Here is a 109,806-nt window from a genome sequence, read left to right as displayed (position 1 = left end):
CGGGTGAACATGTAGGACACCGAGCCGGGGTCGGCGAGGGAGCCGCCGTTGCGGGTGAGGGCCACCCGGACCTCGGAGGCCGCGCGGTTGCGGTTGTCGGTCAGGCACTCGATCAGCACGGCGACACCGCCCGGGGCGTAGCCCTCGTAGGTGATGTTCTGCCAGTCGGCGCCCCCGGCCTCCTCACCGGCGCCGCGCTTGCGCGCGCGCTCGATGTTGTCGTTGGGGACGGAGTTCTTCTTCGCCTTGTAGATGGCGTCGTAGAGCGTCGGGTTGGCGTCGGGGTCGCCGCCGCCGGTGCGGGCCGCCACCTCGATGTTCTTGATCAGCTTGGCGAAGAGCTTGCCCCGCTTGGCGTCGAGGGCCGCCTTCTTGTGCTTGGTGGTCGCCCATTTGGAATGGCCGGACATTCAGTCAATCCTCCTTGCGCATCGCCCGGCGCACCAGATCGGCGAAGTAGTGGTGCACGCGGAAGTCGCCCGTCAGCTCCGGGTGGAAGGAGGTCGCCATGAGACGACCCTGGCGGACGGCGACGATCCTACCGGCGTTCGGGCCGCTCTCGGCGCGTCCGAGGACCTCGACGGCGTCGCCGACCGACTCCACCCAGGGCGCGCGGATGAAAACGGCGTGGTACGGCGTGTCTCCCATACCGGTCAGCGGGACGGCGGACTCGAAGGAGTCGACCTGCCGCCCGAACGCGTTGCGCCGCACGGTCATGTCGATCCCGCCGATGGTCTCCTGGCCCGCCGCGCCGTCCCGGATCCGGTCCGCCAGCATGATCATGCCGGCGCAGGAGCCGTAGGCGGGCAGGCCCGCCTCGATCCGCTTGCGCAGCGGCTCCAGCAGCTCGAACGCGCGCGCGAGCCGCCACATGGTGGTGGACTCCCCGCCCGGCAGGACGAGCCCGTCGACCTGGTCGAGCTCCTCGGCGCGCCGCACCTTCAGTGTGCGCGCGCCGGCCAGTTCGAGGGCGCGAGCGTGCTCGCGCACGTCGCCCTGGAGGGCGAGGACTCCGATGGTCGGCACTGCAGCAGTCACGTGGGTGAACCTCTCGGGGGTCGCGCGGACGCGGACATGGCGGAGAAACCTGGACGTACTCATAACGCGGCGGGACGTGGTGGATCTTCCGGCGCCCCGCCGCGGCCCGGTGCCCCTTACGCGTGCTTGAAGCGGCGGAGCGGGAGCTCCAGCGGCAGGAAGCCGTCCTTGCCGCGGTCGGCGATGCCGCGGCCGAACATGTGGGCCGCGGCGAGCGCGAGCCCGAACTCCTCGTGGTCGAACGGCAGCGGGACGTCGGGGGCGCCCGCGTCGACGGCCCGCCAGAACGGCTCCTCCGCGGGGAGGCGCTCGCCCTGGTCGACGACGACGCCGTCCTCGGCGGTGACGAACACGTCGCGGCGCAGCTCGCCGGCGTCGTACCAGCGGAACCAGCAGCCGCGGATGACCGTGTGCAGGACCAGCACGCCGCAGGACGCGCCCGGCAGCGCGGCGGCCGCGGTGTCGGCGATCCGGCGGGCGTCGTCGTCGAGGCAGAACAGCCGCCGGTCGCACAGCAGCAGCGCCCGCTCGAACGCGCCGACGAACAGCTCGTCCTCGTACGGCCAGAGCGCGAAGTCCAGGACCGTGTCGCCGGTCTCGGTGAGGGTGGCCGCCGGGTAGAGGCCGCGCGCGATCCGCGCGGCCGCGTCCGGGTCGGGCACGAGGCCCGGCCGGAACACCTCGGTGGGTTCACCCGCGCTCGCGCACGCCAGCGCGACGGACCAAGCCATGCTCTCCCCTCCCGCGGCCGGGCACCGCGCAGGGGCGTGCGGGCTCCGGGGGGCCCGCCCCGGCGACCCGGCCCCTCACCGGCCGCGCCGCCAGCGTAATCCCTCCGGCGCCCCGGCGGGGAGGGGCACCCGGCCTGACCGCCCGGTCATCGGACCGGGCGGCCGGGCGCCGCGGTCAGGCCCGCGCCGGGCGCGTCACCAGCCGCGGTGGGCGAACTTCTGGTCCTCGCCGAGGGAGGCGACGTTGATGCCGACCATGGCGTCGCCGAGGCCGCGGGACACCTTGGCGATCACGCCGGGGTCGTCGTGGAAGGTGGTGGCCTTCACGATCGCCTCGGCGCGCTGCGCCGGGTTGCCGGACTTGAAGATCCCGGAGCCGACGAACACGCCCTCGGCGCCGAGCTGCATCATCATCGCGGCGTCGGCCGGGGTGGCGATGCCGCCGGCGGTGAACAGCACGACGGGCAGCTTTCCGGCCTGCGCGACCTCCTTGACCAGCTCGTACGGCGCCTGCAGCTCCTTGGCGGCGACGTACAGCTCGTCCTCCGCCAGGTTCTGCAGCCGGCGGATCTCCTGCCGGATCTGCCGCATGTGCGTGGTCGCGTTGGAGACGTCGCCGGTGCCGGCCTCGCCCTTGGAGCGGATCATCGCCGCGCCCTCGGTGATGCGGCGCAGCGCCTCGCCGAGGTTGGTGGCGCCGCACACGAACGGGACGGTGAACGCCCACTTGTCGATGTGGTTCTCGTAGTCGGCGGGGGTGAGCACCTCGGACTCGTCGACGTAGTCGACGCCGAGGGCCTGCAGCACCTGCGCCTCGACGAAGTGGCCGATGCGGGCCTTGGCCATCACCGGGATTGACACGGCGCCGATGATCCCATCGATCATGTCGGGGTCGCTCATCCGGGAGATGCCGCCCTCGGTGCGGATGTCGGCGGGGACCCGCTCGAGCGCCATCACGGCGACGGCGCCGGCGTCCTCGGCGATCTTCGCCTGCTCGGGGGTGACGACGTCCATGATCACGCCGCCCTTGAGCATCTCCGCCATGCCGCGCTTGACGCGGGCGGTGCCGGTCTCGGGCGCGTTCTCCGGGGCGGAATTCAAAGTGGACACGGGCATTCCTCACGTGCGCGGACGACAGGTCGCCTTCCATGATATTGCCTGCTCGCGGGCTGTTTCGACGCCCCTGCAGGCCAGGCCAATGGCCGGAAATTGGCCGTTGACCGGCCGCCCGCGGCGCTATGGAATGTGGGGCTTGCCGTCGTTCAGCAGCACCACCCACACCTGCCCCTTGGCGAACGTCATCGGCTTGCCGTCGGCGGTCGTGTAGGTCGTCCCGGAGGTCTCCGAGGGGCGCGACCACTTGGCGTCATAGGCCTTGCCGTCGCGCAGCACGGTGGCGCGGCCGGTGCCCGTCGTCTGGATGAGCGGGGTGTAGCTGCCGAGGAAGTCGTGGAACTTGGAGCGGGTCGTCTTGGCGTACTGGACGACGACCGTGGCCCCGCCGAGGCGTCCGCCTTCGGCCGCGACGTCGGGCTTCCCGCCCCAGCTGGCGAGCCAGCGCTTCTGCTTGGCCGACCACGTGAAGCCCATGGTCGCCGCGGGCCATTTCGCGGTGAACGAACCGGTCGGCTTGCCGCCTTCGGGCGCCGGTCCGAAGCGGAATCCGACGTCGTGGGGCGCGGATGCCTTGGGTGCCTGCTTGAGCAGGGCCTTCGGGTCGCCGTAGAGGTTGTAGGGGATCCGCTTCGCGCTGGAGCGGGAGTAGGCGGAACCGGCGTTCTCCTGTGAGATGTCGTACACCGGTGCCTTGCGGATGTACTTCTTCATCTTGCTCTGCACGCCGGAGAACGCGAAGGCGGGATGCCCGAACTGCGGGAGGATGTGCAGGTCGGAGATGCGGGCGCTGCGGACGGGTCCGACGCGCTTCGGCAGCTTGGACGAGTACACCGCCATCAGCCGGGTCTCGCCGCCCTCGACCTGCTCGACGTAGACGATGTCGGCGGCCGACACCCCGGCCTGCGGCAGCGCGGGCTCGGTGTTCTCGATCTTCACGGCGAGGACGGGGTTCGTCAGCCCCGCGGTGCCGCCGGTGAAGGGGTGCGTCGTCGGGGCCGGGCTCCCGGACTCCGCGCCGCCGTGGGCGCTCGGCGGTGCGGCACCGCTCGATCCGTGCGAGTCCGAGCAGGCCGCGAGGGCCGCGCCGAGCACGGCGACGCCGAGTCCCGCGGCCGCCCGTCCCCGTGCCGTCCTGTGCCACGCGTGTCGCATAACCCTCCCTTTGCGGCGATCTGCCCGAGGGTAGCGAACCGAAATGGTGCGTTCGCCCGGTCCGCTGTACGCGGCGGCCCGCCCGCGGCGATCACCAGGGCGGCGCGGGCGCCGGGAGGTCAGATGCCGGGCGGGTCGTCGTCGATCTCGAAGAAGTCCGGCAGCGCCGCGCGGCCCGCCAGCGGCAGGACGCGGATCAGCGGCTTGCGGCGCGCGGCCCGCGCCTGCGCCACGGCGTCGTTGTAGAAGCGGCGGGCGTAGGCGACCTTCACCGCCGACGACGACAGCTCCTCCAGCACGTCGGTGCCGCCGCTCCCCTCCCCCGCGACCGTGCCGGCGAAGTCCGGCTGGTCGGCGACGGCCCGCAGCGCGCGGGACAGATCGCTCTCGGCGAACTCGCGGTCGTCGGCGTCCGCGGTCCGCGCCTCGTGCGCCGCGGTGGCCAGCACCAGGCTCGCCGCCGGGTCCAGCAGCCGGGACGCGGCCAGCTCCAGCGCGGCGGCGGCCCGCCTGACCAGCGCGGCGTCCAGCGCGGCGCGGGCGGTCTCGACGCGGACGTGCAGCCGGTCCAGCCGGGTGGCGCGCCACGACACGTACACCCCGACGAGGAACACGACGGCGACCCAGAACAGCACGTCGATGATCCAGTCGTAGAGCATCGGGCCGTTCCTCAGGCGCCCGGGCCGGACTCGACGACGCCCGCGCCCGCGTAGGAGACCGTCTCGTAGACCCGCAGCACGTCGCGGGCCACCGACGACCAGTCGTAGGCGCGGACGGCCGCGCGGGCCTCCGCGGACAGCTGCTTGCGCCGGGCCGGGTCGTCCAGCAGCGCCTCGGCCGCGGCGGCGAGGGCCTCGTGGTCGCCGACCGGGAACAGCACTCCGGCGCGGCCGCCGAGCAGCACCCGGTCGAACGCCTCGATGCCGCTGGCGAGGATCGGGGCGCCCGCCGACATCGCCTCGGCGAGCACGATGCCGAAGCTCTCGCCGCCGAGGTTGGGCGCGACGAACGCGTCCACCGAGTGGTAGGCGCGGATCTTGTCCTCCTCGCTGACCATCCCGAGCACGATCACCCGGTCGCGCAGCTCCGGGGAGACGCGCGCGGCCACGTCGTCGGCGTCGCCGGGCCCGGCGAGCAGCAGCCGCAGCCCGGGGCGGCGGCGCCCGAGGACCTCGAACGCGCGCAGCAGCACCGGCAGGCCCTTGCGCGGCTCGTCCATCCGGCCGAGGAAGCCGAGCGCCTCCGGCCCGCCCGCGCCGCGCGGCGCGCCGGCGCGCCCCGGCCAGCCCGGCAGCGGCGCGGCCATCGCGTACCGCTCGGTCGCGACCCCGTTCGGGATCAGCACCGCGTCGCCGCCGAGGTGCTCGACCAGGCTGGTGCGGGCCGCCTCGGACACCGCGATCCGGCCGTTGATCTTCTCCAGCGCGCTGCGCAGGATCGGCGCGGTCACCGACAGCGCGCGGGACCGCTCGTAGGAGGCGTGGAAGGTGCCGACGATCGGGCCGTCGGCCGCCCAGCAGGCCAGCAGGCCGAGCGACGGCGCGGCCGGCTCGTGCACGTGCAGGACGTCGAACCCGCCCTCGTTGATCCAGCGGCGCACCCGCGCCGAGGACAGGAACCCGAACGCCAGCCGCGCCACCGAGCCGTTGTAGGGGACGGGGACGGCGCGCCCCGCGGACACCGCGTAGGGCGGCAGGTCGGCGTCGTCGTCGGCGGGCGTCATCACCGACACCCGGTGCCCGAGCGCGGTCAGCGCCCCGGCGAGGTCGCGGATGTGCTGCTGGACGCCGCCCGGCACGTTCCAGGTGTAGGGGCAGACGATGCCGACGTTCACGGGGACGCCCCGCCCGGCCCGGCCGGGCCGAGGTCGTCCACCCAGACCTTCTGCAGCATGTGCCAGTCCTGCGGGTGGGCGGCGATGCCCGCCTCGAAGACCCGCGCGATGTCCTGCGTCATGGTCTGGATCTTCTCCCGCCTGGCGCCCTCGTCCGGGACCGGGACCTCCTCGTGGACCCGCGCCGCCCAGTACTTCCCCTCGTACCAGAGTGTCACGGGAATCAGGGCGGCGCCCGTCTGGACGGCCAGCGCGGCGGAGACGGCGGGCATCCGCGCGGTGGCGCCGAAGAACTCCACGTCGACGCCGCTCGCGGTGAGGTCGCGGTCGACGACCAGGCAGACGGGCCGCCCGGCGCGCAGCCGCTGCGCGAGCCGGCCGAACGCGGACGCGCCGGTGTGCGCGAGGACCTCCATGCCGAGGCTCTCGCGGAACTCCACGAACCGGTCGAACAGCGACTCGGGCCGGAGCCGCTCGGCGACGGTGGTGAAGGGGTGCCCGCAGGCGGCGAGCCAGGCGCCGGCGTGCTCGTAGTTGCCCATGTGCGGCAGCGCGAGGATCACGCCGCGGCCGGCCTCGAGGTTCGCGAAGATCTTCTTCTCGCCGGTGACCCGCATCCGGCCGACGATCCGGTCCCGGCCGTACTCCGGCAGCCGGAAGACCTCCAGCCAGTAGCGGGCGTAGGAGCGCAGCACCCGCTTGCCGAGCACGCGGACCTCGTCGTCCACCGCGGGCTTGCCGAGGACGCGGCACAGGTTGCGCTCCAGCTGCCGGACGCCGGCGCCGTTCGCCTGCCAGGCGCGGTCGGCGACCGCGGTGAACACCAGCCGGGCGGCGCCCTCGGGCATCTTGCGGACGACGGTCCAGCCGAGCGCGTAGGCGGCGTCCATCACCTCGTCGCGCAGCGACGCGGGCGCGGAGCCGCCGGCTGGCGCGGTCACGGGCACGGCTCCCTCCTGGGCGCGGCCTTGCGTCGGCGCGGCCCGGTCACGGGTACGGCGTTCGGCGGGGCGGGGTCACCGGCGCGGCTGCGGGCCGGCCTTCGCGTGCGCCTTCTCGCCGTTCTCCTCGTCCTCTTCGTTCCCCGCGGCGGACGCTCCGGACCCGGCGGCGGGGCCGGACGCCCGTCCCGGCGCGGCGGGCTTCGGCGCCGGGTCGTTCTTGGCCTGGGCGTAGACCGTCGCGAACCGCTGCCCGACCGTGACGGTGCTGAGCACCGCCAGCACCCAGAGCGCGACCGCGAGGACGTACGGCACGCCGAGGCCGTCGAGGCCGGCCGCCACCAGGGCGACGATCAGGCGTTCGGCGCGCTCGGCGATGCCCACGTTGCAGGTGTACCCGAGGCCCTCGGCGCGCGCCTTCGCATAGGACACGACGACCCCGGCGACCAGGCAGAACAGGGCGACGCCGGCGAGCGTGCGCTGGCCGTCGCGGTACAGCCCGATCATCAGCCCGGAGAAGATCGCCGCGTCCGCGACCCGGTCCATCGTGGAGTCCAGGAACGCGCCGAACTTGGAGATCTTGCCGGTGACCCGGGCGACCGCGCCGTCCAGCATGTCGAACAGCACGAAGGCGGTGATCACCATCGTGCCCCAGAAGAACTCCCCGCGCGGGAACAGCACGAGCGCGCCGGCGGCGACGCCCGCGGTGCCGATCACGGTGATGGCGTTGGGCGACACCCCGGTCCGCGCGACCGTCCGTCCGATGGGCGTCAGGACGCGCCCCAGCGCGGGCCTGATTCTGTTGAGCATCGCCGTCCGTTCTCCTGCTGCCGGGTGAAGGGCCGCCGGCATCGGCCAGGGGGCCGCCGTTGGCGCGCCCAATCGTAGTGCCGCCGCCGACCGGACGCGGTCAGGGCGGGGTTTGCCGCCCCGCGCGGCGGACAGAAGCAGGTTGTTTGCCGTTCACCCCTTGTGATCCCGCCGCGCACGGGAAAGGGTGTTGACACGGGTGTGACGTCGGTCACGCACGTTGGACGAGGACGCCGCACTCGGACGTCAGGGCCGGGCCCTCCGGGGCCGGGCCCCAGCCGACGCGGGCCCCCGCGAGGAGGCCCGTCCGAGGAGGTAGTCATGGCGGACAAGGGAGGACACCCGGGAGCCCCCGGCAGGGCACCGGAGGCCGGCGGGTGCGACAAGGTGCGCAACGTCGCGCTGGTCGGCCATTCGGGGGCGGGCAAGACCACGCTCGTGGAGGCGCTGCTGACCGCGGCGGGCACGCTGCAGCGGGCCGGCCGGGTCGAGGAGGGCAGTACGGTCAGCGACTTCGACGACGTCGAGGTCCGCCAGCAGCGCTCGGTCAACCTCGCGCTCGCCCCGCTCACGCACGGCGACATCAAGGTCAACCTGATCGACACCCCCGGCTACGCCGACTTCGTCGGCGACCTGCGGGCCGGGCTGCGCGCCGCCGACGCGGCGCTGTTCGTCATCTCGGCGGTGGACGGGATCGACGGCCTCACCCGGATGCTGTGGGACGAGTGCGCCCGCGTCGGGATGCCCCGCGCGGTCGTCATCACCAAGATCGACCAGCAGCGCGGCGACTTCGACGACGTGGTGCTGAGCTGCCAGGACGCCTTCGGCGAGGGCGTGCTGCCGCTGTACTTCCCGGCGGCGGGCGGCGACGGGCTGAAGGGCCTGGTCGGGCTGCTGACGCAGCGCTGCCTGGACTACTCGACCGGCGAGCGCGCCGAGTGCGCGCCCGACCCGCGGTACCTGGAGCAGATCTCCGAGCAGCGCGCGTCGCTGATCGAGGGGATCATCCAGGAGAGCGAGGACGAGACCCTCATGGACCGGTACCTGTCCGGTGAGGAGATCGACGTCAAGGCGCTCATCGAGGACCTGGAGACCGCGGTGGCGCGCGGCAGCTTCTACCCGGTGCTCGCCACGTCGGTGCCGCACGGCGACCACCCCGGGCCGGTCGTCGGGATGCTGGAGCTGCTGGAGGTCATCACCCAGGCGTTCCCCTCGCCCCTCGAACACGGCATCCCGCCCGTCACCCCCGCCAAGGGCGGGCCGCCGAAGGAGATCCGCTGCGACCCCGAGGGGCCGCTGGTCGCCGAGGTCGTCAAGACCACGTCCGACCCGTACGTCGGGCGGATCTCGCTGGTCCGGGTGTTCTCCGGGACGCTGCGTCCCGACATGACGGTGCACGTGTCCGGGCACGGGATGGCCGAGCGCGGGCACGAGGACCACGACGTCGACGAACGGGTGGGCGCCCTCACCTCCCCGCTCGGCAAGACGCAGCGGACCGTCGCCTCCTGCGGCGCCGGGGACGTCTGCGCGGTGGCGAAGCTGTCGCGCGCCGAGACCGGCGACACGCTGTCCGACCCGTCGGCGCCGATGGTGATGGCGCCGTGGACGATGCCGGACCCGCTGCTCCCGGTGGCGATCCGCGCCCAGTCCAAGGCCGACGAGGACAAGCTCAGCCAGGCGCTCGGCCGGCTCGTCGCCGAGGACCCGACGCTGCGGCTGGAGAACAACGCCGAGACCCGGCAGCTGGTGCTGTGGTGCATGGGCGAGGCGCACGCCGACGTGCTGATCGACCGGCTCAGCGCCCGGTACGGCGTCGAGGTGGAGCGGGTCGAGCTGCGGGTGCCGCTGCGCGAGACGTTCGGCGGGTCCGCCAAGGGCCTCGGCCGGCACGTCAAGCAGTCCGGTGGCCACGGCCAGTACGGCATCTGCCACATCGAGGTGGAGCCGCTGCCGTCCGGCGAGGGCTTCGAGTTCGTCGACAAGATCGTCGGCGGGGTGGTGCCGCGGCAGTTCATCCCGTCGGTCGAGAAGGGCGTCCGGCAGCAGATGGAGCGGGGCGTGTCCGCCGGGTACCCGCTGGTCGACATCAAGGTGACGCTGCACGACGGCAAGGCGCACTCGGTGGACTCCTCCGACATGGCCTTCCAGGCCGCGGGCGCGGCCGCGCTGAAGGACGCCGCCGGGCAGGTGCCGGTGCTGCTGCTGGAGCCGGTGGACGAGGTGTCCGTGCTGATCGCCGACGAGTACGTCGGGCCGGTGATGTCCGACCTCACCTCGCGGCGCGGCCGGGTGCTCGGCTCGCAGGCGGTCCAGGGCGGCCGCACGATGATCAAGGCGGAGGTGCCGCAGCTGGAGATCGTCCGGTACGCGATCGACCTGCGGTCGATGTCGCAGGGCACCGGCACGTTCGACCGGACGTTCCTGCGGTACGAGCCGCTCCCCTCGCATCTGGCGGACAAGGTCGCGGCCGCCGAGGCGGTGCACGACTAGGGCGCGGCGGGCGGGGGCGGGTGCCGGCCCGCCCCCGCCCTTGGTCCTGCCGGGACACCCTTGTTGATCCTTCCGGAGTCGTCCAACTGGCGCCGCCGCCTCATCCCTGAGGGTGACTCCGAATTCGGCATCTCGGGCGATGGCGGGCGGTTCCCGGCGTGAAACTCTTACTCCGCCATGAACGACACGGGGGAAGACCGGCGGCCGGCCCGGCCCGGGCGCCGCACCATGATCCGGGGCCTCGGCCTCGCGGCCGGGGGGCTGCTCGCCGCCGGCGCCGGGTTCGCCGGCGAGCAGGCCTGGCGCAGGGAGGACCCGCCGACTCCGGCGTCCGCCGCGTCCGTCGACTCCTGGGAGCCGCCCGACCGGCAGGTCGACGTCGTCTGGGCGGTGAACACCCGGCGCCGGCTGGTCGCGCTGACCTTCGACGACGGGCCGATGGAGCACTGGACGCCGCACGCGCTCGACGCGCTCGACGCGGCGAAGGTGCCGGCGACGTTCTTCATGGTCGGCAGCCGACTCGCCCGCAACGCCCACCTCGTCGAGGGCCGGCTGGGCCGGCACGAGGTCGGCAACCACACCTGGAAGCACGACGACCTGTCGAAGATGAGCCTCGCGCACGCCTACCGCTCCATCCACCGCACGCACGAGGCGATCGAGCGGGTCACCGGGCGCGCCCCGACGCTGCTGCGGCCGCCGTGGGGCCGGCTCGGCGGCACCACCCTGCACGTCGCCGCGCAGCACCGCTACGACCTGGTGCTGTGGTCGCTGCTGGTGCAGGACCGGCGGCTCAGCCGCGAACCGGAGCAGATGGTCGCCGCCGTCGTCGACAACGCCCGGCCCGGGACCATCGTCCTCGCCCACGACGTCGGCGCCGCCAGCCGGGAGACCGCGATCGCGCAACTGCCCGCCGTCATCCGGGGGCTGCGGGGCCGTGGTTTCGACTTCGTCACGGTGTCGCAGCTGCGACAGGCCGCGCTCTAGGCTTGCCCGGTGAACCCCCCTGTCCTCCGCCTGAGCGCCCGCGCACGGCTCTGGCGGTCCCTCGCGGGCGTGGCCTTCGTCGGCGCACTGCTGTTCACCAGCGCGTTCGGTGACAACGACGACTTCCCCATCGGGCCGATGACGCAGTTCGCGTTCTCTGTGAAGAACGACGGCGGGACGATCGGCTCGTACTGGCTGGAGGCCGACACCGCCGAGGGCCGGCACGTCGAGCTGTCCCGGGACGCCGTCGGAACCGGCATGAAGCGCGCCGAGATCGAGGGGCAGATGGACCGCATCGCCCATGACCCGTCGCTGCTGCAGGGCATCGCGGAGGGGCAGCACCGGCTGCACCCCGGCGACCCCAGGCTCACGAGGATCTACGTCGTGGAGGAGATCAAGAGGCTGGAGCACGGCAAGGTCGTGTCGACCAGGCGCGTCAACCGCGTCGTCTGGGACGTGCGGTGACCGCCGCCGCGACGCCGGAGGCGCCCCGGCCCGTCCGGCCCGCCGAGCCCGCGCCCGGCGCCGCCCGCACCCCGTGGGGCCGCTGGTGGTTCGGCCCGGTGCCGCGGGCCCGGATCGCGTGGCTGCGGATCCTCGGGTACGTGTTCCTGCCGTTCGACATGCTGCTGCTGACCAGCAGCTCGCTGGCGCACGCCCGGCTGCCCGCCGACCTGTACCGCCCGGTGCTGCTCGGCCGGCTGCTGCACCTGCCCGCGCCGACGCCCGCCGCGATGTACACGCTGCTGGCCGTGACGCTCGCGTCCGGGTTCGTCGCGGCGACGGGACGGTTCCTGCCGCGGCTGACCGGCTACGTCTGCGCCTGCGGGTACCTGTGGTGGGTCACGATCAGCATGTCGTACGGGAAGGTCGACCACGACCATCTCGCGCTCGTCGTGGCGCTGTTCGTGCTGCCGAGCGTCGGACGCGCCCGGATCGACGACGAGCGGGGGTGCGAGTCGTCCGCGTGGGCGGCGCGCTGCGTCCAACTGTCGGTGGTGGCCGCCTACTTCCTGTCCATGTGGGCGAAGGTGAAGATCGGCGGGTTCCCCGAGTGGCCGAACGGGGCGACGGTGCAGTGGGCGCTGAGCCGGCGCGGGACCGCGTTCGGGCGCAGCCTCATCGGCTACCCGCTGCTGCTGAAGGCCAGCCAGTGGTTCATGATCACGGCGGAGGCGGTCTCGCCCGCGCTGCTGTTCCTGCGCGGCCGCCCGCTGTACCTGTTCGTGCTGTTCTTCGCGGGGTTCCACGCCGTCACGTACGCGCTGATGAGCATCCACTTCCTGCCGCACGCGATCTGGCTGGCGGCGTTCCTGCCGCTGGAGCGGCTGACCGGCAGGCTGCCCGCGCGGCTCCGCCGGGCCCTCGGCGGCCGCGCGGACGCGGCCGCCGCCGCTCCCGCGGCGGCCTGATCCGGCGCCCGGGCGGTCAGCCCTGGGCGCCGGGCCGCTGCGCGGCGGGCAGCATGCAGGCGGCCGTACCGCCCGGCATCCGCTGCCGGTTGTTCGCGACGAGCCGGTACACGGCGTGCGCGAGCCAGCTCACCGGCGGCGTCCGCATGACGACGCCCGGGACGCGCCAGAGCCCGCCGGCGGCGGTCAGCAGCCGCCCGATCGCCTCCGCGCCGCCGCTGACCCGTCCGGTCCGGTCGACCCACAGCACCTCGTGCCCGGCCCGCTCGGCCGTCGTGCCGAGCGCGGCGAGGTCGGTGAACTGGAACGCGACGACCTCGGCGTCCACGGGCACCCGGCGTTCCAGGAACCGCACCGAGGCGGTGCAGAACCCGCAGTCGCCGTCGTAGACCAGCACCGGCCGCTCGCGTCGCGTCATGCCGCCCATCATGCCCCTCCCGCCGTCCTCGCGTGCCCTCGCGCGCCCTCGCCCCGGCCCTGCCCTGGCCTCAGTCCTGCGGCCAGGCGTCGGCGAGAATCTGCCGGGTGTCGCGCAGCAGCTGCGGCAGCACCCGCGTATGCCCGACGACCGGCATGAAGTTGGTGTCGCCGCCCCACCGCGGCACCACGTGCTGGTGCAGGTGGGCGGCGATGCCCGCGCCGGCGACCAGGCCGAGGTTCATGCCGACGTTGAACCCCTGCGCGCCGCTGGCCTTGCGCAGCGCGGCGAGCGAGCGCCGGGTGAAGACGGCCAGCTCGGTGTACTCCGCCTCGTCGAGATCGCCGTAGTCGGCGACGTGCCGGTACGGGACGACCATGAGGTGCCCGGAGTTGTAGGGGTAGAGGTTGAGGACGGTGAACACCGACGTGCCGCGGGCGACGACGAGGCCCTCCTCGTCGGTCATCGCCGGGATCTCGCAGAACGGGCAGCCCTCCCCGGCCCCCGGGCCGGTGGGCTTGTTCTCGCCCTTGATGTAGGCCATCCGGTGCGGGGTCCAGAGCCGCTGGAAGTTGTCGGGCGTTCCCGCGCCGCCCCTCTCCTCCTCGAGGCGGGACGGGGACTCCGCTGCGCCCGCGCCGGACGCCTCGTCGCGCCCCTGCTGCTCCACGGGCTTCTCCGGCTCTGCGGTCAAGGCGGCGGTCTCCTTTTGTTCACGGCCTGACCAGCAGCATAGAGAGACGCGCGCGCCGGCACGTACCCGGGATGCCCCGCGCGGGCGGACGCACCCGCGCGGGGCGGCGTGACGGATCACCGGTCTCTCCGCCACCATGGGTCGTCCAGCCGACAGTGGGAGCGATCATGACCGAGCTCGACAAGGGCCGCGCCGGGGACGGCGCCGAACCGCGCCCGGGGGCGGGGTCGCCGTTCTTCCCCGGGGCGCCCGGTCTGCCGGGCCCGGTGCCGCCGCAGGGCGCGCCGCTGCCCGCACCGCCCGCCGCTGCCCCGTCCGCCGCATCCCCGTCCGCCGCGGCCCCGCACGACATCGCGTCGCACGGCACCGCCTCGCCGGGAGCCGCTCCGGCGCCGCCGGCCGGCGCGGCGCCGCACGTGGAGGGGCGGATCACGGTCGGCGACGAGGTGGCCGAGAAGGTCGCCGCGCTCGCCGCGCTGGAGGTCGGCGGGGTCGCCGCGCTCGGCTCGGGGGTGCGGGTCCGGTCCGCCGGCGACGCGGTGACGGTCGACGTCGGCATCGCCGTCGAGTACGGGCACGCGATCATGGACGTGGCGGCGGCGGTGCAGGCCGGCGTCGCGCGGATGAGCGGGCTGATGCTCGGCGCGCGGGTCGCCGCGGTCAACGTGGCGGTGGAGGACGTCCGGCCTCAGGCGGGACGCGCGTAGCAGTTCTGCATGGCGACGCCGACCGACACGGTCGTCACCTTCACCCGCTGCACGAGCCGCGCGGGGACCTTCTTGAACCGGAACGTGTGCGGCCTGCCGCCCGACACGGTGGTCTGCTGCGCCTGCGGGGCGTGCCCCTTGATCGACAGCTCGGCGCGGATCGCGCCGCTGGACGACACGGTGATCGTGACGTCGACGCTCCCGCCCGCGGCGCGGTAGAACGCCGTCCCTTGGGGGCACCAGCCGGTGCCGCCGGCGCCGTTCTGGTCGGGGATCTGCATGCCGCCGCCGCCCTGGCCGCCGGACGGGTAGGGCGTGGCGCCGCCGGTCTGCGGGACGGGGTTGGACGGGGTCACCGGCTGCCCGGTCGCGCCGGGAACGGTGCCCTGCCCGGCCGTGGGCGACGCGCCGGGGCCCTCCGCGCCCGCGGCGCCGGAACCGCCCTTGTGCTTGTCGAGCAGCGGGACCAGCAGCACCACGACGGCGGCGGCCACCAGGAGCGCGGCGCCGCCGTAGCCGGCGATCCGGCCCCAGACCGAGCGCGTCCGCCGCGGCCCCCGCCGCCGCGGCCTCGTGGGCTTCATCTCGCTCGTCTCCCCGGTCCGTGGCACGTGAGCGTCGAGGCTACCAACTCCGCGGATCTCCCACGCCCGCCCGCGGGACGTCCGGCCGGCGCGCTCACGGCAGCAGCCGCCGGGTCAGCTCCGCCAGGTTCCGCGCCACCTCGGCGGGCGCGTGCAGCGGCGCGACGGCGTGGCTGACGGTGACCCGCATCAGGGTCTCGACCAGCAGGTCCTTGACGTCGGCGGGGACGGCCGGCCAGGTCGTGTCGGCGTAGCCGCGGAACGCCGCGACGACGCGGGCGATCATCGGGTCGCGGCCGCGGGTGGCCAGCGCGATCAGCTCGTCGTCGCGGGACCGCCCGGCGCCGAAGATGCCCTTCAGCAGCGGCCGCCGCTCCGCCTCGTCGAGCGCGAACAGCACGGCCGCGCGCACCGCCTCCGGGACGTCGTCGGCGTGCCGCTCCATCCGCTCCTGGACGCCGCCGAGGAACGCGTCGACCTCCCGCTCGACGAGCGCCCGGCCGAGCCCGACCTTCGACCCGAACTCGTTGTAGGCGGTCTGCCGGCTGACCCCGGCCGCCCGCGCGACGCGGGCGAGCCGCAGGGCGCCCCAGTCCCCGGCCTCCACGATCGCGGACGTGGCGTCGAGCATCCGCTCGCGCGGACCGTCGCGGGGATCGTTGCGTGGACACATTCCGCGATTGTGCCCAGAGCCGATCACGCCCCGCACGGAGAACTTGTCACGCTCCGGACAAGAGAGCCCGGGGGTCCCTGCCGCATATTTGCGTCCTGTGACGATCTCCAGACGCAGACCGTTCCGCGCCCTGCCGGCCGGACTCGCCGCCGCCGCGACGGCGGCCGCGCTCGCCACCGCCGCGGCGCCCGCCCGCGCCGACGCCGGCTGGACGGTCGATCCCACCCCGTTCACCCTGTTCGTGAGCAACCTCTACGCCGTGTCGGGCACCGGCCCGGGAGACGTGTGGGTCGGCGGCTACCAGTGGTACACCGAGCAGTCGTCGTCGTGGTGCGGGGAGATCGGGGGCCCGTGCACGCCGGTCGTCCACGAGAACCCCACGCTGCAGCACTGGAACGGGAGCGGCTGGTCCTGGGTCGGCACGCCCGGCCTGTCCGGTCACGGCCGGATCCAGTTCGTGGACGCGGCGTCGCCGTCCGACGTGTGGGCCGCGGGGACCCGCGACAACGCCGACGGCAAGGGCATCGGCACGCCGTACATCGCGCACTCGGCCGCGCAGGGCTGGCAGGAGGTCGCCGCGCCCGCCGCGCTGGAGCACGTCGACTCCCTCGACGCCGGCCCGGCGGGCGTGTGGATCGCGGGAGCGCCGAAGCAGCAGGCCGGCCCGTCGGTCTACCGGTGGGCGGACGGGACGTGGACGCCGCAGGCCCCGGACGCGACGATCCAGGCCGTCGGGCAGCGCACGGCCGACGACGTGTGGGCCGTGGGCGCGAAGGGCCAGGGCGGGTACGCCGCCCGCTACGACGGCTCGGCGTGGCACGACATGACTCCCCCGCAGATGCAGGGGCAGCCGGGCAGGCTCGTCGCCGTCCTCCCGCTGGCGGCCGGCGACGTGTGGGCGACCGGCTACGTCATGAACGGCACGACCCCGTCGTACCGCTCGTACCACTGGGACGGGTCGTCGTGGCGGGAGGACGCGCTGCCCGCCGACGCGCCGCTGGGCGGCGGCTACCGCCTGCTCAGCAGCGCCGGCCGGAGCATGACCGGCTACTCCCCCGACGGCCTCGCCGCGGACGGGGCGGGCGGCGTCTGGGCGGTCGTGAACCGCCCGGACGCCAAGCTGCTGCACTACTCCGGCGGCGCGTGGAAGGTCGAGACGACCATCGGGGACGCGGAGGTCCAGTACTCCGGTGTCGCCCGCGTCCCCGGCGGGGCGCTGATGGCCGTGGGCAAGAAGGCCGGCAAGCCGATCGTCGTCTCCAGGGACTGACCGGACCGGGCCGCGCCCGTGCGGGGCGGGCGCGGCCCCTCAGCGAGGAGGGACCCGTGCGAAGGAGTCTGAACAGGACCGGCATCACCCGGCGGCTCGGCCTGGCGGCCACCGCTCTCACCACCACCGCCCTCACCACCACCGCCCTCGTGACCGCCGCGCTCGTCACCGCGCCGGCGCCCGCGGCGAGGGCCGCCACCGAATGGACGGCGCGACCCGCGCCACCGACCATCGGCTCCAGCGCGCTCCTCGCCGTCGCCGCGGCGGCGCCCGGTGCCGTCCTCGCCGGCGGCTACCAGTTCAAGCGGCCCAACGACCGCTGGTGCTGGGGCCTCAGGTGCCCCCCGCCGGCCCTCTTCAACCCGACCCTGCAGCGGTGGGACGGAACCGCGTGGTCCTGGCTCGGCACGCCGGGGATGCCGGACCTCGGCCAGATCCTCCACCTGGACGCCGTCTCACTGGACGACCTGTGGGCGACGGGCACGCGGTACATCGAGTGCTGCGGGGACGGCGCCGCCTACGTCGCCCACCTCACCGGCACCGCGTCCACCGAACTGCAGGCGCCTGCGGGCCTCTCCCACATCGCCGCCCTGGACGCCGACGAGCAGGGCGCATGGCTCGCGGGAACCGCGAACTCCCAGGTCAACGGCTCTCCGGTGTACCGGTGGAAAGGCACCTGGGCCCCCTACTCCCTCCCGGCGTCGATCAGCGGCCTCAGGGAGCGCACGCCGGACGACGTCTGGGCCGTCGGCACCGACGCGGACGGCGCCCCTTACGCGGCCCGCTACGACGGCTCGTCCTGGCGCACGGCGACGCCCCCGCAGCCGGCGGGCATGCAGGGCAGGCTCCTGAGCGTCCTCCCGCTCGGTCCCGACGACGTCTGGGCGACCGGGTACACCACCGCGGGCGGGCAGCGCGCGGACCGCTCCTACCACTGGGACGGGACCGCCTGGCAGGAGGCGCCGGCACCGGACGGTGCACGCTTCGGCGACGCGCTCACCGACGACGGAGCGGGCGGCCTCTGGGCGACCGTGAACGCCGGAGCGCTCACGGGCACGTCCGACCTGCTGCACTACACCGACGGCGCCTGGCACCGGGAGGCGGCCGTGTCCGGCTCCGGGGCGTCCGTCACCGCGCTGGCGTGCGTCCCCGGCACGGGGACGGTGTGGGCGGTGGGCGCGCGGGACAACGCGCCGCTCGTCCTCTCGACGGGATGACCGGCGCGGGCCGCGCCCGCACGGGGCGGGCGCGGCCCGGGCGGCCCGGCGTCAGATCTGGACGCGGGCCTCCACGGCCTTGACGATCTCCTCGACGGCCTCGTCGATCGGCACGCCGTTCTTCTGCTCGCCGTTGCGGTATCGGAACGACACCGCGTCCTTGGCGACGTCGTCGTCGCCCGCGAGCAGCATGTAGGGGATCTTCTGCTTCTGCGCGTTGCGGATCTTCTTCTGCATCCGGTCGGAGGAGGAGTCGACCTCCACCCGGATCCCGCGCTCGCGCAGCCGCGCGGCGACCTTCTCCAGGTGCGGGACGTGCGCGTCGCCGATCGGGATGCCGACCGCCTGCACCGGCGACAGCCACGGCGGCATGGCGCCCGCGTAGTGCTCGATCAGCACGCCCATGAACCGCTCGACCGATCCGAACAGGGCCCGGTGGATCATCGCCGGGGTCTGCCGGGTGCCGTCGGCCGCCTGGTACTCCAGGCCGAACCGCTTGGGCTGGTTGAAGTCGAGCTGGATGGTCGACAGCTGCCAGGTCCGGCCGATCGCGTCCTTGGCCTGCACGGAGATCTTCGGGCCGTAGAACGCGGCGCCGCCCGGGTCGTCCACGAGGTCGAGCCCGGAGTCCTCGGCGGCCTGCCGCAGCGCCTCGGTCGCCTCCGCCCAGTCGGCCTCGTCGCCGATGAACTTGTCGGACTCGTCCCGGGTGGACAGCTCCAGGTAGAACTCCGCGAGGCCGAAGTCGCGCAGCACGCTCAGCACGAAGGACAGCAGCGACTTGATCTCGTCGCCCATCTGCTCCTTGGTGGTGTAGATGTGCGAGTCGTCCTGGGTCATGCCGCGCACGCGGGTGAGGCCGTGCACGACGCCGGACTTCTCGTACCGGTACACCGACCCGAACTCGCACATCCGCAGCGGCAGCTCGCGGTAGGACCGCCCGCGCGCGCGGAAGATCAGGTTGTGCATCGGGCAGTTCATCGGCTTGACGCGGTACTCGACCTCGTCCACCTCGAACGGCGGGAACATGTCGTCGCCGTAGTACGGCAGGTGACCGGAGATCTCGAACAGCGACGACTTGGTGATGTGCGGGGTGTTGACGAACTCGTAGCCCGCCTCCAGCTGCCGCCGCCGCATGTAGTCCTCCATCTCCTTGCGGATGATTCCGCCCTTGGGATGGAAGACGGGCAGCCCGCTGCCGAGCTCCGGCGGGAAGGAGAACAGGTCGAGTTCGGCGCCGAGCCTGCGGTGGTCGCGCTTCTCGGCCTCCTCCAGGAACTTCAGGTACTCGTCCTGCTTCTCGCGGGACTCCCAGGCGGTGCCGTAGATCCGCTGCAGCTGCGGGTTCTTCTCGCTGCCGCGCCAGTACGCGCCGCCCGAGCGCATCAGCTTGAACGCGGGGATGACGCGGGTCGACGGCAGGTGCGGGCCGCGGCACAGGTCCTTCCAGCGCAGCTCGCCGGACTTGGCGTCGAGGTTGTCGTAGATGGTCAGCTCGGCGCCGCCCACCTCGACGTCCGCGCCGTCCGCCGCGTCCTCGACCGGGCCGGCGCCCTTGAGGCCGATGAGCTCCAGCTTGTAGGGCTCGGCGGCCAGCTCGGCGCGGGCGTCGTCGTCGGAGACGGGGCGGCGGGAGAACCGCTGGCCCTGCTTGACGATCTCGCGCATCCGCTTCTCGATGCGCTTGAGGTCGTCGGGGGTGAACGGCTCGGCGACGTCGAAGTCGTAGTAGAAGCCGTTGTCGACCGGCGGGCCGATGCCGAGCCTGGCCTCGGGGAACAGCTCCTGCACGGCCTGCGCCATGACGTGCGCGGCGGAGTGCCGCATGATGGCCCGGCCGTCACCGGACCCGATCTCGACCGGCTCGACCGCGTCGCCGTCGTGCAGCTCGCCGGCCAGGTCGCGCAGCTCGCCGTTGACCCGCGCCGCGATCACGGTGCGGCCGTCGGCGTCCAGTGCCTGCCCCGCGGTGGTGCCCGCCGGCACCGCCCGCTCGCTCCCGTCGAGGGTGATGCGCAGCTCAGACACGGTGGACACGGGTACTCCTCGGGATGGTGGGTTGGGATCAGCGGTTTCCGATGCTATCGACTCGGGGTGGGCCCCGGACGCATCCGGTTCCATCGTCCTGCTCCTGTCCTGTCCGGCGCGGGACCCGCGGCGACCCCGGAAAGCGGTGAAGGCCCCGGGACCGCTCCCGGGGCCTTCACAGCGTGCGATGTCAGTGCATGCGGCCGTGGCGCCGGGGGCGACCCGGCGTCGTCGTCTGGAACACGTGCGGTACGGCCTGCATGGCCTCATGGTAACCGACGGGCGCGGCCCACAGCAGGGCGGTTTCCGCGGTCACGCGCGGGCCGCCCGCTTCGGCCGCTCGAGGCGGTCCATGTCCTCCAGCTCGCGTCCCTTCGTCTCGGGGACGGCCCGGATCACGAAGATGAACGCCAGCACGGAGAACGCGGTGTACAGCCCGTAGGCGAGGCTGAGCGAGAAGCCGGAGATGCCGGGGAACGTCGTCGTGACCACCCAGTTGGCGAGCCACTGCGCGGCGGCGGCGACGGCCAGCGCCGACGCCCGGATGAAGTTGTTGAACATCTCGCCGAGCATCACCCACACGACCGGGCCCCAGGTGGCGGCGAACGCGGCGACGAACACGTTGGCGGCGACGAGCGCGATCGGCCCGGCGGCGCCGCTCAGCTCCGGCTTGCCGCCGACCACGTGGGCGGTCGAGAAGCATGCCGTCAGCGTGCCGAGCGACACCGCCATGCCGGCCGCGCCGCCGAGCAGCAGCGGGCGCCGCCCGACCCGGTCGACGAGCGCGATCGCGACGAGCGTGAACACCACGTTGACCACCGAGTTGATCACGGAGGTGAGCATCGCGTTGCTCTCGGAGAACCCGACGGCCTGCCACAGCGAGGACGAGTAGTAGAAGATCACGTTGATGCCGACGAACTGCTGGAAGACCGACAGCAGGATGCCGACCCACACGATCGGCAGCAGCCCGAGCCGGGAGCCGCGCAGGTCCCGCAGGTGCACCGCGCGGTCCTCGGCGATCGACCGGCCGATGTCCTCGATCTTGCCGTCCACGTCGGCGCGGCCCATGACCCGGGCGAGCACCCGCCTGGCGTCGGTCGTCCGGTGCTTCTTCACCAGGTAGCGGGGCGACTCGGGGATCGTCGTGGCGATGACGCCCCAGAACACCGCGGGCACGGCCGCGCTGGCGAACATCCAGCGCCAGGCGCCGCCGCCCCACGGGAACGTCCCGGTCGCGCCGCCCTTGGAGACCTGCGCGATGACGTAGTCGACGACCAGCGCGGCGAAGATGCCGAGGACGATCGCCATCTGCTGGAGTGAGCCGAGCCGGCCGCGCAGCTCGGCGGGCGCGATCTCGGCGATGTAGGCGGGCGCGATGACGGACGCGGCGCCGATCGCCAGGCCGCCGACCAGCCGCCACGCCGTCAGGTCGACGGCGCTGAAGGCGAACGCCGAGCCGAGCGAGCTGATGACGAACAGCGCGGACGCGCCCAGCATCACCTTGACCCGGCCGATCCGGTCGCCGATCGGCCCGGCGAACCAGGCGCCCACCGCGCAGCCGAGCAGCGCGGCCGACACCACGAAGCCGACGACGAAGCCGCTCAGGTGGAAGGTGTCCTTGAGGGCGTCGACCGTCCCGTTGATGACCGAGGAGTCGTAACCGAACAGGAACCCGCCGAGCGCGGCGGCGCCCGCGAGGAGCGCGGCGGTCGCGGCCGAATGGGAAGGGCCGCTGTGCTCCTCGCCCGCAGTGGTCTTCGATCCGCTTCCCGGTGTGCTCATGGAGCCGGATCTTCCCCATAGAAGGGACGTTATGCGGCTGCGTTGCCCGCGCCTCACCCGCCGATGGCGATTGCGAGACCGTGCGCTGGGCCCGGGTTGGGCGTCGCTTCGCGAGCCGTCTCCGCCCTGCCCGGCCGCGCGTTACCAGTCGTCGGCGGACTCCGCGGCGAGCCGGACGAGCTCCCCGCCCGCGTCCAGGTCGTAGCGGCGCATCGTCGACAACGGCGGCGCGTACACGTGGACGCTCACCGCGGGAGCGTCGGAGGTGTTGCGGACGTCGTGGACGTAGTCGGGCCCGAACGAGCGGACCTGCCCGGCGCCGACGTCGCGATGGTTGCGGACGCGGTGCTCCTCGAGCGTGCCGAGGGCGACGGCGAAGGCGCCGGCGGAGCCGCCGTGGTCGTGGAAGCCGGTGGACTGGCCGGGCAGCCAGCTGATCAGCCAGATCTCGTGGTCGGCGTCCTGGTGGACGCGCTCGTACCAGCGGCCCTGCGGGTCGAGCCGGACGCGGTGCACCCAGTCCTGCGGGTTCTCGGCGAGCGCGCGGGCGCGCTCGGCGAGCCGCGGCGGCGCGAACGGGTCCTGCGCTTCCCGCGGCTCGGGCGCGCCGGTCTCGGTAGTGGTGACGGTCATGTGTCGCTCTCCTCGGCTGTGCGGTGGGACGTGCTGGAGCGCGCCGCCGGCGGGTGTCCGCTAGCGGGGCGTCCGGCGACACAGCGCGCTGGCCTGGCGGCGCAGGTCGACGTGCAGGCGCTCGTGCAGCGCGGCGGAGATCGTCACGCCACGAGGATCGGCCATAATCCCTATAAAGTCAATCGAGAATCCATGGAACGCCGGACCGAGGCCCCGAGCGGCGCTGATACCCGCGGGGGCGGCCCGATCTCCCTCCGCGGAGGCAGGCGGTCCGGGCGGCGGGCGCTCTAGGCTCGCAGCGAGATGAACGAACCACACCGCTCCGACGCCGGCCGGCGAGGCCGGCTGCTGGCCGGGGCCACCTCCGCCGTCGTGCCGGGCCGCGACGACCCCGCCGTCACCCTGCTGCCGGGACGGCGGCTGCTGCGCGTGCCGCTGATGGCCCTCCTGCTCGCCATGACCATCGGCTTCACCGCCGGGTCCATCGCGATCTCCATCGAGGGGTACCACGTGGACCCGGGGGCGGCCGTGCCGCTCGGCGTGCTGATGGCCACCCCGCTGATCTTCGCGGCCCGCTGGCCGCTCGCCGCCTGGCGCATCGCGGCCATCGGGCTGCTGGTCACGGTGTTCGTCCGGCACGGCGAGGGCTTCATGCCGTGGCCGGTCACCTCGATCCTGGCGCTGGTGGTGATCCTGTTCTTCGCCGGGGTCGGCTGCGAGCGCGAGACGACGGTCGGCGTCGGCGCGGTGACGATCGTCGGGGTGCTGCTGCCCGCCGTGCTGTTCGGCATGCCGGGCTGGTTCGGCATGATCCTCGCCGGGATCACCGCGGTCGTGCTGACCTTCGGCGACGCGGTCGGCGGCCGCCGCTCCGCCGAGCAGGAGCTGCGCCGCCGCGAGGAGCAGCACCGCCAGGACCTGGCCCGGCAGGCGGTGCTGGAGGAGCGCGCCCGCATCGCCCGCGAGCTGCACGACGTCGTCGCGCACCACATGTCGGTGATCGCGATGCAGGCCGAGGCCGCCCCGTTCAAGATCCCCGAGCTGCCGGACGCGGCCCGCGAGACGTTCGGGGTGGTGCGGGACGCGGCCCGCGAGGCGCTCACCGAGACCCGCCGCGTGGTGGGGCTGCTGCGCTCGGACGACGAGGGCGCCGAGCGCGCCCCGAGCCCCGGCCTGGACCGGCTGGACGAGCTGGCCGCGGCGGCCCGCAACTCCGGGCTGTCGGTCGCCACCGTGGTCGTCGGGATGCCGCGCCAGCTGGACGCCGGGGTGGACCTGTCGGCCTACCGGATCGTCCAGGAGTCGCTCAGCAACGCCGCCCGGTACGCGCCGGGGTCGCGCGTCCACGTGGAGATCAAGTACGGCGCGGAGGCGCTCGCGGTGACCGTCGACGACGACGGCCCGCGCGGCGACCCGGACCGCTCGCAGGGCGGCGGGCACGGGCTGGTCGGGATGCGCGAGCGCGTCACCATGCTCGGCGGCGCGCTGTCGGCCGGCCCGCGCGGGCCGGCCGGCTGGACGGTCGCGGCGGAGCTGCCGTACGGGGACTGATCGTTGCCCGTAGGGTGGCGTCGTGACGATTCGGGTGCTGATCGCCGACGACCAGGTGATGATCCGCGACGGGCTCGCGGCGCTGCTGTCCTCCGATCCGGAGATCGAGGTGATCGGGCAGGCCGGGAACGGGCGCGAGGCGGTGGACCTGGCCCGCGCGCTGGATCCGGACGTCGTGGTGATGGACATCCGGATGCCGGAGATGGACGGCCTGGCCGCGACCGCCGAGCTGACCGGCGGGCACGCCGCGCAGGACGCCGGGGACCCGGCGGACCTGCGGCCGAAGGTCCTGGTGCTGACCACGTTCGACCTGGACGAGTACGTCTACGAGGCGCTCGGCGCGGGGGCCAGCGGCTTCCTGCTCAAGGACGCCTCGGCGGCGGACCTGGTGACCGGCGTGCGGGTGGTGGCGGCGGGCGACGCGCTGCTCGCGCCGTCGATCACCCGGCGGCTGATCGGCGACTTCGCGCGCCGGCGGCGCCACCAGCGGCCCAGCCCGGCGGCGACGGCGGGGCTCACCCCGCGCGAGATGGACGTGCTGCGGCTCATCGCGCGGGGCCTGTCCAACGCCGAGATCGCCGCCGAGCTCGTGCTCGCCGAGCAGACGATCAAGACGCACGTCGGGCACGTGCTGACCAAGCTGGGGCTGCGGGACCGGACGCAGGCCGTGGTGTTCGCCTACGAGAACGGCCTCGTCGGCTAGCGCACCCGGTCCCGCGACCGGCCCGGCGGCGGCTCAGCGGGACGGGTCCAGGACGAGCTTGCCGGTGGTGCGGCGGGCGCGCAGGTCCTCGTGCGCGCGGCGGACCTCGGTGAGCCCGTACTCGCCGCCACCGACCACGCGCAGCCGTCCGGAGGCGGCCAGGCCGAACAGCTCGTCCAGCGCGGCGCGCATGACGTCGCCGGGCAGCTGGAAGACGTGCGCCAGCCACATGCCCGCGATCGTCGTCGAGTGCGACATCAGCGTGGCCGGGCGGACCGGCGACGGCTCGGTGCGCGAGGCCATCCCGTAGAAGGCGAGCCGGCCGAACGGCGCGAGCGCCTTCAGGCTCTGGTCGGTGACGGTCCCGCCGGTCATCTCCAGCACGGTGTCGACGCGGCGCCCGCCGTTGGCCTCGATGAGCGCGTCCTTGAGGTCGGGCTCGTTGGCGTCGATCGCGACGTCCGCGCCGAGTTCGAGGGCGAGGTCGCGCTTCTGCTTGGACGAGGCGGTGGCGATGACGCGCCCCGCTCCCCACGCCTTGGCGAGCTGGACGGCGAGGGTGCCGACCCCGCCGGCGGCGGCGTGCACGACGACCGACTCCCCCGGCGCCAGGTGCACGCTGCGGCGCAGCAGCACCCACGCGGACGCGCCCTGGACGATCATGCCGAGCGCGGTGACGTCGTCGACGGCGTCCGGGACGTCCCAGGCCAGCGCCTCGGGCGCGACGGCCTTCTCGGCGTAGCCGCCGGTGCCGACGAGCGCGACGACGCGGCGGCCGTCCGGCGTGGTGCCGACGACCTCGCCGCCCGGCACCATCGGCAGCGTCGACTCCGACAGGTAGCTGTTCTCGGCCTGGTGGGTGTCGGCGTAGTTGATCCCGGCGCGGGCGACGTCGACGAGCAGGTGCCCGGGCCCGGCGACGGGGTCGGGCAGCTCGGTGACGGTCAGCACCTCGGGGCCGCCGAACTCGGTGATCTGGATCGCGCGCATGTCTCTCCTGTTCGGTGCGGGGCGGGCTGTTCGGTGCGGGCAGGGCTGTTCGGTGCGGGCAGGGCTGTTCGGTGCGTGCGGGCCGGGGCTCAGCGGGGGCCGGGGACGCCGCGGAACTTGAACGGCTCGGACTCGCGGCCGGGCACGACGTACCAGGCCTCGCCGGCGCCGTCGGCCTCCAGGATCCGCATGAACGCCTCGACGACGTCGTTCACCTCGAGGATCGGGAAGCCGCTCTCCTGGAGGTGCTCCTTCATCCCGCCGAGGATCGCGGTGTCGGCGAACGACGGGCACAGCGCGTTCACGCGGATGCCCTCGGGCAGGTAGGTGGGGCCGAGCGCGCGGACGAGGCCGACGACCGCGGCCTTGTTGGCGCCGTAGACGGGGTCGAAGGGCGTCGCGGTGAGCGCGGCCATGCTGGCGGTCGCGACGATGTTCCCGCCGCCGCGGTTGCGGATCGCGGGCAGCGCGGCGTGCACGCCGTAGACGACGCCGTCGAGGTTGATGCCCATGGCGCGGCGGTAGACGGCGGGGTCGAAGTCCTCGCCGAGGTCGCCGCCGCCGGCGATGCCGGCGTTGAGGAACGCCACGTCGAGGCCGCCGAAGCGCTCGACGGCGGTGGCGACGGCGGCCTCGCTGTCGGCGGGCTCGCGGACGTCGCAGCGGACGAACGCGCCGTCCAGCTCCTTGGCGAGCGCGGCGCCGGCGTCGGTGTCGACGTCGGCGAGCACGACCCGGGCGCCTTCGCGGGCCAGCCGGCGCGCGACCGCCGCGCCGATGCCGTTGGATCCGCCCGTGATCAGCGCGACCTTGCCGGTGCCGTCGAAGGCTGCCATGGGGACTCCCTCCCAAGTAACTGACTCGTCAGTTACTCTAGCGGAATGGACTTCGGTTTGAGCGAGCGGGCCCAGGAGCACCTCGGCCGCCTCCAGGACTTCATGGACTCCCACGTCTACCCGGCGGAGCCGGTCTACGCCGCGCAGCGGGCGGAGCTGCGCGCGCAGGGCCGCGAGCACCACGTCCCGCAGGTCGTCGAGGACCTCAAGGTCGAGGCGCGCAAGCGCGGCCTCTGGAACCTGTTCCTACCCGGCAGCGAGGACCCCGCACACGGCCTGAGCGTCACCGACTACGCCTCCCTCGCCGAGATCACCGGGCGCTCCCCCAGCCTCGCGCCCGAGGCGACCAACTGCGCGGCGCCCGACACCGGCAACATGGAGGTCCTGCACCTGTTCGGGACGCCCGAGCAGAAGGAGCGGTGGCTGAAGCCGCTGCTGGACGGCGAGATCCGCAGCGCGTTCGCGATGACGGAGCCGGACGTGGCGAGCTCGGACGCCACCAACATCTCCACCCGGATCGAGCGCGACGGCGACCACTACGTGATCAACGGCCGCAAGTGGTGGATCAGCGGCTCCGCCGACCCGCGCTGCAAGATCATGATCGTGATGGGCAAGACCGACCCCGAGGGCCACCCCTACCGGCAGCAGTCGATGGTGCTGGTGCCGCTGGACGCGCCCGGCGTCGAGGTCGTCCGGCCGCTGCCCGTGTTCGGCTACCAGGACCAGCACGGCCACTGCGAGATCACCTTCACCGACGTCCGCGTCCCGGTGGAGAACCTCGTCGGCGAGGAGGGCGGCGGCTTCGCGATCGCGCAGGCGCGGCTCGGGCCCGGCCGCATCCACCACTGCATGCGCGCGATCGGGATGGCCGAGCGGGCGCTGGAGCTGATGTGCGAGCGCGCGGTGTCGCGGGTGGCCTTCGGCGGGCCGCTCGCCAAGCAGGGCGTCGTCCGCGAGCAGATCGCCGAGTCGCGGATGGCGATCGAGCAGGCCCGGCTGCTCACCCTCAAGACCGCGTGGCTGATCGACAAGCACGGCGTGCAGGCCGCGCGGTCCGAGGTCGCGGCGATCAAGGTGATCGCGCCGCGGGTCGCGCTGGACGTCGTCGACCGGGCGATCCAGGTGCACGGCGGCGCGGGCGTCAGCGACGACACCCCGCTCGCCGCGATGTGGGCGGGCCTGCGCACCCTGCGCCTCGCCGACGGGCCGGACGAGGTGCACGTGCGGTCCGTCGCGCGTGCCGAACTGGGCAGGTACCTCGGTAAATGACGGGTTCCACGGGGGACGCCGCGGCGCCGGGGGCCCGGCCGTCGCCGGAGACCGCGCCGGCGCGGCCGGGCGTGCGGCGGCGGATGCCGTACGCCCGGCGGCGCGAGCAGCTGCTCCAGGTCGCGCTGGCCGAGTTCGGCCGGCGCGGCTACCACCTGACGCAGATGGAGCACGTCGCCGCGGCGGCGCAGGTCTCCAAGGCGCTGCTGTACCAGCACTTCGCGTCCAAGGAGGAGCTGTTCGCCGAGGTGACGGAGGCGATCGTCACCGAGCTGACCGGCCGGCTGAACGAGGCGGTGCCCGCCGCGCACGGCACGGCGGGCGGCATCCGGGCGATGATCCGGGTGCTGTTCGACTACGCCACCGAGGAGCCGGACGCGTGGTCGCTGGTGGTCCGGCACCTCGACAAGCCGGAGGTCGGGCTGGAGTTGCGGGAGCTGCGCGACCGGCTCGGCACCGCGTTCGCCGACCTGCTGCTGCGCCGCCGCCGCGCCGACCCGGAGCTGTCGTCCGCCGCCCTCGCGGTGAACGAGCGGCGGGCGCGGCTGCTCGTCCCGCTGATGTACGGGTCGATGCTGTCGATGGTGTCGTGGTGGCTGGAGCATCCCGACACCCCGCGCGACCGTGCCGAGCAGATGGCGCTGGAGTTCATCTGGCTCGGCCTGGACCGGCTGCGGACCGGCGAGCGGCTGCCCCGCGACTGACGGCGGACCGGCGGCCGGACGGACGGGACGCGGCGGTCAGCCCGCGGCGACAGGGCGGCCGAAGACGTCGTCGCGGGCCAGGTCGAGCGCGGTCAGGACGGCGCCGCGCAGCACCGCGTCGGCCTCGTGCGCCGCGGGCCGCACCAGCGTGGCGGCCGGCGTGAGCGCCGCGAGCCGCTCGGCGACCAGCCCGGCGAGGCGGTCGCCGCCGCCGCGGCCGAGCGCGCCGCCGAGCACGACCAGGCCCGGGTCCAGGACGGCGACGAGCGTGAACACGCCCTCGACGACCCGGTCCGCGAGCGCCCCGGCGTCCAGGTGCCCGGCGGACGCGACGTCCATCAGCTGGCAGAAGGCGCGGTCGCCGAACCTGAGCATCCCGACCTCGCCGGCGCCGCCGGACGCGCCGCGCCGCAGCCGCCCGTCCAGCACGATGGCGGCGCCGACGCCGTCGTCGAGCCACAGCAGCGCGAAGTCGGCGTGGCCCGCCGCGGCGCCGTCGCGGTGCTCGGCGACGGCCGCGAGGTTGACCTCGTTCTCCACGACGACGCGCGCGGTCGTCCGGCTCTGGAGCGCCTGGAGCAGGTCGGGGCGCCACCCCGGCATGTCGCCGTCGGTGACGAGGCCGGTGCCCGGGTGGATCAGGCCCGGGGTGCCGACCACCAGGGCGTGCAGGACGATGCCGCCGGCGGCCTCGGCGACCGCCGCGGCGACCACGGCGGGCAGGTCCGGCGCGCCGGGCAGCGGCCGCGAGACGGTCCCGGCGGGCTCCCCGGCGAGGTCGGCGACCGTGACGTGCACCGCGTCGCGGCGCAGGTCGACCCCGGCGACGTGGGCGCGGCCGGCGACCAGGCCGTAGAGCCGGGCGTTCGGCCCGCGCCGGTCGGCGCCGGTCTCCCCGGCCACCTCGATCAGCCCGTCCGCGCGAAGCCGCTCGACCAGGTCCGACACCGTCGGCCGGGAAAGCCCGGTCAGCGCGCGCAGCTGCGGGGCGGTCAGCGGGCCGCGTTCCAGCAGCAGGTCGAGGGCGAGCCGGTCGTTGATCGCGCGGGCCATCGTCGGGTCGGCGGTCTTCACGCGGCCCATGCTAGCCAGGGCGGCGGCTTGCGTCGCTTTTCATCAGGAAGCCTGCCTGTTAGTTTTTCCGGCATGAACCGCCACCACCGCGCCATCGCCGCAGTCTTCGCCGTGCACGGCGCCGTCGCGGGCACCCTCGCCACCCGCATCCCCTGGATCCAGGACCGCCTCGGCCTCGGCGCCGGCGTCCTCGGGCTCGCGCTGCTCTGCCCGTCCATCGGCGCGTTCGCGACGATGCCGACCGCTAGCCGCATCGCGCACCGCATCGGCGAGCGCACCGCCACGCGCCTGCTCATCGCGTACTGGGCGGCGGTCCTCGCGCTGCCCGCGCTGGCGCCCGCGCCCGGCTGGCTGTTCGCCGCGATGCTGCTGTACGGGATGGGCGCCGGGATGTCGGACGTGGTGATGAACGGGCACGCCGTGTCGGTGGAACGGCACCTGAAGCGCCCGATCATGTCCGGGCTGCACGGGCTGTGGGCCGTCGGGAGCCTCGCCGCCGGCGGCGCCGGCATCCTCGCCGCGCACGCCGGGATGGACGCCCGGCTGCACCTCGGGGCGGTCGCGCTCGTCCTGCTCGCGGCCGGCGCCGTCGCGGGCCGCGGCCTCCTCCCCGACCAGGCGGACGCGGACGCCCCGCCGCCGCGCCGGTTCGCGCTGCCGAACCGGGCGATCGCGGCGATCGGCGTCGTCGGGTTCTGCGCGACGTTCGCCGAGGGCGCGAGCGCCGACTGGTCGGCCGTCTACCTCACGAAGGTCGCGGACGCCGGCCCCGGGCTCGCCGCCGCCAGCTACACCGTCTTCATGTCCTGCATGGCCGGGACGCGGCTCGCCGGGGACCGCCTCGTCCGCCGGTTCGGCGCCGCGGCGGTCGTGCGCTGCGGCGGCACGGTCGCCGTGCTCGGCGGCGCGCTGGTCGTGGCGGCGCGCGGCGCCGTGCCCGGCATCATCGGGTTCGCGCTGATCGGCGCCGGGGTCGCGACCGTCGTGCCGCTGGTGTTCGCGGCGGCCGGGAACGCCGGGCAGACGCCCGGCGAGGGCGTCGCGGGCGTCGCGACGATCACCTACCTGTCCGGGCTGACCGCGCCGGCGGTGACCGGCTGGGCGGCGGGCGCGCTGTCGTACCCGGCCGCGTTCGCGCTGATCACCTGCATCTGCGCGCCGACCATCCTGCTGGCGGGCGCGCTGCGCCCGCGTCCCGCGCGGGTGCCCGAGGCCGCCGAGCCGCCCGTCCGGGAGCTACGCGCGTGAGAGGCGCGCGAGGGCCTCGGCGGCCGGCGACCCGGGCTGCGCGTAGTGCACCAGGACGCTCTGGTCCGGATCGTTCTCCACGTTGATCTTCATGTAGCGGAGCGTGACCACGCCGAGGTCCGGATGGCGGAACCGCCGCTCGGACGGGGTGAACGGGGTGATGTCGTGCGACTCCCAGAACGCGCGGAACCGCGGGCTGGTCGCGGTCAGCCGCGCCACGAGCCGCTGGAAGCCGGGATTGCCGAGCTGCCGCCCGGCCTCGTTGCGCAGCAGCGCCGTCAGCCAGCGGGCCTCGGCCTCCCAGTCGGCGAACCGCTCGCGCATCCAGGCGCTGTGGAACATCAGCCACACGACGTTGAGATCCTCGCCGGACGGCCGCTCCGGCATGGTGCGCAGCAGCGCGTCCACCGGGGCGTTCCAGGCCACGAGGTCGAAGCGGCGCGTCACCACGTGGGCGAGGTTCGGCTCCACCATCGCGAGCAGGTCGCGGACCTCGCGCGTCACCGTCGCCGGACCCGGCGGCTCGGCGGCGGGCTCGCCGGCCAGCTCCAGCAGGTGCCGGTGCTCGGCGTCACCGAGCCGCAGCGCGCGGGCGAGGCTGTCGAGGACCTGCCGCGACACCCCGTTGACGCGGCCCTGCTCCAGCCACGTGTACCAGGTGAGGCTGACGCCGGCCGCCGCCGCGACCTCCTCGCGCCGCAGCCCGGGCGTCCGGCGGCGCGGGCCCGGCACGATGCCCGCCTCCTGCGGCGTCACCCGGCCGCGCCGGGACCGCAGGAAGTCGCCGAGTTCCCGGCGGCGTGCGTCGGCGGTCGGTGCGGGCACGACCGGTCGCCTCGCTTCGCGTTGGCCTGTTAGCCGCGTTAATAGCGTTAACAGTAGTCTTGTCCGGCTCGGCCAGGGGACCCAGCATCGGCCCCATGAGCACTCGAACCGTACTGATCACCGGGGCGGCCGGCGGCGTTGGGAGCGCGGCCGTCCAACGGCTGTCCGGACTGGGCTGGGACGTCTACGCCGGGATCCGGCGGGCGTCCGACGCCGACCGGCTGCCCGCCGGAGTCCATGCCCTCACCATCGACCTGATCGACGAGGAGACCGTCGAGGCCGCCGCCAAGGAGATCGCCGCGCGCACCGGCGGGCGGCTGGACGCGCTGGTCAACAACGCCGGCGTCATCGTCGAGGGCCCGGTCGAGCTGGTGCCGCTGGAGGACTGGCGGCGGCAGTTCGACGTCAACGTGGTCGGCCAGATCGCGATGACCCAGGCGGTGCTGCCGCTGCTGCGCGCCGCGCAGGGGCGGGTCGTCAACATCGGCGCCGTGAGCTCCCGGATGAGCGGGCCCGCGTTCGGGCCGATCGCCGCGTCGAAGGCGGCGCTGGCCTCGGTCACCGAGGCGCTGCGGGTGGAGATGCGCCCGCTGGGGGTGAAGGTCTGCGTGATCGAGCCCGGGCTGCTGGACACCGCGATCTTCGACAAGTCCGGCGCCTCGCGGCGGGCGGCCGGATGGCGCGGCGACGCGGACGCCCAGCGGCTCTACGAAGGGGTCACCGCGAAGATGGGCGAGTTCAACGCCCGCGCCAAACCGGGACCGGTCGACTCGGCCGTGCGGACGATCGTCAAGGCGCTCGCGGCGCGCCGCCCGAAGGCGCGCTACCTGGTCGGCCGCGACGCCCGGATGATGGCCGCGCTGGCGAAACTGCCCGACCACACCCGCGACGGCCTGCTCCTGCGAACGGTGGGCATCAGCGCCGCCACCTACAACGCCTGAGGCGGCCGCCTGAACCACCGCGCGAGCGCGTGACCTGACCGGGGAGGCGACGCCGGAGGCGAGCCTCCCCGGGAAGATCGCGAAGCGATGCCGCGCTCGCACAAGCACGGTCAGGGGGCGAGCCCTAGGCGAGCCCCCTGGGCCGGGATTGCGGAGTTACAGCGGGTAGACGCCCTCGGCCTGCGGGCCCTTCTGGCCCTGGGTGATCTCGAAGCCGACGCGCTGGTTCTCGTCCAGGCTGCGGTAGCCGCTGGTGCTGATCGCCGAGTAGTGGACGAACACGTCCGGGCCGCCGCCGTCGGGCGCGATGAACCCGAAGCCCTTTTCGGCGTTGAACCACTTCACGGTGCCTTCGGCCATGTCCTTCTCCTTTGGGTACGACCTACCGGCCCGCCGGGCGGCGGACCGGGCTGCAAGCGGACTCATCTCACGTCCGCCGGTCACCCGGAGAAACGGAGAACGCCCGTCGTCTTGAACTTCTACGGGCGTTTCGTAGAGCAAACGTTCGAGACTGCCTGGCTGGCCGCCGCGCCTGGCCGGCCGCGGCGACAGCAACGAACCTACCCCATGGCGGCCCGGCCGGAACCCCGACACACCTAAGTCAGATCATCGAGTGCTTCGGCGGCGCGGTGGCAGTCGTGGAACGTGCAGTACAGCGGTACGGGGGCGAGCCGCACGACGTCCGGCTCGCGCGCGTCGGCGAGCACGCCGTGCGTCTCCGCCAGCCGCCGCACCAGCTCCCCGGCGTCGCCGACCCGCAGCGACAGCTGGCTGCCGCGCGCCGCCGGATCGTCCGGGGTGATCACCTGGGCGCCGCGCAGCGGGGCGAGCCGCGCCGCGAGGTAGCCGGTGAGCCGCTCGCTGCGGGCCCGCAGCGCCTCCATCCCGACCCGGTCGAAGATCTCCAGGGAGGCCAGCACCGGGGCGAGCGCGAGGATCGGCGGGTTGGACAGCTGCCAGGCGTCGGCGGACGCGGGCGGCGCGATGTCGGGCTCCATCCGGAACCGGACGGACGGCTCGGTCCCCCACCAGCCCGACAGCTTCGGCACCGACGGGTCGGCGGTGTGCCGCTCGTGCACGAAGCAGCCGGCGACCGCGCCGGGCCCGCTGTTGAGGTACTTGTAGGTGCACCAGGCGGCGAAGTCGACGTCCCAGTCGTGCAGCCGCAGCGGGACGTTCCCGGCGGCGTGCGCCAGGTCCCAGCCGACGACGGCGCCGGCGGCGCGGCCCGCCTTGGTGATCGCGGCCATGTCCATGAGCTGGCCGGTCAGGTAGTTGACGCCGCCGAGCATCAGCAGCGCGACCGTGCCGCCCTCGCGTTCGAGGAACGCCAGGACGTCCTCGGTGCGCAGGTTGTCCTCGCCGGGCCGGGGCGCCAGCCGCACGACCGTGTCCACCGGGTCGAGCCCGTGGTGGACGGCCTGGCTGGCGACCGCGTAGGAGTCGGACGGGAACGCCGAGTCCTCAATGACGATGCGGGTGCGGTCCCCGGACGGGCGGTAGAAGCTCGCCATCATCAGGTGCAGGTTGACCGTCAGCGAGTTCATCGCGACGACCTCGTGCGGCAGGGCGCCGACGAGGCGGGCGGCGGGCTCGCGGAGCAGCTCGTGGTAGTCGACCCACGGGCGGCGGGCCTGGGTGTGGCCCTCGACGGCGAGCCGCGCCCAGTCGTCGAGCTCCTCGCGCAGGCGGCCGGCGACGGCCTTCGGCTGGAGGCCGAGCGAGTTGCCGGCGAAGTAGGCCGCCTCGGGGTGCGCCCCGCCGGGCGCGGGCGGGATGAGGAACTCGCCGCGCAGCGAGGGCAGCGGGTCGGTCTCGTCCAGCCGCAGCGCCTCGCGCTCCGCGGCTTCGCGCTCCGCGCTCATGACGCGCTCCCCGCGACGGCCGTGTCGGCGACGGTGGTGCCGGCGACGGCGACATCGGCGGCTTCGGCTCCGGCGTCGCCGGGGGGCGCGAAGAACTCCTCCGCGTTGCCGCCGAGCAGCCGGGCGCGGTCGGCGTCGTCCAGGCCGGGGCAGGCCCGGATCGTCGCGCCGGGCTCCTGCTCGCCCAGCGGGAACGGGTAGTCGGTGCCGAGCATGACCCGGTCGGCGCCCATCACCTCGACGAGCAGCCGGAGCGCGCGCGGATCGAACACGGCCGAGTCGACGTAGAAGCGGTCGGTGTACTCCGACGGCGGGCGCGGCGAGTCGGCGCGGACGATGTCGCGCCGGTGCCAGGCGTTGTCGGCGCGTCCGAGCGTGAACGCGAGGCTGCCGCCGCCGTGGCAGAAGCACAGCCGCAGCGACTCGGGGATCCGCTCGAACGCGCCGGACAGCATCAGCCCGAGGATGCTCAGCTGCGTCTCGGCGGGCATCCCGGACAGCCACGGCAGCATGTGGCCCTGCATCCGGTCGGCGCCGAGCATGTCCCACGGGTGGGCGAGCACGGGCAGGCCGATCCGGGCGCAGTGCGCGAGGAACGCGACGATGCCGGGGTCGTCCAGGTTGCGGTCGCCGACGTGGTTGCCGATGTGCACGCCGCGGTGCCCGGCCGCCGCAGCGCGCGTCGCGACCTCGCAGGCCAGCGCCGGGTCCTGCAGCGGGACCTGGCACAGCGGCAGCAGCCGGTCCGGAGCGTCCGCGCAGTAGCCGAGGATGCGGTCGTTGACCAGGTCGCACCAGTCGGCGGCGCGGGCCGGCTCGGCCGCGTACCCGAACATCAGCGGGGTCGACGAGACGGCCTGGACGCCGACGCCGGCGGCGTCCATGTCGGCCACCCGCCGCGCCGGGTCCCACAGGCCCTCCTCGACGGGGCGGTACTCGCGGTCGCCGCTCATCATCATGCCGGTGCCGTCGCCGTGGACGCGCAGCCACGGCTCGTCCCGGTCGCTGAGCGTGCGGCCCTCGGCGCGGCCGAGCCGCGGGAAGACATGGGCGTGGACGTCGATGACTGTCACTGGAGCTCCGTCGGGCGGGGGGTCAGGCGCGGGGCGCCGTCGTCGGGACCATGCTGGCGGGCCATTGCCGGCCCGGGTGGACGGCGCCGCAGTTCGGGCATTCGCGGTCGCCGCCGTAGAAGCCCTCGAAGGCGGGCGGGAGGTCGTCCACGATCGAGCGGACCTGGAGTTCGGCGCGGTGCACGAGGTGGTGGCACTCGGTGCAGTACCACTCGAACGCCTCCGTGAGCCCCTCCGGCCGCGGGATCTCCACCACCAGGCCGATCGAGCCCTCCTCGGGCCGCTGCGGGGAGTGCCGCACGTGCGGCGGCAGCAGGAACACGTCGCCCTCGTTGATCTGCAGGTCCGTCGGCGGCTTGCCCTCCTCCTCCATGACCCGCAGGACCATGTTGCCCTTGAGCTGGTAGAAGAACTCCTCGGTCGGGTCGTCGTGGAAGTCGGTGCGCTGGTTCGGGCCGCCGACCACCATGACGATCAGCCCGGCCTCCTCGAACACCTGGACGTTCCCGACGGGCGGCTTGAGCAGGTCGCGGTGCTCGTCGATCCACGCCTGGAAGTTGAACGGGCGCCCGAAGGTCAGCTGCGGCAGGGTCATGTTCCGGCCTCCTCGCCGGTAGTGGACGCGCCGGTGGAGGACGCGGCCGGGATGTGGGCGATGCACGAGATCTCGATGAGCAGGTGCGGGTGCGGAAGCTGGTGGACCGCGACGGTGGTGCGGGCCGGGCCGGTCTCGTCGAAGTACTCGCCGTAGACCTCGTTGTAGCCGCCGAAGTCGTTCATGTTCACCAGGTAGGTGGTGACGCTGACGACGTCGGACAGCGCTCCCCCGGCGGCCTCCAGCAGGTCGCCGATGTTCTCGATGACGGCGCGGGTCTGCTCGCGGATGTCGAGGTCGGTGACGCCCATCGGGTCGGCGCTCGCGCCGGCGAACGTGCCGTCGGGCCGCCGCGAGCTGGTGCCGGACACGAACACGAGGTCGCCGGCCCGCTTCACGTGCGGGAACCGTCCGCGCGGCCTGGCCTTGCCCTCGACGAGGATCGCGTCGCTCACCGGGTCGTCACCTCCGCGCTGCCGAGGCCGGCGCCGGTGACGCGGACGTGCGCGTCCTTGGGCAGCGGGACGGCGGCCGTCGCGGCGCCCGCGAGCACCACCCAGCCCGGTTCGAGGGTCATCCCGGCGCCGAGCGCGAGCCGGGCGGCGGCGCGCAGCGACCGGGCCGGGTCGCCGAGGATCGCTGCGGACGACCCGGTCTGCACCGGCCGCCCGTCGATCTCCATGAGCAGCCCGGCGTTGGACAGGTCGCGCGGCTCGTGCCAGGCACCGAAGCCGTAGCGGGCGGCGGAGGCGTTGTCGGCGATCACGTCCGGGAGCGTGAACTTGAAGTCCTCGTAGCGGGAGTCGAGGATCTCGAACCCGACGGCGACGCCCGCCACGGCCGACTCGACCTCGGCGACCGAGCGGACCTCGCGGCCGATCAGGTACACGATCTCCGGCTCGATCCGCGGATGGATGAGGTTCGACAGGTCCGCCGTCTCCCCGGCCTGCATCCCGTCGGTGAGCAGGCCCCAGATGACGTCGTCGACGCCCATCTGGACCATCTTCGCGCGGCTGGTGAAGCCCATCTTGACGCCGGAGAACCGCTCCCCGCGCCGGATCCGGTGCTCGATCAGCTCGCGCTGCACCGCGTACGCGGTCGGCACGTCGAACGGCTCCGCGTCGGTGAGCTTCGGGACCGCGCGGACGTCCCGGACGGCGCCGTCCAGCGTCGCGGCGAGCGCCTGCACGTCCACCATCAGGAAACCTCCTTGCCGAAGGCGACGCGGACGTCGCCGAGGCCGTCGATGCGGGCTTCGAACACGTCGCCGGGCGCGGCGGGCACGACCGGGCCGAGCGCGCCGGTCAGCACCGTGTCGCCGGCGCGCAGCGGGCGGCCGACGCGGGCGAGGGTGTCGGCGAGCCACAGCGCGGCGTTCAGCGGGTGGCCGAGGCAGGCGGCGCCGGTGCCGCTGGACAGCTGCTCGCCGCGCCGCTCGATGACCATCCCGCAGAGGCGCAGGTCGACGTCCTCGAGCCGGACGGGCCTGTTGCCGAGCGCGTACATGCCGGACGAGGCGTTGTCGGCGACGGTGTCGGCGAGGGTGATGTCCCAGTCGCGGATGCGGCTGCCGACGATCTCGATCGCCGGGAGCGCGAACGCGGTGGCGCGGATGAGGTCGGCGACGGTGTGCCGCTCGTGCGTCAGGTCGTGCTCCAGGACGAGCGCGACCTCCGCCTCGACGCGCGGCTGCAGGACGGCGCCGGCCGGGATCTCGTCGCCGTCCGGGACGGCCATGTCGGCGTACAGCATCCCGAAGTCGGGGCTGTCGACGCGCATCTGCTCCTGGACGGCGCGGGACGTCAGGCCGATCTTGCGGCCGGACAGCCGCCGCCCCTCCCCCAGCCACTTCTCGGTCATCCGGTTCTGGACGGCGTAGGCGTCGCCGGCGGCCGTGATGAGGTCGCGGACGGGCTCGCAGGGGACGCCGGAGGCGTAGGCGCCGAGCAGCCGCTCGGCCGCCGCGTCGATCGACGCGGCGCTCGCCGTGTTGTCGTTGGTCGGTTCGCTCACTGGCTCGCTCTCAGATCTGGATGCAGACGTTGACGGGCTCGGAGAAGAAGTCCAGTGAGTACTCTCCCCCTTCGCGGCCGATCCCGGACGCCTTGACGCCGCCGAACGGGGTGCGCAGGTCGCGCAGGTTCCAGCAGTTCACCCACACGATCCCGGTCTCCACCTGCGGCGCGACCCGGTGCGCCCTGGACAGGTCGCGGGTCCACACGGTGGAGGCGAGGCCGTAGGGGCTGTCGTTGGCGAGCCGGAGCGCCTCGTCCTCGGTGTCGAACGGCGCGACGTGGCAGACCGGCCCGAAGATCTCCTCGCGGACGGTCCGGGCCGTCTCGGGCAGCCCGGTGAGGACGGTCGGCTCGACGTGGAAGCCGCCGTCCCGGTCGTCGCCGAACGACGGCGCGCCGCCGCCTGCGACGACGGTGGCGCCCTCCTCGCGGGCGAGCCGGTAGTACGACAGCACCTTGTCGCGGTGCGCGGCGGAGATCATCGGCCCGTAGTCCGCGAGTTCCCTCGCACGCGCGCCGAGCCGCTCGACGAACTCGTCGAAGATCGGGCGCTCGACGTAGACGCGCTCGGTGCACAGGCAGATCTGCCCGGAGTGGGTGAACGACGAGCGGACCGTGCCGTCGACGGCGGCGTCGAGGTCGGCGTCGGCGAACACCAGCGCCGGGTTCTTGCCGCCCAGCTCGAACGAGACCGGCGTGATGTGGTCGGCGGCGTTGCGCATGATCGCCGAGCCGGTCGCGGACTCGCCGGTGAACGCGATGGCGTCGACGCCAGGGTGCCCGGTGAGGAACTCGCCGGCCGCGCCGGGGCCGTGCCCGTGCACGAGGTTGAACGCGCCGGACGGCAGCCCCGCCTGGTCGATGACCTGGGCGAGCAGCGTCGCGGTGGACGGGGTCTCCTCCGACGGCTTGACGACGACCGCGTTCCCGGCGGCGAGCGCCGGCGCGACCTTCCAGGTCATCAGCAGCAGCGGCAGGTTCCACGGCGAGATGATCGCGACGACGCCGAGCGGGCGCCGCACCGTGTAGTTGAGGGCCTGCCCGCCGCCGGTGCTCCAGCCCGGCACCTGCGTGGTGTAGGCGCGCTCGGGCCGGCCGTACAGCAGGTCGGCGTAGGCGCGGAAGTTGCCGATGGCGCGGGGCACGTCCACGGTCTCGGCGAACGCGCGGGGACGTCCGGTGTCGGCGACCTCGGCGTCCACGAACTCCTCGAACCGCGCCTGGATCCCGTCGGCGATCCGCCGCATCGCGGCCGCCCGCTCCTCGACGCCGCTGGTCCCCCACGGCCCGCGCACGGCCTCGCGCGCCGCGGCGACCGCGTCGTCCACGACCTCGCGCGGCGCCTCCGGGACGCCGCCGATCTCCGCGCCGTCGGCGGGCGAGAACAGCGGGAAGGCCGGTCCGTCCGAACGGAACACCCCGCCGACGTAGTGCTCAGCCTTCATTCCGCTCCTCCACGACCCGATCTGCCCTGACGGTGCGATCCTCCGCCCGAAGAGCTATGCCATGCAAATACCAAAGATCCGCAGAGCTATCACGATGCTGTGATATCAAAGCGGTATGCGTGCGATCGACCTGCTCAACGGGCGGCTCAAGCTGCGGCACCTGGTCCTCGTCGTGGCCATCGCCGACCAGGGCAGCGTGCTGCGCGCCGCCGAGCACCTGCGGCTCGCGCAGCCCGCGGTGACGCGCAGCCTGCGCGAGGTCGAGCACATCCTCGGCGTCGAGCTGTTCACCCGCGGCCCGCGCGGCGTGACGCCGACGATGTTCGGCGACGCGTTCGTCGAGCACGCCCGCGCCGTGCTGGCCGAGCTGCGCCGGGCCGGCGAGCGGATCACCGGGCTCGCCGACGGCGAGGTCGGCACCGTCACCATCGGCACCCTGCTCGCCGGCTCGAACGTGCTGCTGCCGCGCGCAATCGCGGCGCTCAAGCGGGACCGCCCCGGCATCACCGTGATCGTCCAGGAGGCCACCTTCGACGCGCAGGTGCCGCGGCTGCTGGACGGCGAGATCGACCTGATCCTCGGCCGCCTCAACCCGATCGGCGACCTGCGCGGGCTGCGCCAGGTCACCCTGTACGGCGAGCCGATCCGGCTGGTCGCCCGGCACGGCCATCCGGCCCGGTCCCGCCCCGGCCTCGCCCTCGCCGACCTGCTCGACTACCCGTGGGTGCTGCCGCTGGAGCAGACCGCGCTGCGCACCGAGCTGGAGCAGGTGTTCCGCGCCGGCGGGCTGGAGCCGCCCGGCGACCTGGTCGAGTGCACGTCGGTGCTGACCGTCCGGACGCTGGTCCGCGACACCGACATGATCGCCGCGCTGCCGCAGCTGGTCGCCGAGACCGACGCCGACATCGCGCCGCTGCCGGTGCCGCTGGAGACGGTCCGCCGCCAGGTCGGCGTCACGCTGCCCGCGCACCGCGCGCCGACGCCGTCCGCCCGGCTGATGCTGGAGCACCTGCGCCGCGAGGCCACCAAGATCGCGGCGGCCTGATCACAGCGACCGGACGAGGCCCAGCAGCGCGCGGCCGACCGCCGACTCCGCGTCCGCGAGGTCGAGGACGACGTCGAAGTGGTCGCGGTCCGGCACCACCATCGCCTCGCCCGCGCCCCACAGCGGCGCGAACGCCCGCGACTGCCCGACGAAGCCGGCGCCGTCGTGCTCGGCGACCGCGACGACCGCCGGGCAGCGCCGCCCGTGCGGCAGCAGCGCCGGGCTGAGCGCCGCCGCGCGCTCCACGTCCAGCTTCACGTACTCGTTGACGTAGACGCGGGTGATCGGGCGGATGTCGAACAGCCCGCTGAACGGCATCGCCGCCTTCACCACGTCCTCCGGCAGGCCGAGCTCCTCCTGCCACCCGCCGACCATCGTCATGCCGGTCAGGTGGCCGCCCGCCGAACTGCCGCCGACGACGATCCGCCCGGGGTCGAGGCCGTGCTCGCGGCCGTGCCGGTGCACCCAGGCGATGGACGCGCGCACCTGCCGGACGATCTCCTCCAGCGTCGCCTTCGGCGCGAGCGTGTAGTCCGGCACGACCGTGGCGATGCCGTGCTCGTGGAGCGTGCGCGCCATGAACGAGGAGTCCGCGCGCGACAGCGCCATCCAGTAGCCGCCGTGCAGGAACACGAACACCGGCCGTGGACCGTCGTCGCCGACGCCCCACACGTCCAGCCGCTCGCCGCTCGCCTCGTCGTAGACGATCCCGGGATGCCCCGGCAGCCCGTCCACGGCGCTCTCGGACTCGGCCCGGTACCGGGCCATGTGCCGCTCGAACAGCTCCGGCCCGGCCTTGCGCCGCACGTTGTAGGCGACGTCCAGTTCCTCGTCGCTCAGTTCGCTGCCCGGCCAGTCGTCCAGGTCGACCACGACCACCCACCCCTCCCGGTCCGCCCCAGCCTCCCGCCGGCGCCCCGGATCGATCAAATACCCGTCTCGTCCCCCGCTATCACCATCACGCTATGCCTGCACCGTCCGGCTATGCCCAGACCGGCTCGTCCGACTCCGCGACCCGGCCGTCCGCGCCGAACACCAGGTACCGGTCGAAGTCGGCGGCGAACCAGCGGTCGTGCGTGACGGCCAGGACGGTCCCGGCGTACGACGCGAGCCCGTCCTGCAGCGCCTCGGCGCTCGCCAGGTCGAGGTTGTCGGTCGGCTCGTCGAGCAGCAGGAGCGTCGCGCCGGACAGCTCCAGCAGCAGGATCTGCAGCCGCGCCTGCTGCCCGCCCGACAGCGTCTCGAACGGCCGCGACCCGGCGGGTGCCAGCTCGTAGCGGGCCAGCGCCGCCATCGCGTCGTTGCGGGTCAGGGCGTGCCCGGTCATGACGATCTCGGCGGGCGTCCGGTCGCGCAGGTCGGGCCGCGCGTGCGTCTGGACGAAGTGACCGGGGACGACCCGCGCGCCGAGCCGCGCCTCGCCGCGGTGCGGGACGTCCGCCCCGGCGAGCAGCCGCAGGAACGTCGACTTGCCCGAGCCGTTCGAGCCGAGCACCGCGACCCGCTCGCCGTACCGGACCTCCAGGTCGAAGGGGCGGACGAGGCCGGTCAGCTCCAGCGACGCGCACACCAGGGCGCGCTTGCCGGTGCGGCCGCCGCGCAGCCGCATCCGCACGTTCTGCTCCTTCGGCGCGCTCCGCGGCGGCCCGGCCTCCTCGAACCTGCGCAGCCGCGTGCGCGCCGCCTGGTACGACGAGGCGACCGCGTCGTTGCTCGCCGCCCGCTGCCGCAGCGTGTGGACCAGCCGTTTCAGCCGCGCGTGCTCCTCGTCCCACCGGCGGCGCCGCTCGTGCAGCCGTCCGGTGCGCTCGCGCCGCGCCGTCGCGTACCCGGCGAACCCTCCGCCGTGCACCCACAGGTCGCGGGACTCCACCGTGACGATCCGGTCGGCGGCGTCGGCGAGCAGCCGCCGGTCGTGCGAGACCAGCAGGACGGTCTTGCCCGTCGCCCGCAGCCGTTCCGCCAGCCACTCCTTGCCGGGCACGTCCAGGTAGTTGTCGGGCTCGTCGAGCAGGAGCACCTCGTCGGGACCGCGCAACAGCGCCTCCAGGACGAGCCGCTTCTGCTCGCCGCCCGACAGCGTGCCCACGCCGCGCGCCTCAGCGCGGTCGAAGGGCAGGCCGAGCGCGGCGGTCGTGCAGGTGTCCCAGACGACCTCGATGCCGTAGCCGCCGGCGTCGGTGTAGTCGGCGATGGCCCGCGCGTAGGCGAGCTGGCTCTCCTCGGTCTCGTCCAGTTCGCGCTCCGCCTGCGCCAGGGCCGCGGCGGCGGCGCGGACCGGCGCGGGCGCCACCGAGAGCAGCAGGTCGCGGACGGTCCGGTCGTCCCGGACACCGCCGATGAACTGCCGCATCACTCCGAGCCCGCCGGTGCTCGCCACGGTCCCGTCCGACGGCGCGACGTCCCCGGCGATCAGGCGCAGCAGGGTGGTCTTTCCCGCGCCGTTCGGGCCGACGAGCGCGCCCTTCGCCCCCTCGCCGATGCGGAAGGAGACGTCGTCCAGCAGCGCCCGGCCGTCCGGCAGCAGGTACGTCAGGCGGCTCACCTCGATGTGTCCCATCACCCCTCCTCGTACGGTGTTCGGGTAACCGGATCGTTGATCTGGTGCCCGCCCAATGTACTAGCCTGCTTCCATGACCGAGAGCGTGTGGCTGCGCGAGACCCGGCCCCGGCGCGAGGCGCCGCCGCTGAGCCGCGGGCGGATCGTCGCCGAGGCCGTGGCGCTGCTGGACGAGGAGGGCGCGGACCGGCTGACGATGCGCCGGCTCGCCGAGCGCCTGGACACCGGCTCCACGACGCTGTACTGGCACGTCAAGACCAAGGACGACGTGCTGGACCTCGCGCTCGACACGATCTTCGGCGAGGTGGCGGTGCCGTCCGGCCGGACGGACGGCTGGCGCGCGGACGCGGCCTCGCTGGTGCACGGCTGGCGGGCGGCGATGCTCCGCCACCCCTGGTCGGTCGCCGTGCTCGGGCGGCCGCTGCTCGGGCCGAACGTCCTGGCGCGCACCGAGTTCCTGCACTCCGCGCTGGCCGGCGCGGGCCTCACCGGCCCGGACCTGGTCGCGGCGGCCTACGGGCTCGCCAACTTCGTCATCGGCTCCGCACTGATGCAGGTCGCCTCAGGTGGTGCCGACGAAGGGCGGGAGGCGGCGGACGGCCTGCTCGCCCGGGAGCGCGACCGCTACCCGAGCCTCGCCGCGCACGGGCATCTCAGCGGCCACGACTGGGACGACGCGTTCGCACGCGGCCTCGACTACCTCCTGGACGGGATCGCCCACCGCCTCTGATCCCCCGCCGTTCCGGCCGCACGCCGCAGCGCCCGGCCCCTGGAACACGGGGCCGGGCGCTGCGGAGGCCGTCAGAGGACCTTGCTGAGGAACGCCTTCGTGCGCTCGTTGGACGGGTTGTCGAGCACGTCACTGGGACGCCCCGATTCGACCACGACGCCGCCGTCCATGAACACGACCCGGTCGGCCACCTCGCGCGCGAAGCCGACCTCGTGCGTGACGACGATCATGGTGAGGCCCTCCTCGGCGAGGGTCTTCATCGTCTCCAGCACGTCGCCGACCAGCTCGGGGTCCAGCGCGCTCGTCGGCTCGTCGAACAGCATCAGCTTCGGCCGCATCGCCAGCGCGCGGGCGATGGCGACGCGCTGCTGCTGGCCGCCGGACAGCTGCCGCGGGTAGCCGTCCGCCTTGTCGGCGAGGCCGACCTTGGCGAGCAGCCCGCGGGCCCGCTCTCGGGCCTGCCCGCGGGGCTCGCGGCGCACGCCGGTGGGCGCCTCGATGACGTTCTGCAGGACGGTCAGGTGCGGGAACAGGTTGAACTGCTGGAACACCATGCCGATCTCGCGGCGCTGCCGGGTGACGTCCCGCTTGCGCAGATGCCGCACCTTCCCGCCGGACGCGCTGAACCCGATCAGCTCGCCGTCGACGTGCACCGAGCCGCCGTCGATGGTCTCCAGGTGGTTGACACACCGCAGGAACGTCGACTTGCCCGACCCGGACGGCCCGAGGACCACCACGACCTCGCCGGGGTCCACGTCGAGGTCGACGCCCTTCAGCACCTCCAGGTGCCCGAACCTCTTGCGGACGCCCCGCGCCCGGACCATCGGCACCCCGCTGCGGGGCGCGTCCTCGTCCTGCGGCTTGTCCTTCTCCAGCGTGCTCAAGCGGTCACCTCCGGGGGCGGAACCGGGCGGCGGCGCCGCATCAGGACGAAGTCCCAGAAGCCCTGCCGGGCGTTGCGGGTCGCGCCGCGCGCGTAGTGGTGCTCGATGAACGACTGCCCGACGTACAGGATCGAGGTGATCACCAGGTACCAGAGGCAGGCGACGAGCAGCAGCGGGATGGTCTGGAACGTCCGGTTGTAGATGGACTGGACGGTGTAGAGCAGGTCGGCGAGCGCGATCACGCTGACCAGCGACGTCGCCTTCAGCATGTTGATCACCTGGCTGCCGGTGGGCGGCACGATGAACCGCATCGCCTGCGGCAGCACGATCCGGCGGAACGTGCGGACGCCGCCCATCCCGAGCGCCTGGGCGGCCTCGGTCTGGCCCGGGTCGACGGCCAGCAGCCCGCCGCGGATGATCTCGGCCATGTAGGCGGCCTCGTTCAGGCCGAGCCCGAGGACGGCCGCGACCAGCGGGGTGATGAGCTGGTTGGTGCTGCCGTGCGCGAACTCCGGCCCGAACGGGATCCCGACCGAGATGCGCGGCAGCAGCGCCGACAGGTTGTACCAGATCACCAGCTGCACCAGCACGGGGATGCCGCGGAAGAACCACACGTACAGCCCGCACGCGGCGCGCAGCAGCGGGTTGTCCGACAGCCGGCCGACCGCGAGCAGGATCCCGCCGGCGATGCCGACCGCCATCGCGATGACGGTCAGCTCCAGCGTGATGGCGATGCCGTCCCCGATGAGGGAGGCGTTGACGTAGCGGCCGACGACGTCCCACTGGAAGTTGTCGTTGGTCCACAGCAGGTGGGCGAACTGGGCCGCGAGGACCAGCACGACCAGCGAGGCCACCCACCGCAGCGGGTGCCGGACGTGCGCGGCGCCGGCCACGTCGACGTCGGCGACGGTGTCGCCGGAGCGCTTCTCGGTCATGGTCACCGCCGGTTCACCCCTCCCTGGGCGCCAGGTTCATGCCCGGCGCGTCGAGCATGTTCGCGGTCAGGCCCCATTCGGTCATGACCTTCTTGTAGGTGCCGTTCTCCACGAGCTTGCGCAGCGCCCGCAGCAGGACGTCCTTCAGCGGCGAGTCCTTGCCCACGACGGCGCCCTGGTACAGGTCGTCGAAGCCGTTGGCCTTGCCGGTGCCCGCGAGCTGCAGGTCGTCGCCGGACTGCTTGACGAAGTAGCCGAGCGGCGCCTGCGAGGAGAAGAACGCGTCGGCGCGGTGCGAGCGGACGGCGAGGGTCGCGGTCGGCTGGTCCTTGTACGACTGGACCTGCACGGCGGGCCTGCCCTGCTGGACGCAGGTCCCCGACTGCTTCTTGGCGACGTCCTCGGCGGAGCCGCCCGCCATCACCGAGATCTTCAGCCCGCAGGTGTCGGCGATGGACCCGATGTGCTTCGGGTTGCCCTTCGGGACGGCGAAGACGACGAACTCGCGCACCCAGTCGACGAAGACGTTGTCGCCCTCCCGTTCGGGGAAGTCGCCGATCGGGCCGAGCGCGAAGTCGTACCGGCCGGCCTTGATGCCGGTCAGCTCGCTCGGCAGCCCGTCGACGGTGACGTGCTCGATCTTCACGCCGAGCAGCTGGCTGAGCGCGGTGGCGAGGTCGGCGGACGCCCCGGACAGCGACCGGCCGTCCGACCCGGCGATCTCGTACGGCGGGAACGAGCCGTTGTTGACCGAGATCAGCTTGCCGGACGCCTTGTTCTTGGCGGGCAGCGCGTCGTGCAGCGCGTGGTCGACGGTCTGGCGGAGGTCGGCCTCCTTGACGCCCTGCGCGGACTTGCCGCCGCCGAGGATCCCCTCGGCCTCGGGCGGGTTCGCGCCGCACGCGGCCGTCGCGGCGAGCAGCGCGCCCGCGAGGGCGGCGGAGATCGCCGTGCGGCCCCTCATGCCGTCTCCTCTCTCGGCCGGATGGACGGGTCGACGCGGAAGCGCCGGTTCGCGAGCACCGGGAGCTTGCGCCGGGCCTCGTCGAGCTCCTCGCGGTCGGCGACCGCCCACAGCAGCCCGGGCCGGTCGGCGAGCCGGTCGCGGACGATGCCGAGCGGGTCGACGACCATGCTCGCGCCGATGTTGCGGCGGCCGCACTCGCCGGAGGCCGCCACGTAGCAGGTGTTCTCCAGCGCCCGGGCGGTGACCATGACCTCCCAGTGCCGCTCCTTGGCGGGGCCGCGCACCCAGGCCGCCGGCAGCGCGAGCACCTGCGCGCCCGCGTCGACCAGCAGCCTGGCCATTTCCGGGAATCTTACGTCGTAGCAGGTCATGAGCCCCACCCGCCAGCCGGCGCAGTCGAACACGACCGGCTCGCCGTCGCCGGGGCGGACGCGGTCGGACTCCCGCGAGCCGAACGCGTCGTACAGGTGGACCTTCCGGTAGACGGCGACGACGGCGCCGTCGCGGATCGCGGCGAGGGTGTTGTGCACCTTGCCGCCACCGGCGGGCTCGTGGATCCCCACGACGACGGTCGTGCGCGTGCCCGCGGTGTGCTCCAGCAGGCCCGTGACGAACGGGCCGTCGAGCGGCTGCGCGACCTCGGCGATCCGGTCGGGCTCGTCGATGAACAGGGCGAGGGAGTCCTCGGGCAGGACGAGCAGGTCCGCGCCGCCTTCCGCGGCCTCGTCGATGAGCGTCATGCAGGTCTTGAGGTTGGTCTGCCAGTCCTCGGTGGAGGCGAACTGGCCCACGGCGATCCTCACGCGAAGACCTCCTCGGCCTTGATGGGGCGGGGCGCGATGCCCTGCTCGTGCAGTTCCTCGCAGAACGCCGCGACCATCGCGGCGTTGGCGTCGGCGCCGTACGGCATCCAGTCGTCGCCGAAGAGGCGCGCCTGGGTCTCCAGCTCGTCCAGCAGCCAGGGGGTGGTGTCGGTGAGCAGGCGGCGGCGCTCCAGCCACACCCGCTTGGACTCCTCGAAGGCGTCCTGCAGCACCTCGGGGAGCCACGGGTACTCGTCCACGACCTCGCGCTTGAGGGCGAGGATGTGGATGCCGGGGACGAAGCCGGTGCGGGCGAAGTACTCCCGCTCGGCCGCGCGGTGGTCGGCGTAGAGGTGCCGGAACCGGCTGTGCGGCGTGAACATCTCCGGCGGCATGAACGGCGTGAACACCGCGTCGAAGGTGCCGTCGGCGAGCCCGTTGACCAGCGAGCGGTCCGCCAGCCGCACGTTGGCGGGCAGCGGGCGCGTCCCGACGCGGTCCTTGCCGCTCTCGCCCGCGGCGAGCGGGCCGACGCGCCATTGGATCGCCGACAGGTCGACGCCGTCGGCGCGCAGCAGCGCCCGGGTCCAGGTGTTGCCGGAGTCGGGCCAGCCCGTCAGCCCGATCGTCGCCCCGGCCAGGTCGCGCGGCGCGGCGAGCGCGCTGTCGCCGCGGACGAGCACGCAGCGCTGCCGGAAGCCGCGCATCACGAACACCGGAAGCCCGGCGAGCCGCTCGTCGCCGTCGCCGCGGCCGAGGACGTACCGGCTGAAGGACGTCTCACCGCCGTCGAGGCCGGGCTCGGCGAGGACGTCCGGGGTGACGTCCCGGGACTCGATCTCCAGCGCCACGCCGCGGGCGCGCACCCGGCCGGTGACCAGCGGGACGAGATGGTCCCAGTCCCGCAGCGCCAGGCGAATACGTGGAATCGGCACAACGCTCCATTTCCGCATGTAAGAGGGGTTTTGTCGCGCTTGGGGCGCGATGGGACCCGACTTTAGGCCGCGTTTGTACCGCGTACAATGGGTGTTTTGTTACTACACAAAGTTTTGCACGGAGGGCACGTGATCGACGCGGCATGGCTCGCCGAGCGCATCGGCGACCACACGGCGCGGGGCATCGCCGCCTCGATGACCAACCTGATCCGCAGCGGGGACCTCCCGGCCGGGACGAGGCTGCCGACCGTCCGCGGGCTGGCCGCCGAGCTCGGGGTCAGCCCCGGCACCGTCGCCGACGCCTGGTCGACGCTGCGCCGGCACCGCGTCGTCAGCGCGCAGCGGCGCCGCGGCACGGTCGTGATCGGCCCGCCGAACGTCCCGCACCCCGCCCGCTACGAGCGCATCGGCGAGTTCGGCAACCGGCTGGCCGTCGACCTCGCGATCGCCGCGCCCGACCCCGCACTGCTGCCGCCGCTGGACGCCGCGCTCGCCGCCGGCGCCCGCACCGCGCGGCTGAACGACTACACCCGGGAGACGATCACCCCGGCGCTGCGTGCGGCCGCCGAGCCCGGCTGGCCGTTCCCGCCCGCCGCGATGCTCGCCGTCGGCGGCGGCTACGAGGGCGTCCAGCTCGTCTGCCAGACCGTCGCCGTGCCCGGCGACCGCGTCGCCGTCGAGGACCCGACCGGCGCCCGCCTGCTCGACATCCTGGAGGCGCAGGGCGCCGAGGTCGTCCCGGTCGCCTGCGACGACGAGGGCCCCGAGCCGGGCGCGCTCGCCGAGGCGCTCGCCACCGGGCCCGCCGCGTTCGTCTACCAGCCGCGCGCCCACACCCCGCGCGGGCACGCGCTGACCCCGGCGCGCGCGGCGGCCCTCGCCGAGCTGCTCGCCCCGACCAACACCCTCGCCATCGAGGACGACGGCACCGGCGAGGTGTCGTCCTCGCCCGCGGTCAGCGTCGGCGCGCACCTGCCCGAGCGGACCGTGCTCGTCCGCTCCTACTCCAAGTCCCACGGCCCCGACCTGCGCCTCGCCGTGATCGGCGGCGCCGCGGAACCGGTGGAGCGGGTCCGCGTGCTGCGCAGCTTCGGCACCGGCTGGACGAGCCGCGTCCTGCAGGACGCGCTGGCGCACCTGCTGACCGACCCGGCCGCCGTCGCCGCCGTCGCCCGGGCGCGCGCCGCCTACACCGAGCGCCGCGAGGGCCTCGCGGCCGCGCTCGCCGAGCGCGGCGTCCGGACCGGCAACCGGGACGGGCTGATGCTGTGGGTGCCGGTCGCCGACGAGTCCGCGGCGCTGGTCACGCTCGCGGCGCACGGGGTCGCCGCCGTCCCGGGCAGCCGGTACCAGATCGTCCCGGCGGACGCCCATGTCCGGATCGCGACCGGCCGCCTTCCCGACGCCCCGCTCAGCATGGCGGAGCTGGCCGACCTCGTGGCGCTCGCGGCGCGTCCGCACTGACCGGGGCGGGTACGAGGCCGGGCAACTCCTCGGCGTGGACCGAGAGGTAGGCGGCCAGGGTCTCCGGGATCAGGTCGATGGACGCCAGGCCGGCCGGCGTGCACGGGACGCGGTCGACGTCGAAGAGGCCCTTGGACGGATCGTCGAACTCGGGGCCGTGTCGGCGCGACAGGTCCATCGTGATGAGGCGGCAGACGTAGAAGACGTTGAGGCGGTGCAGCTCGGGGAGCTGCTCGCTGCACGCGAAGACCTGGCGGACGGGGCCGGCGGTGGCGCCGAGCTCCTCGTCCAGCTCGCGGCGCAGCGCCGCCTCCGGGCCGGCGTCGGTCGGCTCGATCTTGCCGCCGGGGGTCGTCCAGTAGACGGCGCGGCCGGGCACGGTGCGGCGCAGCAGGACCAGGTCGCCGCCGTCCAGCAGCAGCGCGCGGGCGGCGCGGCGGAGGCGGGGCGCGGGTTCGCCGGTCATGAGTTGAGGTAGGCGAGGACGGCCAGGACGCGCCGGTGGCCGCTGTCGGTGGGCGGCAGGCCGAGCTTGGCGAACACGGCGCCGATGTGCTTGCTGACCGACCGCTCGGTGATGACGAGGGTGGTGGCGATCGTGGCGTTGTCCAAGCCCTGCGCCATCAGCCCGAGGACCTCGCGCTCGCGGGGCGTCAGGGCCTGCAGCGGGTCGCTGCGGGAGGTCATCAGCTGGGAGACGACCTCGGGGTCCAGGGCGGTGCCGCCGGCGGCGACGCGCGACAGCGCGTCGAGGAACTCGTCGACCCGGCTGACGCGGTCCTTGAGCAGGTAGCCGACGCCTTCGGCGCCCCCGGACAGCAGCTCGGCGGCGTAGGTCTCCTCGACGTACTGCGACAGCACGAGCACCGGGAGCCCGGGGATCCGCTTGCGGGCCTCGATGGCGGCGCGCAGCCCCTCGTCCCGGAACCCGGGCGGGAGCCGCACGTCCAGGACGGCGGCGTCGGGCCGGTGCTCCAGCAGCGCGGGCAGCACCTCCGGGCCGCTGCCGGCGACGGCGGCGACCTCGTGCCTGTCGGAGGTCAGCAGCAGCACCAGGCCCTCGCGCAGCAGCACGTTGTCCTCGGCGATCACGATCCGCACGGCAGGTCCGCCTCCAGGGTGGTCCCTCCCCCGTCGGGGCTGTCGATGCGGGTGGTCCCGTCGAGCGCGGCCACCCGGCGGCGGATTCCGGCCAGCCCGCTTCCGCGGCCCGCGTCGGCCCCGCCCTTGCCATCATCGCGCACTCTGATCAGCAGCCGGGCCCCTTCGCGGCGGACGGCGACCGACGCGCTGCGGGCGCCGCTGTGCTTGGCGATGTTGGTGAGCGCCTCGGCGACCACGAAGTAGGCGGCGGCCTCGACGGCGGCGGGCGCGCGGCCGGCCCCGTCGAGGTCCATCTCGACGGGGATGTGCTGGCCGGCGGCGAGCGCGCGCACCGCCCCGGCCAGGCCCCGGTCGGACAGGATCGGCGGGTACACGCCGCGGATGACGGTCCGCAGCTGCGTCAGCGCCTCCTCCACGCCGTCCCTGGCCTCGAGGAACAGGGTGCGGGCGGCGGCCGGGTCGGTGTCGAAGCGGCGGTCGGCGAGGCCGAGCCGCAGCGCGACGGCGACCAGCTGCGCCTGCGTCCCGTCGTGCAGGTCGCGTTCGATGCGGCGCAGCTCGGCGCCGTGCGCCTCCAGCGCCTCGGCGCGGGTCTCGGTGAGCTCCTCGACCCGTTCGGTCAGGCTGGTGCGGCGGGTGGGGCGCAGCAGCAGTTCCGCGAGCCGCGCCTGCCAGCGCACGAACCGCGGCACCAGCCACAGCAGCGCCGCCAGGTCCAGGCCCGCCTGGAGGAACGGGAGCGTGAGCGCCTGCGGCCAGGTGTTCAGGTCCACGAACGCCGACACCGATCCCGGCGGCGCGGCCCACCACCACAGCGGCATCGACACCGCGTACGGGATCGCGGGCCACAGCCCGACCGCCATGACCGCCATCAGCAGGCCGGTGTACCCGTGCGCCACCATCCACGCGACGTCCCGCCACAGCGCCGGCGAGCGCAGGATCCGGCGCGCCTCGCCCAGGCCCGGGTCCTTGCGGGCGGCGTACGGCTCGGGGATCTCGCGGCCGAGCACCCGCCCGGCCCGGCGCCGTTCGGCGTTGGCGAGCGCGCGCAGCGGCTTCACCGCGTCCGGCAGCCACGGCAGCGCGAACAGCAGCAGGGCGAGGAACACCAGCAGGGGCGCGAGCCCGAGCAGCGCGGGGACGGAGGTGCGCAGGGCGGCGACCAGCCGGCCGGTCGCCTCCGCGCTGCGCCGCAGCGCCCCCGTCACGCTCATCTGTGCCCTTGTCATGTCGCCTCACCGCACACGCTATGTGAGCGGGTGCCGCGGCGCATCACGGCCAGGCCCCATGCCGATGGTGTAGCCCGCTACACCATCGATCGGGGAGTGCGCCCCGATGTGGCGGGGCCGCCCCCGATCCTAGGTTCGTCCTGGTGAGAGCGGGTTTCCCACGGAGGGCGAGCATGACGACGATGACGGCCGAGGCGACCGCGGTGGCGGTGCGCCTGGAGTCGGTCACCAAGGCCTACGGCGCGGTCCGGGCGCTGGACGACGTCACCTGGACGTTCCCGCGCGGCGGGTTCACGGCGGTGATGGGGCCGTCCGGCTCGGGCAAGAGCACGTTCCTGCACTGCGCGTCCGGGCTGGAGCGGCCGAGCGCGGGCGCGGTCCGGATCGGCGGCGCCGACCTCGGCCGGCTCGGCGAGGCGAAGCTGACCCGGTTGCGCCGCGAGCGGATCGGGTTCGTGTTCCAGGCGTTCAACCTGGTCCCGTCCATGGACGTGGAGCAGAACATCACGCTGCCGCTGCGGCTCGGCGGGATCGAGCCGGACCCGGCGTGGCTGGACGAGGTGGTGCGCCGGGTCGGGCTGGCGGACCGGCTGCGGCACCGCCCGGCGGAGCTGTCGGGCGGGCAGCAGCAGCGCGCCGCGGTGGCCCGCGCGCTGATCACCCGCCCGGAGGTGGTGTTCGCCGACGAGCCGACCGGCGCGCTCGACCCGCGGACGGCCCGCGACGTGCTGCGGCTGCTGCGCGAGGCGGCGGACCTGACCGGGCAGACGGTCGTGCTGGTCACCCACGATCCGCTGGCGGCGGCCACCGCCGACTCGGTGCTGTTCCTCCGCGGGGGCCGGATCGTCGACGAGCTGCGCGACCCGTCGGTCGCGGCCGTGATGAACCGCTGGGAGACGCTGTGAAGCGGCTGGAGGGAAAGGGCGCGTTCGCGGGCGTCTTCGCGGCGCTGCTGTTCGCGGCGGTGCTGGTCGGGGCGTGCGGGGTGCTGCTGGAGTCGGCGCTGCGCGCGCACGCGCCGGTGGACCGGTTCGCCGCGGCGGACGCGGTCGTGACGGGGCCTACGAGCGTCACGCGGCGGATGAAGCAGCCCGGTTCCGACCCGGAAACGCAGAGCAGGCCGCTCGCGGAGCGCGCGCGGGTCCCGCTCGCGGCGGCGGGACCGCTGCGGGCGGTGCCGGGTGTCCGGGCGGTGGTCGCGGACGTGGCGTTCCCCGTCCTGACGTCCACCGGGCACGCGGTGACGGGCCACGGCTGGGACTCGGCCGTGCTGCGGCCCTACGAGCTGAGCGAGGGGCGGGCGCCGCAGGGTCCGGACGAGGTGGTACTGAGCCGGTCGGCCGGCGTGCGAGCGGGCTCGACCGTCCGGCTGCAGGTCACCGGGGCGCCCCGCCCGTACCGGGTCACCGGGCTGGTGGCGTCGGGTCCCGCGGTGGCGTTCTTCGCCCCGGCGACGGCGATGGCGCTGAACGGGCGTCCCGGTCAGGCCGACGCCCTGGCCGTGCTCGCGGACGGGAGGCTCGACAGCGGCGCGCTGCGCAAGGCGGCCCCGGGGCTGACCGTCGCGACCGGGGCGGCGCGCGGCGACGCCGAGGACCGCGCCGTCGCGTCCGCACGTCCCGACATCGTCGAGATCGCCGCGTCGTTCGGCGGCGCCGCCGTCATGACCGCGCTGGTGGTCGTCGGCGGGCTGATCGCGCTGTCGGTGCGGGAGCGGCGGCGGGAGTTCGCGCTGCTGCGCGCGGTCGGCGCGACGCCCTGGCAGGTGCGCGGGCGGCTCGTCCGCGAGACCGCGCGGGCGGCGGTGCCCGCCGGGCTGATCGGCGGCGTCCTGTCGCTCGGCGCGGGCGCGGCGATGCACGCCGCGATGGTCGCCAAGGGAGTGCTGCCCGACGGGTTCGGGCTCTCGATCAGCCCGCTGCCGGTGCTGGCGGCGTTCGCCGTCGCGGTCCTCGGCGCGACCGTGTCCGCGCTGCTCGCCTCGCTGCGCGTCTCCCGGATCCGCCCGGTGCAGGCCCTCGGCGAATCGGCCGCCGAGCCCGCGGCGCTGCCGCGCTGGCGCGTTATCACCGGCGTGGTGCTCCTCGTCGTCGGCGCGAACGCGCTCGGCGTCTCGGCGGTCACGACCGGGCCGGCCGCGAGCGCCTCGCTCAGCGGGCTGGTCATGGCGCTGGTCGTCGCGGTCGCGATGCTCGGGCCGCTGCTGGCCCGGCTCGGCGAGCGGGTCCTCGGCCCCGTGGCCGTCGCGCTGTCCCCGGTCGCGGGGCGCCTCGCCCGGCACGCGGCGACCGCCGCCGCCCTCCGCGCCGGCTCGATCATGACGCCGGTGGCGCTGGCCGTCGCGTTCGCCGGAGTGCAGCTCTTCGCGCAGTCCACGGTCGTCCACGCGACGTCCGTGCAGTTCGCCGACGGGAACCGCGCCGACCAGGTCGTGGTGGCGGGCGGTGCGGGGCTGCCGCAGGGCGCGGCGGACGCCGTGCGGCGCGTCCCCGGCGTCACCGCCGCGACGCCCGTCAAGCGCACCACGGTCGTCATGGCCGTGAAGGAGCTGGGCGAGAAGAACCTGCGGTCGCTGACGGCGCAGGGCGTCGGCGCGGACGCCGCCGCCACCATGGACCCGAAGGTCTCCTCGGGCAAGCTCGGGACGCTGCGCGGGAACACGGTGGCTCTCAGCCGGGACGTCGCCGGAGGGCTCCACGTCGGATCCACCACCCCGCTGTGGCTGGGCGACGGAACGCGGATCAGCGCCAAGGTCGTGGCGGTGTACGACCGGGGTCTCGGCTTCGGCGACGTGCTCCTCCCCCACGACCTCGCCGTGGCGCACTCCTCGACGTCCCTCGACGACCACGTCCTCGTCCGCGGCCACGCCGATCTCCGGTCCGTCACCGCCGCCTACCTGGGCGCGCAGGCCGTCAGCGGCGATGCCTTCGGCGCCGAGCTGTCGGACGCGACGCGCCTGCAGGGCTTCGTCAACTACGTCGTGGTCGGCGCGATCGCCGGGTTCATCATCATCGGCCTCGTCACCACGCTGGCGACCGGCGCGCGGCGCCGCGAGTTCGCCCTGCTCAGGCTGGTCGGCGCGACCCGCCGCCAGGTGCTGCGCGCGCTACGCCTGGAGGCGCTGATCGTGCTCGGCACCGGCGCCGCCGCCGGATCCCTCGTCGTCGCGGTGGTGATCCCGGCGTTCGCGACGGCGGTCACCGGGCTGCCGCTGCCCGCGGTGTCCCCGCTGACCTGCGCGGCGATCCTCGCGACCGTGGCGGGCTGCGGCGCCGCCGCCGTCCTCCTGCCGGCCCGGGCGATGCTCCGCCGGCGCACCTCCCCGAAGATCTCCTGAAAGGCGCTCACCATGGACACCACCGGAACCGGCAACACCGCGCGCTGGACGCTGCTCGGCCTGCTCCTCGGCGTCAACGTCGTCTCCAACATCCTTCTGAAGGGCAGCTGGCTGGAGCTTCCCGTCAGCATCGTCAGCGGCCTCGGCGTCGTCGCGGTCATCGCCGACTACCTGGTGCGCGGACGGCGCAGGGAGCGCTGAACGCGTGCGGGCCGCCAGGACGGGCGAGCGAACCCTCCGGCTCGTCCCCCGGGCGGCCCGCACCGCCGTTACCATCTCGGAGTGCCAAGATCCCGTTGGCATGCTCTGTACCGGAACGGCGTGAAATGGATGATGTCGAGATCCGGCGGCACCTGCCGGGCAACCTCCCGCAGCTGTTCGCCGACGGCGCGGACGGCGCCGACCCGGCCGCGGACGGCGCGGCCGGGCGGACACTGTCGGTCTCGCTGCCCGAGGGCGACGTGGTGTGGCCGGACCCCGGCTACCCGCAGCGGCAGCTGCTCATGCGGCCCGCCTTCTGGCTGAGCGACGAGCCCGTGCACGGCGAGCTGTGGGGCCGGTTGCGCGCCGAGCACGCCCGCTCCGGACTGTGGCCGCTGCTCCTCGACGAGACCGACCAGCCCTGGGCGTCCGGCCAGATCGCGCCGGAGCCGGTGGCCGAGGTCGGCAACTACTCGCCCGACGCGTTCCTGTACGAGGTGTGGGCCGACTGGGCGGAGCAGGCCGCCGACGAGGACCACGACGACCTCGCGCCGTTCGGCCGGCACTGCCCCGGCCCCGCCCCCGCCGGGACCCCGCTGGACGACGCGGACGCCGTCGCCGACCGGTACGCGCGCGTCCTCGGCGCGCGGGGGCCGTCCCTCGGCCTGGTCGCGGTGGACCGCGGCGCCGACGCGATCGCCGCGGTCGGCTGGCAGGGCGCGCTCAACCACAACGAGTGGACCGCGCCGCTCGCCGCCGTCCTGCGCGGCTGGGAGGAGCGCTTCGGCGCGCGCGTCGTCGGGCTCGGGTTCAACACGATGGAGCTGAGCGTCGCCGCGCCGCCCGTGACGACCCGCCACGCGGTGCACGTCGCGGCGGAGCACTGGGCGTTCTGCCCGGACATCCTCTTCCAGGGGCCGGGCACGCTCACCGGCTACGCCGAGGAGATCCGGGGCAAGACGCACTGGTCGTTCTGGTGGGACTAGACCGCCGCCAGCAGGACGGCGCTAGGAGGACGGAGTGCGCGCGCCGAGCATCCGCAGCGACAGGTGGGCGGTCAGCGCGCCGACCTCCTCCGGCGAGCGCGGCCCTTCGGGGCGGTACCAGCGGCACACGTCGATGGCCAGGGACGCCAGGGCGCGCGCGGTGCCCTCGATGTCGGCGACGTCGAACGCGCCCGCCGCGGCGCCCGCCCGCACTTCCTCTCGCACCAGGGCGCGGACGCGGCGGCGGATCGCGGCGATGCGGCGTGCGTGCGCCGCGTCCAGCGCACCGAGCTCGTTCTGGATGACGCGGGCGGCGCGGTGGTGGCGGGCGTGCCAGCGGGCGAACGCGTACATCAGCGCCCGGACGCGTTCGGCGTGCCCGCCGACACCGTCGACCGCGCCCTCCAGCTCCGCGAGCACGGACTCGTGGACGGTCAGCGCGATCTGGAACAGCAGGTCCGCCTTCGTCCGGTAGTGCACGTAGAGGGCGCCCGCGCTCATCCCCGCACCGGCGGCGATGTGCCGCGTCGAGGTGCCGTGGTAGCCGAGTTCGGCGAACGAGTCGACCGCGGCGAGCAGCAGGCGGCGCGACGCGTCCGGCGCGACGCCCGCCCACATGCCGCCGGTGCCGTCCTCGGGGCCGCTGCCGGGAGCCATGCGAGAAGCCTAAGCGATCGCTCAGTACACTAGGCCCGCACTTCGCACCATTCCAGGAGGAACCGCATGCGGCGCACCGTCTTCGAGGCCGACCACGACCTGTTCAGGGAGTCCGTGAGGGAGTTCGTCGAGCGGACGCTCCTGCCCCTGGACGAGGACATCCGCAATGAGCGGATGCTCAGGCGCGAGGTGTGGCTGGAGGCGGGCCGGCAGGGCTTCCTCGGCATGCAGGTGCCCGAGGAGTACGGCGGCCAGGCCGCCGGGGACTTCCGCTTCAACGCCGTCATCGGCGAGGAGCTGGCGCGCGTGGCGGTCGCCTACAACTCGATCGTGTCGATCCACATCGACATCTGCGCCCCGTACCTGCTGGAGCTGGCGACCGACGAGGCCAAGAAGAAGTGGCTGCCCGGGTTCTGCACCGGCGAGCTGATCACCGCGATCGGGATGACCGAGCCGTCCGGCGGGTCCGACCTCGCGGCGCTGAAGACCACCGCCGTCCGCGACGGCGGTGAGTGGGTCATCAACGGGTCGAAGACGTTCATCACCAACGGCGGCCACGCCGACCTGATCATCGTCGCGGCCAAGACCGACCCCGAGCGCGGCGCCAAGGGCATCACGCTGTTCGGCGTCGAGGCGGGCACGCCCGGCTTCAGCCGCGGCACGAAGCTGGACAAGGTGGGCCAGCCCGAGGCCGACACCTCCGAGCTGTTCTTCGAGAACGTCCGGGTGCCGGACTCGCACGTCATCGGCGAGCTGAACCGCGGCTTCATCCACATGATGGAGCGGCTGTCGCAGGAGCGGCTGTCGTGCGCGATCGCCAACGTCGCGCACGCCCGCGGCGTCCTGGACGAGACCATCGCCTACGTCAAGGAACGCAAGGCGTTCGGGCAGCCGATCGGCAACTTCCAGCACAACAAGTTCCTGGTCGCCGAGCTGATCACCAAGCTGGACGTCGCGCAGGCGTTCGTCGACCAGTGCCTGGCCGCGCACGTGGCGGGCGAGCTGTCCGCGGTCGACGCGTCCAAGGCCAAGTGGTGGAGCTCGGACGTGCAGAACCAGATCATCGACGGCTGCGTGCAGCTGTTCGGCGGCTACGGCTACATGCGCGAGTACCGCGTCGCCCGCGCCTGGATGGACGCCCGCGTCGCCCGCATCTGGGCCGGCTCCAACGAGATCATGAAGGAGATCATCGGCCGCGACGCCGGCCTGTGACCCGCGCCGCCACGGCCGGAGGCACCGGCCGTGGCCGGGCGCTCGGGTGCGGCCTCAGTCCTGGCGGCGCCTCTTGGACGCCGGCTCGCCGTAGCCCGGCTTCGGGGCGGGCGAGGTGTCCTGCTGCTTGCCCCGGTGGATCCGGTCGAGCCGCTCGGCGTGGTGGTGCGGCTGGTGCTTCGGCGCCGAATGGGGCTGCTTGGACGCGCCGGTCGTGACGTTCCGGGCGCTCGGGGCCTTCCCCTGCGCCCTGGCCTCGCGGGCGGCCCTCCGGCGCTGCTCCACGTTGCCTTCCATCTTCTTGCCGGACATGGCTTCCCCCCTGTCTCCGGCTTGCGGTCACCGTCCTACCCGCCCGCTCCGGCGCCGATTCGACCGCACCGCCCCGGCGGTCGCGGAGCGGTACGAACCGGACGCGCAGGGGTGTCCGGGTGGCCAGTGTCTCGAAGATGTGATGTTTTAGATCCTGCACGGAGGTGCGATGTGCGCTTCTGATCAATAACCTGCGATCATGGCGAATGTCGGGGCACGCGCGGCCAAGTGGCTTGTACGGGGATACATCGCCAGGAAGCAGCGTGCCGGGTTCAATCTCGAGTCGATCCGGTTCCTGCCCAACTCCACGCTGGCGCCCCTGCGCCGCGACGGCCTGGACCCGGTGAGCGACCTCACCGAGATCCGGGAGGCGCGGCGCGTCAGCAGGCTGCCGCTGCCCTTCGGGTTCGGCGTCTGGCTGGTGACCGGCTACGAGGAGGCGAAGGCCGTCCTCGCGGACGCGGACTCGTTCAGCAACGACCTGTCCAACCTCGTGGGCAAGGTGGACGTCCCGGCCGGGTTCACGCCCGGCGGGCTGGGGTTCTCCGACCCGCCCGTCCACACCCGCCGGCGCAAGCTGCTGACGCCGGAGTTCACCATGCGCCGGCTGAGCCGGCTGACGCCGCTGATCCACACGATCGTGGAGGAGCGGCTGGACGCGATGGCGGAGCGGACCGGGCCGGTCGACCTGATGGAGTCGTTCGCGCTGCCCGTCCCGCTGCTGACGATCTGCGAGCTGCTCGGCGTCTCGCACCGCGACCGCAGCGACTTCCAGCGGCTGAGCAGCGCCCGGTTCGACCTGTTCGGCGGGGCGAGCGCGTCGGTCGGCGCGATCTCCGAGTCGATGGACTACCTGCTCGAGGTCGTCCGCCGGCAGCGGGTCGAGCCCGGGCCGGGGCTGATCGGCATGCTGATCCGCGAGCACGGCGACGAGCTCGACGACCTGGAGATCGCGGGCCTGTCGGACGGGGTGCTCACCGGCGGTCTGGAGACGACCGCGAGCATGCTCGCGCTCGGCTCGATCGTGCTGCTGCGCGACCGCGAGCAGTTCCAGCGCATCCACGACGACGATGCGGCGATCGGCCCGTTCGTCGATGAGCTGCTGCGGTACCTGACGGTGGTCCAGCTGGCGTTCCCGCGGTTCGCCCGCAAGGACACCGAGGTCGCGGGGGTGCAGATCGCCGAGGGCGACGTCGTGCTGATCTCGCTGTCGGCCGCCAACCGCGACCCGGCGCTCGGCGCCGACATGGACGGCTTCGACGCCGGCCGCAAGACGCCGCCGCACCTGGCGTTCGGCTGGGGCGCGCACCGCTGCATCGGCGCCGAGCTGGCGAAGATGGAGCTGCGGGCCGCCTACCCCGCGCTCGTCCGCCGGTTCCCCGACGTGCGGCTCGCGGTGGAGCCGGACAAGCTGAGCTACCGCAAGCTGTCGATCGTCTACGGGGTCAACGCGCTGCCGGTCCACCTCGGCTGAGCGGGCGGGTCAGCCCGCCCCGGGAAGCCGCACCCACACCGTGCCGGAGCGGATCTCGGTGTCGAAGACGGGCTGGGGCGCGGTGGCGGGGCCGCAGGCGACCGAGCCGCCCGCGAGGTCGAAGGTGCTGCCGTGCCACGGGCAGGTGATCCGGCCGTCCTTCACCTCGCCGTCCGACAGCGGGCCGGACAGGTGGCTGCAGCGGTCGGCGAGGACGTGCACCTCGGTGCCGCGCCGGACGACGACCACGGGGATCTCGCCGAGCATGCGGCGGCCCGGCTCGTCCTGCGGCAGCTCGTCGAGCGCGCCGAGCTCCTGCCATCCCGGGTCGACCAGGTGCGGGACGGACTCGGCGTGGTTGGCGCCGCCCGCCTGGCGGAAGGAGATGCGGCCGCCGAGCAGCCCGCCCGTCCCGGCGGCGAGCAGGCCCGCGAGGCGCAGCGCCCGGCCGGTCCGCCGCGTCCGCGTGAGCAGGGACGCGGCGTAGAGGGCGGTCGCGGTCCCGTTCAGGAACGCGTGGACGACGCCGACCCGCATCTGCTGCTCGTGCTGCTCGGACCAGTCGGCGGAGCCGGCGAGCGCGGCCGGCACCGCGCCGGCGAGGCCGAACGCCACGAGCCGGCGGACGGCGCGCTGGTCGTCGCCGAACAGGTCGAGCACGCCCGCCGACGCCCACGCGCCGATCGGCAGCTGCACGAGGGCGGGGTGGAGGGGGTGCCCGAGCCAGACGCCGTGCAGGGCGTCGCGGAACCGTCCGGGTTCGACGGTGCGGGCGACCTTCTGTGCGGGTTCGACGATGGAGTCGAGGGCGGTGGACTCTTCCAGCCGGTCCAGGGTGCGCATGGCGTCCGCATGCCCGGTGGACCGGACCTGACACATGGACGCCGCGGCTGCGCTCATTCGGGGAGCGACGGCGCGGCCGGGGCGTCGCGCGGCGGACGCGGCGGCCCGAGCGGCGTCCGGCCGAGCGTGGCGAGGAGATGGCCGAAGCCGCCGGGCGCGCGGTGGTCGCGGCGCGACGAGGTGACGACGCTGACGGCGTCGGTGCGCAGGACGCGGTGCCCGGTGCGTTCCAGGGCGGCGACCAGCGCGCGGTCCTCGCCGGTGGGCAGGCGCGGGAAGCCGCCCGCGGCCTGGTAGGCGGCGGCGGTGAAGCCGAGGTTCGCGCCGTGCAGGCCCGGGCCGGGGTGCCGCCGCGCGTACAGCGACGCGAGCCAGGGCGGATGACCCGTCCAGTCGTCGACGACGACGGACCCGGCGACGGCGTCCCAGCCGAGGGCCGCGAGGCGCAGGTGCGCGCGGATCCAGCACGGCGGGACGAGCGTGTCGGCGTCCGTCGTGGCGATCCAGCGGGCGCCGCGGCGGATCAGCTCGGCGACGCCGGCGGCGCGCGCCCGCCCGACGTTGCGGCCGGCGGTCTCGATGACGGTGGCGCCGTGCGCGCGGGCGACCCGGGCGGTGCCGTCGGTGCACGCGTCGGCGACGACCACGACGGGCGCGCCGGTGAGCCGCAGCGCGGCGAGGCAGCGGCCGATGCGCAGCTGCTCGTCATGCGCGGGGACCACCACTCCGGCGATCACACCAGGCCCTCGGCCGCGGCGGGCGACGGCGGGTCGCCCGCGACCAGGACGTCCGCGCGGAAGTCGGCCTCGCAGTGGGTGGCGGCGGTGGTGAGCGGCAGATCGGCGAGCGCGGCGTGCACCTCGTCGCCGGACCTGGGGTACTCGGCGACGGGGTGGCGCCAGTGCACGGCGAGGACGGTGCCGCCGGGCCGCAGCGACGCGGCGGTCAGCTCCAGGATCCGGGCGAGGTCGGCGTCGTCGAAGTAGTACAGCAGCTCCGACAGGACGATCAGGTCGAACCGGCCGGCGGGCCAGTCGCGGGGCATCACCCGCCGTTCGACGCGGGCGCCGGGCGCGCGCCAACGCGCCTGCTCGACGGCGGACTCCGCACCGTCGCAGGCGAGCAGCCGGTCGCAGCGGACGGCCAGGCGGGCGGTGAGGACGCCGATCGAGCAGCCGGGCTCGAAGGCGTCGCCGTAGCGGGGGCGGGGCAGCAGCGCGAGGCTCAGGTCGTACTTGCGGCGCTCGTACCAGCGGGTCGCGAAGCCCCACGGGTCGGCGGACTCGGCGTACATGGCGTCGAAGTACCCGGGGTCCAGGGTCACAGGAGGAACACCTCGTGGTCCCGGGTGAAGTGCGCCACGGTCTCCGGCGGCAGGATCGTGCCGAGCTGGCTGGCGAAGCAGCCGATGGCGGCCTCCTTGCGGTCGCGCACCGCGGCGGTCAGCGGGACGCGGCGGGCGCGGTCCCACGGGACGCGGGGGTCGGCGGGCCGGGCCCAGTGCCACGCCCAGATCGGGAACCGCAGCACGGGCACGCCCTGACCGGCGCCGGCGTCCAAGGCGGCGCGTCCGGCCGCCTCGTGGTCGCGGTGCGCGTCGTGCTCCCAGGGGGCCAGGCAGGCGTCGAAGCCGCGGACCAGCCCGTCCAGCCGGGCGGCGAGGTCGGCGGCGTCCACCCCGGCGTCCGGCATGCCGAGCCGGACGACCTCGCACGGGGCAAGGTGCCGCAGCGCGGCGCGGGTCTCCGCGATCCGCGTCGCGGCGACGCCAGCGGGGTCGAGATGCGGATGGGACGCCTCGCCATCGGTGACGGCCACCAGCCTGACGTGCGCCCCGAGGCCGGCGAGCGCCGCCAGCAGGCCGCCGGCGCCGAGCACCTCGTCGTCGGGGTGGGCGGCCACGACCGCGACGCGGCGCCAGCCGGCGAAGTCCAGGGCGGGCAGGTCGCGCAGCCCGGGCCAGGCGCGCCAGTCGGCCTCCGCGGTGCCGGGCGCGTCGATCAGGTTCACCAGTCCCGCCCGTCGGTCAGCGCGCCGAGCGCGGCGAGGTCGCGTTCCGCGTGGTGCTGCCGCAGGTAGACGGTGAGGTCGGCGACGCGGCGGCCGTGCTCCTCGTCGTGCGACAGCGGTCCCGCGCCGAGCGCCCGGCCCGTCCGGTCCAGCACGTCGGCGGCGGCGCCCGCGACGAGCGCGCGGACGCGCAGGGCGCGCGCCGCGGCCTCCCCCTTGCGGTCGAACGGGTCGTCGTCGATCTGCGCGGCCGCCTCCTCCAGCGCGGTCCGCGCGCTGCGCAGCGCGATGTCGGCCGCGCCCAGGTGCGCGAGCGCGTGCGGGTCCTCGGTGCCGACCATCCGGCGGGCGATCGCGCGGGCCCCGCCGTACCAGACGGCGGCGACGCCCACCCCGCCGTGGTGGAAGCCCGGACGGTCGACGTAGGGGCCGACGTGACGCACCGGGACGGCGTCGAAGCGCACGTCGCGGCTGTCGCTGGCGGCCATCCCGGTCGCGGGCCAGGTGCCCGGGACCGGCTCGCCGGGCTTGGCCGCGTACAGCTCCGGACCGACCGTGACCAGGACGTCGGTGCAGAGCGCGGCGCCGGAGCAGTAGGGCTTCACGCCGGTGACCCGGCCGCCGGACAGTTCGAGCGCTCCCGGCTTGGCGGCCCAGACGCCCCACAGGGAGCCCGGTTCGGGACGGGGCCCGCCGAGCTCGTCGAGGATCGCCAGCGCGTCGAAGTGGCCCTCGCAGAGCCGGGCGAGCGACAGGTCCTCCCCCGCCAGGTCCGCGAGCACCGACCAGCGCCGCACCGTCGAACCGCCGCCGGGAAGCGGCGGCGGTTCGAGGGCGGCCGCCCGGAAGCGCCGTCCGACAAATCCCATCAAATCTCGCATTGCACCTCCGGCCGCTCTCTACCCCCAGCGCATGGGCGAAACCAGCGGCCGGGGGCGCGCGGGTAATCGCGCAAAGCACGGGTAGTGCCCCCGCGTGACCTCACTCATGAAGGGCGTCCTGCGCGGCATCGCGGCCGGCGCCGCCGGGACCACCGCGCTCAACGCGACCACCGAAGCGGACATGGCGATACGCGGCAGGCCGGCCAGCGACGTCCCGGCCACGGTCGCCGGCACGCTGGCGGACCTCGCCGGCGCGCGGATCCCCGGCGACGCGCGGCAGCGCGGCGACCGGCTGGACGGCCTCGGCGCGCTCAGCGGCACCTTCACCGGACTGGCCGTCGGCGCGCTGGCCGGAGCGCTGCGCGCGGCCGGGATCCGGCTGCCCACCGTGATCGGCGGGCCGCTGCTCGGCGCCGCCGCGATGGCCGCCGCCGACCTGCCGATCGTCCGGCTCGGCATCTCCGACCCGCGCACGTGGAGCAGGGCGGACTGGATCTCCGACGCGGTGCCGCACCTCCTCTACGGGATGACGGCGCACGCAGTGCTCTCCGCGCAGTTCCGCGCCGACGAGGAGCGCAAGGCACAGCGCCAGCCCCGGCCGGACCGTCCGTCCCGCCGGGCCCTGATGCGGGCCGCGGCGCTCGGCGCGGCCACGGGCTGCCGCAGCTCGGCCGGGCTCAGCGCCCTCGCGCTGCGCTCGCGCCGCTACCACCCGGGCCTGTCCGGACGGCTGTCGCATCCCGCCGTCAAGACGGTGAACGGGCTGCTCACGATGGCCGAGATGGGGCTGGACAAGCTCCCGTCCGCACCGCCGCGCACCTCGCCGCAGGGCCTGGCGCCCCGGGTCGCGCTCGCGGCCGTGACGGCCCGGGCCGTGGCGCGCCGCGACGGGATCCGCAGCGGGCCGCCGGTGCTGCTCGCCGCGGCCGCCGCCACCGCGAGCGCGGCGGCCGGGGTCCGGCTCCGGGAGGCGGCCGCCGACCGGATGGGCTCGGACCTGCCCGGCGCCTTCGCCGAGGACGCCGCCGCCGCGCTGCTGGGCCAGGTGGGCGCCGCGCGCTGATAAAATGATGCGCACGTGTGACTCGCAGAGGGAGATCAGCAGTGGCAGGTGACGACGACATCTCCGGGTGATCCCGGAGTCGATCGGCCACCGGTGCGCGCGGACGAGCGCCATCGCCGTGGCCTCCTCGTCGTCTGACCGCATCCCTGCCCCTGCCGGGCGGCTCCGGTACGCCCGCTTCACTTCATGAGGTCCCTCACGTGTCCGATGCACGCATCATCTGCTCCGGCCTGTCCTTCTCCTGGCCCGGCGACGTCCCGGTCTTCCAGGACCTGTCGTTCACCGTCGGCGCCGGCCGCACCGGCCTGGTCGCTCCCAACGGCGCCGGCAAGAGCACCCTGCTGAAACTGATCGCCGGCGAGCTGCGGCCGTCGGCCGGCACCGTCACGGTCGACGGCGTCCTCGGCCACCTGCCGCAGACGCTGCCGCTGGACGGCGCCCTCACCGTCGCCGACGTCCTGGGCGTCGCCCCGGTGATCCGCGCGCTGGACGCCATCGAGTCCGGCGACGCGGCCGAGGAGCACTTCGCCGTGATCGGCGACGACTGGGACGTCGAGGAGCGCACCCGCGCGCAGCTCGACCGGCTCGGCCTCGGCGACGTCGGCCTGGACCGCCGGCTGGGCGCGCTCAGCGGCGGCCAGGTCGTCTCGCTCGGCCTGGCCGCGCAGCTGCTGAAGCGGCCGGACGTGCTGCTGCTCGACGAGCCGACCAACAACCTCGACATCGACGCGCGGCACCGGCTGTACGACGTCCTCGGGGACTGGAACGGGTGCCTGCTGGTGGTGAGCCACGACCGGGCGCTCCTCGACCGGATGGACCGCATCGCCGAGCTGGAGCGCGGCGAGATGCGGCTCTACGGCGGGAACTTCACCGCCTACGAGGAGGCCCTGCGGGTCGAGCAGGAGGCCGTGGAGAAGGACGTCCGCAGCGCCGAGCAGGAGGTGAAGCGGGAGAAGCGGGAGATGCAGCAGGCCCGGGAGCGGGCGGCCCGCCGGCAGAGCAACGCCGCGCGCAACCTCAAGGACGCGGGGCTGCCCAAGATCCTGGCCGGCGGGCGCAAGCGGCGCGCCCAGGAGTCGGCGGGCCGGGCCGAGGGCACGCACGCCGCGCGGCTCGGCGACGCGCGCGCCCGGCTCCAGGAGGCCGAGCGCGCGCTGCGCGACGACCAGGCGATCAGCCTGGAGCTGCCCGCCACCGCCATCCCCGCCGGGCGGACGGTGTTCCTCGGCGAGGGCATGCGGGTCCGGTACGGCGACCGCGCCGTGTTCGCCGAACCGGGCGCGAGCCTGGAGATCCGCGGCCCGGAGCGCGTCGCGCTGATCGGGGCGAACGGCGCCGGCAAGTCGACGCTGCTCCGCCTGATCGCCGGCGACCTCTCCCCCGAGGACGGCGGGACGACGCGGCGGGCCGACGGCCGGGTCGCGTACCTGTCGCAGCGCCTGGACCTGCTCGACCTCGACCGCACGGTCGCGGAGAACCTCGCCGCGTTCGCGCCGGGGATGCCTGAGGCCGAGCGGATGAACCTGCTCGCCCGTTTCCTGTTCCGCGGCGCCCGCGCGCACCTGCCGGCGGGGGCGCTGTCGGGCGGCGAGCGGCTGCGCGCCACGCTCGCGTGCGTGCTGTGCGCGGAGCCCGCGCCGCAGCTGCTGCTCCTGGACGAGCCGACCAACAACCTGGACCTGGCGAGCGTCGCGTGGCTCGTCGCCGCGCTCAACGCCTACCAGGGGGCGTTCGTGGTGGTCAGCCACGACGAGCGGTTCCTCGCCGACATCGGGGTGAAGCGCTGGCTGCGGCTCCGGGACGGCCGGCTGCTGGAGGCGGCGGGACCCGCCTGACCTGGCCGTTAGGGCGTTTTGAGATGAATGCCCGACTTTCTGGCGGGTACCGGGTCCCGCATGGCCGTGACCGTCTGAGCCGAGCTTCGGGGGGATCATGAAGGAGCACGAAATGGTGTCGGCCGTCCGCGCGACCGGGCGCATCGACACCGCCGACCACGCCGAGCGCGCCATCGACGCCACCCTCGCCGTGCTCGGCGAGCGGCTGGCCGGCGGCCAGAGCCGCGACCTGGCCGCCCAGCTGCCGCCCGCGCTGGCCGACGCGCTGCCGGCGGAGGGACCGGGCGAGCGGTTCGGGCTCGAGGAGTTCTACGAGCGGGTGGCCGACACCGAGGGCACCCGGCCGCCGCAGGCCCGCCAGCACGCGCGGGCCGTCGTGGCGGCCGTGAAGGCGTCGGTCGACCCGGGGCTGTTCGAGCACATCATCGCCCAGCTCCCGGACGACTACGACGACCTGCTCGGCACCCAGCCCGTCCAGCACTGACCGCCGGGCTCTCGGCGTTCAGCACCGGGCGTCCGCAACCGGACGGCGCCGCCGCCGCGGTGATCGCCGCCCGCCGCCGGTCCTCTACGATGCCGCGGAGGACCGAGGGACGGGGGCGGCTCGATGCGCGGGCACGGCGGAACACCGCGCGGGCGCGGCAGGACGCTGCCCGGGATCGTCGCGGCGGCGGTGGTGCTCACCCTCGGCACGGACGCGTGGGTCCTGGCCACCGGCCGGGCCGGTGGCGGCAGCGGCAGCCACGGACGGCGGCACGGCGACCTGGTCTCGGTCGCCAGGGCCGGCGCGCCGCCGGTCCCGGCCGTCGCCCCGCTCACCCGCCGCTACACCCCGCACCTCCTGATCGCCGCGGACGCGCCGCTGCCCGCGCGGGCGGTCGAGGGCGCCCGGCGGCTGAAGGGCGTCGCCGGCATCACCGTCGTGGACGCGGCGCGCGCGCAGGTCGGCGGGCAGCGCGTAGGGCTGCTCGGCGTCGACCCGTCATCGTTCCGGGCGTTCGCGCCCGCGGCGACCGCCGCGTCCGACCAGCTCTGGCGGACGGTCGCGTCCGGCGGGCTCGCCCTGTCGTTCACGCTCGGGCAGGACGGCGCGTTACCGCTGGGCACCGTCGTGCAGGCGGGCAGCAGCGCGCACCCCGGGCAGGTCAGGATCGGCGCGTACGCCTCGCTCGGCATCGGCAGCGTCGACGCCGTCGTCTCGCACGAGCAGGCGCACGCGCTCGGCCTGCCGGGCGGCAACGCCCTGCTGCTCAGCGCGCCCAAGACCGACCTGCGCAAGCTGAGCAAGCGGCTGAAGCGGGTGCTGCCGCGCGGGACCCGGGTCGCCGCGCTGAACGCCCCGTCCGCGCCCGCCAAGGGCGCGGCGCCGAAGAGCGCGCCGCGGATGACCGGCCGCCCGGACGGCGCGCCGCCGTCCCGCAGCCCGATCACCGGCAACCTGATGACGCCGACGATGCGCGCCGTCCTGCTGGAGGTCAACGGGATGTTCGGCCCCTTCCCGACGATCGGCTGCTACCGCTCCACCGGCGACCCGCAGGACCACGGCGACGGCCGCGCCTGCGACTTCATGGAGAACACCGCGGGCCGGATGCCGAGCGCGCAGGCGCAGCGGCACGGCGACGAGGTCGCCGCGTACGCGGTCGCGAACGCGCGCCGCCTCGGCATCTCCTACGTGATCTGGAAGCAGCACATCTGGAACGTGCGGGGCGGCGGTTGGCGCCCGATGGCCGACCGCGGGAGCATCACCCAGAACCACTACGACCACGTGCACATCTCGGTACTGCGATAGCGCTGCGCGAGCAGGGCGTCAGGGCAGTTCCTGCTCGCACCAGACGGACTTGCCGTCGGTGGTGCGGCGCACGCCCCAGCGCTGCGCGAGCCGCCCGACGACGTGCAGGCCGCGGCCCGACTCGGGCATGTCGTCCTCGTCGTCCTGGTGGCGGACGCGGGGCCGTCCGTCGGAGGAGTCGAACACCTCGCAGACCAGCCCGCCCTCGCGGACCAGCCGCAGCCCGACGCGGCCGCCGGCGTGCCGGATCGCGTTGGTGACCAGCTCGGACACCATCAGCACGGTGGCGTCGGTCAGCTCGTCCAGGCCCCAGCGCGCGAGCCGGTCGCGGACCAGGCCCCGCGCGCGGCGCACGGCGGCGGGCTCGGCGGGCAGCTCCCAGGTGGCGTGGTGGTCCTCGGGGATCCGGCAGAGCCGCGCGACCAGCATCGCGATGTCGTCGCGGTGCTGGTCGTCGTAGACGCCGTCGAGCGCGTCCTGGCACAGCTCCCCGAGCGGCCGGGCCGCCGCGCCGGGCCCGAAGGTGCGCTGCAGCCGGGCCAGGCCGTCGTCGATGTCGCGGGCGCGGTTCTCCACCAGCCCGTCGGTGTACAGGAACAGCAGCGTGCCGTCCTCGACGGTGAACTCGCGGCTGACGATGGGCCCGTCGCCGCCGACGCCGAGCGGCGGCGCGGGCGGCACCGCGAGGAAGTGCGACGCGGTGCCGGGCGGGGCGAGCAGCGGCGGCAGGTGCCCGGCGCTGGCGACCTCGCAGCGGCCGCTGACCGCGTCGTACACGACGTAGGCGCAGGTCGCGAAGTGCGGTTCGCGGTCGCCGAGGGTGCGCATCAGCGAGTCGAGGCGCTCCAGCGCCTCCGCGGGCGGCAGCTCCAGCTCGGCGAGCGTGTGGATCGCGGTGCGCAGCCGCCCCATGGTGACGGCCGCCTTCACCCCGTGCCCGGCGACGTCGCCGACGACGAGCGCGACCCGCGCGCCCGGCAGCGCGATCGACTCGTACCAGTCGCCGCCGACCTCGATGAGCCGGCTGCCCGGCAGGTAGCGGTGGTGCACCTCGATCGGCGACGGCGCCGACAGCCCGGCGGGCAGCAGGCTGCGCTGCAGGGTCAGCGCCGTCGCCCGCTCCAGCGAGTACTGCCGGGCGCTCTCCACGAAGATGGACGCGCGGCCGGCGAACTCCATGCCGATCTCGATGTCGTAGCGGTCGAACGGGCGGTGCGCCGGGTTGCGCAGGCAGACGAAGATGCCGAGCACCCCCGCCGCCGACATGATCGGCAGGAGCAGCAGGGAGGAGCCCTTGAGCAGGTCCGCGACCGGCGGGCGGTGCCAGACCTCGGCGAGCCGCGCCGCGCCCTCGCCGCCGAGCGCGGTCAGCTCCGGCTCACCGGTCTCCAGGCACCGCGCGTACGGGGTGCCGGCCGGGTAGACGACGGCCTCGCCGGTCGGGAACGCCGCGTCCCAGGCGGGGTCGGCGTCGTCGAACCCGATCGCCATCCGGCGCAGCGGCGGCCCCTCCGGGCCGGCGGGCGCCTCGTCGGCGTCCAGATGGCTCTCCAGCAGCATCAGCGCGCCGGAATTGCAGAAGTGCGGGACGAGGACGTCCATCAGCCCGCGCGCGAGCAGTTCCAGGTCGAGGGTGGATTTGATGCGCGGTAACCCGTCGTCGAGCAGCGCCCGGCGGATGACGGCGGGGTCGACGAACCGGTCGGCGAGCGGCACCGGGACGCGGATCACCGCCAGCGCCGCGAGGCCGCCCGGCTCGCCGCCGTTCATCGGGTGCACGGTGACGACCGCGTCGAGGGTGGTGCCGGCGGAGGTCTCGACGGCGAGCATCGCGGTGCGCTCCCGGCCGTGCTTCACCGCCTCCAGCAGCGGCTCGCGCGCGCCGGGGATCACCTCGTCGAGGCAGGCGCCCAGGAGGCCGTCCGGATTCGCGGCGAGAACGGCCGCGGCGTTCCGCTCGGACTGGAGTATTCTCCCCGAGGAATCCGTGCCGAGAATGAGAATTCGGGTGGACGACTCCATCGCTCGATTATGGGACATGGCGCGCTCGGATGAGGCCGATACGGCACGGGAGACCGGTCCGGAATTCCGGTTCGGCGGGCCGCCGCCCGGTGCCCGCGAATCGGCTTCGCGCGCGGCCGGCGGCCGGTCCGCGCCGGGGCGGGCGCCCGCCGGGCCCCGGCACGGCGGCGGGGGCCCGGCCGTCGGACGGCGCCGCAGGTCAGCGGCTCGGCCACTGCTCGTCCAGGTACTCCTGCCAGGTCCGCTTCCCGGCCTTGCGGCCCGGGGTGAGATGGTGCCCTTCCTTGAAGGCGCGCACCGTCTTGCCGAACAGCGGGAACGGCAGCCGCAGATTGCGCTTGCCCCGCGCCTGCAGATAGCTCTTGGCCATCTCCTCGAGCGTGAGCACCTCGGGGCCGCCCATGTCGTCGACGCGGCGCGCGGGGCCCGGCGCGAGCGCCAGGTCGGCCAGCCGCTCGGCGACCTCGTCGGCGTCGATCGGCTGCACCCGCAGCCCGGACGGCAGCGGCATGAGCCCGGGGACCTTCGTGAGGGCGTCCAGCACCATCGCGGGAAGCGCGTGGAACTGGGTCGTCCGCAGGATGGTGTAGGGCAGCCCCGAGTCCTCGATGAGCCGCTCCACCTCGTGCTTGACCCGGTAGTACGGGTACGGGATCTTGTCGACGCCGACGATCGAGATGTACACCAGGTGCGGCGCGCCCTGCTTCCACGCCGCGTCGACGAGGTTCCGGGCGGCGGTGAGGTCGTCCTTGTAGTGCCGCCAGTCGCTGGCGCAGTGCACGATGGTGTCGGCGCCGGTGAGGGCCGCGCCGAGCCCGTCGCCGGTCTTGAGGTCGCCCTGGTGCCAGGTCACGCCGTTCTCCGGCGTCCTCGGGCGCCGGCTCAGCGCGTGCACGTCCGCGGCGTCGGCCGCCGCGAGCCTGCGGGTCAGGGGCGCGCCGAGCGTCCCGCTCGCCCCGGTCACGATGATCATTGACTCCTCCTTCGTCCGCTAAGAGGGACCGGGCAGTCTCCCAGAGCGTGACAGGGCGCGGGCGGCGAATTCCAGCTTGTCCGGATTGAGCACGGCGTGCACGGCGGTGACGTGCTCCCCGGACGCCTCCAGCACGGCGATCATGGTGAGCTCCCCGTCCACCCGGACGGCCAGCGCCGGCACCCCGTTGATGTCCTCGATCGACGGTTCGAGCGCCGCCCCGGGCAGGTTCACCGCGCGGCGGGCGACACCGGCGAAGAAGCGCGCCACCCGGGCGCGCCCGCTGACCGCGTTGCGGGCCGCGGAGACCTTGCCGCCGCCGTCGGACCAGGCGACGACGTCCTCGGCCAGGATCGCCTCCAGGCCGGGCAGGTCGCCGCGGACGGCCGCGTCCAGGAACCGCTCGACGAGCCGCCGCCACCGCTCGCCCGGCGGGGCGAACCGCCGTTCGGCGGACGCGACGCGCTGCCGGGCGCGCCGGTGCAGCTGGCGGCTCGCGGTCTCGGTCACGTCCAGCACCCCGGCGATGTCCCGGTGCCGGTAGCCGAACGCCTCGCGCAGCACGAACACCGCGCGCTCGGCCGGGGTGAGCGACTCCATCAGGGCGAGCAGGGCGAGCGACACCGAGTCGCGCTGCTCGGCGGTCTCCAGCGGGCCGAGCACCCGCGCGCCGAGCCCGCCGGGGCCGCCCGGCACCGGCTCGGGCAGCCACGGCCCGGCGTAGGTCTCCCGGCGCACCCGCGCCGAGGCGAGCCGGTTCAGGCACAGGTTCGTGACGACCTTGATCAGCCAGGCGCGGGGCTCCTCGACGGCGGCCCGGTCCGTCCCGCTCCAGCGCAGGTAGGCGTCCTGCACCGCGTCCTCGGCCTCCTGCACCTCGCCGAGCATCCGGTACGCCAGGCCCGTCAGCCGGGGCCGCAGCTCCTCGAACGCGGCGAGGCCGGCCTCGTCCATGAGGTCGGCGCCGGTCTCCATCTACGACCTCCCGAAGACCTGCGGCGGCGGGGTCGGCGCGGTGATCTCCTCGCCGTCGTGGAGCGGCGCCGCGCCCGCGCAGAACGCGGCGAGGTCGTCGCCCGCCACCATCCGGGCCCGCGCGATGCCGCCGGCCGCGCGCCGGGTCAGCTCGGCGACCGGCAGCGGCTCGCGGGACGCGGCGACGATGAGGTTGCCGAACCGGCGGCCGCGCAGCACGCCCGGGTCGCCCATCAGCAGCGCGTGCGGGAACACCGACCGGACGGTGGCGGCGACGCGCCGCGCGAACGGCAGCCGGAACCCGTCGGCGACGTTCGCCAGGTACACCCCACGCGGCCGCAGCACCCGCGCCGCGTCCAGCACGAACTCGCGGGTGGCCAGCTCCGGCGGCATCGAGGCCTCGGCGAACGCGTCCATGACGACCAGGTCGTCGGCCTCGTCGGCGAGCGCGGCGATGCCGCTGCGCCCGTCGGTGACGCGGATCCGCAGCCCCGGAACGCCCTTGACGGGCAGCCGCTCGCGCACGACCCGCACGAGTTCGGCGTCCGGCTCCAGGACGATCTGCCGCGACCCCGGCCGGGTCGCGGCGATGTAGCGGGGCAGGGTGCAGCCGGCGCCGCCGATGTGCACGACGTCGAACGCCTCGCCGTCCAGGCCGAGCGCGTCGACGACGTCGCCCATCAGCCGCATGTACTCGAAGTCGAGGTAGGTGGGGTCGGACAGGTCCACGTAGGACTGCGGGACGCCGCCGACGAGCAGCATCCAGCCGCCGTCGCGGTCGGCGTCGCGCAGCAGCTCGGCCTCGCCGCCCGCGATCGTGAACGTGTCCGGCCGCGGACCGTGCCTGCCCTTGCGCGCCATGCCCCCACCCTACGGAACCGTCCCGGAGCGCTCCGACCGGCACGGGCCGGGCGGTCGTCAGGCCTGCTCGGTGAGCGCCTGCTCCTCGGCGAAGTGGCAGGCGCTCGGGTGCGCGGACCCGTCGCGTTCCACCAGCTCCGGGACGTCCTGCGCGCAGACGTCCTGGGCCTTCCAGCAGCGGGTGCGGAACCGGCAGCCGGACGGCGGGTCCAGCGGCGACGGCGGCTCGCCCTCCAGCTGGATCTGCCCCGCCCAGCCGGGCGCGTCCGGGTCGGGCACCGGGACGGCCGACAGCAGCGCCTGCGTGTACGGGTGCGTCGGGTGCTCGTAGATCTGCTCCTGGTCGCCGGTCTCGACGACCTTGCCGAGGTACATGACGGCGATCCGGTCGGAGATGTGCCGGACGGCGGCGAGGTCGTGCGCGATGAACACGTACGCGAGCCCGAGCTCGCGCTGCAGCTCGGCGAGCAGGTTCATGACCTGCGCCTGCACGGACACGTCCAGCGCCGACACCGGCTCGTCGCAGACGATGACGTCGGGGCGCAGCGCGAGCGCGCGGGCGATGCCGACGCGCTGCCGCTGCCCGCCGGAGAACTGGTGCGGGTACCGGCTGACGTGGTCGGGGTCGAGGCCGACGAGCTCCAGCAGCTCCTGGACGCGGGCGCGCCGCTCCCCCTTGGGCGCCACGTCCGGGTGGATCGCGAACGGCTCCCCCACGATGTCGCCGACGGTCATCCGCGGGTTCAGCGAGGAGTACGGGTCCTGCAGCACCATCTGGATGCGGCGGCGGAGCGCGCGCAGCTCCCCGCGCGGCAGCGCGAACACGTCCCGGCCGTCGAACCGGACGGTCCCGGCGGTCGGGCGCTCGGCCGCCAGCAGCAGCTTGGCGAGCGTCGACTTCCCGCACCCGGACTCGCCGACGACGCCGAGCGTCTCGCCGCGCCGCAGCTCCAGGTCGACGCCGTCCACCGCCCGGACCTGCCCCACCGCCCGTTTGATCACCACGCCGCGGGTGACGGGGTAGTGCTTGACCAGGCCGTCGACCTCCAGGATCGGGCCCTTACTCAGGTCCGGCACCGTGCACCTCCTCGGCGAAGTGGCAGGCGGCCTCGTGGCCCGGCGCGACGGTCACCAGCGGCGGCCGCTCGGCGGCGCAGAGCGCCTCGGCGCGCGGGCAGCGCGGCTGGAACGGGCAGCCGGGCGGCAGCGCGGCCGGGTTCGGCGGCGACCCCTTGATCGGGACGAGCGCGTCGCCGCGCCGGTCCAGCCGCGGCACCGACGCGAGCAGCCCGCGCGTGTAGGGGTGCGCGGGCCGCGCGTACAGCTCGCGGGCGGGCGCCTGCTCGGCCACCGACCCGGCGTACATGACGACGATCCGGTCCGCGACCCCGGCGACGACGCCGAGGTCGTGGGTGATGAGCACCATGCCCATCCGCAGCTCCTCCTGGAGCGCGGCGAGCAGCCGCATGATCTGCGCCTGCACGGTGACGTCGAGCGCGGTGGTCGGCTCGTCGGCGATGAGCACGTCCGGCTCCAGCGCCAGCGCCATCGCGATCATGATCCGCTGGCGCATGCCGCCGGAGAACTGGTGCGGGTAGTCGCCGAGCCGCTGCGCGGCGGACGGGATCCGCACCCGCTCCATCAGCTCGACGGCCTTGTCGCGGGCCGCCCTGCGGCCGAGCCCGCGGTGCACCCGGTACATCTCGCGGATCTGGTCGCCGACGGTGAACACCGGGTTCAGCGCGGTCAGCGCATCCTGGAAGATCATCGAGATGCGGTCGCCGCGGTAGCCGCGGCGGCGCCGCTCGGGCAGCCCGAGCAGCTCCTCGCCGTGCAGCCGCACCGAGCCGCCGGTGATCCGCGCGGGCGGGGTGTCGAGGATGCCCATGACGGCCTGCGCCGCCACGCTCTTGCCCGACCCCGACTCGCCGAGGATCGCGACGGTCTCCCCCTCGCCGAGCGTGTACGACAGCCCGTTCACCGCGCGGACGTCGCGTCCCCGCACGTGGAACGACACGTGCAGGTCCTCGACCGCCAGCAGCGGCGGCGGCTCCGCCGGCTCCTGCGGCAGGTCCTTGGTCAGCTCCGTCGTCATCGCGTGCTCACCGCAGCTTCGGGTCGAGGGCGTCGCGGGCCGCGTCGCCGAGCATCAGGAAACTCAGCACCGTGGCCGACAGGAACACCGCGGGGAAGATCAGCAGGTGCGGGTGGTCGACGAAGGAGTCCTGCGCCAGGTTCAGCTGCAGGCCCCAGGACACCTTCGGGTACTGCAGGCCGACGCCGAGGAAGTCCAGCGTCGCCTCGCCCGCGATCACGTTGCCGACGTTGAGGGTGGCGACCACGATCACCGGCGCGATCGCGTTCGGCAGGACGTGCCGCGCCATGATCCGCCGGTCGGACGCGCCGAGCAGCCGCGCGGCCTGCACGTAGTCGGCGTCCCGGACGGCGATCACCTGCGCCCGCATGATCCGGATCATCATGGTCCAGCCGAGCAGCACCAGCACCAGCGTCATCGCGCCGACCCCGTGGCTCGGGAAGGCGACCAGGATGACCGTCGCGCCGAGCACGAACGGCAGCCCGAAGAACACGTCGGTGAGCCGCGCGATCAGCGCGTCCAGGAGCCCGCCGTAGTAGCCGGCCAGCATCCCGAACACCAGCGCGATGACGAACGCGAACAAGGTGACCGCGACGCCGATCAGCAGGGTCGGGCGGGCGCCGTGCACGACGTGCGCGTAGTAGTCGCAGCCGGCGAGGTCGGTGCCGAACCAGTGCGCGCCGGACGGCCCGAGCTTGGCGTGGTTCGGGTCGCAGCCCTCGTTCACGCCCGTCGAGGTGAACAGCCGCGGCACCGCCGCCATCAGCGCGACCAGCAGCAGGAACGCCGACGACGCCCAGAACACCCAGCGGCGCCGCAGCTCCCGCCACGCGTCGTCCCACAGCGACGCCCGGCCGAGCCCGCCGCCGGCGACCGCGACGGCCGCCGCGGCGGTGCCCGGCGCGCCCGCGCCCGCCCCCGCGGCGTCCGCCGGCTCCGGTTCCGCGCCCGGCGGGCCGGGGTCGGCCGCGCCCGGGTCGATCGTCTTCAATGCCCCTCCGGGTCGCTCGTCACTCGTACCTGATCCGCGGGTCCAGCAGCCCGTACAGCAGGTCCACGACCAAGTTGACCAGCAGGAAGATCAGCACGAGCACGGTGACCGCGCCGACCACCACCGGCCCCTCCTTCAGCTGGATCGACTGGAACACCTGCTGCCCGATGCCCGGCAGGTTGAAGATGCCCTCGGTCACGATCGCGCCGCCCATCAGGTTCCCGAAGTCGACGCCGAGATAGGTGACGACCGGGATCAGCGAGTTGCGCAGCGCGTGCCGGCCGACGACCCGCACCCGCGACAGGCCCTTGGCGTTGGCGGTGCGGACGTAGTCGGCGCGCAGGTTCTCGGCGAGGCTCGTGCGGGTCAGCCGGGCCACGTAGGACAGGCCGAGCGAGCCGAGCACCATGCCGGGCAGCAGGTAGCTCATCGGCCAGCCGTCGTCGGTCCCGGCCGTCGGGAAGATCTTCCAGTGCAGGCCGAACAGGATCTGCGCGGTGTAGCCGAGCACGAACACCGGCACCGCGATGAGCAGGGTGGTGCCGCCGAGCACGAGGGTGTCGGCGACCTTGCCGCGGCGCAGCCCCGCCCACACGCCGAGCACGATGCCGACGACCAGCTCGAAGATCCACGCCGTGAGCGCGAGCTGCGCGGTCACCGTCCACCGGCCGCCGAGCATGTCCGCGACGTTCTGGCCGTCGTAGTTCTCCCCCAGGTTGCCCTGGAGGAGACCCCACATGTACTTGGCGTACTGGATCAGCAGCGGGTCGTTGAGGTTGTAGCGGTCCCGCAGCGTCGCCAGGACGTTCGCGGGGATGGGCTTGTCCCCGGCGAGCGCCTGGATCGGGTCGCCCGGCAACGCGAACACCATCGCGTAGATCAGCAGGGTCGTCCCGATGAAGACGGGGATCGCCTGGAGGAGCCGCCGCAGGACATAGCGCCACATCGCCGGTTACTTCACCGTCACTTCGTTGACGATCAGGCCGGTGGAGAACGCCGTGATGGTGACGTTGTCCACGTGGCTGGAGCGGCCGCCCTGGCCGGCCCAGGTCCACAGCGGGATCATCGGCATCTCGCGGATGGCGACGTCCTCGGCCTGGTTGTAGAACTGGAGCGCCTGCTGGTGGTCGGCGGAGCTGTTCGCCTTGGCGATCAGGTCGTCGAACTCCTTGTTCTTCCAGCCCATGCGGTTGGCGTACGACGCCCACATGTTCTCGAGGTAGTTCTGGGCGCTCGGGTAGTCGGCCTCCCAGTTCTGCCGGTACGGGCCCTTCTCCTCGTGCTTGTTCAGCATCGAGAAGTAGTCGGACGCGGGGACCTGGCGGAACTGGATGTCCTGGATGCCGAGGTTCTGCTTCAGCGAGTTCGCGACGATCTGCATCCACTGGTAGTAGGTGGGCTGCGCGTTGGAGAAGTACAGCTCCATCGTCCCCTTGAACCCGCCGGCCTTGTCGAACAGCGTCTTGGCCTTCGCCGGGTCGAAGGTGCACAGCTCACCGCAGGCGTTCGCGCGGTGCCCGTCGATGATGGACGGCAGCAGCGAGTCGGCGGGGAAGTAGTCGCCGTTGTAGACGGCCTTGTTGATGCCCTGTCGGTCGATGACCATCGAGATGGCCTTGCGCAGATCCGGGTTCGCGAACCTCTTGTCCCACAGCGGGAAGCCGAGGTAGTCCATCGTGCCCATCTTGCGGGGCAGGAACCGGTCGCCGAGCAGCCGCTTCGCCTCCGGCACCTTCGCCGCCGGGATCGTCTGCAGCACGTCGATCTTCCCGGCCCGCAGGTCGGTGTAGGCGCTGTCGGCGCTGGAGTAGCTCTTCCAGATCACGCCCTTGTTCTTCGGCTTGCGCGGGCCGGTGTAACCGGGGAACGGCACGAGTTTGATCTGCTTGTTGCGTTCCCAGTTCCCGCTCATCATGTACGGGCCGTTGCCGATCGGGTGGTCATCGAACGACTTGGGGTCCTGGAGGCCGGCCTTCGGCATCGGCGCGAACGCCGGGTAGGTCAGCAGCAGCGGGAACTGGTTGAACGGCGCGGTGAGCGTCACCTTCAGCGTCGAGGGGTCGACGACCTGGACGCCGGACAGCTTGTCGGCCTTCGGCTTGGCCTTCTCGTCCTCGGGGTTCATCTCGTCGTACCCCTTGATGTGCGAGAAGTAGTCGTTGGCGGAGTAGGCGTTCGGCCCGTACGCCGCGTTGTTCCAGGCGTCGGCGAAGCTCTCCGCGGTGACCGGTTCGCCGTTGTGGAACTTCTGCCCCCCGCGGACCTTGATCGTCCAGACCTTCTGGTCGGTGGTGGTGACGGACTCGGCGGCGAGGTTGTAGGGCTTGCCGTCCTTGGTCAGCCCCTCCAGGTTGTCGAACAGGCCGCTGAGCACGTCGAAGGAGTAGCTGCTGGTGGTGTTGCCCGGCACCAGGTGGTCGGGTTCGGAGTGGCCGACGGTGAACACCCCGTCGCTCTTCTTCCCGCTCCCGCCGCAGGCCGACAGCCCGAGCGAGGCCGCCAGCACCACCGCGGCCAGCGTCGTGGCCTTCCCGCGCGCGCGCCTGCGCGGGCGCGCGTCCCTGAGGCTGGTCATGCTCCTCCTCGTGCTGTCCCCTCGTGCACCGGGCCCGGACCGCCCGCCGCACTTCAGGTTGGTGGCAGCGTCGTACCGGCGCGGCGGTTTCGGTATGGCGCTGACCGAGTCGAAACCGGATCGAGACTTGTTGATCAACCGTTGACACAGGTCAGCGGGGGAGGAAAAGTAAAGTTTCTTGCGAAAGGGGGCCCCGAGAGTGACGCTACGGCCGGACGCGGCGGCGGAGACGCCGGAAACGGAAGCGGCGGCGGATCCGGGCACGGAGGCGGGCGCGGAAGCGGCCGCGATCTGCGCGGACCTCATCCGCTTCGACACCGCCAACCGCGGCGAGGGCGACGCGCACCCGGAGCGGCCCGCCGCCGAGCACGTCGCGGCGCTGCTGGACGAGGCCGGCGTCGCGGCCGAGATCGTGGAGTCGGCGCCCGGCCGCGCCAGCGTGCTCGCCCGGATCCCCGGGACCGACCCTTCGCATCCGGCGTTCCTCGTCCACGGGCATCTGGACGTGGTCCCGGCCGACGCGTCCGACTGGGCGGTCCCGCCGTTCTCCGGCGAGGTGCGCGACGGATGCGTGTGGGGGCGCGGCGCCGTCGACATGAAGGGCAGCCTCGCGATGACGCTCGCGACCGTCCGGGCGCGGCTGCGCGCGGGCCGCCGCACGCGCGGGGACCTGGTGCTGGCGTTCCTCGCCGACGAGGAGTGCACCGGCGAGTACGGCTCCCGGTACGTGGCGCGCGAGCACCGGGAGTACTTCGAGGGCTGCGCCGAGGCGATCAGCGAGTCCGGCGGGTTCAGCGTGGACGCCGGCGGGACCCGGATCTACCCGGTCGCGACCGGCGAGCGCGGCACCGCCTGGATGCGGCTGACGGCGCGCGGCACCGCCGGGCACGGCTCCAAGCCCGCGCGCGACAACGCCGTCGCGGAGATCGCGCACGCGGTGTCGCGGATCGCCTCGTACGAGTGGCCCGTCCGGCTGACCCTGGGCGTGCGGGCGCTGCTGGACGGCCTGGCCGACGCCCTCGGCACGGCCATCGACCACGACCGGCTCGACGAGGAGGCGGTGCGGCTCGGCCGCGCCGGGCACCTGTTCGCCGGGACGGTCCGGAACTCGGCCAACCCGACGCGGCTGGACGCCGGCTACAAGGTGAACGTGGTGCCGGGCACCGCGTCCGCGCAGGTCGACGGCCGGTACCTGCCGGGGACCGGCGAGGAGTTCCTCGCGACCATCGACCGGCTGCTCGGCCCGAAGGTGGTGCGGGAGTTCATCAACCACGAGGAGGCTCCGGCGGCGGACCCGGCGGGCGCGACGTTCGCCGCGCTCGCCGGGTCGCTGCGCGCCGAGGACCCGCTGGCCCGGCCCGTCCCGTACGTGATGGCGGGCGGCACCGACGCCAAGTCGTTCAACGCGATCGGCATCACCAGCTTCGGGTTCGCGCCGCTGCGGCTCGGGCCGGAGCTGGACTACTTCGGCATGTTCCACGGCGTGGACGAGCGGGTCCCGCTGGACGGCCTGGCGTTCGGCACCCGCGTCCTCGACCGGTTCCTCGACACCCGCTGACCGCCGGCCGGACGCCCGGTCACTGCGACCTCTGGTAGCTGCGCAGCGAGGAGACCGCCAGGGCGATGGTGAGCACGGTGAGCGCGAGCAGCCATCCGCCGTGCAGGGCGACCGAGCCCCAGTCCGGGTCGCCGGCCATCGCGGCGCGCCCGGCGTCGAGCGCCCAGCTCACCGGGTTGAACGCCGCCACGTGCCGGATCCAGGCCGGCATCAGGCCCTTCGCCATGAACGCCGACGACAGGAACGTCAGCGGCAGCAGCAGCATCACGTTCAGCCCGATGATGGTGTTGCGGTCGCGCAGCAGCAGCGCGAGCGTGTTCGACAGCGCCGCGAGCACGACGCCGACCAGCACGGACGCGGCGACGAGCACGGCGAGGCCGCCCGCGCCGCCGGGGTAGCGGGCGCCCGCCGCCCACCCCAGCGCGATGATCACGAGCGACTGGAACGCGGTGCTGAGCGCCTGCTCGACGACGCCCGCGTTGGTGATCGCGCTGCGCCGCACCGGCGTCACCAGGAACCGGTTCATGGTGCCGCGCTCGATCTCGTCCATGGTGGCCATCCCGGCGAACGAGTTCAGCGACACCGCGTTCATGACCACGACCCCGGGGACGAGGTAGTCCAGGTAGGACGGGGCGCCGAAGCCGGGCAGCTCGACGACCCGCTTGAACAGCTCGCCGAACAGGAACAGCCAGATCATCGGCTGGACGAGCGTCATGACCAGGACGGCCGGGGTGCGGGCGAGCGCCGAGAGGCGGCGCTGCGTCATCCACCAGGTGCCGGTGAGGAGGCCGCTCATCGCGCGCCCCCGATCGCGGCCGGCTCGGGCGCCGCGTCCGGGGCGGCGTCCGCCTGCGCGAACCGGCGGCCGGCGTAGCGCAGGTACACGTCGTCCAGCGAGGGCCGTGCGACGGTCGCCGCCGCCACCGGCGCCCCGGCCTGGTCGAGCGCGGCCAGGACGGCGGGCACCGCGGACGCGCCGTCGTCGGCGCGCGCGCTGAGCCGCGGGCCGTCCAGCACGACGTCGCGCACCCCGGGCAGGCGGCCGAGCGCCGCCCGCACCCGCGCCTCGTCCGGCGCCTCCCCCCACTCCAGGTGGACGGCGTCGCCGCGCAGCTCGCCCTTGAGCGCGTCGGGGGTCCCCTCCGCGACGACGCGGCCGCGGTCGACGATCGCGAGCCGCCCGGCGAGCCGGTCCGCCTCGTCGAGGTAGTGCGTGGTCAGCAGGATCGCGAGCGCGTCGTCGCCCGCCAGCCGGGCGATCTCCGCCCACATCGACGCGCGGGCCTCCGGGTCGAGCCCGGTGGTCGGCTCGTCCAGGAACAGCACCTGCGGCCGGTGGACGAGGCCGAGCGCCACGTCCAGCCGGCGCCGCATCCCGCCGGAGTAGGTCTTCACCGGCCGGGCCGCGGCGTCCCGCAGCCCGAAGCGGTCGAGCAGCTCGTCGGCGCGGCGGCGCGCGTCCGCGCCGCCCATCCCGTGCAGCCGGGCCTGCAGGACCAGGTTCGCGCGGCCGCCGGCGCCGGGGTCGGCGCCGGACTGCTGCGCGACGACCCCGATGGCGCGCCGCACCCGGCCGGGGCGGCGCAGCACGTCGTGCCCGGCGACGGACGCGGTGCCCGCGTCCGGCCGGACCAGCGTGGTGAGGATCTTGACGGTGGTGGACTTGCCGGCCCCGTTCGGGCCGAGCAGGCCGAGGATCTCTCCCCGGCCGACGGTGACGGACAGCCCGTCCAGGGCCCGGACGTCGCCGGGATAGTGCTTGACCAGCCGGTCGGCCTCGATGGCGTGCGCCATGGTCGCCTCCATGCGGCGAGACGTGCTCGTCGGGGCGTCCCGGATAGGCTGGGTTCGAGGTCTCGCCGCCGGGGCCTGCTCCGCGAGCGGGTTTCCGTGGTGGGTTCTGAGGCCCGGCGGGGGTGTTGCCGCACCGCCGCCGGGCCGCGATCAGCTCTCGATGGCACCCCTTTCCGCGAGTTCCGCGATCTCGGGCGGGACGTCGCCGGTGGCGTGGAACGCGCGCCACATCGCCAGGCCCTCCAGCGTGCCGCCGGTGATCTCGCCGAGGAAGGCGCGCACCCAGTTCGCCTCGGCCTCCAGGATGGCCAGGGCGTACTCGGCCTCCAGGAGGAAGACGCGCGGCACCTCGGTCTCCCCGGCGAGCGCGGCGCGGTTGCCCGCGATGCGCTCGTCCAGCGCGTCGAGACGGCGGCGGAGCAGCTCGGCGGTCTCGTCCGGGCCGAGCGCGCCGAGCACCGACAGCCCGGCCTCGAGCCGCCGGTGCTCGGTCTCGGGCACCTCGATCAGCTCCCGCACCCAGTCGGCCAGTTCGTCGCGTCCGGCGCCGGTGATCCGGTAGACGGTCCGCTCCGGGCGGGCGCCGTCGCGGACGCTGCCCTCCACCGCCAGGAAGCCGTGCCTCTCCAGGTTCCGGACGACCGTGTAGAGCGAGCCCCACTTGATGTCCATGTCGTGGTCCTTGCCACGCGCCTTCATCAGCGAGGCCATCTCGTACGGGTGCATCGGCCTGGCGGAGACCGTCGAGAGCACGGCGAGTCCCAGGAGGTTGCTCACCTTCCGCCGCTTCGCCATCCCGACTCCTCGTCTACGAGTACTCGCAGACGAGTATAACCAGAAGCGACATATCGCGTCCACCCCGCCGCGGGTCAGAGCAGCGCCGGAGCCAGCTCCCGCCACTGCTCCAGCGGCAGCTCCGCCGGGTCGTCGGTGAGCACCTGGACGCAGACGTGGTCGGCGCCCGCGTCCAGGTGCTCCCGGACGCGGGCACGGATCGCCTCCACGTCCCCGTGCGCGACGATCGCGTCCACCAGCCGGTCGCTCGGGCCGCCGCCCGGGCCGCCCGCCATGTCGTCGTCGCCGTAGCCGAGGCGCCGCACGCTGGCCCGCTGGTGCTCCGCCGCCTGCACGTAGCCGGCGACGTGCGCCCGCGCGATTTCGCGCGTCCGGCCGGGGTCGGTGCCGAGCACGACCGCCTGCTCGACGCCGAGGAACGCGTCCGGCCCCATGGTCTTGCGGGCCAGCACGGTGTGCTCGACGGGCACGAAGTACGGGTGCGCGCCCCACGTCCGCTCCGCCGCCAGCTCCAGCATCTTCGGCCCGAGGGCCGCCAGCACCCGGCGCGGCGCCGGATCGGCGGGGACGGCGTGCACCGGCACCGCGTCCATCGCGTCGAGGTAGGCGCGCATCATCGGCACCGGCCGCCCGATCTTCGGCATCGCGTAGCCGTCCAGCTCGCCGGGGTCGCCGACCCGGTGGCCGCCGAGCCCGAGCAGGTAGCGGCCCGGGAACGCCTCGCCGAGGGTGCGCGCCGCCCCGGCCATCGCGATCGGGTCGCGGAACGCGATGTTCGCGATCCCGGACGCGACGGCGATCCGCCGCGTCGCGCTCAGCAGCAGCCATGCCTGGCCGGTGCTGTCGCGCCCGAACGCCTCGCCGAACCAGACGGCCCCGTAGCCGAGCTCCTCGATCTCGGCGGCGGCCTCGCGCACCCGTCCGGCCGGCTGCGCGTCGAAGGTGAACGTCCAGATCCCGACGCGGCCCAGCCCGTCTCGCTGCATCACATGCCCCCATCTTCCGGAGAACTTCTCCGGTTCCTCTCCGGGGTACGATACGGAGAACTTCTCCAGTTGGCTACCCGGGCCGCGAAGGCCGAGGATGGGGCGATGACCACCGCGGACGAGACGCGCCCCGGGCGCCCGCTGCGCGCGGACGCGCGCCGCAACCGCGAGCGGGTCCTCGCGGCGGCCCGCGAGACATTCGCCGAGGACGGCCCGGACGCCTCCCTCAACGAGATCGCGCGGCGCGCGGGCGTCGGCCCGGGCACCCTCTACCGGCACTTCCCCACCCGGCAGGCGCTGCTGGCCGCCGTCCTCGCCGACCGCGTCGAGCGGCTGTGCGCGTACGCGGACCGGCTGATCGCGTCCGAGCCCCCCGAGGTCGCGCTGTCGGGCTGGCTGCACGCCTTCCTCGAGCACGCGACCGGCGACCACGGGCTCGGCGGCGCGGCGCTGACCAAGCCGCCCGGCCTGGACTTCGACTGCCACACCGCGATCCGGGAGGCGGTGGAGCGCGTCCTCGCCGGCGCCCAGCGGGCCGGCGCGGCGCGCGCCGACGTGACGGCCGCCGACCTGCTGCAGCTGGTCGTCGGCGTGGCCCTCGCCACCGAGGAGGCGGCGCACGACCCCGGCCAGGCGGGCCGCCTCCTCGCCCTCGTCGAGGACGCCCTGCGGCCCTGAGCCCCCGTCCGGGTAGGACACGGGAGTGGAGTTCTCAACGGCGGCCGACGAGCTGTACGGCGTCGAGCCGGAGGAGTTCGTGGCGACCCGGGCGCGGCTGGCCCGCGAGGCCAAGGCGGACGGCGACGCCGCGCTCGCCAAGCGGATCGGCGGGCTGCGCCGGCCGACGCTGTCGGCGTGGGCGGTGAACCTGCTGGCCCGGTCGGCGGCCGATGATCTCGATGCGCTGCTGGACGTCGGCGGACGGATGCGGGAGGCGTGGGGCTCGGGCGGCGGGCTCGGCGACCTGGAGCAGCGGCGGGCCCGGCTCGTCGCGGCGCTGCTGCGCCGGGCCGGCGACCTCGCGGCCGGGGCGGGGCGCCCGCTGCGCGACCAGGCCGTCCGCGAGGTCGAGGACACGCTGCAGGCCGCCACGGTCGACGAGGGCATCGCGGCGGAGGTGCGGGACGGGCGGCTGCCGCAGCCCCGCAGCCACACCGGTTTCGTCCCGGCGGGCTTCGCCCTCGCCCCGGACGCCGAGCCGAAGCCGAAGGCGAAGCCGGAGAAACGGGCGAAGCCCGAGGCCGCCCCGCCGGAGAAGAAGCCCGAACGGCCGAAGGTCAGCCGGACGAGCGCGGCGCGCGCCAAGCGCGCGCAGACCCTGGCCCGCAAGGCGGACGAGGCGGAGCGCACCCTCGCGGACAGGACCGAGCGCGCCGGCACGGCGCGGCAAGCGGCCGAGGACGCGTCCGCCGAGGTGGGGCGGCTGCGGCACGAGCTGGAGCGGGCCACCGCGGAGCGGGACTCGGCGGCGCGGCGGGCGGAGCGTGCCGAGCAGGCGCGCGCCCGTGCCGAGGAGGCGGCGCGGGAGGCCCGGAAGGCGGCCGGCGAGGCGCGGCGCGCCGCCGACCGGGACGCCGCCCGGTAGGCGGCACCGTGGGCGGCGCGGGACCCCGCCGACACGGCCGGTTCCGGCGATGAAGTAGGTTCCACTACTAGAACGCGATTCGAGAATCGGGGGGCGCGCGGTGACGGCACCGGTGGTGGAACAGGCGGCGGAATGGTACGAGCCGGGGGCGCATCCGGTGGCGCCCGGCGTGCACCGGATCCCGCTGGCGCTTCCCGTCCCGTCGCTGCACGCCGTCAACGTGTACGTCGTCGAGGACCCGGACGGCCCCGTCCTGATCGACTCCGGCTGGGCGATGCCGGACAGCCGCACCGCGCTGGAGGACGCGCTGCGCACCCTCGGCCACGGCCTCGACGACGTGTCCCAGTTCCTGGTCACGCACGCGCACCGGGACCACTACTCGCAGGCGCTCGCGCTGCGCGGCTCGTTCGGCACCCGGGTGCGGATCGGGCGCGGCGAGCGGCCGTCGATCGAGGCGTCCGCCGCCCCGCGGGACGGGGACTCCCGGCAGGTCGAGATGCTCCGCCGCTGCGGCGCCGGCGACCTCGCCGCGGAGATCGCCGGGATCCCGCGCGACCCGTCCGACCAGGAGGCCCCGCTCACCGCGCCGGACGCCTGGCTGGACGACGGGGAGCGGGTCGCGCTGGGCGCCCGCGGGCTGGACGTGTTCGCCACGCCCGGGCACACCCGCGGCCACGTCGTGCTGCGGGACGCCGCGGCCGGGCTGCTGTTCGCCGGCGACCACGTGCTGCCGCACATCAGCCCGTCGATCGGCCTGGAGGCCGAGCCGGAGCGGCGGCCGCTGCGCAGCTACCTGGACTCGCTGCGGCTCGTCCGCGACATGCCCGACACGCTGCTGCTGCCCGCGCACGGCCCGGTGACGGCGAGCACGCACGCCCGGATCGACGAGCTGGTGGAGCACCACGCGGCCCGCCTAGACGCCGCCGCCGCGCAGGTCCGCGCCGGCCACGTGACGGCGTTCGAGGTCGCCGCGGCGATGACCTGGACGCGGCGCCGCCGCAGCCTCGCCGACCTGGACGCCTTCAGCCGGATGCTGGCCGTCCTGGAGATCGAGGCGCACCTGGACGTGCTGGCCGACCAGGGCCTGCTGGACGCGCACGAGGAGGGCGGCGTCCGCCGCTACGCCTCGCGCGCCTGAAAGGCCCGCGGATCGCGGCCCAGGTGGGCCAGCAGCCGGTCGGCCGGCGCGGCCGCGCCGGAGAGCGGGACGGCGGGCGCGAACAGCCCGTCGCGCGTCGCGTCGGTGACCAGCGCCGAGGCGGGGTCGAGCAGCCGGTCCGCGAGGCCCGGCGGGATCGGCCGGGGGTTCCCGGTCGCGCAGCCGACGTCCCAGGCGTGCACGGCGATCTCGATGGCGCCGGTCGCGGCGACCAGGCACGCGCGCATCGGGCACCCGGCCACGGTGACCGGCCGGTCATCGTCGGCGGCCGTCCAGGCGCCGAGAAGCCGGACGGCGCCGGACCGGAACGCCGCCACCAGAACCGCCGCCGGGTCGTCCCCGGGGCGGCCGGGCGGCGGCCCGGGCACCGGGTGCAGCCGGACCGACCCCGTGTCGACGGCCTCCAGCAGCGCGTCCAGGGACTCGGCGGTGTGCCGCAGCAGCGTCCCGAGGTCCCAGCCGCGGCACGGCGTCGCCCGGCCCAGCGCCTCGGGCGTGACGTCCCCGAGCCCGCCGAGCGCGTAGCCCACGGACCGTTCGAGCAGCGCCACCGTCTCCACCGAGCTCATCCCGCCCTCGCCTTCCGGGGACCGTCCCCACCTGAACTGACCCCGCCGGGGCGGGAAAGTCACCGGGGGCCGGCGGACGAGTTTCCCCGCGCCGCGCGCCGAGCGGGCGTCAGGCCCGGTATCAGGCCCGGTAGCGGCGCCGCGCGTTGCCGGAGAACAGGCGCCGCCGCTCGCCGCCCGACAGCGGCTCGACGATCTCCCGGTAGGCGGCGATGAGCTGCGGGAACGTCCCCGCGGTGCCGTCGACGGGGAAGTTGCTGCCGAAGAAGCACCGCTCGACGCCGAACAGCTCCAGGCAGGTCTCCACGAACGGCCGCAGCCGCGCCGTCTCCAGGGTGCCGAGCGCCATCCCGAGCCCGGAGATCTTGCAGTCGACGTGCGGGAGCGCGGCGAGCCGGGCGACGCCGTCGCGCCACTCGCGGAACTGCGCGGGCGCGCCGCCGTCCGGCCAGCCGGCGTGCTCCAGCACGAACGCGGTGCCGGGCGCGCGCTCGGCGGCGGCCGCGTGGGCCGCGGCGTCGCCGGGGTGGACGACGAGGTCGAAGACCAGGTCCCGCTCGCCGAGCAGCCGGAACAGCCCGCCGGCCGCCGCCGGGTCCAGCCCGTCGAAGACCCGGACGCCGCGGAACGCGGGGCTCGCGGCCTGCGCGTCCAGGTCGGCGGCGATCGCGTCGAGGGGCGCGGACGGGTCGACGGTGCCGATGATCGCGGTGGGGTCGCCGGTGCCGCGGCGCGTCTCGTCCAGCCAGCGGGTCTCGTCGAGGTGGGCGCCCGGCTTGGTCACCGCCGAGACGTGCACCACCCCGGTGATCTCGACGCCGTCCGCCGCCGCGCGGTACCCGTCCGGGAGGTGGTCGCGGACGAGCTCGGGCTTCCACACGGCCAGCCCCGGGTACCAGTCGTTGGCCTCGGGCCGCCAGAAGTGCACGTGGGAGTCGAAGAACTCGAGGTCCGCAATCGCCGTCATGCCCCTATAAGGACCACGCCCGAAGACCGCGGCGCAAGGGCGCGTCTCACCAGGCGGCCCCGGTCCGCGGGCCCCGCGGCGCCGCCCGTTAACATGATCTTCCAAGTCCCCCGGCGGAAGGAGCGCCATGACGCTCGCCCCCGAGTCCACCGACGTCGTCGAGGTCACCTCGCCCGAGGAGCTGCGCGAGCTGCTCGGGGCGCCGATGCGGCGGGCCATCGACAAGGAGCGCGTCACCCTGCACGCCTGGGACCGGGAGTGGCTCGCGCGGTCCCCGTTCTGCCTGGTCGCCACCAGCGACGCCGAGGGCAATTGCGACGTCTCCCCCAAGGGCGACCCGGCCGGGTTCGTGCACGTGCTCGACGACACCACGATCGCGATCCCCGACCGCCCCGGCAACCGCCGGGTGGACGGCTACATGAACGTGCTGAGCAACCCGCACGTCGGGCTGCTGTTCATGGTCCCGCGGCGCAGCGAGACGCTGCGGATCAACGGCCGGGCCCGGCTGGTCCGGGAGGCGCCGTTCTTCGACGACATGGTCGTCAAGGGGCACCGGCCGTCGCTGGCGCTGATCGTCGACATCGAGCAGATCTTCTTCCACTGCGCGAAGGCGCTGATGCGCTCGAAGATGTGGAAGCCGGAGGAGTGGGCGGAGGACACGCTCCCCTCGCACGCCCGGATCGTCAAGGCCGTCCAGTACACCGAGCAGAGCCTCGACGAGCTGGAGCGGCACTACGAGAGCTCCGCCTACGAGAAGAAGCTCTACGCGGGCTGAGGCCGGGCGCCCGCGGGCCCGGCGCCACGGAACGACCCCCGCGCTTCGCGCGCGGGGGTCTGGACGCGGAGCGGCCCGGTCAGCCGCTCTTGCGGCGGAACTGGCGCTGGTGGTCGGCGCGCTCGTGCACGCCCTTCACCTTCGACCCGTTCCGGCCCGTCCCGCCGGCGTTCTTGGCCGCCGCGCCGCGCTTGCGCTCCAGGGCCTCCCGGAACCTGCGCTTCACGTCGTCCTCGCCTGTCTCGCTGTCTGCGTTCGGGTCGGCCATACGGACCTCCAGCTCTCATAGGGGCACCCCTAGCCTCACATACCCCCGCCTTGAGCGGGACTCCGCACCCCCTCCGAAGATCAACTTGGGAGTTTTCCCCATCAACCGGCCTAGCTGGGAGGAACTCTCTATGGTTTGTGATCGTGGAGCCCCAGATCCCGCAGGCCGAGGCCGCGCCCGCCCATCCGCCGCTGGAGTCGCTCGCCGCCCGGCCGCTGCTCAACAGCGACTACGAAGCCCGCCCGGCGGTGTTCTACGAGGAGCTCCGCGCCGAGTACGGGCCCGTCGCGCCCGTGGACGTGATGGGCGTGCCGGTGTGGCTGGTCGTGGGCTACCCGCAGACGCTGGAGATCCTGCGCGACACCCGGGGCGTGTGGAGCCGGCGGGTGGACTCCTGGCGCGCCTACCGGGAGGGGGCCGTCCCCGCGGACTGGCCGCTGCTGCCGGTGGTCGAGGCCGGCAACTGCGGCTTCCGCGACGGCGCCGACTCGACCCGGCTGCGCAGCGCGTGGAGCGAGGGGCTGCGCCCCTTCCAGGACCGGTCGCGGCCGGAGGCGAAGGCGCTGGAGGAGGCCGTCCGGCGGTACGCCGACGAGCTGATCGACGTGCTGGCCGAGAACAACGGCCATGCCGGCACCGCCGACCTCGCGGCGCAGTACGCGCGGCCGCTGCCGCTGATGGTCGTCGGGCGGCTGCTCGGCACCGGCCCGGACGGCGACGACGGGCTGATCGCCGACCTGTGGCGGGTCATGGACGCCGGCCCGGACGCCCAGGAGGCGTCGGCGCGGCTGCTGGCCCGGATGTCGGAGGTGTGCGCGGCGCGGATCGCCGCACCGGGCCAGGACCTGCCCTCCTTCATGCTCGCGGCGGTGCCGGACCTGACGGCCGGGGAGCTGGCCGTCGAGATGGCGATGATGACGGGCCTGGTCGGCGACGTCACCGGCACGCTGATCTGCAACACCATCACCGAGGTGCTGATCGGCGAGACCGGCGCCCGCGACAGCGTGTCCGCCGGGATGGTCCAGGAGGCGATCAACCGGGCCTCCACCGCCAACCCGCCGATGGCGAACCTGGCGCTGCGCTGGCCCCGGTCCGACGTGCGGATCGGCCGGTTCCAGATCGCGGCCGGGGACCCGGTCATGGTGTCGCCCGCCGCCGCGCACCTGGACCCGGCGTTCACCGGGAACGCCGCCCCCGACTCGATCTACAGCTCGCGCGCGCACCTGGCGTGGAGCGCGGGCCCGCACGCGTGCCTCGGCCGCGACCTCGCGACGACCATCACCACGGTCGCGGTGGAGCGGCTGTTCGAGCGGTTCACCGGGCTGCGGCTGGCGCTGCCGCCGGAACGGCTCGACTGGCGGACCTCCCCGCTGATCCGAGGCCTGCGCTCGCTGCCGGTCGACTACGAGCTGGCGGGCGAGCCGCCGCGGCCGGCCTCCGCCGCTCCCGAGACGGACGGGGACCCGCAGGAGTCGGACCCGGCGGGGGCGGAGCCCGCGTCGCTGGCGCGGCGGATCCTGCGCGCGATGCGCCTGTCACAGAGCTGACCCGCGGGCCGCCCGCCGGGCGCGCTCGTCAGGACACAGCGGCGGTCTCCTCGCGGATCCGCCGCCACGCCGCGTCCACGTGCGCGTCGGTCGTCCCGGCGGCGCCGATCGCGACGCGCAGCAGGACACGCCCGCCGACCTTGGTGTGGGTCAGGTAGAGATCGCCGGACGCGTTGAGCCGCTCCATCACCCGCAGGGTCGCCCGGTCGGCCTCGGCGTCGTCGAGGCCGTCCCAGCGCGGGCGGAAGCACACCAGGCTGAGCTTCGGCTCCTCCAGCAGCACGAACGCGGGATCGGCCGCGATCCGGGACGCGAGGCCGGCCGCCAGCCGCACACCAGTCCGGACGTGCTCGCGCAGCCCCTCCGCGCCGTACCAGCGGATGACCGACCACAGCTTCAGCGCCCGGAACCGGCGGCCCAGCGGGACCTGCCAGTCGCGGTAGTCGATCACCTCGCCGGACGCGGACGCCTGGTTGCGCAGGTACTCCGGCAGGATCGACAGCGCCCCCACCAGCGGCCCGCGGTCGGCCACCCACATCGCGGTGCAGTCGAAGTTGGTGAGCAGCCACTTGTGCGGGTTGGTGGCGTAGGAGTCGGCGTACTCGGCGACGCCGTCGTTGACGCCGCGCAGCTCGGGGCAGACGGCCGCGACGCCCGCGTACGCGGCGTCCACGTGCAGCCAGACGCCGTGCCTGCGGCAGACCTCGCCGATCGCGGGCACCGGGTCGACCGCCGTGGTCGACGTGGTGCCGACGGTCGCGCACACCATGACGGGCAGCGCGCCCGCCGCGGCGTCCTCGGCGAGCAGCGCGTCGAGGTGCGCGGGGTCCATCGCCAGGGTCGCCGGGTCGACGTCCACGACGCGGACGTTCGCCGCCCCGATCCCGGCGATCCGCGCGGCCTTCTCCAGCGAGGAGTGCGTCTGCGAGCTGACGTACAGGGTGTGCCGCCGGGCGATGCCGTCGCGCCCGGCGGCCCCGCCGTCCGCGCGGTGGAGCGCCGCGATGACGGCGGTCAGGGCCGCGCCGGACGCCGAGTCCTGGATCACGCCGCCGCCGGGGCCGTCGCTCCGGAACCGATCGGGCAGCCCGAGCAGCTCGGCGAACCAGTCGAGCACCCGCGTCTCCAGCTCGGTGCAGGCCGGGCTCGTCGCCCACAGCATCCCCTGGACGCCGAGGCCGGCCGAGAGCAGGTCGGCGAGGATCGACGGGCCGCTGGCGCCGGTCGGGAAGTAGGCGAAGAAGCTCGGGTGCTGCCAGTGGGTGATGCCGGGCATGACGACGCGGTCCAGGTCGGCGAGGACGGCCTCGAACCCCTCGCCCTGCTCCGGCGGGTGGGCGGGCAGGTTCGCCAGCACGTCGCCGGGGCGGGCCTGCGACAGCACGGGATAGGAGTCGATCTTCTCCTGGTAGTCGGCGATCCAGTCGACGACCTGCCGGCCGTACCGGCGGAACTCCTCCGGCGTCATGTGCGCTGCCACTGCGTCCTCCCCTGCCCGGAACGGGCCGTTCCGCCCGGAACGGCACCTCGATCATATGGGCCCGAACGAGACAGGCCCGGCGGTCCGGAGGACGTGCGGTCAGCCGGCGTGGACGCCCTCCAGCTCGACCGTCCAGACGCCCTCCATCACCTCGGCGACCGTGAGGCCGAGCGTCAGGTCGGAGAGGCCGTCCTGCGCCGTCCAGAGCGGGAACGCGACGCGGAACGCCCGCTCGTCCGGCGCCTCCCGCGGGACGTCGACCGCCTCGACCTCGCGGAACGCCGAGTCCGGCGGGCTGATCAGGTCCCGCCCGTGCCGCTCGATCGCCGCGGCGATCTGCGCGGCGGTGAACCGGCGCGCCTCGGTCAGCGTCTCCAGCTCCTCGTACTCGCCGCGGACCAGCAGCCCGACCACGACCCGAACGGCGTTCACACCCTCCTCCGGCAGCATGCGCCACACCGTACCGCGCCCCGCCTCGATGATCGCCGCCTGTTTAGACGACCCCGCCCGGGAACGCTCCTCGGTGTCGAGGCGCAGGGAGGACGAACATGCCAGACAAGAGCGACAAGCACGGACCCAAGGTGGACGACGAGATCGGCCACGAGACGGAGGGCATGGTCCGCGGCGGGCACCCCACCCACGCCGAGGAGTTCAAGGAGACCGAGCCGTACTCCGGTGACGCGCCCTGGGACCCGACCGCCGCCACCGGGGACCCGCGCGAGGGGTCCCCGCCCGGGATGAGCGCGGGCGACGTGGAGGGCCGCAGCAACCTGGCCCGGCTGCTGTCCGGCGTCCGCTACCCCGCCCGCCCCGGCGACCTGGTCGCGCACGCCTCCGGCGCGGGCGCGGACGACGCGGCGGTCGGCGCGCTGGAGACGCTGCCCGACCGCGAGTACGAGAACGTCGCCGACGTCGCCGACGAGCTCGGCTACGGCCGGGAGAACCGCCGCTTCTGACCTCGCCGGCGTGCCGCTCCGGGAACCGCGGTTCCCGGAGCGGCACGCCGCCGGTCAGCGGCGGGCGCGCTCGCGCAGCAGGGGGATCTGGCCGCCGGCCGCCACGAGCTCGCGCTGGCGGGGCGACAGCCGGTGCCCGGCGCGGTACGTCTCGTCCTTGGTGACATTGCGGACCTCGACCTCGGTGCCCTTCTCCAGCGCCGCGCGGACGCCCTCGATCCGCAGCCGGTCGCCCTGCTCGACGCGGTCGTAATCGGCCTCGTCGGCGAACTCCAGCGGCAGGATCCCGAAGTTCACCAGGTTCTGCCAGTGGATGCGGGCGTACCCGCGGGCGAGGACGAGCCGCAGCCCGAGGTGGCGCGGCGCGATCGCGGCGTGCTCGCGCGACGAGCCCTGCCCGTAGTTGCGGCCGCCGACGACGGCGTGCGGCCCGGCCTCCCGCGCGCGCTCCGGGTAGCCCTCGTCGATGCGGACGAACGTGAAGTCGGCGAGCTTGGCGATGTCGCTCCGGTACGGGAGGGCCTGCGCGCCCGCCATGAGGATCTCGTCGGTGGAGACGTCGTCCCCGACCTTGATGACGACGGGGACGTCCAGCTCGTCCGGCAGCGGGTCCAGTTCGGGGAGCACGCCGATGCTCGGCGCCTTGTCCAGCTCGACACGGCGCGCCTCGTCCTCGGGCAGCGGCGCTTCGAGCATCTCCCGGTTCACGCTGGAGCGCGTCGGCAGCCGGACCTCCGGCGGGTCCATGTCCAGGTCGCGCGGGTCGGTGATCCTCCCGGTGAGCGCGGCGGCCGCCGCGGTCTCCGGGGAGCACAGCCAGACCCGGTCGTCGGCCGTCCCGGACCGGCCGGGGAAGTTGCGCGGGAACGTCCGCAGGCTGTTGCGGCCGATCGCGGGCGCCTGCCCCATGCCGATGCAGCCGAGGCAGCCGGCCTGGTGGATCCGCGCGCCGGCCTGGACGAGGTCGGTGGCGGCGCCCATCTTGGTGAGGTCGACGAGGATCTGCCGGGACGTCGGGTTCACGTCCAGCGACACGTGCGGGTCCACCTGCCGGCCCTTGACGATCGCGGCGGCGGACGCGAAGTCGCGCAGCCCCGGGTTCGCCGACGACCCGACGACGACCTGGTGCACCTCCTCCCCCGCGACCTCGCGGACCGGCACCACGTCGCCGGGCGAGGACGGCCGCGCGATGAGCGGCTCCAGCGCCGACAGGTCGATCTCGTCGGTGACGTCGTAGGCGGCGCCGGCGTCGGGGACGATCTCGGTGAAGTCGTCCTCGCGGTCCTCGCCGCGCAGGAACTCAAGGACGCGCTCGTCGGACGGGAACACCGTCGTCGTCGCGCCCAGCTCGGCGCCCATGTTCGCGATGACGTGCCGGTCCATCGCGGTCAGCGTCGCCAGCCCCGGCCCGTGGTACTCGATGATCCGGTTGACGCCGCCGCGCACGCCGTGCCGCCGCAGCATCTCCAGGATCACGTCCTTGGCGCTCACCCAGGGCGGCAGCTCGCCGGTGAGCCGGACCCCCCAGATCTGCGGCATCGTCACGTGGATCGGCTCGCCCGCCATCGCCATGGCGACCTCCAGCCCGCCGACGCCCATCGCGAGCATGCCGAGCGACCCGGCCGCGCAGGTGTGGGAGTCCGAGCCGACCATCGTCGCGCCGGGCACGCCGAACCGCTGCATGTGGGTGGGATGCGAGACGCCGTTGCCGGGCTTGGAGTACCAGAGGCCGTACCGGCGGCACGCCGACCGCAGGAAGATGTGGTCGGCCATGTTCCGCTCGTCGGCCTGCAGCAGGTTGTGGTCGACGTACTGCACCGACACGTCCGTGCGGACCCGGTCCAGGTCGAGCGCCTCCAGTTCCAGCATCACCATCGTGCCGGTGGCGTCCTGGGTGAGGGTCTGGTCGACCCGGAGCCCGATCTCGGTGCCGGGCTCCATCTCCCCGCTCACCAGGTGCGAGGCGATCAGTTTCCGGGCGACGCTCCTGCCTCCCGTGCCGTTGGCCATGGGCGGTTCCTCCGCTCCTGTCGTGAAACGAACGTGCTCAGACGGGCCGGGCGCGCCGCTCCCGGTCGTGCGCCGGACGGTCCGCCGGGCGCCCGCACCAGTGCGCGAGCGCCTCCCGGATCGCGGCGGCCCGCCGGTCCGGCGCGGTCTCGTCGCACGCCCACGCGATGTAGCCGTCCGGGCGGACGAGCGCGGTCGTGCGTGTGGCGCCGCCCGCGAGCGCGCAGTGCACCCGGCCCGCCCACCGCTTGGTCGCCAGGTAGGTGACCGCCGGGTCGTTCGCCGCGACCACGAGGACGAACAGCCCGTCACCGAGCAACCGGTAGAGGCGCCCCGGCGCGCCGGAGAGCGGGACGTCCGGGGCCCGCATGCCGGTGAGGCGGTGCGCGCCGCGCGGCGCCGGGTAGGCGATGTCGATGCCGGACACGGCACCCGCCATCCGCCGCGCGACCGGCCGGACGTGCGCCGCCGTCCAGACCGCGGCGGCCCGGGCGCGGCGCAGCCACGGCTGCTCGACCATCGCGAACCGCAGCAGCGCGCCGCTGCCGCGCAGCACCTGCCTGCCGACCGGGTACCGCTCCTCGTGGTAGCTGTCGAGCAGCCAGGAAGGCGCCCAGCCGTGCAGTTCGGCGGCGAGCTTCCAGCCGAGGTTCGCCGCGTCCTGCATCCCGGTGTTCATGCCCTGGCCGCCCGCCGGGGAGTGCACGTGCGCGGCGTCCCCCGCGAGGAACGCCCGCCCCACCCGGTAGCGCGGCACCTGCCGTTCGTCGCTGTGGAACCGGGACGTCCAGCGCGGGTCCCGCATGCCGTGGTCGGAGCCGAGCGCGCGGCGCGCGACGTCGCGGATCTCCGCCAGGCCGACCGGCTCGGAGTCGGCGGCCTGGTGCCGGCGGTCCCACGCGATCACCCGGTACCAGCCGTCGCCGAACGGCGCGATCAGCGCGAACGCGTCGCCGGACGTCCCGGCGGTGAGGACCTCCGCGGGCGCCTCGTCCAGCCGCACGTCCGCGAGCATCACCGACCGCACCACGGCCCGTCCCGGGAACGGCAGCCCGAGCTCCCGGCGGACGGTGCTGCGGACGCCGTCGGCGCCGACGACGTACGACGCGCGGCGCGTCGCCGCGGACCCGTCGGCCATCCGGACGTCGACGTCCACGCCCTCCGCGTCCTGCCGGAGCGCGGTCGCCTCCGCACCGTCGACGATCTCCGCGCCGGCCTCCAGCGCCCGCGCGCGCAGCACCCGCTCCGTCTCGTACTGCGGCGTGACCAGCACGTACGGGAAGCGGCCGGGCAGCCGGGACAGGTTCAGCGCCGCCGCCCCGAGCAGCCGCAGCCCGCCGAGCCGCTCGCCCGTCGCGACCAGCTCGTCGGCGACGCCGCGCGCGTCGAGCAGCTCCAGCGTCCGGGCGTGCACGGCGAACGCGCGGGTCAGGTTCTCGGTCTCCCGCGGCCGCCGCTCCAGCACGGTGCAGCCGATCCCGGCCGCCGCCAGGTCCCCCGCGAGCAGCAGCCCGGTCGGCCCGGCGCCCACGATGAGCACGTTCCCCGTCGGCCTGGGCGGCATCCGGATCCCCTTTCCGTCCGTGCGCGGGTGCGGCCCTTCACCCCTTCCCACGAACGGCCCCTCCTCACGCGCCCCGAGGTACCCGCACGGCCGCGGCGTGTCCGCTCCCGGACGGCGCGGGGCGGCATGCGGGAGGCCGGCGTGAAGATCGCGATCGGCGAGGAGTGAGAGCGTGCCCGTGCCCCGGCTCCGCGACATCCCCGGCATCGGTGTGGACGAGGTCGGCGACGCCGCCGACGACGCCGACAGCTACCTGCCGTTCCAGGGGCGCGGGAGCCTGCTGGAGGCGGCCGCGGCGCACGTCGGACGGATCGCCGGGCGCGCCTACGACCCCGCGACCGAGTGCGTCAGCGTGGCCGGGGGGCTCCGCATTGGACGGCCCTCGCCGGCGCCCTCGAACGGCACGACGCTTGGCTGATCTACGACGCGGCGATGGAGCGGATCCGGTTCGACGCCGCGGCCCCGGCCATCCCGCGCGCGTCCCCGGGCCGGCCGGCCGGACCATCACGGTGGGCTCGGCGTCCAAGGAGCTGCGGACGATCGGGTGGCGGGTCGGCTGGGTCACCGGACCGGCGGAGATCCTGCACGACGTCCGGCTCGTCGGGCTCACCAACGTCGTCTGCCAGGTCGGGATCGCGCAGGAGGCGGTCACGGCGGCGCTCGCCGCGCCGGACGCCGACGCCGACGTGGCGGCCGCGACGGCGACCTGGCGGGAACGCTGCGAGACGATCCTGGACCAGCTGTCCGGCCTGCCCGTGGTGCGGCCGCACGGCGGCTGGTCGCTGCTGATCGACACGCGCCCGCTCGGCCTGTCCCCCGCCGGCCTGTCCCGGCGGCTGTTCGAGCGCGCGAAGGTCGCCGCGACGCCGATGGACGGCTGGGGCCCGAGCGGCGCCCACCACCTGCGCCTGGTGTTCGCGAACGAACCCGTCGACCGGCTCGGGGACCTGCGCGAACGCTTCCGCCTGGCCCTCTAGCCGCGGCCGTTGGCGCGGAGGATGGAGACGGCCTTGACGGTCTGGTAGCCGCGCCACTCCAGTTCGGCGATCGGCGAGTAGCTGGCGAAGTCGACGCGCCAGCCGCCGTCCACCTCCTGGCCCCGCTCCAGCCGGTCGAGTTCCGCGGCGACGACTTCGGGCGCGAACAGGGCGCGGACGAGCGTGCCCGGGAGCGGCGCGAAGTCGAGCGGGCGCATCATCTCGTCCTCCAGCCCGCCCGCGACGTGGACGAGCCCGTCCGGCGGGATGTGCTCGCCCAGCAGCGCGATCAGCTCCGCCGCCTCCGGTTCGGTCGCGTGTACCGCGTCCAGCAGCCACAGGGCGGACGCGAGTTCCAGCGCGTGCAGATCCGTCTTCGCGCGGACGGCGTCGAGGCAGAAGCGGGTGGCGCGGGCGAGCCAGGGATGCGCGGCGACCGCCGGGTCATGCGCGGCGACGCGGTGCGCGGTCGCGGCGACCACCGCGGTGATCTGCAGCGACGAGGCGTCCGGGTCGGCGCCCGCCCAGAACGGCGCGCACCCGGCCGGGTCGGGGACGTGCACGCCGAACGGGATGCCGCCGTCCGGGAGCGTCACCGTCTCCAGCCAGTCGCAGAGGGCCGCCGCCTCGGGCGCGGTGGCGGGCGCCAGTTCGGCGAACACCTCGAAGGCGTGCAGGGCGGGCCCCGGCTGGCTCGTCCGCGACCGCAGGTCGGGCTCCAGGCCGTGGCCGTAGCCGCCGTCGCGGTTGCGGTAGGCGTTCAGCGCGGCCAGCACGGCGTCCGGGTCGCCTTCGCCGGTGAGCAGGTCGAAACGCCGGCGGTCGAGGAGGCGTGCGTGGGTGGCCATGAAGTCGGAGGCGCTGTTCAGATCCATGACTCCAGGGTGGCCGCCCGAAGCGCGCCCGTATTGGAGGTTTCGGCCATCACCAGGTAAGGATCAGTTCCTCCGGCGACCGGTGGATCAGGTTCGGCTGCATCCGCGCCGGTTCCGCGAGCCGCAGGCCGGGCAGCTCCCGCGCCAGCGTGACCAGCGAGATCCGCACCTGCTCGCGGGCCAGCTGCGCGCCGGGGCAGGCGTGCGCGCCGTGCCCGAACGCCAGATGCCGCGCGGGCTCGCGCGTGATGTCGAACTCGTCGGGCCGGTCGTGGGCGGCCGGGTCGCGGCCGGCGGCGCCGTAGGCGACGAAGACCTGCGCGCCCGCGGGCAGGTCGGTGCCGGCGATCGTCACGGGCCGCGTCGCGACCCGCCGGAACCCCTGGACGGGCGCCTCGTGGCGGGCGGCCTCCTCGACCGCCGCCGCGGCCAGCTCCGGCCGCCGGCAGAGCAGTTCCCACTGGCCGCGGTCGCGCAGCAGGTGCAGCACGGCGGTGCCGATCAGCGCGGTCGTCGTCAGGTGCCCGGCCAGCAGCAGGTTCTGCAGGTTGGAGATCAGCGTGCCGTACGGCTCGATCGTCCGGATCATCTCGCCGGTCAGGTCGTCCCCGGGGTCGCCGTCCCGGCTCCGCACCAGGGCCTCCAGCAGGCGCTTCATCCCGGCGACCTCGTGCGCCGCCGCGACCTGCTCGTCCGGCTCCATGGGCGTGAAGACCAGCTCCTCGGCCCGGTAGCTCCCCTGGACGACCGCCGGGACGTCCGCAGGATCCAGCCCGAGCAGGTGCCCGATGACCTCGCCCGGCAGGACCCGCGCGTACCGGGACATCAGCTCGACGCGCCCGTCCGCGGCGAACGACGCGACGAGCTCGGCGGCCCGCCGCTCGGCGAACGGGACGGCCGCCGCGACCCGCCGCGGCGACAGCCCCCGGACCAGCGGCTCGCGCACCCGCCGGTGCTCCTCGCCGTCCGCCGACAGCACCACCGGACGTCCCGACGGCACCGTCTCCAGCACCGCGATCGCCTCCGGTCCCGGCATCGCCTCGGGGCGCATCGCGCCGGCGGAGGAGAAGGTCGCGGCGTCGCGCAGCACCGCCCGCGCGTCCGCGTCCCGGGCGACGAGCCAGGCGTCCAGTTCCGGGACGAACGTCAGCCCTTCGCTCTCCCTGGCCCGGGCGTAGCAGGGGTACGGGTCGCGCCGGTCGAATTCCACGGTGGGTCCCTCCGTGCGGACGAGCGGCCCACGCTACCGGGCGCGGAAAACCGAATGCGATCTCCGGGCGGGCCACCCTAGCCTGACCGGGTGGAAGTGATCTTCGAACGGACCGGGGAGCGCCGGTACGCGGTCGTCATCGCCGAGCGAGGCCGGGCGACCCGCCGCATGGACCCCGCGCCGGGCTATGACGAGCACATCCCGCACGACCTCGTCCACTACCTGACCGAGGCCGAGCTCGGCCTGGCCTCGGGGGTCTTCGGACGCGCCGCGGCGGGCGGCGGAGGGTTCACCCCGGCCGGCGAGACCGCCGGCGCTCCGCGCGAGCGTGCGCGCGCCCAGCGCAGGACGCGCAGGAAGGAGGCTTCGCTGCGCCGGACCGGCCACGAGGACATGGCCACGTCCGAGCGCCTGGCGGGCATCACCGACGTCGCCTGGCGGCGCCGCGCGGGCGCGAAGCCGCCGGAGTGGGCGGCCGGCCGGACCCTGTCGCCCGAGGACGAGGACGGCGTCCGCCGGATCATGCCGCACCTGGACCGGGCGGCCGCGCTCTGGCACGACCTGCCCGTCGGCGGCTCGCTCACCTTCACCTGGCCGAGCACCACGCCGGCGCCCTCGCGCTGACCGCCGCGCGGCCGGCCCGTCAGCGGGCCTGAAGCGCGAGGCCCAGCGCCCGGAACTGCTCGACCGGACGGTGGTAGCCGCGCTCGATGTGGTGCACGCCGCGCAGCGTCGACGGCCCCTCGGCGACGGCGGCGGCGAGCACCGCCGAGAACCCGGCCCGGATGTCGGGCATCGTCACGTCGCCGCCGCGCAGCTTCGTCACCCCGCGCACGACCGCCGAGTGCAGCGCCGCCGTGTCGTGGTACCGGCACGCGGGACCGCCCAGGCAGGTGTCGTAGACCTCGATCTCCGCGCCCATGCTCTGCAGCGCCGGGACGTAGGCGAGCCGGTTCTCGTACACGGTCTCGTGCAGCACCGACATGCCGTCCGCCTGCGTGAACAGCACCATCAGGGGCGTCTGCCAGTCCGTCGCGAACCCCGGGTGCGTGTCGGTCTGGACGGCCGCGGGGCGCAGCCCGTCCGGCGCCGACGCCATGATCCAGTCGTCGGTGATCTCGAACCGGGCGCCCATCCGGGCCAGCGTCGTGATCGCGGTGACCAGGCGGTCCTGCGGGCAGCCGTGCACCCGCACCTCGCCGCCGGTGACCAGGCCCGCGACGAGGTAGGAGAACGCCTCGATCCGGTCGCCCTCTAGCCGCGTCACCGCCCCGCCGAGCCGCTCGACGCCCTCGACGACGATGCGGCGGTCGGGCGCGAACGAGATCCGCGCGCCCATCCGCTGCAGGAACAGCGCCAGCTCGATGATCTCCGGTTCCGTCGCGGCGTTGCGGATGACCGTCTTGCCCTGCGCCCTGACCGCCGCGAGCAGCACCGTCTCGGTGGCGCCGACGCTCGGGTACGGCAGGTCGATCCGCGTCCCGACCAGCCGGGACGCGCGCGCGTGGATGCCGTCGGCGGCGATGGTGACCTCGGCGCCGAACGCGCGCAGCGCGTCCACGTGGAAGTCGACGGGCCGCCGCCCGATCGGGTCGCCGCCGACCAGCGGCACGAACGCCTCGCCCGCCAGGTGCAGCAGCGGGCCCAGCATCAGGATCGGGATCCGGTTCAGCCCGGTGAACGCCTTGCCGACGCTCGGGTCCGCCACCGGGCCGGGCACCACGGTGATCTCGCCGCCGGCCCGCTCCACCCGCATGCCGACGTGCTCGAGCATCCCGGCCGTGATCCCGACCTCGCCGACGTCGGGCGCGTTGCGGATCGTGCTCGGCTCCGCGCCGAGCATCGCCGCGACCATGTGCTTGCTGACCGCGTTCTTCGCCCCCCGGACGGTGACGTCGCCGCGCAGCGGCCCGGACGGCTCGATCTCCCAAAGCTTCTCGGTCACCCGTGCAAGCCTACGGCCGATCCGGACTTCTCAGGCGCGGTCCGCGAGAAGGTTCACCGCGAACCCGAGGAACGCGACCCCCGCGACCTGCTCCAGGCGCCGCCGCACCCGCGGCCGCCGCAGCCGCTCCGCCAGCTTCGCCGCCGCCCCCGACACGATCCAGTACCAGACGGCCAGTTCCGCGACGTCGATGGCGGTGAACAGGACCGTCGTGCCGAACGCCGGCGCCCCGTGCGGCATGAACTGCGGGATCAGGCTCATGTAGAACACCCCGGCCTTGGGGTTCAGCAGGTTCGTCCCGACGCCGGCGCGGAACGCCGCCGACTTCGTCCCCGCGACGGCCGGCTCCGGGACGTCCTCGGCGGGCCCGCCGCGCCTGGCCTTCCACAGCGCGGTCGCGCCGAGCCACACCAGGTAGGCGGCGCCGCAGACGCGCAGCACGTCGTAGGCGAGGCGGGACGCAGTCAGCAGCGCGGTGAGGCCGACGGCCGTGGCGAGGCCCCACGCGCAGCAGCCGGTGAGGATGCCGAGCGCTGCGGCGACCCCTCCGCCGCGTCCGAGCGTGATCGACGTCCGGAGGACGAGCAGGGTGTCCAGGCCCGGCACGATGTTGATGATCAGCGCGGCGCCGGCGAACGCGAGCGCGGCCGTCAGCATGATCGGGTCCGGCGCGCGCCGTCCCGCTTCACTGCCGCACGCCCATGGGGGTGTGCTCGCCGTCGCGGCCCTGCTCCGGCGGGCGGACGCCGTGATGCTCGTCGTACGCACCGCCGATGATGTGCTCGCGCCCCCACGCGCCGAGCGGCGCCAGCGCCTCGTTGAGCGACGCGCCCAGCGGGGTGAGCGAGTACTCGACCCGGGGCGGCACCTCGTCGAACACCTCGCGGTGCACGATGGCGTCCGCCTCCAGCTCGCGCAGCTGGGCGGCGAGCACCTTCTCCGTCACCCCGGGGAGATGCCTGCGCAGCTCACCGAACCGGCAGGGCCGCTCATGGAGCGCCCACAGGATGAGGACCTTCCACTTGCCGCCGATCAGGTCCATCGCCGCGTCGATCCCGCACACGTACGCCCCCGGCCTCCGCGCGGTCCGCATCGGCCCCTCCCCCACCTGCTCGCTAACCCCGCGGTAACCACGCACTCGATAGTGCGTACTTGATCATCCACGGGCCCACGGGAAGCCTAGTCGGTATGGAGCACATCAATACGGACAGCGCCCCTTTCGCCCTTCTCGGACTCGGCGACATGGGCACCGCGCTCGCCCGCGCCTGGCTCGCCGCCGGGCGCACGCCGACCGTCTGGAACCGCACGCCCGTCCGCGCCGAGCCCCTCGCCGCGGCCGGCGCCGTGATCGCGGAGACGGCCGCCGCGGCCGTGGCCGGCAGCGACCTGGTGGTCGTCTGCCTGCTCGACGACGCCTCGGTCCGCGAGGTCCTCGCGGACGTCGACCTCGCGGGCAAGGACCTGGTCGACCTCACCACCGGCACGCCCGGCGAGGCCCGCGCACGGGCCGCGTGGGCCGAGGAGCGCGGCGCCCGCTTCCTGGACGGCGGGATCATGGCGGTCCCGCCCATGATCGGTGTCGAGGGTTCCGGCGCCCACATCCTCTACAGCGGCTCCCGGGAGCTCTTCGACGAGCGCCGCGCCACGCTCGCCGTGCCCGCCGGGACGGTCTACGTGGGCGAGGACCCGGGCTTCGCCGCCCTCCACGACGTGGCCCTGCTGAGCGCGATGACGGGTATGTTCGCCGGCGTCGCGCACGCGTTCGCGCTCGTCCGCGACGAGGACGTCGCGCTGAAGGACTTCGCCCCGATGCTCGCCGGATGGCTCACCGCCATGGCCGGGTACGCCGACGGCGTCGCCGACCATCTGGACAGCGGCGACTACACGCGCGGCGTGACGTCCAACCTCGCCATGATGGTGCGGGGCAACGCGACGCTGCTGCGCACGGCCGAGGAGCAGCGCGTCAGCCCCGAGCTGCTGACGCCCTTCATGGACCTCATGAAGCGCCGCCTCGACGACGGCCACCCGGACGAGGGCACCACGGGCGTCGTCGACCTCCTCGCCCGCTGATCGCCTGACGGCGGCCGACCTCGCACGCATGCCGCGGGCGAATGCGGCCGCCTTCGGCCACCGCCGGACCGAACGCAATTCGGTAGGGTGGCGGGATGGCGGACGTCCTCGATGACCTCGCGGCCGAGTACCGGCGGCTGGACGCCGTGCTGGCGGCGCTGACCCCGGACCAGTGGTCCTCAGCGTCCGGCGCGGACGGTTGGACCGTCGCCGACGTGGTCCTGCACCTCGCGCAGAGCGAAGAGGCGGTCGGCACCCCGGCCGTCACGGACACCGGCGCGATCCTGCCGTCCACCGGCACCACCGTCGACGGCGCCATGGCGGACCTGGTCGCCGCCGAGCGCGGCGCCCCGCCCGGCGACGTCCTCGCCCGCTGGCGCAGGGCGGCCTTCGCCACGCCGGACGTTCTCCGCTCCCAGCCGCCGGGCACCCGCCTCGCCTGGGTCCGGACGTCGCTGTCCCCGCGGACGCTCGCCACCACGCGGCTCGCCGAGCACTGGGCGCACGCGCAGGACATCACCGTCCCGCTCGGCATCGACTACCCCGACACGGCGCGGATCCGCCACATCGCATGGCTCGCCCACCGCACCCTCCCGTACGCGTTCTCGGTCGCGGGCCGCCCCGACGCGCCCGTCTTCTGCGAACTCACCGCGCCGGACGGGACGCACTGGACCTTCGGCGACCCCGCCGCGCCCAACCGGATCACCGGCCCGGCCGCTGACTTCTGCCGCGTCGGCGCCCGCCGCCTCACGCCCGAGCAGACCGCCCTGCGCGCCGAGGGCCCGGACGCCGCCGACGCGCTCCGCCTCGTCCGCAACTACGCCGCCTGACCCCGTCAGCCTGCCGTCGGCCAGGGCCGGGCCGCCAGCAGGCTCCCTCCGTTGAGCGGACGCGGGCGTTCCGGGACGAGCGCGATCGTCGATGCGGGCCCCTCGTCGGCGCCGCCGACGCGCAGCAGCCCGCGCCTGGTCAGGTAACGGAGGGCCTCGCGGATCTGCTCCGGCGTCGCCAGGAGGCGTTCGGCCAGGGCGGCGCGAGTGCGACGGCCGGGCGACCACAACGCCGCCGACAGAACGTCCATGGCCAGCGGGCCGTAGCGCTTGTCCCCGTGCCCGGGACGGTCGGTGCCGACGGCCGGCCGGGAACGCGCCAGGAAACGCGGCGCCTCGGGGGCACCGTCCACCGGCCAGAACCGCAGGAGCCATCTGTGCCCGTCAGAAGTCCGGCGGCGCAGAACACGGACCCGGTGAAGCCCGGGCCGCGCGAGTTTCAAGTGCCATGCCGAATCGCCGCCCCGCCCATAGGCCAGCTTGACTTCGCCGCGCGCGGTGAGGAAGGGCGTTTCCAGCACATCGCTCCACCCTCCGATGTCCATTCCCGGCGGAGCATCATGCGCCTCAAGAACCACATGAGCATGCGCCGCCGCAGTGCCGAGAACCCAGCCGGCACCGGCCCTCGCGACATCGCTCCTCGCCCCTGCGGCGAAGGCGTCCTCCGCCAGCAGAGGGAAATTCAGATGCCGCAGTTCCCCCGATCCTCCGACGCCGGACGGCCAGAAGCCGTGGACCACGAGCGCACCGAATTCGACCCGGTAATCGTCGTCCTCGTACGTCCCGAGCAGACTCATGACCGCAAGCTAACAACGGCCACCGACAAAACGCGGCATTGATCTCCCTTGGGAAATCAAACGCCCGGCATTCCCGAACTCGACGGCGCGGCGGCACGGCTCAGTCCGCCGAGCGGGAGTCCTTGAGCAGGGCGGTCGCGGCGCGATGGATCTTCTCCAGGGCGGTCATCAGGTGCTCCCGCTCCGCCCCGGTCAGGTCCGCGAGGACCGCCTCCTCCAAGTCGCGGCGCTCCGTCTCGACCGGTTCCCGCAGCGCCCATCCCTCCTCGGTCAGCCACAGCCGGACGAGCCGGTTGTCGCGTTCGTCGCGGCGGCGGGTGAGCAGTCCCGAGGCGGCCATGCGGGTGGCCATCTTGACGACGGTGGGCGTGGTGACGCGCAGTTCGGCCGCGATCTCGCCCGGCGTGCGGCCGTCGCGTTCCCAGAGGGCGGCGAGCAGGTGGTTCTGCCCCAGATGCAGCCCGTGTCGGCGCATGCCGTCGTCGGCCGCCGCACGGAGCGCCTTCGACGTCCGGCCGTGCAGGTCCAGGAACTCAGGCATCGGGTCTCCCCCGAGATCGATTGACGGCTAATCATTTACCGGCTAACGTTCCTCGCATTCATTAGACGGCAAACGACTTCTGGAGCCGCCATGCTACTGGTCACCGGAGCCACCGGGAACATCGGCCGCGACCTCGTCCGCGAGCTGGACGCCAAGGGCGCGGACGTGCGGATCCTCGTCCGCGACCCGGCCCGCGCCACCGACCTGCCTGCCCGCGCCGAGCGCGCGGTCGGCGACCTCGACGACCCCGCCACGCTGCCGGCCGCCTTCCAAGGCGTCGAGCGGCTGTTCCTCCTCACCCCGGGCATCGGCACCGCCCAGGCGGCGCACGCCGCGGCGGCCGCGCGCGACGCCGGGGTCCGGCACATCGTGCTCCTGTCGTCGACGAACGTGCTCGGCGACCCGATGCCCGCCATGGGGCGCTGGCACCACGAGCGAGAAGAGGCGGTCCGCGCGTCCGGCGTCCCCGCCACGATCCTGCGGCCGGGCGGCTTCATGCTGAACGCCCTGGACTGGCTGCCCACCATCCGGGAGGGCGGGTACGTCCTCGATCCGGTCGGCCCCGGACGGTTCGCGCCGATCGACACCGCCGACATCGCCGCCGTGGCCGCCGCCGTCCTGACCGGGGACGGCCACGAGGGCGAGGCGTACGCGCTCACCGGCGACGAGCTGCTCACCGTCGCCGAGCAGGTCGCCGCCCTGTCCAGCGCCATCGGCCGCGACCTGCGAGTACGCGAGGTCCGCACGCCGGAGGAGGCCGTGCGCGCCCGCTTTCCCTCCGGCGCTCCCCCGGCGCTCGCCGAAGCCCTCGTCGAAGGGTTCGCCTTGATGCGCGCGGACACGACGGGCTTCCGCACGGACGCGGTGCAACGGCTGACCGGGCGCGCTCCGCGGACGTTCGCCGACTGGTGCACCCGCAACGCCGCCGCGTTCCGGGAGAACTCCGGCTCCTGACCGGTGCGCCGGCGTGCGCGACGCCGGTCAGCCGGACCGGGCGGCCGTCCAGGAGTCGGCGAGGGCGCAGAGCCGGTCGAGGGCCGCCTCGACCCGGTCGCGGTCGCCGGTGCTGAGGAAGTCCGCCTGGAGGCCGGAGTAGGCGCCGTTGAGGAAGGTCGCGTTCACCTGGGCCTCCTCCGGCCCGAGACCGCGGGCGACGAGTGCGCCGGCGACGAAGTCGGCCCGTGCGGCCAGGAACGCGGGCACCCGGTCCCCGAGGCGCCCCGCCGCCGCGAGCCCCTCGATCTCGTGGATGAGCCGCGTGTGCGCGATGTTCTCGGGCTCCAGGTGGCGGCGCCAGGAGTCGCGGACGATCGCACCGATCCCCCGGCCGGTGTCGTCCCAGCCCTCGGTGGCCCGCAACTGCTCGTGCTGGACCTCGTCCAGCCGCTTCAGCAGCGCGGCGAGCAGCGCGTCCTTGTCCGCGAAGTGATGGGTGAGGACGCGCGTGCTCTGCCCGAGCGCCTGGGCGACGGGACGCATCGCCAGCCCGGACATCCCGGTCTCGGCGAGGTGTTCGAGCACCGCGTCGAGGATCTGCGTGCGGCGGTGCGGGTCGCGGGGCCTGGCCACCGGTGGCGCCTCCTCTGCTGTCCGGGGCGTCCAGCCTATAGGGTAACGACTGTTACCTTAATTGAATGCCATTCTCCCGGCGCCCTTCCGGCGGGCTCTGGCTCGCCGCGCTCACGCTCACCGCCTTCGCCCTGCAGACCGACGACTTCGTCATCGCGGGAGTGCTGCCGTCCATCGCCCGCGGCCTCTCGGTCGGCGAAGCCGCCGCCGGCCAGCTCGTGACGGTCTTCTCGATCATCTGCGCCGTGGTCGCGCCGGTCGCAGCCGTCGTCGCCGCGCAGCGCTCCCCGCGGACGGTGCTCACCGTGGGAATGCTGGTGTTCTGCGCCGCCAATCTCGCGGTGCCGCTCGCCTCCTCGTATCCGGCTCTGCTCGCGCTCCGGGTCCTCGCGTCGCTCGCCGCCGCACTCGCGCTCCCCGCCGTCTTCTCCGCCACCGCGACGCTCTCCCCTCCGGACCGCCGCGGCCGCCACCTCGCCACCGTCACGGCGGGGCTGACCGGCGCCGTGGTCGTGGGAGTACCGCTCGGCACCTGGATCGGGGCGGCCGCCGGATGGCGCGCGACGTTCCTGGCCGGCGGAGTCCTCGGCGCGGCGGCACTGATGTTCCTACGCGTCGCACTCCCCGACGTCCCGCCGCCACCGGCCGCCCGCCTCCGCGAACGGCTCCGCCCGCTGGCGGGGCCCGCCGTCCTCCGCGCATTGCTGGCCGCGACCGTAGCGGTCCTCGGCAACATGGTGATCCAGACCTATCTGGCTCCCCTGCTGCACGGCCTGGCGGGCGTGACGCCGTCCGGCCTCGGTCTGCTGCTCACACTCACAGGGCTCGCCGGCATCGCCGGTGCGCGGCTCAGCGGGACCCTGGTCGACTGCATTGGCCCCGGTCGATCGTTCTCCATCGCCGCCGCGGCGTTCGCTTTCGCGATGGCGGGACTCGCCATGTGCTGGTCGGTGCGTCCGATCGAGGTGGCCGCTGTCGTCCCGCTCTTGCTGCTCTGGTCGGCCGCCGCATGGGCCGTCCCGCCATCAGTACAGGCTCGCGTCCTCGTGCTCACCGGGCCCGAGTCGGGCCCGCAGGCGCTCGCGCTCAGCAGCAGTGCCGTGTATCTCGGTGCCTCGCTCGGCGCCGGCCTGGGCGGCTGGGCCATCGGCCCTCTCGGCGCCGGTGTGCTTCCGATCATCGCCGCCGCCTGCGCCATCGTCGGAGCCGCCCTCTTCGCGCTGCCCTCGCGGAAGACGTTCCGCGTCGACGACCGCAGCACGGAGCACCGGCACGCGAACGCCTGAGACGTGTAGGTGGGCGGGCGGCCGCGCCGGCGCAAGTGTGTGGGTTGGCACCGGCGCGACCATGAGCCCGACCTTCGCCGGACGGTCCAATTCTCACCCATCACACGTTGCACACACGTTGCGTCCGGCGGCACGGCGGAAGCCCCGAAAATGCGGAAGGCCCCGCCGTGAACGGCGGGGCCTTCCTAATATGAGTCCGGCGGTGTCCTACTCTCCCACACAGTCTCCCATGCAGTACCATCGGCGCTGGAGGGCTTAACTTCCGGGTTCGGAATGGGACCGGGTGTTTCCCCTCCG

At 74.3% G+C, this 109,806-nt stretch carries 114 protein-coding genes and 1 rRNA gene (1 of these 115 only partly in view); 40 read left to right on the top strand and 75 right to left on the bottom strand.

What is annotated here, in order from left to right; all coding sequences use genetic code 11:
- From J4709_RS39750 to pgsA, 9 genes are all read right to left on the bottom strand, one after another.
- Window positions 1–410: the 5' portion of a YebC/PmpR family DNA-binding transcriptional regulator gene (locus J4709_RS39750; RefSeq protein ID WP_208249483.1), read on the bottom strand. It extends 346 nt beyond the left edge of the window; 410 of the gene's 756 nt are visible here — the first part of the coding sequence; its start codon is at window positions 408–410; the stop codon falls past the left edge of the window.
- Between the two features lie 4 nt (window positions 411–414).
- The gene (pdxT, locus tag J4709_RS39745) at window positions 415–1,038 is read right to left on the bottom strand and encodes a pyridoxal 5'-phosphate synthase glutaminase subunit PdxT (protein WP_307801965.1); all 624 of its coding nucleotides are present in this window, start codon (window positions 1,036–1,038) and stop codon (window positions 415–417) included.
- Between the two features lie 116 nt (window positions 1,039–1,154).
- Window positions 1,155–1,769, bottom strand: coding sequence for a DUF6928 family protein (locus J4709_RS39740; RefSeq protein WP_208249481.1), 615 nt, complete (start codon window positions 1,767–1,769; stop codon window positions 1,155–1,157).
- A gap of 195 nt (window positions 1,770–1,964) precedes the next feature.
- The gene (gene pdxS / locus J4709_RS39735; RefSeq protein WP_208249478.1) at window positions 1,965–2,885 is read right to left on the bottom strand and encodes a pyridoxal 5'-phosphate synthase lyase subunit PdxS; all 921 of its coding nucleotides are present in this window, start codon (window positions 2,883–2,885) and stop codon (window positions 1,965–1,967) included.
- A gap of 120 nt (window positions 2,886–3,005) precedes the next feature.
- Window positions 3,006–4,037 carry a DUF3048 domain-containing protein gene (locus tag J4709_RS39730; protein ID WP_208249476.1) on the bottom strand — a complete coding sequence of 344 codons (1,032 nt, stop codon included), beginning with the start codon at window positions 4,035–4,037 and terminating at the stop codon, window positions 3,006–3,008.
- Window positions 4,038–4,156: 119 nt separating this feature from the next.
- On the bottom strand, window positions 4,157–4,696 hold the full coding sequence (locus J4709_RS39725) for a LemA family protein (RefSeq protein WP_208249475.1): 540 nt from the start codon (window positions 4,694–4,696) through the stop codon (window positions 4,157–4,159).
- A gap of 11 nt (window positions 4,697–4,707) precedes the next feature.
- Window positions 4,708–5,871: a glycosyltransferase family 4 protein gene (locus J4709_RS39720; protein ID WP_208249473.1), complete on the bottom strand. Its 1,164-nt coding sequence runs from the start codon at window positions 5,869–5,871 to the stop codon at window positions 4,708–4,710.
- Window positions 5,868–6,812, bottom strand: a complete 945-nt coding sequence (locus J4709_RS39715) for a phosphatidylinositol mannoside acyltransferase (protein WP_307801963.1) — start codon at window positions 6,810–6,812, stop codon at window positions 5,868–5,870. Before J4709_RS39715 ends, J4709_RS39720 begins: the two co-directional genes overlap by 4 nt.
- 75 nt (window positions 6,813–6,887) lie before the next feature.
- Window positions 6,888–7,622, bottom strand: a complete 735-nt coding sequence (gene pgsA / locus J4709_RS39710; protein ID WP_208249471.1) for a phosphatidylinositol phosphate synthase — start codon at window positions 7,620–7,622, stop codon at window positions 6,888–6,890.
- Window positions 7,623–7,943: 321 nt separating this feature from the next.
- Between pgsA and J4709_RS39705 the strand changes: the two genes are divergently transcribed.
- The 4 genes from J4709_RS39705 (at window position 7,944) to J4709_RS39690 (ending at window position 12,508) form a co-directional block, all read left to right on the top strand.
- Window positions 7,944–10,112, top strand: coding sequence for an elongation factor G-like protein EF-G2 (locus J4709_RS39705; RefSeq protein ID WP_208249469.1), 2,169 nt, complete (start codon window positions 7,944–7,946; stop codon window positions 10,110–10,112).
- Between the two features lie 177 nt (window positions 10,113–10,289).
- Window positions 10,290–11,096 carry a polysaccharide deacetylase family protein gene (locus J4709_RS39700; protein WP_208249467.1) on the top strand — a complete coding sequence of 269 codons (807 nt, stop codon included), beginning with the start codon at window positions 10,290–10,292 and terminating at the stop codon, window positions 11,094–11,096.
- Between the two features lie 9 nt (window positions 11,097–11,105).
- Window positions 11,106–11,561 (top strand): hypothetical protein, encoded by a 456-nt coding sequence (locus J4709_RS39695; RefSeq protein ID WP_208249458.1) that lies wholly within the window; start codon window positions 11,106–11,108, stop codon window positions 11,559–11,561.
- Window positions 11,558–12,508 (top strand): hypothetical protein, encoded by a 951-nt coding sequence (locus J4709_RS39690; protein ID WP_208249456.1) that lies wholly within the window; start codon window positions 11,558–11,560, stop codon window positions 12,506–12,508. The genes J4709_RS39695 and J4709_RS39690 overlap by 4 nt, the downstream gene beginning before the upstream one ends.
- Window positions 12,509–12,524: 16 nt before the next feature.
- On the opposite strand, the gene J4709_RS39685 is transcribed toward J4709_RS39690, so the two are convergent.
- The gene (locus tag J4709_RS39685) at window positions 12,525–12,926 is read right to left on the bottom strand and encodes a thiol-disulfide oxidoreductase DCC family protein (RefSeq protein ID WP_208249455.1); all 402 of its coding nucleotides are present in this window, start codon (window positions 12,924–12,926) and stop codon (window positions 12,525–12,527) included.
- 70 nt (window positions 12,927–12,996) lie between these two features.
- Entirely contained in the window at window positions 12,997–13,620 is a 624-nt protein-coding gene (locus J4709_RS39680) for an HIT family protein (RefSeq protein ID WP_232384753.1), read from the bottom strand.
- A gap of 167 nt (window positions 13,621–13,787) precedes the next feature.
- On the opposite strand from J4709_RS39680, the gene J4709_RS39675 reads away from it, so the two are divergent.
- A complete protein-coding gene (locus tag J4709_RS39675) occupies window positions 13,788–14,327 on the top strand; it encodes an Asp23/Gls24 family envelope stress response protein (protein ID WP_208249453.1) in 540 nt (179 codons plus the stop codon).
- On the opposite strand, the gene J4709_RS39670 is transcribed toward J4709_RS39675, so the two are convergent.
- Together J4709_RS39670 and J4709_RS39665 are read right to left on the bottom strand one after the other, a co-directional pair.
- A complete protein-coding gene (locus J4709_RS39670) occupies window positions 14,309–14,911 on the bottom strand; it encodes a hypothetical protein (protein WP_208249451.1) in 603 nt (200 codons plus the stop codon). The two genes, J4709_RS39675 and J4709_RS39670, sit on opposite strands and share 19 nt — an antisense overlap.
- 94 nt (window positions 14,912–15,005) lie before the next feature.
- Complete coding sequence (locus J4709_RS39665) at window positions 15,006–15,584, bottom strand: TetR/AcrR family transcriptional regulator (protein ID WP_208249449.1); 579 nt, start codon at window positions 15,582–15,584, stop codon at window positions 15,006–15,008.
- A 97-nt stretch (window positions 15,585–15,681) separates the two neighbouring features.
- On the opposite strand from J4709_RS39665, the gene J4709_RS39660 reads away from it, so the two are divergent.
- Both J4709_RS39660 and J4709_RS39655 read left to right on the top strand, forming a co-directional pair.
- Window positions 15,682–16,854, top strand: coding sequence for a hypothetical protein (locus J4709_RS39660; RefSeq protein ID WP_208249447.1), 1,173 nt, complete (start codon window positions 15,682–15,684; stop codon window positions 16,852–16,854).
- Window positions 16,855–16,910: 56 nt separating this feature from the next.
- Window positions 16,911–18,071 carry a hypothetical protein gene (locus tag J4709_RS39655; protein WP_208249446.1) on the top strand — a complete coding sequence of 387 codons (1,161 nt, stop codon included), beginning with the start codon at window positions 16,911–16,913 and terminating at the stop codon, window positions 18,069–18,071.
- Window positions 18,072–18,122: 51 nt separating this feature from the next.
- Here the strand turns inward: J4709_RS39655 and thrS are convergent, their stop codons facing one another.
- The 4 genes from thrS to J4709_RS39635 form a co-directional block, all read right to left on the bottom strand.
- Window positions 18,123–20,108, bottom strand: a complete 1,986-nt coding sequence (thrS, locus tag J4709_RS39650; protein ID WP_208249444.1) for a threonine--tRNA ligase — start codon at window positions 20,106–20,108, stop codon at window positions 18,123–18,125.
- A 303-nt stretch (window positions 20,109–20,411) separates the two neighbouring features.
- Window positions 20,412–21,881: a sugar porter family MFS transporter gene (locus J4709_RS39645; protein WP_208249442.1), complete on the bottom strand. Its 1,470-nt coding sequence runs from the start codon at window positions 21,879–21,881 to the stop codon at window positions 20,412–20,414.
- A 141-nt stretch (window positions 21,882–22,022) separates the two neighbouring features.
- Window positions 22,023–22,514: a cysteine dioxygenase gene (locus J4709_RS39640; RefSeq protein WP_208249439.1), complete on the bottom strand. Its 492-nt coding sequence runs from the start codon at window positions 22,512–22,514 to the stop codon at window positions 22,023–22,025.
- Window positions 22,515–22,574: 60 nt separating this feature from the next.
- Complete coding sequence (locus tag J4709_RS39635; RefSeq protein ID WP_208249437.1) at window positions 22,575–22,679, bottom strand: putative leader peptide; 105 nt, start codon at window positions 22,677–22,679, stop codon at window positions 22,575–22,577.
- 138 nt (window positions 22,680–22,817) lie between these two features.
- On the opposite strand from J4709_RS39635, the gene J4709_RS39630 reads away from it, so the two are divergent.
- Window positions 22,818–24,065: a sensor histidine kinase gene (locus J4709_RS39630; RefSeq protein ID WP_208249435.1), complete on the top strand. Its 1,248-nt coding sequence runs from the start codon at window positions 22,818–22,820 to the stop codon at window positions 24,063–24,065.
- A gap of 22 nt (window positions 24,066–24,087) precedes the next feature.
- Complete coding sequence (locus J4709_RS39625) at window positions 24,088–24,768, top strand: response regulator (protein WP_208249433.1); 681 nt, start codon at window positions 24,088–24,090, stop codon at window positions 24,766–24,768.
- Window positions 24,769–24,801: 33 nt separating this feature from the next.
- Here J4709_RS39625 and J4709_RS39620 read toward each other — a convergent pair whose 3' ends face one another.
- Both J4709_RS39620 and J4709_RS39615 read right to left on the bottom strand, forming a co-directional pair.
- Complete coding sequence (locus J4709_RS39620; RefSeq protein WP_208249431.1) at window positions 24,802–25,758, bottom strand: quinone oxidoreductase family protein; 957 nt, start codon at window positions 25,756–25,758, stop codon at window positions 24,802–24,804.
- Between the two features lie 89 nt (window positions 25,759–25,847).
- Window positions 25,848–26,594 carry an SDR family oxidoreductase gene (locus tag J4709_RS39615; RefSeq protein WP_208249429.1) on the bottom strand — a complete coding sequence of 249 codons (747 nt, stop codon included), beginning with the start codon at window positions 26,592–26,594 and terminating at the stop codon, window positions 25,848–25,850.
- Window positions 26,595–26,639: 45 nt separating this feature from the next.
- On the opposite strand from J4709_RS39615, the gene J4709_RS39610 reads away from it, so the two are divergent.
- Both J4709_RS39610 and J4709_RS39605 read left to right on the top strand, forming a co-directional pair.
- Entirely contained in the window at window positions 26,640–27,863 is a 1,224-nt protein-coding gene (locus tag J4709_RS39610; protein ID WP_208249427.1) for an acyl-CoA dehydrogenase family protein, read from the top strand.
- Entirely contained in the window at window positions 27,860–28,567 is a 708-nt protein-coding gene (locus J4709_RS39605; protein ID WP_208249417.1) for a TetR/AcrR family transcriptional regulator, read from the top strand. Before J4709_RS39610 ends, J4709_RS39605 begins: the two co-directional genes overlap by 4 nt.
- 36 nt (window positions 28,568–28,603) lie before the next feature.
- Here the strand turns inward: J4709_RS39605 and J4709_RS39600 are convergent, their stop codons facing one another.
- Window positions 28,604–29,641, bottom strand: coding sequence for an ROK family transcriptional regulator (locus J4709_RS39600; protein ID WP_307801959.1), 1,038 nt, complete (start codon window positions 29,639–29,641; stop codon window positions 28,604–28,606).
- Window positions 29,642–29,713: 72 nt separating this feature from the next.
- On the opposite strand from J4709_RS39600, the gene J4709_RS39595 reads away from it, so the two are divergent.
- The gene (locus tag J4709_RS39595; protein WP_208249412.1) at window positions 29,714–30,889 is read left to right on the top strand and encodes an MFS transporter; all 1,176 of its coding nucleotides are present in this window, start codon (window positions 29,714–29,716) and stop codon (window positions 30,887–30,889) included.
- Here the strand turns inward: J4709_RS39595 and J4709_RS39590 are convergent.
- Entirely contained in the window at window positions 30,878–31,714 is an 837-nt protein-coding gene (locus J4709_RS39590; RefSeq protein ID WP_208249410.1) for a helix-turn-helix transcriptional regulator, read from the bottom strand. The two genes, J4709_RS39595 and J4709_RS39590, sit on opposite strands and share 12 nt — an antisense overlap.
- 95 nt (window positions 31,715–31,809) lie before the next feature.
- Here J4709_RS39590 and J4709_RS39585 point away from each other — a divergent pair, with 95 nt between their 5' ends.
- Complete coding sequence (locus tag J4709_RS39585) at window positions 31,810–32,655, top strand: SDR family NAD(P)-dependent oxidoreductase (RefSeq protein WP_208249408.1); 846 nt, start codon at window positions 31,810–31,812, stop codon at window positions 32,653–32,655.
- Window positions 32,656–32,811: 156 nt separating this feature from the next.
- Here the strand turns inward: J4709_RS39585 and J4709_RS39580 are convergent, their stop codons facing one another.
- The 8 genes from J4709_RS39580 to J4709_RS39545 form a co-directional block, all read right to left on the bottom strand.
- Window positions 32,812–33,015: a cold-shock protein gene (locus J4709_RS39580; RefSeq protein ID WP_173100790.1), complete on the bottom strand. Its 204-nt coding sequence runs from the start codon at window positions 33,013–33,015 to the stop codon at window positions 32,812–32,814.
- Window positions 33,016–33,251: 236 nt separating this feature from the next.
- Window positions 33,252–34,520, bottom strand: coding sequence for a kynureninase (gene kynU / locus J4709_RS39575; RefSeq protein WP_208249400.1), 1,269 nt, complete (start codon window positions 34,518–34,520; stop codon window positions 33,252–33,254).
- Window positions 34,517–35,593: an amidohydrolase family protein gene (locus J4709_RS39570; RefSeq protein WP_208249398.1), complete on the bottom strand. Its 1,077-nt coding sequence runs from the start codon at window positions 35,591–35,593 to the stop codon at window positions 34,517–34,519. Before J4709_RS39570 ends, kynU begins: the two co-directional genes overlap by 4 nt.
- Window positions 35,594–35,615: 22 nt before the next feature.
- Window positions 35,616–36,188: a 3-hydroxyanthranilate 3,4-dioxygenase gene (locus J4709_RS39565; RefSeq protein ID WP_208249396.1), complete on the bottom strand. Its 573-nt coding sequence runs from the start codon at window positions 36,186–36,188 to the stop codon at window positions 35,616–35,618.
- Entirely contained in the window at window positions 36,185–36,643 is a 459-nt protein-coding gene (locus tag J4709_RS39560; RefSeq protein WP_208249395.1) for a RidA family protein, read from the bottom strand. Before J4709_RS39560 ends, J4709_RS39565 begins: the two co-directional genes overlap by 4 nt.
- Entirely contained in the window at window positions 36,640–37,386 is a 747-nt protein-coding gene (locus J4709_RS39555; protein ID WP_232384751.1) for a 2-keto-4-pentenoate hydratase, read from the bottom strand. Before J4709_RS39555 ends, J4709_RS39560 begins: the two co-directional genes overlap by 4 nt.
- Entirely contained in the window at window positions 37,386–38,201 is an 816-nt protein-coding gene (locus tag J4709_RS39550; RefSeq protein ID WP_208249393.1) for a 2-keto-4-pentenoate hydratase, read from the bottom strand. The genes J4709_RS39555 and J4709_RS39550 overlap by 1 nt, the downstream gene beginning before the upstream one ends.
- 10 nt (window positions 38,202–38,211) lie before the next feature.
- Complete coding sequence (locus tag J4709_RS39545; RefSeq protein ID WP_208249388.1) at window positions 38,212–39,648, bottom strand: 2-hydroxymuconic semialdehyde dehydrogenase; 1,437 nt, start codon at window positions 39,646–39,648, stop codon at window positions 38,212–38,214.
- Window positions 39,649–39,763: 115 nt separating this feature from the next.
- Here J4709_RS39545 and J4709_RS39540 point away from each other — a divergent pair, with 115 nt between their 5' ends.
- Window positions 39,764–40,693 (top strand): LysR substrate-binding domain-containing protein, encoded by a 930-nt coding sequence (locus J4709_RS39540; RefSeq protein WP_208249387.1) that lies wholly within the window; start codon window positions 39,764–39,766, stop codon window positions 40,691–40,693.
- On the opposite strand, the gene J4709_RS39535 is transcribed toward J4709_RS39540, so the two are convergent.
- Together J4709_RS39535 and J4709_RS39530 are read right to left on the bottom strand one after the other, a co-directional pair.
- The gene (locus tag J4709_RS39535; protein ID WP_307801956.1) at window positions 40,694–41,572 is read right to left on the bottom strand and encodes an alpha/beta hydrolase; all 879 of its coding nucleotides are present in this window, start codon (window positions 41,570–41,572) and stop codon (window positions 40,694–40,696) included.
- Between the two features lie 103 nt (window positions 41,573–41,675).
- Window positions 41,676–43,253: an ABC-F family ATP-binding cassette domain-containing protein gene (locus J4709_RS39530; protein ID WP_208249386.1), complete on the bottom strand. Its 1,578-nt coding sequence runs from the start codon at window positions 43,251–43,253 to the stop codon at window positions 41,676–41,678.
- A 73-nt stretch (window positions 43,254–43,326) separates the two neighbouring features.
- Between J4709_RS39530 and J4709_RS39525 the strand changes: the two genes are divergently transcribed.
- Complete coding sequence (locus J4709_RS39525; protein ID WP_208249383.1) at window positions 43,327–43,983, top strand: TetR/AcrR family transcriptional regulator; 657 nt, start codon at window positions 43,327–43,329, stop codon at window positions 43,981–43,983.
- A 71-nt stretch (window positions 43,984–44,054) separates the two neighbouring features.
- Here J4709_RS39525 and J4709_RS39520 read toward each other — a convergent pair whose 3' ends face one another.
- Genes J4709_RS39520 through J4709_RS55915 form a run of 5 tightly spaced genes read right to left on the bottom strand, consistent with a single transcriptional unit; the run spans window position 44,055 to window position 48,507 of the window.
- Window positions 44,055–44,807, bottom strand: a complete 753-nt coding sequence (locus J4709_RS39520) for an amino acid ABC transporter ATP-binding protein (protein WP_208249563.1) — start codon at window positions 44,805–44,807, stop codon at window positions 44,055–44,057.
- A gap of 56 nt (window positions 44,808–44,863) precedes the next feature.
- On the bottom strand, window positions 44,864–45,802 hold the full coding sequence (locus J4709_RS39515) for an amino acid ABC transporter permease (protein WP_208249561.1): 939 nt from the start codon (window positions 45,800–45,802) through the stop codon (window positions 44,864–44,866).
- Between the two features lie 13 nt (window positions 45,803–45,815).
- Window positions 45,816–46,766, bottom strand: coding sequence for an ABC transporter substrate-binding protein (locus J4709_RS39510; protein WP_208249376.1), 951 nt, complete (start codon window positions 46,764–46,766; stop codon window positions 45,816–45,818).
- The gene (locus J4709_RS55920) at window positions 46,763–47,572 is read right to left on the bottom strand and encodes a deaminated glutathione amidase (RefSeq protein ID WP_307801954.1); all 810 of its coding nucleotides are present in this window, start codon (window positions 47,570–47,572) and stop codon (window positions 46,763–46,765) included. Before J4709_RS55920 ends, J4709_RS39510 begins: the two co-directional genes overlap by 4 nt.
- Window positions 47,569–48,507 (bottom strand): periplasmic binding family protein, encoded by a 939-nt coding sequence (locus tag J4709_RS55915; RefSeq protein ID WP_232384750.1) that lies wholly within the window; start codon window positions 48,505–48,507, stop codon window positions 47,569–47,571. The genes J4709_RS55920 and J4709_RS55915 overlap by 4 nt, the downstream gene beginning before the upstream one ends.
- Before the next feature lie 129 nt (window positions 48,508–48,636).
- Between J4709_RS55915 and J4709_RS39500 the strand changes: the two genes are divergently transcribed.
- On the top strand, window positions 48,637–49,971 hold the full coding sequence (locus tag J4709_RS39500) for an aminotransferase class I/II-fold pyridoxal phosphate-dependent enzyme (protein ID WP_208249372.1): 1,335 nt from the start codon (window positions 48,637–48,639) through the stop codon (window positions 49,969–49,971).
- Here J4709_RS39500 and J4709_RS39495 read toward each other — a convergent pair.
- The 3 genes from J4709_RS39495 to J4709_RS39485 are packed head-to-tail and all read right to left on the bottom strand — an operon-like array spanning window position 49,919 to window position 52,289.
- The gene (locus tag J4709_RS39495; protein ID WP_208249368.1) at window positions 49,919–50,437 is read right to left on the bottom strand and encodes an NUDIX domain-containing protein; all 519 of its coding nucleotides are present in this window, start codon (window positions 50,435–50,437) and stop codon (window positions 49,919–49,921) included. The two genes, J4709_RS39500 and J4709_RS39495, sit on opposite strands and share 53 nt — an antisense overlap.
- Window positions 50,434–51,072 (bottom strand): LuxR C-terminal-related transcriptional regulator, encoded by a 639-nt coding sequence (locus J4709_RS39490; protein ID WP_208249367.1) that lies wholly within the window; start codon window positions 51,070–51,072, stop codon window positions 50,434–50,436. Before J4709_RS39490 ends, J4709_RS39495 begins: the two co-directional genes overlap by 4 nt.
- Window positions 51,060–52,289 (bottom strand): sensor histidine kinase, encoded by a 1,230-nt coding sequence (locus tag J4709_RS39485; protein WP_208249366.1) that lies wholly within the window; start codon window positions 52,287–52,289, stop codon window positions 51,060–51,062. The genes J4709_RS39490 and J4709_RS39485 overlap by 13 nt, the downstream gene beginning before the upstream one ends.
- A gap of 188 nt (window positions 52,290–52,477) precedes the next feature.
- Here J4709_RS39485 and J4709_RS39480 point away from each other — a divergent pair, with 188 nt between their 5' ends.
- From J4709_RS39480 to J4709_RS39465, 4 genes are all read left to right on the top strand, one after another.
- On the top strand, window positions 52,478–53,209 hold the full coding sequence (locus J4709_RS39480) for an ABC transporter ATP-binding protein (RefSeq protein WP_208249365.1): 732 nt from the start codon (window positions 52,478–52,480) through the stop codon (window positions 53,207–53,209).
- Window positions 53,206–55,641, top strand: coding sequence for an ABC transporter permease (locus tag J4709_RS39475; RefSeq protein WP_208249364.1), 2,436 nt, complete (start codon window positions 53,206–53,208; stop codon window positions 55,639–55,641). Before J4709_RS39480 ends, J4709_RS39475 begins: the two co-directional genes overlap by 4 nt.
- A 12-nt stretch (window positions 55,642–55,653) precedes the next feature.
- On the top strand, window positions 55,654–55,842 hold the full coding sequence (locus J4709_RS39470) for a hypothetical protein (RefSeq protein ID WP_208249363.1): 189 nt from the start codon (window positions 55,654–55,656) through the stop codon (window positions 55,840–55,842).
- Between the two features lie 125 nt (window positions 55,843–55,967).
- Window positions 55,968–56,828: a DUF4253 domain-containing protein gene (locus J4709_RS39465; protein WP_208249361.1), complete on the top strand. Its 861-nt coding sequence runs from the start codon at window positions 55,968–55,970 to the stop codon at window positions 56,826–56,828.
- Between the two features lie 21 nt (window positions 56,829–56,849).
- Here J4709_RS39465 and J4709_RS39460 read toward each other — a convergent pair whose 3' ends face one another.
- Window positions 56,850–57,485, bottom strand: a complete 636-nt coding sequence (locus J4709_RS39460; RefSeq protein WP_232384749.1) for a TetR/AcrR family transcriptional regulator — start codon at window positions 57,483–57,485, stop codon at window positions 56,850–56,852.
- 66 nt (window positions 57,486–57,551) lie between these two features.
- Between J4709_RS39460 and J4709_RS39455 the strand changes: the two genes are divergently transcribed.
- The gene (locus J4709_RS39455; protein ID WP_208249359.1) at window positions 57,552–58,697 is read left to right on the top strand and encodes an acyl-CoA dehydrogenase family protein; all 1,146 of its coding nucleotides are present in this window, start codon (window positions 57,552–57,554) and stop codon (window positions 58,695–58,697) included.
- A 54-nt stretch (window positions 58,698–58,751) separates the two neighbouring features.
- On the opposite strand, the gene J4709_RS39450 is transcribed toward J4709_RS39455, so the two are convergent.
- A complete protein-coding gene (locus tag J4709_RS39450) occupies window positions 58,752–59,009 on the bottom strand; it encodes a hypothetical protein (protein WP_208249350.1) in 258 nt (85 codons plus the stop codon).
- A 199-nt stretch (window positions 59,010–59,208) separates the two neighbouring features.
- Between J4709_RS39450 and J4709_RS39445 the strand changes: the two genes are divergently transcribed.
- Window positions 59,209–60,483, top strand: a complete 1,275-nt coding sequence (locus J4709_RS39445; protein ID WP_232384748.1) for a cytochrome P450 — start codon at window positions 59,209–59,211, stop codon at window positions 60,481–60,483.
- 9 nt (window positions 60,484–60,492) lie between these two features.
- Here J4709_RS39445 and J4709_RS39440 read toward each other — a convergent pair whose 3' ends face one another.
- From J4709_RS39440 to J4709_RS39420, 5 genes are read right to left on the bottom strand one after another with little or no spacing between them, the layout of a single operon-like run.
- Entirely contained in the window at window positions 60,493–61,383 is an 891-nt protein-coding gene (locus J4709_RS39440) for a Rieske (2Fe-2S) protein (protein ID WP_232384747.1), read from the bottom strand.
- The gene (locus J4709_RS39435) at window positions 61,380–62,063 is read right to left on the bottom strand and encodes a glycosyltransferase family 2 protein (RefSeq protein WP_208249348.1); all 684 of its coding nucleotides are present in this window, start codon (window positions 62,061–62,063) and stop codon (window positions 61,380–61,382) included. Before J4709_RS39435 ends, J4709_RS39440 begins: the two co-directional genes overlap by 4 nt.
- Window positions 62,060–62,650: a class I SAM-dependent DNA methyltransferase gene (locus tag J4709_RS39430; protein ID WP_208249341.1), complete on the bottom strand. Its 591-nt coding sequence runs from the start codon at window positions 62,648–62,650 to the stop codon at window positions 62,060–62,062. The genes J4709_RS39435 and J4709_RS39430 overlap by 4 nt, the downstream gene beginning before the upstream one ends.
- Window positions 62,647–63,336: a PIG-L deacetylase family protein gene (locus J4709_RS39425; RefSeq protein WP_307801951.1), complete on the bottom strand. Its 690-nt coding sequence runs from the start codon at window positions 63,334–63,336 to the stop codon at window positions 62,647–62,649. The genes J4709_RS39430 and J4709_RS39425 overlap by 4 nt, the downstream gene beginning before the upstream one ends.
- Window positions 63,333–64,205 (bottom strand): acyl-CoA dehydrogenase family protein, encoded by an 873-nt coding sequence (locus J4709_RS39420; RefSeq protein WP_208249339.1) that lies wholly within the window; start codon window positions 64,203–64,205, stop codon window positions 63,333–63,335. The genes J4709_RS39425 and J4709_RS39420 overlap by 4 nt, the downstream gene beginning before the upstream one ends.
- Window positions 64,206–64,311: 106 nt before the next feature.
- Between J4709_RS39420 and J4709_RS39415 the strand changes: the two genes are divergently transcribed.
- The 4 genes from J4709_RS39415 to J4709_RS39400 all read left to right on the top strand — a co-directional run bounded on the left by J4709_RS39415 (window position 64,312) and on the right by J4709_RS39400 (window position 68,904).
- A complete protein-coding gene (locus tag J4709_RS39415) occupies window positions 64,312–65,280 on the top strand; it encodes a hypothetical protein (protein WP_208249336.1) in 969 nt (322 codons plus the stop codon).
- A gap of 200 nt (window positions 65,281–65,480) precedes the next feature.
- On the top strand, window positions 65,481–67,115 hold the full coding sequence (locus J4709_RS39410) for an ABC-F family ATP-binding cassette domain-containing protein (RefSeq protein WP_208249334.1): 1,635 nt from the start codon (window positions 65,481–65,483) through the stop codon (window positions 67,113–67,115).
- Between the two features lie 97 nt (window positions 67,116–67,212).
- Window positions 67,213–67,599, top strand: a complete 387-nt coding sequence (locus J4709_RS39405; protein ID WP_208249332.1) for a DUF2267 domain-containing protein — start codon at window positions 67,213–67,215, stop codon at window positions 67,597–67,599.
- 123 nt (window positions 67,600–67,722) lie between these two features.
- On the top strand, window positions 67,723–68,904 hold the full coding sequence (locus J4709_RS39400; RefSeq protein WP_232384746.1) for a VldE C-terminal domain-containing protein: 1,182 nt from the start codon (window positions 67,723–67,725) through the stop codon (window positions 68,902–68,904).
- An 18-nt stretch (window positions 68,905–68,922) separates the two neighbouring features.
- On the opposite strand, the gene J4709_RS39395 is transcribed toward J4709_RS39400, so the two are convergent.
- The 9 genes from J4709_RS39395 to J4709_RS39355 all read right to left on the bottom strand — a co-directional run bounded on the left by J4709_RS39395 (window position 68,923) and on the right by J4709_RS39355 (window position 79,396).
- Window positions 68,923–70,926, bottom strand: a complete 2,004-nt coding sequence (locus J4709_RS39395; RefSeq protein WP_208249330.1) for an ATP-binding SpoIIE family protein phosphatase — start codon at window positions 70,924–70,926, stop codon at window positions 68,923–68,925.
- 199 nt (window positions 70,927–71,125) lie between these two features.
- Window positions 71,126–71,899: an SDR family oxidoreductase gene (locus tag J4709_RS39390; RefSeq protein WP_208249328.1), complete on the bottom strand. Its 774-nt coding sequence runs from the start codon at window positions 71,897–71,899 to the stop codon at window positions 71,126–71,128.
- Between the two features lie 18 nt (window positions 71,900–71,917).
- Complete coding sequence (locus J4709_RS39385) at window positions 71,918–72,874, bottom strand: RNA polymerase sigma-70 factor (RefSeq protein ID WP_232384745.1); 957 nt, start codon at window positions 72,872–72,874, stop codon at window positions 71,918–71,920.
- Window positions 72,875–73,735, bottom strand: coding sequence for a spermidine synthase (locus J4709_RS39380; protein ID WP_173100765.1), 861 nt, complete (start codon window positions 73,733–73,735; stop codon window positions 72,875–72,877).
- Window positions 73,736–73,792: 57 nt separating this feature from the next.
- Window positions 73,793–74,812, bottom strand: a complete 1,020-nt coding sequence (locus tag J4709_RS39375) for an ABC transporter ATP-binding protein (protein WP_372442215.1) — start codon at window positions 74,810–74,812, stop codon at window positions 73,793–73,795.
- Window positions 74,796–75,830 (bottom strand): ABC transporter ATP-binding protein, encoded by a 1,035-nt coding sequence (locus J4709_RS39370; RefSeq protein ID WP_208249326.1) that lies wholly within the window; start codon window positions 75,828–75,830, stop codon window positions 74,796–74,798. The genes J4709_RS39375 and J4709_RS39370 overlap by 17 nt, the downstream gene beginning before the upstream one ends.
- Window positions 75,831–75,837: 7 nt before the next feature.
- Window positions 75,838–76,821 carry an ABC transporter permease gene (locus J4709_RS39365; RefSeq protein WP_232384744.1) on the bottom strand — a complete coding sequence of 328 codons (984 nt, stop codon included), beginning with the start codon at window positions 76,819–76,821 and terminating at the stop codon, window positions 75,838–75,840.
- A 19-nt stretch (window positions 76,822–76,840) separates the two neighbouring features.
- Entirely contained in the window at window positions 76,841–77,767 is a 927-nt protein-coding gene (locus J4709_RS39360; protein WP_208249324.1) for an ABC transporter permease, read from the bottom strand.
- Between the two features lie 6 nt (window positions 77,768–77,773).
- On the bottom strand, window positions 77,774–79,396 hold the full coding sequence (locus J4709_RS39355; protein WP_208249322.1) for a peptide ABC transporter substrate-binding protein: 1,623 nt from the start codon (window positions 79,394–79,396) through the stop codon (window positions 77,774–77,776).
- A 199-nt stretch (window positions 79,397–79,595) separates the two neighbouring features.
- Between J4709_RS39355 and J4709_RS39350 the strand changes: the two genes are divergently transcribed.
- The gene (locus J4709_RS39350) at window positions 79,596–80,954 is read left to right on the top strand and encodes a M20/M25/M40 family metallo-hydrolase (RefSeq protein ID WP_208249319.1); all 1,359 of its coding nucleotides are present in this window, start codon (window positions 79,596–79,598) and stop codon (window positions 80,952–80,954) included.
- A gap of 19 nt (window positions 80,955–80,973) precedes the next feature.
- Here J4709_RS39350 and J4709_RS39345 read toward each other — a convergent pair whose 3' ends face one another.
- The 4 genes from J4709_RS39345 to J4709_RS39330 form a co-directional block, all read right to left on the bottom strand.
- Window positions 80,974–81,750 carry an ABC transporter permease gene (locus J4709_RS39345; RefSeq protein ID WP_208249318.1) on the bottom strand — a complete coding sequence of 259 codons (777 nt, stop codon included), beginning with the start codon at window positions 81,748–81,750 and terminating at the stop codon, window positions 80,974–80,976.
- Entirely contained in the window at window positions 81,747–82,748 is a 1,002-nt protein-coding gene (locus J4709_RS39340; RefSeq protein WP_208249317.1) for an ATP-binding cassette domain-containing protein, read from the bottom strand. The genes J4709_RS39345 and J4709_RS39340 overlap by 4 nt, the downstream gene beginning before the upstream one ends.
- A 150-nt stretch (window positions 82,749–82,898) precedes the next feature.
- The gene (locus J4709_RS39335) at window positions 82,899–83,543 is read right to left on the bottom strand and encodes a PadR family transcriptional regulator (protein WP_208249302.1); all 645 of its coding nucleotides are present in this window, start codon (window positions 83,541–83,543) and stop codon (window positions 82,899–82,901) included.
- Window positions 83,544–83,617: 74 nt separating this feature from the next.
- Window positions 83,618–84,529 carry a TIGR03620 family F420-dependent LLM class oxidoreductase gene (locus tag J4709_RS39330; RefSeq protein WP_208249549.1) on the bottom strand — a complete coding sequence of 304 codons (912 nt, stop codon included), beginning with the start codon at window positions 84,527–84,529 and terminating at the stop codon, window positions 83,618–83,620.
- 105 nt (window positions 84,530–84,634) lie between these two features.
- On the opposite strand from J4709_RS39330, the gene J4709_RS39325 reads away from it, so the two are divergent.
- From J4709_RS39325 to J4709_RS39315, 3 genes are all read left to right on the top strand, one after another.
- Window positions 84,635–85,207 (top strand): TetR/AcrR family transcriptional regulator, encoded by a 573-nt coding sequence (locus J4709_RS39325; protein WP_208249300.1) that lies wholly within the window; start codon window positions 84,635–84,637, stop codon window positions 85,205–85,207.
- 25 nt (window positions 85,208–85,232) lie between these two features.
- A complete protein-coding gene (locus J4709_RS39320) occupies window positions 85,233–86,114 on the top strand; it encodes a hypothetical protein (RefSeq protein WP_208249299.1) in 882 nt (293 codons plus the stop codon).
- A 100-nt stretch (window positions 86,115–86,214) separates the two neighbouring features.
- Window positions 86,215–87,252, top strand: a complete 1,038-nt coding sequence (locus J4709_RS39315) for an MBL fold metallo-hydrolase (RefSeq protein ID WP_208249297.1) — start codon at window positions 86,215–86,217, stop codon at window positions 87,250–87,252.
- On the opposite strand, the gene J4709_RS39310 is transcribed toward J4709_RS39315, so the two are convergent.
- Window positions 87,234–87,842 carry a TIGR03086 family metal-binding protein gene (locus J4709_RS39310; protein ID WP_208249294.1) on the bottom strand — a complete coding sequence of 203 codons (609 nt, stop codon included), beginning with the start codon at window positions 87,840–87,842 and terminating at the stop codon, window positions 87,234–87,236. The genes J4709_RS39315 and J4709_RS39310 overlap by 19 nt on opposite strands.
- A 121-nt stretch (window positions 87,843–87,963) precedes the next feature.
- Window positions 87,964–88,809, bottom strand: coding sequence for an amidohydrolase family protein (locus J4709_RS39305; RefSeq protein ID WP_208249291.1), 846 nt, complete (start codon window positions 88,807–88,809; stop codon window positions 87,964–87,966).
- A gap of 127 nt (window positions 88,810–88,936) precedes the next feature.
- Between J4709_RS39305 and J4709_RS39300 the strand changes: the two genes are divergently transcribed.
- The gene (locus J4709_RS39300) at window positions 88,937–89,584 is read left to right on the top strand and encodes a pyridoxamine 5'-phosphate oxidase family protein (RefSeq protein WP_208249287.1); all 648 of its coding nucleotides are present in this window, start codon (window positions 88,937–88,939) and stop codon (window positions 89,582–89,584) included.
- Window positions 89,585–89,663: 79 nt separating this feature from the next.
- Here the strand turns inward: J4709_RS39300 and J4709_RS39295 are convergent, their stop codons facing one another.
- The gene (locus J4709_RS39295; protein WP_173100750.1) at window positions 89,664–89,852 is read right to left on the bottom strand and encodes a DUF5302 domain-containing protein; all 189 of its coding nucleotides are present in this window, start codon (window positions 89,850–89,852) and stop codon (window positions 89,664–89,666) included.
- A gap of 143 nt (window positions 89,853–89,995) precedes the next feature.
- Here J4709_RS39295 and J4709_RS39290 point away from each other — a divergent pair, with 143 nt between their 5' ends.
- Window positions 89,996–91,399 (top strand): cytochrome P450, encoded by a 1,404-nt coding sequence (locus tag J4709_RS39290; RefSeq protein ID WP_208249286.1) that lies wholly within the window; start codon window positions 89,996–89,998, stop codon window positions 91,397–91,399.
- A 28-nt stretch (window positions 91,400–91,427) separates the two neighbouring features.
- Here the strand turns inward: J4709_RS39290 and J4709_RS39285 are convergent, their stop codons facing one another.
- Together J4709_RS39285 and J4709_RS39280 are read right to left on the bottom strand one after the other, a co-directional pair.
- Window positions 91,428–92,879 carry an aminotransferase class I/II-fold pyridoxal phosphate-dependent enzyme gene (locus J4709_RS39285; protein ID WP_307801949.1) on the bottom strand — a complete coding sequence of 484 codons (1,452 nt, stop codon included), beginning with the start codon at window positions 92,877–92,879 and terminating at the stop codon, window positions 91,428–91,430.
- A 99-nt stretch (window positions 92,880–92,978) separates the two neighbouring features.
- Complete coding sequence (locus tag J4709_RS39280; protein ID WP_208249284.1) at window positions 92,979–93,329, bottom strand: DUF7668 domain-containing protein; 351 nt, start codon at window positions 93,327–93,329, stop codon at window positions 92,979–92,981.
- A gap of 98 nt (window positions 93,330–93,427) precedes the next feature.
- Between J4709_RS39280 and J4709_RS39275 the strand changes: the two genes are divergently transcribed.
- Entirely contained in the window at window positions 93,428–93,835 is a 408-nt protein-coding gene (locus J4709_RS39275; RefSeq protein ID WP_208249282.1) for a DUF2795 domain-containing protein, read from the top strand.
- Window positions 93,836–93,889: 54 nt separating this feature from the next.
- Here J4709_RS39275 and J4709_RS39270 read toward each other — a convergent pair whose 3' ends face one another.
- Both J4709_RS39270 and J4709_RS39265 read right to left on the bottom strand, forming a co-directional pair.
- Complete coding sequence (locus tag J4709_RS39270) at window positions 93,890–95,845, bottom strand: aconitate hydratase (RefSeq protein WP_208249280.1); 1,956 nt, start codon at window positions 95,843–95,845, stop codon at window positions 93,890–93,892.
- 37 nt (window positions 95,846–95,882) lie between these two features.
- Window positions 95,883–97,409, bottom strand: a complete 1,527-nt coding sequence (locus tag J4709_RS39265; RefSeq protein WP_208249277.1) for an FAD-dependent monooxygenase — start codon at window positions 97,407–97,409, stop codon at window positions 95,883–95,885.
- 172 nt (window positions 97,410–97,581) lie between these two features.
- Here J4709_RS39265 and J4709_RS39260 point away from each other — a divergent pair, with 172 nt between their 5' ends.
- Entirely contained in the window at window positions 97,582–97,827 is a 246-nt protein-coding gene (locus J4709_RS39260) for a hypothetical protein (protein WP_208249275.1), read from the top strand.
- 91 nt (window positions 97,828–97,918) lie between these two features.
- Complete coding sequence (locus J4709_RS39255; RefSeq protein WP_208249272.1) at window positions 97,919–98,386, top strand: aminotransferase class I/II-fold pyridoxal phosphate-dependent enzyme; 468 nt, start codon at window positions 97,919–97,921, stop codon at window positions 98,384–98,386.
- Here the strand turns inward: J4709_RS39255 and J4709_RS39250 are convergent.
- Both J4709_RS39250 and J4709_RS39245 read right to left on the bottom strand, forming a co-directional pair.
- Window positions 98,383–99,261, bottom strand: coding sequence for a hypothetical protein (locus tag J4709_RS39250; protein ID WP_208249267.1), 879 nt, complete (start codon window positions 99,259–99,261; stop codon window positions 98,383–98,385). The two genes, J4709_RS39255 and J4709_RS39250, sit on opposite strands and share 4 nt — an antisense overlap.
- 49 nt (window positions 99,262–99,310) lie before the next feature.
- Entirely contained in the window at window positions 99,311–100,471 is a 1,161-nt protein-coding gene (locus tag J4709_RS39245) for a cytochrome P450 (RefSeq protein ID WP_208249265.1), read from the bottom strand.
- Between the two features lie 90 nt (window positions 100,472–100,561).
- Between J4709_RS39245 and J4709_RS39240 the strand changes: the two genes are divergently transcribed.
- Window positions 100,562–101,095 carry a hypothetical protein gene (locus J4709_RS39240; RefSeq protein WP_208249264.1) on the top strand — a complete coding sequence of 178 codons (534 nt, stop codon included), beginning with the start codon at window positions 100,562–100,564 and terminating at the stop codon, window positions 101,093–101,095.
- 19 nt (window positions 101,096–101,114) lie between these two features.
- Here J4709_RS39240 and murA read toward each other — a convergent pair whose 3' ends face one another.
- From murA to J4709_RS39225, 3 genes are read right to left on the bottom strand one after another with little or no spacing between them, the layout of a single operon-like run.
- Complete coding sequence (gene murA, locus J4709_RS39235; RefSeq protein WP_208249263.1) at window positions 101,115–102,416, bottom strand: UDP-N-acetylglucosamine 1-carboxyvinyltransferase; 1,302 nt, start codon at window positions 102,414–102,416, stop codon at window positions 101,115–101,117.
- 30 nt (window positions 102,417–102,446) lie between these two features.
- Window positions 102,447–103,073 (bottom strand): LysE family translocator, encoded by a 627-nt coding sequence (locus tag J4709_RS39230; RefSeq protein ID WP_208249253.1) that lies wholly within the window; start codon window positions 103,071–103,073, stop codon window positions 102,447–102,449.
- A gap of 28 nt (window positions 103,074–103,101) precedes the next feature.
- On the bottom strand, window positions 103,102–103,509 hold the full coding sequence (locus tag J4709_RS39225; protein ID WP_208249250.1) for a winged helix-turn-helix transcriptional regulator: 408 nt from the start codon (window positions 103,507–103,509) through the stop codon (window positions 103,102–103,104).
- A 95-nt stretch (window positions 103,510–103,604) separates the two neighbouring features.
- Between J4709_RS39225 and J4709_RS39220 the strand changes: the two genes are divergently transcribed.
- Window positions 103,605–104,486, top strand: coding sequence for an NAD(P)-dependent oxidoreductase (locus J4709_RS39220; RefSeq protein WP_208249247.1), 882 nt, complete (start codon window positions 103,605–103,607; stop codon window positions 104,484–104,486).
- Between the two features lie 95 nt (window positions 104,487–104,581).
- The gene (locus tag J4709_RS39215) at window positions 104,582–105,316 is read left to right on the top strand and encodes a maleylpyruvate isomerase family mycothiol-dependent enzyme (RefSeq protein WP_208249244.1); all 735 of its coding nucleotides are present in this window, start codon (window positions 104,582–104,584) and stop codon (window positions 105,314–105,316) included.
- A gap of 5 nt (window positions 105,317–105,321) precedes the next feature.
- On the opposite strand, the gene J4709_RS39210 is transcribed toward J4709_RS39215, so the two are convergent.
- Window positions 105,322–106,113 (bottom strand): hypothetical protein, encoded by a 792-nt coding sequence (locus tag J4709_RS39210; RefSeq protein WP_208249240.1) that lies wholly within the window; start codon window positions 106,111–106,113, stop codon window positions 105,322–105,324.
- 100 nt (window positions 106,114–106,213) lie between these two features.
- Window positions 106,214–106,654, bottom strand: coding sequence for a MarR family winged helix-turn-helix transcriptional regulator (locus tag J4709_RS39205; RefSeq protein ID WP_208249237.1), 441 nt, complete (start codon window positions 106,652–106,654; stop codon window positions 106,214–106,216).
- A 90-nt stretch (window positions 106,655–106,744) separates the two neighbouring features.
- On the opposite strand from J4709_RS39205, the gene J4709_RS39200 reads away from it, so the two are divergent.
- Window positions 106,745–107,608, top strand: a complete 864-nt coding sequence (locus J4709_RS39200) for an NAD(P)H-binding protein (RefSeq protein WP_208249235.1) — start codon at window positions 106,745–106,747, stop codon at window positions 107,606–107,608.
- 27 nt (window positions 107,609–107,635) lie between these two features.
- On the opposite strand, the gene J4709_RS39195 is transcribed toward J4709_RS39200, so the two are convergent.
- Window positions 107,636–108,223: a TetR/AcrR family transcriptional regulator gene (locus J4709_RS39195; protein ID WP_208249233.1), complete on the bottom strand. Its 588-nt coding sequence runs from the start codon at window positions 108,221–108,223 to the stop codon at window positions 107,636–107,638.
- A gap of 65 nt (window positions 108,224–108,288) precedes the next feature.
- Between J4709_RS39195 and J4709_RS39190 the strand changes: the two genes are divergently transcribed.
- The gene (locus J4709_RS39190; RefSeq protein ID WP_208249231.1) at window positions 108,289–109,509 is read left to right on the top strand and encodes an MFS transporter; all 1,221 of its coding nucleotides are present in this window, start codon (window positions 108,289–108,291) and stop codon (window positions 109,507–109,509) included.
- Window positions 109,510–109,703: 194 nt separating this feature from the next.
- On the opposite strand, the gene rrf is transcribed toward J4709_RS39190, so the two are convergent.
- Window positions 109,704–109,806 (bottom strand): 5S ribosomal RNA (gene rrf / locus J4709_RS39185); the annotation flags it as partial.

It is taken from the genome of Actinomadura violacea, assembly GCF_017573465.1.
Lineage (GTDB): Bacteria > Actinomycetota > Actinomycetes > Streptosporangiales > Streptosporangiaceae > Spirillospora > Spirillospora violacea.
This window is presented reverse-complemented; position numbering and strand designations above follow the sequence as displayed.

Excerpts from the sequence above, each read along its gene's own strand:
- J4709_RS39740 (WP_208249481.1), bottom strand. The coding sequence starts at position 1,769 with ATGGCTTGGTCCGTCGCGCTGGCGTGCGCGAGCGCGGGTGAACCCACC.
- pdxS (WP_208249478.1), bottom strand. The coding sequence starts at position 2,885 with ATGCCCGTGTCCACTTTGAATTCCGCCCCGGAGAACGCGCCCGAGACC.
- J4709_RS39730 (WP_208249476.1), bottom strand. The coding sequence starts at position 4,037 with ATGCGACACGCGTGGCACAGGACGGCACGGGGACGGGCGGCCGCGGGA.
- J4709_RS39725 (WP_208249475.1), bottom strand. The coding sequence starts at position 4,696 with ATGCTCTACGACTGGATCATCGACGTGCTGTTCTGGGTCGCCGTCGTG.
- pgsA (WP_208249471.1), bottom strand. The coding sequence starts at position 7,622 with ATGCTCAACAGAATCAGGCCCGCGCTGGGGCGCGTCCTGACGCCCATC.
- J4709_RS39705 (WP_208249469.1), top strand. The coding sequence starts at position 7,944 with ATGGCGGACAAGGGAGGACACCCGGGAGCCCCCGGCAGGGCACCGGAG.
- J4709_RS39700 (WP_208249467.1), top strand. The coding sequence starts at position 10,290 with ATGAACGACACGGGGGAAGACCGGCGGCCGGCCCGGCCCGGGCGCCGC.
- J4709_RS39685 (WP_208249455.1), bottom strand. The coding sequence starts at position 12,926 with ATGACGCGACGCGAGCGGCCGGTGCTGGTCTACGACGGCGACTGCGGG.
- J4709_RS39675 (WP_208249453.1), top strand. The coding sequence starts at position 13,788 with ATGACCGAGCTCGACAAGGGCCGCGCCGGGGACGGCGCCGAACCGCGC.
- J4709_RS39670 (WP_208249451.1), bottom strand. The coding sequence starts at position 14,911 with ATGAAGCCCACGAGGCCGCGGCGGCGGGGGCCGCGGCGGACGCGCTCG.
- J4709_RS39665 (WP_208249449.1), bottom strand. The coding sequence starts at position 15,584 with ATGTGTCCACGCAACGATCCCCGCGACGGTCCGCGCGAGCGGATGCTC.
- J4709_RS39645 (WP_208249442.1), bottom strand. The coding sequence starts at position 21,881 with ATGAGCACACCGGGAAGCGGATCGAAGACCACTGCGGGCGAGGAGCAC.
- J4709_RS39640 (WP_208249439.1), bottom strand. The coding sequence starts at position 22,514 with ATGACCGTCACCACTACCGAGACCGGCGCGCCCGAGCCGCGGGAAGCG.
- J4709_RS39635 (WP_208249437.1), bottom strand. The coding sequence starts at position 22,679 with ATGGCCGATCCTCGTGGCGTGACGATCTCCGCCGCGCTGCACGAGCGC.
- J4709_RS39630 (WP_208249435.1), top strand. The coding sequence starts at position 22,818 with ATGAACGAACCACACCGCTCCGACGCCGGCCGGCGAGGCCGGCTGCTG.
- J4709_RS39620 (WP_208249431.1), bottom strand. The coding sequence starts at position 25,758 with ATGCGCGCGATCCAGATCACCGAGTTCGGCGGCCCCGAGGTGCTGACC.
- J4709_RS39615 (WP_208249429.1), bottom strand. The coding sequence starts at position 26,594 with ATGGCAGCCTTCGACGGCACCGGCAAGGTCGCGCTGATCACGGGCGGA.
- J4709_RS39610 (WP_208249427.1), top strand. The coding sequence starts at position 26,640 with ATGGACTTCGGTTTGAGCGAGCGGGCCCAGGAGCACCTCGGCCGCCTC.
- J4709_RS39605 (WP_208249417.1), top strand. The coding sequence starts at position 27,860 with ATGACGGGTTCCACGGGGGACGCCGCGGCGCCGGGGGCCCGGCCGTCG.
- J4709_RS39595 (WP_208249412.1), top strand. The coding sequence starts at position 29,714 with ATGAACCGCCACCACCGCGCCATCGCCGCAGTCTTCGCCGTGCACGGC.
- J4709_RS39585 (WP_208249408.1), top strand. The coding sequence starts at position 31,810 with ATGAGCACTCGAACCGTACTGATCACCGGGGCGGCCGGCGGCGTTGGG.
- J4709_RS39580 (WP_173100790.1), bottom strand. The coding sequence starts at position 33,015 with ATGGCCGAAGGCACCGTGAAGTGGTTCAACGCCGAAAAGGGCTTCGGG.
- kynU (WP_208249400.1), bottom strand. The coding sequence starts at position 34,520 with ATGAGCGCGGAGCGCGAAGCCGCGGAGCGCGAGGCGCTGCGGCTGGAC.
- J4709_RS39565 (WP_208249396.1), bottom strand. The coding sequence starts at position 36,188 with ATGACCCTGCCGCAGCTGACCTTCGGGCGCCCGTTCAACTTCCAGGCG.
- J4709_RS39555 (WP_232384751.1), bottom strand. The coding sequence starts at position 37,386 with ATGGTGGACGTGCAGGCGCTCGCCGCGACGCTGGACGGCGCCGTCCGG.
- J4709_RS39545 (WP_208249388.1), bottom strand. The coding sequence starts at position 39,648 with ATGAAGGCTGAGCACTACGTCGGCGGGGTGTTCCGTTCGGACGGACCG.
- J4709_RS39540 (WP_208249387.1), top strand. The coding sequence starts at position 39,764 with ATGCGTGCGATCGACCTGCTCAACGGGCGGCTCAAGCTGCGGCACCTG.
- J4709_RS39530 (WP_208249386.1), bottom strand. The coding sequence starts at position 43,253 with ATGGGACACATCGAGGTGAGCCGCCTGACGTACCTGCTGCCGGACGGC.
- J4709_RS39525 (WP_208249383.1), top strand. The coding sequence starts at position 43,327 with ATGACCGAGAGCGTGTGGCTGCGCGAGACCCGGCCCCGGCGCGAGGCG.
- J4709_RS39520 (WP_208249563.1), bottom strand. The coding sequence starts at position 44,807 with ATGGTCCGGGCGCGGGGCGTCCGCAAGAGGTTCGGGCACCTGGAGGTG.
- J4709_RS39515 (WP_208249561.1), bottom strand. The coding sequence starts at position 45,802 with ATGACCGAGAAGCGCTCCGGCGACACCGTCGCCGACGTCGACGTGGCC.
- J4709_RS39510 (WP_208249376.1), bottom strand. The coding sequence starts at position 46,766 with ATGAGGGGCCGCACGGCGATCTCCGCCGCCCTCGCGGGCGCGCTGCTC.
- J4709_RS39495 (WP_208249368.1), bottom strand. The coding sequence starts at position 50,437 with ATGACCGGCGAACCCGCGCCCCGCCTCCGCCGCGCCGCCCGCGCGCTG.
- J4709_RS39485 (WP_208249366.1), bottom strand. The coding sequence starts at position 52,289 with ATGAGCGTGACGGGGGCGCTGCGGCGCAGCGCGGAGGCGACCGGCCGG.
- J4709_RS39480 (WP_208249365.1), top strand. The coding sequence starts at position 52,478 with ATGACGACGATGACGGCCGAGGCGACCGCGGTGGCGGTGCGCCTGGAG.
- J4709_RS39470 (WP_208249363.1), top strand. The coding sequence starts at position 55,654 with ATGGACACCACCGGAACCGGCAACACCGCGCGCTGGACGCTGCTCGGC.
- J4709_RS39465 (WP_208249361.1), top strand. The coding sequence starts at position 55,968 with ATGGATGATGTCGAGATCCGGCGGCACCTGCCGGGCAACCTCCCGCAG.
- J4709_RS39460 (WP_232384749.1), bottom strand. The coding sequence starts at position 57,485 with ATGGCTCCCGGCAGCGGCCCCGAGGACGGCACCGGCGGCATGTGGGCG.
- J4709_RS39455 (WP_208249359.1), top strand. The coding sequence starts at position 57,552 with ATGCGGCGCACCGTCTTCGAGGCCGACCACGACCTGTTCAGGGAGTCC.
- J4709_RS39450 (WP_208249350.1), bottom strand. The coding sequence starts at position 59,009 with ATGTCCGGCAAGAAGATGGAAGGCAACGTGGAGCAGCGCCGGAGGGCC.
- J4709_RS39445 (WP_232384748.1), top strand. The coding sequence starts at position 59,209 with ATGGCGAATGTCGGGGCACGCGCGGCCAAGTGGCTTGTACGGGGATAC.
- J4709_RS39440 (WP_232384747.1), bottom strand. The coding sequence starts at position 61,383 with ATGAGCGCAGCCGCGGCGTCCATGTGTCAGGTCCGGTCCACCGGGCAT.
- J4709_RS39420 (WP_208249339.1), bottom strand. The coding sequence starts at position 64,205 with ATGGGATTTGTCGGACGGCGCTTCCGGGCGGCCGCCCTCGAACCGCCG.
- J4709_RS39405 (WP_208249332.1), top strand. The coding sequence starts at position 67,213 with ATGAAGGAGCACGAAATGGTGTCGGCCGTCCGCGCGACCGGGCGCATC.
- J4709_RS39400 (WP_232384746.1), top strand. The coding sequence starts at position 67,723 with ATGCGCGGGCACGGCGGAACACCGCGCGGGCGCGGCAGGACGCTGCCC.
- J4709_RS39395 (WP_208249330.1), bottom strand. The coding sequence starts at position 70,926 with ATGGAGTCGTCCACCCGAATTCTCATTCTCGGCACGGATTCCTCGGGG.
- J4709_RS39390 (WP_208249328.1), bottom strand. The coding sequence starts at position 71,899 with ATGATCATCGTGACCGGGGCGAGCGGGACGCTCGGCGCGCCCCTGACC.
- J4709_RS39385 (WP_232384745.1), bottom strand. The coding sequence starts at position 72,874 with ATGGAGACCGGCGCCGACCTCATGGACGAGGCCGGCCTCGCCGCGTTC.
- J4709_RS39380 (WP_173100765.1), bottom strand. The coding sequence starts at position 73,735 with ATGGCGCGCAAGGGCAGGCACGGTCCGCGGCCGGACACGTTCACGATC.
- J4709_RS39370 (WP_208249326.1), bottom strand. The coding sequence starts at position 75,830 with ATGACGACGGAGCTGACCAAGGACCTGCCGCAGGAGCCGGCGGAGCCG.
- J4709_RS39360 (WP_208249324.1), bottom strand. The coding sequence starts at position 77,767 with ATGTGGCGCTATGTCCTGCGGCGGCTCCTCCAGGCGATCCCCGTCTTC.
- J4709_RS39355 (WP_208249322.1), bottom strand. The coding sequence starts at position 79,396 with ATGACCAGCCTCAGGGACGCGCGCCCGCGCAGGCGCGCGCGCGGGAAG.
- J4709_RS39345 (WP_208249318.1), bottom strand. The coding sequence starts at position 81,750 with ATGAGCGGCCTCCTCACCGGCACCTGGTGGATGACGCAGCGCCGCCTC.
- J4709_RS39340 (WP_208249317.1), bottom strand. The coding sequence starts at position 82,748 with ATGGCGCACGCCATCGAGGCCGACCGGCTGGTCAAGCACTATCCCGGC.
- J4709_RS39335 (WP_208249302.1), bottom strand. The coding sequence starts at position 83,543 with ATGGCGAAGCGGCGGAAGGTGAGCAACCTCCTGGGACTCGCCGTGCTC.
- J4709_RS39330 (WP_208249549.1), bottom strand. The coding sequence starts at position 84,529 with ATGCAGCGAGACGGGCTGGGCCGCGTCGGGATCTGGACGTTCACCTTC.
- J4709_RS39325 (WP_208249300.1), top strand. The coding sequence starts at position 84,635 with ATGACCACCGCGGACGAGACGCGCCCCGGGCGCCCGCTGCGCGCGGAC.
- J4709_RS39310 (WP_208249294.1), bottom strand. The coding sequence starts at position 87,842 with ATGAGCTCGGTGGAGACGGTGGCGCTGCTCGAACGGTCCGTGGGCTAC.
- J4709_RS39305 (WP_208249291.1), bottom strand. The coding sequence starts at position 88,809 with ATGACGGCGATTGCGGACCTCGAGTTCTTCGACTCCCACGTGCACTTC.
- J4709_RS39300 (WP_208249287.1), top strand. The coding sequence starts at position 88,937 with ATGACGCTCGCCCCCGAGTCCACCGACGTCGTCGAGGTCACCTCGCCC.
- J4709_RS39295 (WP_173100750.1), bottom strand. The coding sequence starts at position 89,852 with ATGGCCGACCCGAACGCAGACAGCGAGACAGGCGAGGACGACGTGAAG.
- J4709_RS39280 (WP_208249284.1), bottom strand. The coding sequence starts at position 93,329 with ATGCTGCCGGAGGAGGGTGTGAACGCCGTTCGGGTCGTGGTCGGGCTG.
- J4709_RS39275 (WP_208249282.1), top strand. The coding sequence starts at position 93,428 with ATGCCAGACAAGAGCGACAAGCACGGACCCAAGGTGGACGACGAGATC.
- J4709_RS39270 (WP_208249280.1), bottom strand. The coding sequence starts at position 95,845 with ATGGCCAACGGCACGGGAGGCAGGAGCGTCGCCCGGAAACTGATCGCC.
- J4709_RS39265 (WP_208249277.1), bottom strand. The coding sequence starts at position 97,409 with ATGCCGCCCAGGCCGACGGGGAACGTGCTCATCGTGGGCGCCGGGCCG.
- J4709_RS39250 (WP_208249267.1), bottom strand. The coding sequence starts at position 99,261 with ATGGATCTGAACAGCGCCTCCGACTTCATGGCCACCCACGCACGCCTC.
- J4709_RS39230 (WP_208249253.1), bottom strand. The coding sequence starts at position 103,073 with ATGCTGACGGCCGCGCTCGCGTTCGCCGGCGCCGCGCTGATCATCAAC.
- J4709_RS39225 (WP_208249250.1), bottom strand. The coding sequence starts at position 103,509 with ATGCGGACCGCGCGGAGGCCGGGGGCGTACGTGTGCGGGATCGACGCG.
- J4709_RS39220 (WP_208249247.1), top strand. The coding sequence starts at position 103,605 with ATGGAGCACATCAATACGGACAGCGCCCCTTTCGCCCTTCTCGGACTC.
- J4709_RS39215 (WP_208249244.1), top strand. The coding sequence starts at position 104,582 with ATGGCGGACGTCCTCGATGACCTCGCGGCCGAGTACCGGCGGCTGGAC.
- J4709_RS39210 (WP_208249240.1), bottom strand. The coding sequence starts at position 106,113 with ATGAGTCTGCTCGGGACGTACGAGGACGACGATTACCGGGTCGAATTC.
- J4709_RS39205 (WP_208249237.1), bottom strand. The coding sequence starts at position 106,654 with ATGCCTGAGTTCCTGGACCTGCACGGCCGGACGTCGAAGGCGCTCCGT.
- J4709_RS39200 (WP_208249235.1), top strand. The coding sequence starts at position 106,745 with ATGCTACTGGTCACCGGAGCCACCGGGAACATCGGCCGCGACCTCGTC.
- J4709_RS39190 (WP_208249231.1), top strand. The coding sequence starts at position 108,289 with ATGCCATTCTCCCGGCGCCCTTCCGGCGGGCTCTGGCTCGCCGCGCTC.